The organism is Kitasatospora sp. NPDC004669 (assembly GCF_040609455.1).
Classification (GTDB): domain Bacteria; phylum Actinomycetota; class Actinomycetes; order Streptomycetales; family Streptomycetaceae; genus Kitasatospora.
This window is the reverse complement of record NZ_JBEXKB010000007.1, coordinates 1-113,679: the sequence shown is the minus strand read 5'-3', so window position 1 is coordinate 113,679 and position 113,679 is coordinate 1. Positions and strand designations below refer to the sequence as shown.

Genomic DNA, 113,679 nt, shown 5'->3' with positions numbered 1-113,679 from the left:
GGACCACGTCGGCGCGGCCGGCTGCGGCGAGTGCGGTGAGGGTGCGGTAGACGGTGCTCAGACCCACGCGCGTGCCGGCCGCGAGCAGCCCGGTGTGGAGCAGCTGGGCGCTGATGAACTCCTGGCAGTGGGCCAGGGCTTGCAGGATTTCGGTGCGCTGCGGCGTCGGCCGCCCGATCAGTCCGGCCTCACCTGGTGAGGCCGGTGGCCGAGCGGCGTTGGCTGCCCTGCGGTCGAACGCCGCCGTGAGGGCGGAGACCCGTGTGTCGTTCGTGCTGTTCCCCCGTTGCGACATGGTGGTCAGGCCGCTGCCGGGAGAGTCGTGCGACGGGGCCGGATGAGGAAGGTGGCGGTGTAGACGGCGCTGGCGGTGGCCATGATCGCGAAGCTGGGCGGCAGTTCGGGTGCGGCGGCGCTGAGCAGCAGGCCGCCCCACATCTCCGCCACCGCGAGCCCAGCGGAGAGGCCGAGCGCGCGGAACGGGCGGCCGGTCAGGCGGATCGCCGCGCCCGCCGGTGCCGCGAGCAGTCCCAGCAGGAGCAGCGAGCCGACGGCCTGGGTGGCCTCGCCGGCGGTCGCGCCGACCAGGGCGAGGAAGGCGAAGCCGAGCAGCCGTACCGGCACGCCTCGGGCGGCGGCCACGGCCTCGTCCAGGGTGGTGAACAGCAGTGGCCGGGCGATGAGGAGGACGAGCACGCACACCGCGCCGGCGATGGCGACCGCGACGGTGGTCTGGTTGCCGTGCAGGCCGAAGATCGAGCCGAACAGCACGCTCGTTCCGGCGCCACCCTGGGCGCCGCTGCGGGAGGTGGTGTAGATGGTGAGGAAGAACGCGCCCAGGCCCAGGATCCAGGCGAAGACGCTGCCGATCACCACGTCGTCCGCCCGCCCGCGGCGGCCGAGCCCGCCGATCAGCAGGCCGACGCCTATGGTCGCGGCGAACAGGCCGAGCCGCAGGTCCCAGCCGCCGGCCAGGGCCGCCATCGCGCCGGTGAACGCGACGTGGCTGAGCGCGTCCCCGGTGAAGATCTGGGCCCGCAGCACCAGGAAGTAGCCCACCAGGCCGCAGGCCAGCGCGATGAACGTCCCGGCCAGCAGGGCGTGTTGGAAGAACGCCTGGGTGATCACCGAGCTCATGCCACACCTTCGATCGCGAGCGGTGTGCGCGTGCGGCCGGCGGCCTCACGGGCGAAGCGGACCAGGTGCGCGAGGACGAATCCGGCGAAGGCGAAGCCGGTGACGAAGAAGCCCAGCGGATACGGCTGGTAGTAGGCCGTGATCAGCCCAGCCCAGCACGCCGTCAGGCCGAGTACCACCGACAGCAGAAGGCTCAGCCCGGGCCGGGCCGTGAGCTGTTGCGCGGTCGCGGGCGGGATCACCATCAGCGCGAACACCAGCAGAGTGCCGGTGATCTGGCTGGCCTCGGCCGTCGCTGCGCCCAGCAGCACCAGGAACAGCGCACCCAGCGCCCGTACCGGAACGCCGCGCCCGGCGGCCACCTCCGGGTCGACGGAGGCGAACAGCAGCGGGCGCCCGATCACCGCCAGCACGGCCAGCAGCACCGCGCCGATCACCGCGAGGGTCACCACCTGTCCGGTGGTGATGCCCAGGAAGTCGCCGAACAGCAGCGCCGTCGGCCCCTCCAACAGGCCCTTGTACAGGCTGATGAAGAGGTAGCCGCAGGCCAGCGCGAACGCCTGGACCGTCCCCGTGACCGCGGACTCCTCCGCCCCGCCCTCCCGGCCCCCGCGCCGCAGCGCCGCTATCACCAGCGCGGCGGCGACGCAGAACCCGAAGTAGCCGAGCGTGGTGGAGAATCCGAGCAGGATCGCCAGGGACGCGCCCGGGAAGGCCGCCACCGACAGCGTGTGCCCGGCGAAGGCCTGCCGCCGCAGCACCATGAACCAGCCCACCACCGCGCACACCACGGCAACGATCAGACCAGCCCGGAACGCGTTCACCATGTACAGGTACGACCACATGTCCTGGAAGTCCGCGACCAGGTTCCAGGAGAACACTGGTGATGACGCGTCAGATGCCAGCAGCATCCCCGCCGCCTCCCTTGCCGTGCCGGTCGGAGTGGACGGCCGGGGCCTCCGGCTGCCCGACCACCACCAGCCGCCCATTCGAGGTGCGCAGCACCTCGACGGGCGTACGGTAGAGGCGGGTCAGCGTCTCGGAGGTGATCACCTCGGCCGGGGTGCCGGAGACGGCGCCGCCTTCGGCGATGTAGACCACCCGGTCCAGGTGATGGAGTATCGGGTTCACGTCGTGGGCGACCATCACCACCGACACGCCCTCCTGGTGGCAGATCCGCCCGAGCAGCGCGGCGATGGCGCCCTGGTTGGGCAGGTCCAGGCTGTCCAACGGTTCGTCCAGCAGCAGCACTTGGGGACGGCGTATCAGCGCCTGGGCGATCAGCAGTCGCTGCTGCTCGCCGCCCGAGCACTGTCCGATCGGCCGGTGCGCGTACGCCGAAGCACCGACCAGCTCCACGGCCTCCTCCACGCGTTCACGCGCCGCCCGGCGCTTCGCCCGGCCCAGGCCCGGGACGGGGACCCCCCACCGATCCCCGTCCAGGCCCAGCCGCACCACATCCACCCCACGGATGCGCACGCTCGCATCGAAGTTGCGGCGTTGCGGCAGGTAGCCGACCGCCGAGTTGCGCTCGCCGGGCGCGCCGCCGAGGACACGGACTTCACCGGCCGCCGCCGGGAGGACCCCCAGCAGGATCTTGACGAGGGTGGACTTGCCGACTCCGTTGGGGCCGAGGACGGCGGTGAACTCCCCGGCCCCGACGGTCAGATCGACACCCGACCACAAGGTCCGGCCGCCCACGCGCACGGCCGCGCCGCGCAGTGCCAGCACCGGCTCCCCACCGGGCGCGGTGCGCTCCATGTCCGTACGGACCTGTTCGATCGGGTGGATGCTCACTCGCCCGTCGCCTGCTTCAGCGCGTCGGCGATGCCCTGGAGCTCCTGGGTCTGCCAGTCCTGGAAGGTGGCGCCCGCGGGGGCGAGGGTCTCGGTGACCTGGGCGACCGGGATGCCCTGGGCCTTCGCGGCGTTGACCTGGGCCACGACATCGGGGTTGGAGTTCTGGGTGTTGTAGACGTAGATCTTGATCTGCTTGCCGGAGATCTGCTGGTCGATGGCGGCCTTGTCGGCGGCGGTCGGGTCGGTGCCCTCGCTCTCCGCGTCCAGGAACGTCTCGGGCGTCAGCATCTTCAGGCCGACGCTCTCGGCGAGCGGCGTGACGATCGACTCGGAGGCGCCGATCGGGGTGCCCGCGTACTTCGTCTTGATGTCGGCTTCGAGCTGGCTGTACTTGGCCAGGGTCTGGGTGGCGAAGGTCTGCTTCTGCTGGTCGAAGTAGGCCGCGTCGGCCGGGTCTATCTTCTTGTAGTCGGCGGTGATCCGGTCGATCACCTTGGTGACGCTCTCCGCCGAGTACCACTGGTGCGGGTTGTCGCCCTCCTTCTTGCCCAGCAGGTCGCCGACCTTCAGCGCGGTGCGGCCGGAAGCGGGGTTCGCCGACAGTAGCTTGTCCGACCAGGCGTCGTACCCGATCCCGTTGGTGATCGCGTAGTCCGCGCCCGCGACCGTGCGGCCGTCGGCGGCGGTCGGCTCGTAGGAGTGCGGGTCGGTGTCCGGGTTGGTGATGACGCTCGTCACCTTCACGTGGTCACCGCCGAGTTGGGTGGCGATGCTGCCCCAGAAGTTCTCCGCCGCCACTACCTGGATCACCTTCGAGCCCCCGCCACTGCTCGAACCACCGGAGGCGCTCTTCGCCGACGAGCTGGTCGAGCACGCGCTGGTGGCGGCGAGGGCGGCGACGGTGGCAGCGCCGAGGACGACTCTGAGGGGGCGGCGACGGGCCTTGCTGAACAGGGCGGCACGCATGGCGGCTTACTCCTTCGAACCCGCTGGCCCGGCCCGAACGGCAGGGTCCAGCTCCGGTGGACACCCGCCACGCTAGCTGGAAACGGTTTTCAAAACCAAGAGCAACTGAGGCCCGAAATGGAAACCATTACCAATCTTTAACCGTCCCCGGCCAGTCGTCGGAGGGCCGACACGAGGGACAGGACGGCACCAGGGTCCGTCCCGCCGGTCCCCGGCCAGGCGTCATCCGCACACTCGTCGCCGCTGCCGCTGCCTGCGATCCGCACGTCCGGCCGACCCGTTAGGCTTCGCGCCGAATCCCCCTGGTCGGCAGGGGCGCATGTGAAGGTCGGTGAACCGTGCTCGACGAGACAGCCCCCCGGACCCGGCCGTCGCGCCGGCCGCACCCCTCCGACGTGCTGCGTCTGGTGCTGCGGATCGTCCTGGCGCTGGCCTTCGGTGCCTTCGCGCTCACGGTCGTCGGTACGGCGGGGCTGCTGGCCGCACCCGCCGTGCTGAGCAGGCTGGAGCAGCCTGCGCTCCAGGCATGGGGCACGGTGCTGGCGGCGGTGGTGATCCAGGGCCTGCCGTTCCTGCTGCTGGGCACGGTGGTCTCGGCGGCGATCGGCGCCCTGGTGCCGGACCGGGTCCTCAGCCGGGTACTGCCCCGCAACCCGGTTCTCGCGGTGCCGGTCGCGGGGGCCGCCGGGGCCGTGCTGCCAGGCTGCGAGTGCGCGTCGGTGCCGGTTGCCGGGAGCCTGATCCGGCGCGGAGTCGCCCCGGCGGCCGCGCTGGCCTTCCTGTTGTCGGCTCCCGCCGTCAACCCGGTCGTCCTGGTGGCGACCTCGATCGCCTTCCCCGGCCACCCGGAACTGGTGCTCGCCAGGCTGCTCGCCTCGCTCACCACCTCCGTGATCATGGGCTGGCTGTGGCTGCGGCTGGGACGCACCGACTGGCTGCGACTGCGCGAGCGGCCACCGAGCGTAGAAGGCCACGGCCGGTGGACAGCCTTCACCAGGGCGCTGCAGCATGACTTCCTGCACGCGGGCGGCTTCCTCGTTCTTGGTGCCGCCGCCGCTGCGACGTTCAACATCGCCGTGCCGCCGTCCGCCCTGGAGACCTTTGCCGCCTCTCCCTGGCTGGCCGTGCCGCTGCTCGGCGTGCTGGCGGTGGTGCTGTCGATCTGCTCCGAGGCCGATGCCTTCGTCGCCGCCTCGCTGTCCGGCTTCTCCCCCACCGCCCGCCTGGCGTTCATGGTCGTGGGACCGATGGTCGACCTCAAGCTCATCGCGCTCCAGGCCGGAACCTTCGGCCGTGCCTTCGCCGTCCGGTTCTCCGCCGCCACCTTCGCCACCGCCATCCTGGTCAGCGCCCTGGTCGGGGGGTGGCTGCTGTGAAGCGCCTGGGGCCCAGCGTCCTGCTCCTGCTCACCGGCTCGGCGCTGCTTCGCGTCAGCCTGTTCAGCACGCTCTACCTGCGCTACGTCAAGGAGGGCCTGCGGCCGGCGCTGATCGCCACCGGAGCGATACTGGTTCTGCTCGCCCTGGTGGCGGCCGTACGGGAACTCCGGCAGCCCGGCGAGCCGGACGAGCACCACGAGGGCCATGCGCACGCCGGACCCAGCACCGCCTGGCTGCTGGCGTTCCCGGCGGTGATGCTGCTGCTATTCGCCCCGCCCGCGCTCGGCTCGTACACCGTGGCCCGCGACGGCTCGGGGGCCATCGCCAAGCGCACCGGCTTCCCACCGCTACCCGCGGGGAATCCGGTCGCGCTGTCGCTGGGCGACTTCTCCAGCCGCGCGGTCTGGGACGGCACCCAATCCCTCAAGGACCGCACGGTCCGGCTCACCGGCTTCGTCGCACCAGCCGACGCCGGGAGCTGGCGGCTCAGCCGGATCATCGTCAGCTGCTGCGCCGCCGACGCCCGGGTACTGAAGGTCGAGATCCACGGCGTCCCCGCACCGGCCGCCGACTCATGGGTGACCGTCACCGGCACCTGGCGACCCGGCACCGGAACCCCCGCCCTGGACGCCACCGCGATGACACCCATCGCCCGGCCCGACCATCCTTACCGGGACACTCCACAGCCCTGAACTCCGCGGTCGGGACCGGGCGGTGCCGGCTGCGCAGAGTCCGCTCGCTGTGCCCCACACAGCGTGCGCAGCCGGCCCGGGGCCGGACACGGACGAGTTCGCGAGCATTCAGGCCGCCGGCACCGAAACCCCCGGTTCCGCGCGGCCCTCCGAACCCTCGCCCGGCCCCGGCTTCCCAGCCAACCAGAGACATCGGCCCGAAGTGATGACGTTGCCGAGACCTTGCTCAGCGTTTGGCAGGCAGTTGACCTGCCGGCCAGGTGCCGGTGGTGAGGACTCGTGAGAGCGCGCGGGACCACCGCTGCGCCGGGACGTGTGGCGGGCAGCTGCGCCCCCGACCCGTCGGCGACATCTCAGACCGGAGAGCGAGCCCCGGGGCCGCGGCTGGGGCCTGTCCGGGGTTTCGGGCGTTCCTCCGCAGGCACCGCCTAGACTCGCCCCCGGCCGCGCGCTGGGGTGCGGCCGTACCCCAGCTTCCTGCAGCGAAGGAGCGTCCGGCCGCACCCGGTTGCGGGCCCCGTCGGCCGCACCCGCCGCCGGGTCCGCTCGCTCGGCTCGCTCGAAGTACTGGTCGCCGGGATGCTGGCCGTGTTGGTCGGACGCCAGTTCCTGGGCGGTTGGACGGGACCGGCGTGGTTGGAGGCCTGGGGGCGGTCTTTGTCGCCGTCTGCGTGCAGGCGCTGCCGTTCCTGCTGCTCGGCGTGGTGCTGTCGGCCACGATCGCCGCGTTCGCCCCGGCCCGGCTGCTGGAGCGGGCGCTACCGCGGAACCCGTTGCTCGCCGTGCCGATCGCCGGCGCGGCCGGGGTCGTGCTGCCCGGCTGCGAGTGCGCCTCCGTGCCGGTGGCCGAGCGGCTGATCGCGCGCGGAGTGGCGCCGGCCGCCGCGCTGGCGTTCCTGCTCTCCTCACCGGCCGCCAACCCGCTGGTCCTGGTGGCCACCGCCGTCGCCTTCCGGGGCCAGCCCGAGCTGGTGGCGGCGCGCTTCCTCGCCTCCCTCGCCACCGCGGTGGTCATGGGGCTGCTCTGGGCCCGGTTCGGCCGCCTTGCTGCTCTGCCTCGCCCCTCCCCCGCTGGGCTCGTTCAGCGCGAACCGGGACGGCACGGACGCCGTCGTCGAGCAGACCGGCTACACCCCGCTGACGCCGCCGGCCCCGGGCGCGTCCGGCGCCGCCATCGACCCCTGGGTCGGCGTGGTCACCCCGATGTCGCTCACCGAGTTCATCGGCCGCAGTCGCGACCCGGAGCGGAGTCTGGAGGGCCGCAAGGTCCGTCTCACCGGCTTCGTCTCCCCCGGTGCGCAGCCCGGCGAGTGGTACCTCAACCGGCTGGTCGTCAGCTGCTGCGCGGCGGACGCCCGCCGCCTGCGCGTCCTGGTGCGCGCCGACGATCCGGCCCCCGCCATCGACAGCTGGGTGGACCTCACCGGCACCTGGAAACCCACCCCGGACGCCCCCACCACCGCCGCGCCACGCATCGACGTCTCCGAGCAGCACGCCGTCCCCCAGCCGCGCGCCCCGTACCGGGACCTGCCGCCCTCGGACCGGTAGCCGCCACCCGGCGCAGGCGTCGCCGGGGGCCTGCCAGCCGGGGCTCCCAGGCGGGGAGAGGGTCCTCGGGCGCCTCCGCGCGCCAACTTGCCTTACTCGTTGGGCAATTCATGGGCAAGGCCCGGTAAAGGCTGGGACCGGCGTCTTGAGGGCATGGACAACCCGTCAGTAACGTCATGAGCACGCCACACGACCAGCTGCGCGTACGGCGTCCTCCAGCATGCCGTAGGCCTGTCATGCCGTCACGACACGCAGATTTCCCCGGGATCCCCCACCTCCCGTACAGCGCAAGCACCAGCCGGTCCGCGGCCATCCGCCGGGACCGGCCCGCACATGCCGTGATCCGTCAGCACGGGCCCGAGCCCGTACCGGCGAGCACCCCCATGCCGGCACCGGCCGCGCCCTCACCCCACGGAGGGTCGACTCTTGCGCCACCACACCCCCAGCGGCCCGCGGCTGCCCAAGCCGCGCAGATTCCTCGCCGCCCTGCCCGCCCTGGCCCTGGCTGCCACCGGCCTGCTCGCGGTCACCGCCCCCACGGCCACCGCGACCGCCGACAGCGCACCGCACTCCGCCGTCGCCGCCAAGCGGTTGTGCGCCGCCCCCAGCCACCCCGGCGAGATGGCCTGCCTCGCGCTCGCCCGCACGGACATCGCCCAACAGGCCACTCTGGCGCCGAACATCACGCCCTCGGGCTACGGCCCGAGCGACCTCGCCTCCGCGTACAAGCTCCCCGCCTCGGCCGGGTCCGGCGCCACCGTCGCCATCGTCGACGCCCAGGACGACCCCAACGCCGAGTCCGACCTCGCCGCCTACCGCTCCCAGTACGGCCTGCCCGCCTGCACCACCGCCAACGGCTGCTTCAAAAAGGTCGACCAGCGCGGCGGCACCAGCTACCCGACGGCCGACAGCGGCTGGGCCGGGGAGATCTCGCTCGACGTCGACATGGTCAGCGCGGTCTGCCCCAACTGCCACATCCTGCTGGTCGAGTCCGACGACGCGAACATGGGCAACCTGGGCGCCGCCATCAACACCGCCGTCTCGATGGGCGCCAAGTACGTCTCCAACAGCTACGGCGGCCCCGAGGACTCCACCGACCCGAGCTCCGACGCCAGCTACTTCAACCACCCGGGCGTCGCCATCACCGTCTCCTCCGGTGACTCCGGCTACGGCGTCGAGTACCCGGCGGCCTCGCAGTACGTCACCGCGGTCGGCGGCACCAGCCTCAACCACGCCTCCAACGCCCGTGGTTGGAGCGAGTCGGTGTGGGGCAGCAGCTCGGGCGGCAACGGCGCCGGCTCCGGCTGCTCCGCCTACGACCCCAAGCCCGGCTGGCAGCAGGACACCGGCTGCGGAAAGCGCACCGTCGCGGACGTCTCCGCCGTCGCCGACCCGGCCACCGGCGTCGCGGTCTACCAGACCTACGGCGGCTCCGGCTGGAACGTCTACGGCGGCACCAGCGCCTCCGCCCCGATCATCGCCGCCGTCTACGCCCTCGCCGGCACCCCGGCCGCCGGCACCACCCCGGCCTCCTACCCGTACGCGCACCCCGGTTCGCTGTACGACGTGACCAGCGGCGCCAACGGCAGCTGCTCACCGTCCTACCTGTGCACCGCCGGCACCGGCTACGACGGCCCGACCGGCCTCGGCACCCCCAACGGCACCGCCGCCTTCACCTCCGGCTCCACCGGCGGGAACACCGTCACCGTCACCAACCCCGGCAACCAGAGCAGCGCCCAGGGCTCCTCGGTCAGCCTGCAGATCCACGCCAGCGACTCCGCCTCCGGCCAGACCCTCAGCTACACCGCGAGCGGCCTGCCCGCCGGACTGTCCGTCAACTCCACCACCGGCCTGATCACCGGCACCGCCAACACGACCGGCAGCTACACCGCGACCGTGACCGCCACCGACGGCACCGGCGCCAGCGGCTCCACCACCTTCGGCTGGACCGTCACCGGCAGCGGCGGCGCCTGCACCGCCGCCCAACTGCTCGGCAACCCCGGTTTCGAGAGCGGCAGCGCCGCCCCCTGGACGGCGAGCGCCGGGGTCATCGACAACAGCAGCAGCGAGCCCGCGCACAGCGGCAGCTGGAAGGCCTGGCTCGACGGCTACGGCAGCACCCACACCGACACGCTCTCCCAGTCGGTGACCATCCCCGCCGGCTGCAAGGCCACCCTCAGCTTCTACCTGCACATCGACACCGCCGAGACCGGCACCACCGCCTACGACAAGCTGACCGTCCAGGCGGGCGCCACCACCCTGGCCACCTTCAGCAACCTCAACGCCGGCAACGGCTACACCCTGCGCAGCTACGACCTCTCCTCCCTCGCCGGCCAGACCGTCACCGTCAAGTTCACCGGCACCGAGGACTCCTCCCTCCAGACCAGCTTCGTCATCGACGACACTGCCCTGACCACCTCCTGACCCCCAACCTCCGGAGGGGTCGCAGCTCGTGTGAGCTGCGGCCCCTCCGACGCCACTGCGGCGGCCATTCGACCACGCGGCCGGGCGCAGCCCGCACCTGAACCCGGGCCTGTGCCGGATCAGGACGACGTCCTCGTCCGTGAGGGCGAGGAGGTGGCGGGCGTGGTTCTTGAGCGCGGCCAGCTGGGCGGCCTGGCGCGGGGATGCCGGCCTGGGCATGACGTCTCAGGACTCGGGGGTCAGCAGGCGGCGCTCGTAGGCGCGGACCAGGTTGCGGGGCACGAGGTGCTCGAGACCGTCGATGGTGATCGGTACCAGCTGGGGCGTGGTCGCCTTCCAGTTGGCGCGGCGGTGGCGGGTGTTGCTGCGGGACATCTTGCGCTTGGGGACGGCCATGCCGATTCCTCCTGGTGGGTGGTGATGGTTACGCGTGGGAGTGGTCGTGGTCCTGCTGGAACTCGTACTCGTCCCACACGGGGAACGGGTCCTCGAACGCCGTCCAGACGTGCGGCCCAGCCGCGTGCTCGGCGCCGTCCAGCAGGCAGTAGGCGAGCGCGGCCCGCAGCTCGTCCTTGCGCAGACCGGTGCCGATGAACACCAGCTCCTGGCCGCTGTGCACCTGCTCGTCGCCGAGGCCGGTCAGCGCCGTGGCATCGGTCAGACCGGCCAGGCCCGTCGCCGGGCTCACGGTCGAGCGCATGCCGGAAGGCTCGAAGCGGGCGACCGAGCCTGCCTGGGACCACAGGCCGGTGACGGCCGGCCGGGAGGCCAGCCAGAAGAAACCCTTCGAGCGCAGTACCGTGCCAAACTCCCCCGCGTCCAGCCTGCGGCTCACCAACTCCCAGAGCCGGCCGGGGTGGAAGGGCCGTTCGGCGCGGAAGACCAGACTGCTGATGCCGTACTCCTCGGTCTCCGGCACGTGGTCGCCATTGAGCTCGGCAACCCAGCCCGGAGCCTCCTGGGCCTTCGTCAGGTCGAAGAGCCCGGTACCGAGCAGTTCGGCGGGCGGGACCTTGCCACCGGTCGCGCGGACGATCCGGGCCGCGGGATTGAGCCGGCCGAGCGCGGCGGCGAGCCGATCGGCCTCCTCGGCCGTGACCAGGTCGGTCTTGTTCAGGACCAGCACGTCGGCGAATTCCACCTGGTCCATCAGCAGGTCACTGACGGTGCGTTCGTCGTCCTCGTACTGGTCGAGCCCGCGGGCCGCCAGCTCGTCGCCGCCGCGCAGTTCGGGCAGGAAGTTCGCGGCGTCGACCACGGTGACCATGGTGTCCAGGCGGGCCACGTCGCCCAGGGTCGCGCCGTCGTCGCGGGCGAAGGCGAAGGTGGCCGCAACCGGCATCGGCTCGGAGATACCGCTGGACTCGATCAGCAGGTAGTCGAAGCGCCCGGCCTGGGCGAGGCGGTCGACCTCCTCCAGCAGGTCGTCGCGCAGGGTGCAGCAGATGCAGCCGTTGGTCATCTCGACCAGGCGTTCCTCGGTCCGGGAGAGCGCGCCGCCGCCGTCGCGGACCAACGCGGCGTCGATGTTGATCTCGCTCATGTCGTTGACGATGACCGCGACCCGCAGGCCGTCCCGGTTGTTCAGCAGGTGGTTGAGCAGCGTGGTCTTGCCCGCGCCGAGGAACCCGGACAGCACGGTGACCGGGAGGCGGCCGCTCACCGGCCCGCCTTCACGGCGGTCGGGCCACCGGAGACGTACGGCAGCAGCGCCATCTCGCGGGCGTTCTTGATGGCCCGGGCCATCGCCTTCTGCTGCTGGACGGTGAGGCGGGTGACCCTACGGCTCCGGATCTTGCCGCGGTCGGAGATGAACTTCCGCAGGAGGTTCGTGTCCTTGTAGTCGATGTACGTGATCCGCGCTTCGTGCAGCGGATTGGGGCGGGTCTTGCGATCCCGGCGGGCGGGGGCGATCTTGATCACAGCTTCCCTGTTTCTGGCGAGAGTTGCGTACGCGTCAGGCGACGACGGGATCGAGCAGTTTCTCGAAGGCGTCCGGCAGGGCCTTCCAGCCCGACTCGCCGGCCGCGAGCTCGACGTCGGTGAGCAGGCAGTGGTCGAGCAGCTCGGTGATCCCGTCCACGTCCAGGCCTTCGGCGGTGAAGCTCAGTTGCTGCACGCGGTCGCCGTGCACCGGGTTCCAGTCGAGCGCCGCGGCGGCACGCCGCGCGGGCGGGTAGAGCTCCCAGGTCGCGTCCGGCAGCGTGGCCAGCCACGGACCGCACTCCTCCACCGCCAGGTTGGCCCCCGCCGCGTCCCACGCGAGCATCAGGTCGGGCCGGTTGGCGAGCCAGAACCGCCCCCGACTGCGCTGCGCGGCCGGCACCAGCTGGTCGAGGGCCTCGTAGAGCCGCTCCGGGTGCAGCGGCCGGCGGCGCTCCCACACGAGCGTGGCCACGCCCGCCTCGTCGGCGGCTTGTGGCAGCAGGGCCAGCGCCGGGTTGACCCGGTCACGGGCAGCCGTCACGTCGAATCCCCCGAGCGCGGCACGAACCAGAGCTCCGGTTCCCAGCCGCGCGGCACGGGCGGTCGGGTGGAGCTGACGCAGCATCGCGATGCCCGCGTGCAGCTCCGTCGTCCCAGCAGCCTGCTCGGCATGGGAGAGGGCGAGCACGTCGGCGTACTCGATCTGGTGGGCGAGCGCCTCCGCCACCGTGCGGTCGTCGTCGCCACAGGTGTGCAGATGATGCTCGAAGAGCTGGTCCGAGACCGACAGTTCCGGGACGACCCGGAGCGGGTCCACGGCCGTGACCACGCCGGCCACGTCCACCACCTCGTGCATGCACCGGTCGTCGGCCTCGCCGCCCGCTATCACCTCGACCAGCGGGTGCGGGTCGCTGCCGCCCCACAGCTCCACCACAGCGAGGCGGTGCCTGCCGGCATCGGCGATCTTCAGCAGTTCGGGCAGCAGGTCCTCCCGCAGCGCGCAGCACGGACAGTCGTTGGTGAGCGGCACGTGGGCCTCGCCCAGCGGGCCGGACGCATCCCAGGCCTTCCGGTCCACTCTGCCCTCGCCGGCCGCGGTCAGGTCGTGGTGCAGGACCACCGCGCCCTCGCAGCCGGCGAGCAGCTCCAGGACGGCCTGGCGGCGCTCGGCCTCGTGCAGGCCGGCGACCACCACCACGGGCAGCAGGCTCTGTTGGGACACGGGTCTTCCTTTCTCAGGCGCCGCACCGGCGTCGGCCGGCGGAGCAGGTCGGGGGTCGCACCCCGGGCCGCACGGACCGGGAGAGTTGGCGCGGTGCGGGATGCGACCGGCATATGAGGCGTGCTACCAGCTGGCCTTGCGCACACCGGGCAGGAACCCGGCGTGGGCCTGCTGGCGCACACCGATGCGGGAGAGCCCGAAGGCCCGCAGGTAGCCGCGCGGGCGGCCGTCGACCGCATCGCGGTTGCGGACCCGGGTGGCGCTGGCGTCACGCGGCTGGCGCTGCAGCTCGGCCTGCGCGGCCAGGCGCTCCTCGGGAGGGGTCGCGGGCGAGGCGATCAGGCGCTTGAGCTCGGCCCGGCGCCCGGCGTACCGGGCGACGACCGCCCTGCGTTGCTCGTTCTTGGCGATCTTGCTGCGCTTGGCCATCAGACCTTCTCTCCCCGGGCGCGCACGACGGCGACGGCCTTCTCGATGCCGAGCCTGTCGACGGTCTTGATGCCCTTGGCGCTGAGCGTCAGGCGGACGAACCGGCCCTCGCTCGGCAGCCAGTAGCGCTTGGTCTGGATGTTGGGGTCGAAACGGCGCCTGGTGCGCCGGTGGGAGTGGGAGATGGCGTTGCCGAAACCGGGCTTGCGACCGGTGAGCTGGCAGTGGGCGGACATGGCGACTCCGTGCCGGTGAGGACAGCGACGGCAGCCGGGGCCGACCCATGGGAATGCAGCCGCTGCCGCGAACGTTGACCCGACACTACACTAGATGAAAACGAAAACCATTACGCTATGGTGAGGCCCACGCCAGCCCGACACACCGGAAGGACCCCGATGGCCCGCAACGAACTGCGCCCGATCATCAAGCTCCGCTCCACCGCGGGAACCGGCTACACGTACGTGACCCGCAAGAACCGCCGCAACGACCCCGACCGCCTGGTGCTGCGCAAGTACGACCCCGTCGCCCGCGCGCACGTCGACTTCCGCGAAGAGCGCTGACCACCCACCCCACCTGCCACCCGGAGAACCACATGAAGCCCGGCATCCACCCCGCCTACCGCCCCGTCGTCTTCCGCGACAAGGCGGGCGACCTCGCCTTCCTTACCCGCTCCACCGCCACCAGCGACAAGACGATCGAGTGGGCGGACGGCACCACCTACCCCGTCATCGACGTCGAGATCTCCTCCGCCAGCCACCCCTTCTACACCGGCAACGCCCGCGTCCTGGACACCGCCGGCCGCGTCGAACGCTTCCAGCGCCGCTACGGCCTCACCGGTTCCAAGCCCGGCACGGCGAGCTGACATACACCGACTCGTCCGGTGCACCAAGGAGGAATGAGTTGACCCCGCAGGGCGAGCCTCGCCCGCTGCCTGTCACCGTGCTCGGCGGCCTCGCCACCGGCGTCCGAGACTGCGTCGCCGACCTGGCACGCATCAAGGTCCCGGGACTCGCGGTGCTCACCGTGCGGGTCGACTCCGACGGCCGTACGGCCTCCTGGCAAATGTACGAGCGCCGCGGACCGGTCGGCGGCGGCACACTGACGCCGGCGCGGCCGTGCTCCTCCGACGCGCTGCCGCCGGCCCTGCTCGCCGTCCTGCTGCGACTGGCGCGCACCGCCCGCTACCGGCACCTGCTGCTCACCCTGCCACCGGGCATGGCGCCGGACCTGGTCGCCCTGGATGTGGCGGAAGGCCACATCCGCGGGCAGGCACTCGCCGACCACCTGCGCATCGACACGGTCGCCGCCTGCGTCGACCTGTCGCGGCTCGAGGACGATCTCGACTGCGGCGACCGGCTCCTGGACCGGGGACTGGCCATCGGCCCCGCAGACCGACGCACGGTCGCCGAGACCGCCGCCCGGCACCTCGAGAGCGCCAGGACGGTGGTGACCTCGAACGCACACGATCCGGATCCCGCCGCCTCCGCACGCGCCGTTGCCCTGGTACGCCACCTCTCCGCGTGCCACTCAATGGCCCACATCTGCCACGACCCGCTGACCGGAAACCTCTGGACACCCACCCTCTCGGCACTGATCGGCCAGAACCACTTCGACACCAACGACGTACGGGACCGGCACGGCCCACTGCCCGCCCCCCGACAGCCGCGCGCACCGGAGTTCGGCGTCCGTACCACGTACTGGTCATCCCGCCGACCCATGCACGCACAACGCCTGTACGACGCACTGGCGCAGATCTGCGCAGGCGTCATCCGCGGACACGGGCACCTGTGGCTCGCCAACCGACCCCAGTCCATCCACCGGTGGGAGTCCGCCGGCGAGCACCTGGCCATCCAGACCGCAGGCACCTGGCTGCCCGAAGAGGACGGCAGGGCATGGCACGCGGTGCCGGCCGAGCGGCGCACCTTCGCCGCGCTGCTCTGGCACCCCTACTACGGCGAGCGCCGCTGCGAACTGACCTTCACCGGCATCGACCTCGACATCCCCTCGCTCCACGAGCGGCTGAACAGCTGCCTGCTCACCGACTCCGAACTCGCCCTCGGAATGGACCACTGGCTACTGTCCGAAGACCCTTTCGCCGAAGCCCTTGGGACCGACCCGCCGTCGCACTGACATCCAGCGATCACCATGCCTGGCCGAAGCACCTGCACCCTGTGGGTGCCGTCTCGCCACCTGGCGCGGTTGCCGCTTCTGCGAGCATTGTCGGCGTGCGCGTCCATGGGCGCCGAGACGATCCGCTGTGGTGCCAGCGCACCACCCTTGATTTATCGGCAGTGCCGGCGCGCCTGACAGCAGGGGGCGCGGGCGCCGCAAGCGCCGGTACTCGAAAACGCCCCGTTCAACCAGAGTGCACCCGGAATCTCCCGGCTTGAACGAAGGATTCGAACAGCACCATCATCACTACTGCCAGCCATCCAGATGCTCCAAATCGCGACGCCTGGCGCTTAGTTCACGCGCGCCTGAGTACGCGCCCTTCCAAGCAGCGTCATGCAGCTGCTGGCCGCACTCCTGCCGACTGGGTCGAACGCGCCTCTGCTGCGTTCGCCGCTACCGAGAGGACGCCCTATGCCGGACACACCCACGATGGTCGTTGGAGTCCACTTGGTCCTCGTCAAGGACGGCCGTGTCCTGCTGGGACGCCGGCGAAACACGGCCTTCGCCGAGGACCACTGGCACGTCCCCGCCGGCCACCTGCTCGAAGGAGAGTCGATCACACGGGGCATGGTCAGGGAGGCAGATGAGGAACTCGGGATCACGATCCGCGAGGAGGACCTGGATCTCGTCCATGCCGTACACCACCTGGATGCCGACGACGGCAAGGGCCGGCTCCAGCTGTTCTTCAAGCCCAGGGCGTATGTCGGGCAGATCACGAACCGGGAGCCGGAAAAGTGCCACGAGCTCAAGTATTGGCCCATCCGCGAACTGCCGGCCCCCGTGGTCGACTACACCACGCACGCGCTCGGCCGGATCACGGCAGGAAGCCTCGTGTCGGTCTACGGCTGGTCAGCGTGACCAGGCCACCGAAAGTCGCCCACGACGCCGCCGAGGCCGTCGTCCGCCTCGTGCCCCAACGCGGCAAGCCCGCCGCCGGTGAAGCGCCGGTATAACACCCGAACCGGGGTAAGCCCTTCACAGCCCACCCCGTTCGGCTCCGGCGTTCTCGCCTCTGCCCCTTGGCGGCAACGCGTGCGCAGTCAGCCATAGCGCCAGTCGTGGCCGGTGCGTACGATCGACGGGCGCGCGCTCACGATTGTGGCCCCGATACCCTACGGAGGTACCGGGGCCACAACCGTGTTCAGGCAATGACGCAATTGTCGTCAGCCTCGCAGGCCGGCACGCTACGGAAGTGCCGGCCTGCGATCATGCCTGGACGGGGACCAGGGCGCCCGTGCCGACCGCGTGGGCGAACGCGGCCCACGCACGGGGCTGGTGTCGGTGGGCCGGGCCGGTCGGGTTCTTGAGGTCGGAGACGATCACCTCTCCAGCCACTCCGGCAGCACCGACGCAGTCCGCGCTCTGGTTGCTGTACGACGACTTCCGCAGGACGACACCGAGTTCAGCGGTGTTCGGGTAGTAGTTGCTCACTTGATCGTGTCTCTCTTTTCGGTGATGAATGCGAGCGACTTGTCCAGAGGAAGGGCCTCGGCCGTGATCTTCTGGAAAGTCGTGTGGAACTCCCCCACCGACTCCCGGTCCTCAATCCACAGTTCGGTCTGCTGTGCAGCGACGAGCACGACGTCGAGCGCGGGACGGTAGGGAAATCCGAGGATGGTCAGCGCACCGTTCATTCCGGGGTTCAGTGCGCAGTCCGATGGCATGATCTGGATGTTGACGTTGGGGAAGCGGGTGAGCTGTATCAGCCGTTCCATCTGCGCCCGCATGACGTCCGCGCCACCGCCCTTGACGCTCAGGGCTGCTTCGTGGATCACGGCCCAGATCTCCGGCGGCTTCGGGCGCGTCAGGACAGACTGACGGGCCATCCGTACTTCGACTTTCGCCTCGGCCTCCTCCTCCGAGAACCCGCCCAACTCGGTGAAGATCGCCCGCGAGTAGTCGGGCGTCTGGAACAACCCGGGGATGAAGCACGGCTGGTAGGTCTTGACCGCCGACGCCTCAGCCTCCAGGGAAGCCAGGTTGACGGTCTGGTCGTTCACCACGCCGGTATAGCTGACCCACCAGCCCTGCTTGCTGGCGTTCTTGGCGATGTCGAGAAGGCCGGCCTTGAGGTCGTCGTCGACCTCGAGGAAGTCGAGAAGTTCTCGTACAGCCTCGGTCGTGACCGCACCCTTCGCGTTCTCCGCCCGGCTGATCTTGTACACGCTCCAGGCCGGCAGGGCCTTGGCCACGTCCTCGGGAAGAAGGTCACGCCCCTCGCGGAGGCGGCGCAGCTCCCTCCCCAGCTGGATTCGCCTCACGGTCTGCTGGAATGCCACCCCTTGCCCCTCCTATGTTGCTCGTCAGCACAGTGTGCCCCTCCGCAGCTGGTGCGCGCTACCAGCTTCAAGCGGCACATGACTCGACATTGCGTACGACCATGCAAGCTTGCACGGTTGGCCGAAGTGGTTGCGCAGATCCTTGCCAGGGTCCATGCTGTGCGTAACGAACCGCACGCACTGCGTTGGCAGTTGCTACGGCAGTTCGGCCAGCATTTGCTGCTCAAAGTGATCTTGATTCACCGTCAGAAACCACCAGGTCGGGTCGCTCGGCCGGGTCCTGACGCCAGTGCGACCGCAACGGCCGCTTCCCCGGAAATATCCCCCAACGCCGTCCGTAGCGGCACACCCCGGAGGAACTGTCATGCCCCTGGTTGAGTTCGAAACTGACGCTTCTCCCGAGGAAGTTGGGCAGATCCGCCGGTCCGTCGTCCCGCTGCTCACCGCCGCCCTGACCCTGACCCCGGAGGAGGCCGAGGACCTGGAGCTGATGGTCTCCGAGCTGGTCACCAACGGGTGGCTGTACGGCTGCCGGAGGCGAGAGGGATCGAAGCTCGGCTTCCGGGCGGACGTGGCCAAGGGCGGCCGGCTGCGGGTGGAGGTGACGGACCCGGCCGCTCCAGGAGTGCGCGTGCAGCGCAGACGGGGCGCGTCCGAAGGCGGCCGCGGGCTGCTGATCATCTCCAGGCTGGCGAAGGAGCACGGGAGCGAGCGGAACTGGGAGGCCGGCGGCACTCGCACCTCCTGGTTCGAGATGGAAATCGCCTCCCTCCTCCCGAAGGAGAGCGAGGAGGAGACCGCCGCGGCTGTCAGCTCGGCCGAGGCCGCGCCGACCTCAACGGTGAACACCGCCGCCCTCAACTCCCGTATCCGCCACGCCCGCCCGACCGTGGTCGTCGGCACGATCGGCCCCCCACCGCTCGCCGCTGCCGCATAGAGCTCCGGCGGCCCCTCTGCACTACGGAAACGAGGGCCGCCAGACCGCAAGGCCCCGCCCCGAGACTGGCGTCCCACGGGCGGGCAGGCACCCCGCCTCCGGCACGCTCCGGCCCCTTCCGTGATTCGGGCCGATGGAGGGGGCGGGGTGCCAGCGGGCCGCACAACGGCGTGCGGCCCGAGCACCAGACCCGTCGGCCTCGCGCGGAGAAGGACTGCGAGCGCGTGATCGGCGGTATCCAGGCGCCTCACTCAGCGCTCCCTCACGGGAGCGCCACAGGTGCCGGGTTGGGTGGCCGAACCGGTGCGGCCACCCAACCCACGTGGGACGGCACCGGGGACGTACGGATGGGAGGAGCGGGGAAGATGGCTGCCCAGGCCAGAGCTGCGAGCGCGAGCAGCACGACGCACAGGCTCGTGAGACGCGGCGCTCCCCCGCCGTACGTCCTCGGTGCTCACTGGCTCGCCCGCGCCAACGCCGACCACCAGGCGGTGCTGCTCAGCTGGACCCGCAACGAGCTGGTGGATATCCGGCTGGGGGTGCGGTGCAACGCCGTACGCGTCACCAACCACCGCCTCGGCACCGCCGCCCTCGGCCAGCTGCAGCAGGTCGCAGAGGTGGTCGGGCCGGTCGGCCCGGTCATCTTCAACGAGGCCCTGCGGTGCGTAGAGTTCCTGATCCCCTGCTCCGCCACCACCATCTGGGACATGCGGGAGAGCGAGTTCCTGCGTGGCAGCCCGAACGTCAAACACAGCCCCGTCCTGCGCTGCCCGCCGCCGGGCAAGGGGCCGGTGCAGGGGCGCCGTTGGCTGGTCGAGCCGGACGGCACCGGCACCCTCACCCACCCCCATAACCTCGCCGCTGCCCTCCGCGCCGCCCGCCGCATACTGCATGGCCGGGGCGGAGCCGGCCTCGCCGCCTAGACCACACCCACCGCCCCGGCTCACCTCCCCAGCCGCCGGGGCCCGCCGCCCGGCGCGCGCCCCCCTCGCGCCCCGGGTGGCCACCCACGGGCCGCCCCTCGCCGAACACCCGCACCGGGAGACCGTCCGGGTAGGCCGGGGAACGCGGGGGCGGGCCCGCCGGAGACCGCCGTGCCCTGGTCCAGCTGAGTGGCCAAGTGGAGCGCGGCACCGCCGCCGACCGGGCACTGCGTGTCCCATGCGGACGCGGTACCACCAGCGCCCCGGGTGTCGGCACTTGGGGAGAACAGTCAACCCATCAGCACGGTACGAGAATTGGAGACCAGGGTGAGTACGCAGACGTGGAGCGAGGGCGAGCAACAGGAGGAGGACCCGGCGCGCAGCGCCGTGGACATCGCCGAGCACGTTGCTGCCCTGTTCAGGCCGGAGAGTGCCCCGCTCCTCACCCTCGGCGTGTTCGAGCGGGTGGGGTCGAACTGGGTCAGCGACACCCTGCGCCCCTACCTGCCCCAGCACAACGAGCCGTTCCGGCAGCAGTTAGGCGCGCGCCACCCCCTCTCCCCCAACAACTCTCGCCCGCCGGGTCCGGCCGACACGGACCTCCCCGGCCTGCCTGCCCATCACCTCGCCTGTGCCTTGGCCGACCTCTACGGCACCGATCGACGGCACATGGTGAAGGAGACGAACTTGTGGCTCGCCACCGGCGCGATCACCAACCTGCTCCCGAACTCCCCCCTCCTCGTCCTCTCCCGCGCCCCCCTCGGCATCGCCAGCTCCTTCGCACGTGGCAACCTGTTCGAGCGCTGGCACTACGCCTCCCGCTACGCCATGCTCGGCGATGCGGCGCGCAGGTCCGCCCACTGGGCCGCCTGGTCCGCGCTCCTCCCCGAGGACGACCCGGAGCCCGCCGTCGCCCTTGCCCGCCTCATCGCCTTCAACACCCTCCTCCTGGCGCAGGCGGTCAGGAAGGACGTCGGCGGGATCGGGCGTCCCTGTGCCCACCTCGCGTACGAGCGCCACGTCCTGGCCCCGGAGTCGGTGCGCGCCACCCTCGCCACCTACCTCGACATCCCGCTGCCCGCCCAGGCCCAGGCCGGGACGGCGACGGCCGGCGCTCGGGGCGCGGACACCACATTCGCTACCGGGCAGCACAAGAGCGAGCTGGTCGCCGAGGTGGACGCGCGCACCGCCGCCCTCGTCCCCCACCACGTAGCCGAGACCCTGGCCCGCGCGGGCAACGTCGTGGAGCACCAGGTAGTCGAGATCACCCGACACTGGCTCAGCGGCGACGACCTGTACGAGGTGCGAGACCCGGCCCCCTCGGTACCGCGTCCCCGTGCCGGGACGGCCCAGAGGGAGGAACGGCGGCCGGGCCCTGCCTCCTACCGCCCGGCGGTGGAGGGGAGCACCGTGGCGTGGCGTACCCACCTCATCAGCAACGCGGAGGTGGCCGAACTCCTGAACATCCTCAGCGAGGCGGGGATGGACAACACCCGGGACGGCGTCAACCTCTTAATCGTCCCGATGAGGGTGCAGCGCGGCGGTCGACTCCACCAGGACCAGAGCAGCGGCCGGTGGCGGCCGACCCCAGGGTACGAGCACCACCCGGCCTACTGGGTCACCTGGCTGGGCGCCGCCGCCCTCGCCGCCTGGCACGGCGCCCGGCTCCCCAACCGGGCTGAGGTTCTGCAAGCCGCGGCGCTCGCCCCCACGGTCTACAACGCCGACTACCGCTTCGGCGACGCCACTACCGTCATCGAGCCCGGCCGCGACCCCGGCGACATCCACCACCTGGTCGGCAACGTCCAGGTGTGGTGCCAGGACGGCCCGGAGGCCAGCGGTCTTGAGTTCCCGCTGCGCCGGTACCTCGTCGGCGCGGCCTGGAACACCCCCGCGACCCGGGAGGCGGTGGTCGAGGAACGCTCTCGCTACCTCCTCGGCGCCTCACGCGGCGTCGGCGTCCGCCTCGTCCGGGACCCGAGCATCAGGGCGGCGGACGAGATTGGCGCGTGGGAGCTCGCAGAGCGCATCGGCGCCTGGGTCAACTCCCTCGACCCCACCGGAGTCCCGGTGGGCTACCTCGACCAGGCCCTCGTCACCGCCCTGACCGGCCCCTGCGCCGAGAGCGGCGAGGCCGAGGCCGGCCAGGACTGAGCAGCGGTCAGAGGCCGATCGCCGACTTCGGGCCCACGTAGGCCCCGGCGCCCGTCCACCCGGACCGGGCCAGATCCACGAACCGCTCGCTGAACCCGAGGTCGGCCAGATCGTCCAGCGCCACCCACTCCACGCCCCGGATCGGGCGGGTGTCGGCACCCTCCTTCACCTGCCCGATCGTCCCCTCGACCACCTCGACCTCGAAGGAGATGTGTACGACGTGCGCCTTGGTGACGTCTGCGACGTACAAGAGGCGGCCGACCTCCACCTCCAGGCCAGTCTCCTCCAGCATCTCCCGCCGGAGTGCTTCTTCCAGGCTCTCCCCGTCCTCCACCTTGCCACCGGGCAGGGACCACGTCCTCGACCCCTCGGTGTCCTGGTTCAGCAGCAGCAGCTGCTTGTCACTGTTCACGGCCATGCCGGTCACTCGCGTATGCATCCCGGCACCGTACTCCCGCCCAACTCCCGCACGGAGGCGATCTGATGAAGACGCAGAACAGCACCGCCGTGGTCATCGCGGCCGGAGGACTGGGCACCAGAGTGGCCGGGTGGTCCACGTTCATACCCAAGGAATTTCGCCCTGTCGAGGGACAGCCCGGCCTGGTCCACGTCCTCCAGGAGGCGGAAGCGGGCGGAGCACGGCGGGCCGTGGTCGTTCACCACCCCTACTACACCGGCCTCGCGGACTGGAGCAGCAGGGTGTTCGGCCCGGGCGGCACCGCCCGCTACCGCGAGCTGGCCCAGCAGTCGGACGGGCACCAGCACTTGACCGGCCTGCACGTCGACTTCGTGCCCCAACGCGGCCGGTACGCCGACGTCACCAGCGCCCTCAACGGCTCGGAGCACCTGCGCACTGGCGACATCTGCCTCGTCTTCTCCGACAACGTCGACCCCGCGCACCGAGCCCTCGCCGAGCTGGTCAACGCCACCGACCCGGACCACCCCGCTGTCCTCACCAGGCCGTTCGACATCAACCGCGCCTCCACCCACGGAGTCGTCATCTGCGCCGGCACCGGCCCCGTCCTCACCATGACGGCCCTGGTCGAGAAACCGGACTTCGTCAGCGCCGCACGACTGGTGACCGAGCACGGCGTCGACCGCCTACGGCTCCTCCAGGGCCGGATGCGGATCACCCCGCCGCTGCTCCACCACCTGGCCGCCACCGCACGGCACGCCCAGCAGGCGGAGCCGAAGGTGTCCCTCGGCCTCGCCTCCTACGCCCGTCACCACCAGGTGCAGGTGGTCACCAGCACGGTGCCGATGGTCGACCTCGGAGCCCCCGACCTGGAGCGGGCGGCGTCGTGACCCAGGAACAGGGGCCGGGGCAAGAATGGCGGCCGAAGGTATGGAGGGGGATAGAGGACAGGCGCCCGGCAGCCGACCGGCGCCCCCCACCAGTCGACCAGCCGCCCGCGCGCGCCAAGCGGCAGCGTGCCAGCGCCCCGGCCCGGCCCGGCGGCCGGAGGAGTACCCCGGGCTCCTTATCCCCGACGTCCCCGCCCGGCCCGCCGCTCCGGGGCCGCCGCCCGGCACCTGGCCCTCCCTCTTTCTCACCCCGCCCCCGGCCGTACCCCCGCCGCCCCGCGCCCCCATACCCCTCTACCAACGCCCCTGGCACCGCCCACCCCGGAACGAGACGAGGACACCATGACGACCAATCAGACCGCCAAGCCCTCCGCGGCTGCCGGCCTGCCGCAGCGCAAGCGCGGCACCCACTGGCAGGAGCCGCCTGCCGCGCCCTCGGGCGCGTTCCTGCCGCAGGGCCCGACCCCCGCGCGGTCGGACCCGCGAGCAGCTGCGCACCGCACCGCCGAATTCCTCACCCACAGGCCCCGCCAGCAGTGGCTGTCCGTTGCGGAGGCGTTCGACACCCCGTCCGCCGTCCGCCCCACCCGGGACGGTCGATGATGGGCCGCACAACGAAGTTCCGCTTCCTCGTCCTCAACGGCGAGCACGACTTCGGCGGCCACGAGACACCTGAGTGGCGGCGGGTGCACGAGTGGATTCGCAAGGAACTCGACCCCGACGTGATCCTCCGCCAAGAAATGACCTACTCCACGCGGGAAGGACGGCGCGGCTTCCACGCCGCCCGCCACGCCCTCGGCATGACCGGCGTCATGGCGGCCGGCACGACCCTGGAGAGCCCGAACCCGACCGGGATCTTCGTGAAGGAGTCCGGCCTGCGCCTGGTCTCCGACTACCCGCAGGTGACGAACTGGTGGCACCCGGCGACGCAGGTCCGGGTCGCGCACGTCGGCGAGCACTACACCACCGAGCTGTCGCTGGCGTCCGTCCACCTCGACTGCAACTCCCCCACCCAGCGGCTGCGCGAGGCGGAGATGGCGATCCGCTGGGGCGGCACAAAGGAGGTGGAGGACGAGAAGGGGCAGCGGAGGCAGGTTACCCAGCCCTGCATCATGGGCGGCGACTTCAACTCCTACTCCTCCTTCCCGGACGAGCTCGGCCCGCTGCCCGACATGGCGGCCGTCCGGGACCGGCACCACGTCGTCCACCGCACCCTCCCCGACCGCCTCACCCCCGACACCCGCCCCTGGGACACCCTCAACACCGCCGGGTTCACCGACCTCGCCCTCCACGCCCACCACACCCTCGGGCAGAGGAAGGCCCTGCGCGGCACCTCCCACCGCCGGACGGACCAGGGCGCGGTGAAGGGGCAGCAGCATCCGCGCATCGACTTCATCTTCGCCAACGGCTCCATCCCGGAGGCGGTGGAGAGGTTCGAGGTGGTGGAGGTGCCTGGCGGTGCGAGTGACCACCACGGCCTGTACGTCGTGTTCAGCCCCCACTCCTTCTGGCAGGCGGTGGAGGAGACCGCCCGGCCCAGGTAGGCGGGTGGGCCGGTCGCCCGTGCGCCCGCCACCCGGCCCCGCGACAGTCGTTGCGGCCGTGGCGTCCCGGTGGAGCAGAGTGCGGGGCTGGACACCGCGCTCCTCGCCGTCCTCCTGGGCGAGGAGTTCGCGGTGGAGGAAATGACCGTGTCAACGGGCACCACGGCCCCCTACCTCTACCGCCGCACCTACACCCCCGACGGCCTCACCACGTACTGCATGGTCCGCATCGCCGACCTGCACACCTACGGCTTCCCACCCCTGACCGCTGACCCGGAGCTGCGTCCCAAATAGGGGACGCCGCCCGCTGCATGGAGAACCCGCCCTGATGAGGCTCGGCCACCCACCCACCTGCACCTGCCCGATCTATGCCGACCCCCCGATCTTCGCCCGCACCAACCAACAGATGGCCGAGGCCCTGGCCGAGTGGCCGAAGAGGGTGAAGGCGCAGAGCACGGGGGCGGTGACGCACGCCGCCAGGAGCGAGCGCACCCGCTGCGGCTTCCTCATCCTCGAGTCCGACGTGGAGAGGCCAGGGTGCGCCACCGTCACCTGCTGGACCTGCCTCAAGCCGGAGGCATCGCCGACGGCGAAGGTAGACGGGCGGCGCCTGGGACCGCGACGCAAGGGATCGGTCCAGCCGGAGGATCTGGCGGCCTGGGCCACCCGCCGCGCCACCGCGGCCGTCACCGCGGCCCTCACCAGCTGCAAGTCGGACGCGGTGGCCCGTGCGCTTCGCGTCCTCGGCAACCCGGACGAGACGCAGCGCGCCGCCCTCCTCTACCTGTTCAGCGCCGACTGACAAAGCGTCGGATCGTCAGCGCACCGGCCCGGGTCGACCCCCGGGCCCCGAAAGGGAAGGCCCCACGCGATGCGGATGCTGTACCTATGGCGCTACGTGTCCTGTCAAGTTGTCTCAGGGCTCTGTGTCTCAGCAGATGCTGGTTAGCCGCGAGACCTTGTGTCTCACGGCTGGCGCCATGAGGAAGGGCGGCTCCGGAGGCGTGTGGCCTCTGGAGCCGCCCTTCAGGCTGTCTGTGTGGTCCCTCTCAGTGCCGGGTGGCGATAATCGCTTCGGTGCGGACGAGCTCGTCGAAGCGCCGTTCGGGGTTGAAGGCGGTGAGGGCTTCGCGCAGGTCGTGTTCGAAGGCGTCCTTCTGGTCGCCGAGCTGGGCGGGGCTGCTGTAGCTGTAGGAGAACTGCAGGCCGATGACCTCGTCGAGGGTGCGGGTGATGGTGCGGTCCCAGCGGGCGACCTCGATCTTGGAGAACGGGGAGCGGGCGACGACGTCCTGGTGCCGTTCCTTCGGGTGGCTGTAGGTGCCGGAGCCGGCCCGCCGCTCGGCGCCGAGGTAGCGGGTGCGGACCTCGGTGATCACCTCCAGCCAGGGGGCGGGTTCGACGTCGCCGGGGGCCCCGCCGGAGGCGAGGACGACCGCTCCGCCGGGGGCGATGAGGTGGTCGAGGTCCTTGAGGAGCTGGTCGCGGTCGGTCCAGTGGAACGCGGCGCCCATCACGGTCAGCAGCACCGGCCCGAGGTCCAGGGTGTGGAGGGTGGTGGAGTCGCCCTGGAGCCAGGTGATGTTGGTGATGCCCGCCTCGTCGGCGAGCTTGCGGCCCTCGGCGAGCATGCCAGGCTCGGGGTCGACGGCGATGACATCGCCGACCAGCCGGGCGAGCGGGAGGGCGAGGACGCCGGTGCCGGTGCCCAGGTCCAGGACGCGCTGGGTGCCGTCGAGCCCGAACTTCTCCTTGAGCAGGTCGTAGAGCTTCGGGTCGTAGCCGGGCCGGTATTTCGCGTAGTAGGGGGCGGTGGAGGCAAACAGTTCGTCGGGCGTGTAGGCGGTCATGGTCCCCAGTCTTTCGCGGACGCGAAGTCAGTTTGTGGCTCTTCAGGAGGAATGCGGCGGATTGGAGTTGACGCGCTCCCACCACTGCTGGAGGGCCCAGGCTCCGGCGCCTTCGTGGGTGACCGAGCCATCCGGGTTGCGGTCGGGGGTGCCCAACAGCTGGCGTTCGATGTCGTCGAGGTCCGGGTGCTCGCGCAGATGCGGGGCGGGGTCGTCGAGGCCGGCGAGCCAGCGGTAGCCGTATTGCATCATCACGGCCAAGCGGGGGTGGCCGGAGGTGTTGAGGCCGCCGGCATGCCAGGTGCGGTTCTCGAACAGCAGGACGTCGCATGGTCCGAGGTCGGGGATGATGGCGCCGGGCGGGTCGATGGCGCCCTGGGGGACGGTGACGGGGCCGGTGTCGTTGCCGCTGCCGGGCAAGACCATGGTGATTCCGGCGTCAGGGGTGATGTCGCTGAGGTAGTAGGCGGCCTTGATCGACAGGCGGGGGATCTTCTCGCGTCCGAGGTCGCGGGTGGCGGAGGCCATGTCGCGGTGCCAGCCGTGCCGTTCGGGGACGCGGATGGTGCGTGTGCCGCTGGAAGGGATGGACGGCATGTAGATCAGGTTGCTGGACATCAGGTGCAGGTTCGGGCTGAGCAGGCCGACGACGGTGGGCAGGACGGCCGGGTTGGCGACCAGCGGCAGGAACGTGCCGTCCATGGCGACGACGCCGCGGAAGCCGTCCTTGCCGTCGGTGCTGCGGTCCCGGCCGGCGGTCCGGTCCGTGGCCAGCAGCCGCAGGCTCGCCTCTGCGAGCCTCTCGCGGAGTTCGGGGCTGATCGCGTTCCGAAGGATGAGGTAGCTGTCGCGGTCGAACGCCGCGAGAGCGTCCGGGTCGGGCGGGACCGGGATGGTGCTGGTCATCGGCGGTGCTCCTCGATGAGTCGGGTCGCGCGGGCGGACAGGGCCGGGGCGGACAGGTCGGCGTGTTCGAGCAGGGCCTCGTTGCTGCTGGGGCGGCCGGGGTCGCGGTAGCCGACCACGTGGAAGCGGTCCGCCTCGCCGCGGGCCGCGAGCAGGCCGCGGACGGCGCCGGGGAAGGTCGGGACGGCCAGCAGGACGGGGCGGTCGGTGCCGAACAGGTCGGTGAACGCCTGCCGTGTCAGGGCGCCCGGCCAGGTCCCGGCCGGGCCCAGTACGGTGAGGTCGTTGATGTGCAGGTATCGGATCGTAGTGGCGGCCCGGACGCGCCGGAGGTTGCGCGCGGCCTCGGCGAGTTGACGGGCCGGGATGTCCCCGGCGGACGCCAGGACCAGGTCCGGGGTGCCCCGGCCGAAGGACAGGTGGGGCCAGATCGCGGCCCCTCGGGTGAGCTCGTCGCGGAACGGTCCGGGAGGGAAGTTCACCCCGTCGTGCTTGTCGGTGATCAGGAAGTTGACGCGGTCGCGGCTGGCGAGCATCGCGGCGAGGACGGCGGCGGCCCGGGTGGCGTCGGCGGGGGTGTAGATGTGCACCGACGGGTCTTCGAGTTCGAGCATCGCCGAGGCCAGGCCCGGGTTCTGGTGGGTGTAGGTGTTGCGCCAGCCGAGCGAGGTGATCAGGTAGTTCACCGAAGGCAGGTTCGCGTGCCCGGCCGCGTAACGCAGGTTGCGGTGCTTGAGGTGCTGGACGAGCAGGCTGGTGTTTACCGGGGCGAACGCCTCGTAGGTCGCGAGCACGGCGTCACGGCCCGTCTCGGTGTAGCCCTGCAGCCATCCGTGGCAGATCTCCTCGTTCAGGATCTCCACCGCCCAGTCGGGCGTGCTGCCATCCAGGCTGAGGCTGAGCCGGTTGGAGGCGATCTCGTCGGGGCTGAACAGCCGGAACCCGGGATGCTCGGCCCGGGCCCGCACGACCGCGCTGACATCCGCCCAGGGCCGCAGCTGGCCTGCCCCGAGCCTCACTGCAGGTTGTCCGGACGGCGCCCGCTCGGCGGGGCCGGGCAGGGCCCGGCGGACCAGGTCGGCTGGGCGGCCCTGGGCGGTCAGCAGCTCGGTGGGCCGGTAGGAGGCGAGCCAGTTGGCGAGCGCGGCGAACTCGGCCTCATTGTCCAGCGGTCTGGCCAGCGGTGTCTTGTGGACCGCAGGTGTCCCGGCGATCTTCCGGCCGGCGACCTCCTCGGGCCCGGTGTGGCCCTTGGGCATGGTCAGCACCACCACCGGCTGCGGGCCCTGTTCGCCGAGCGGCTGCAGGGCGGCGAGCGCGTCGGCAAGCAGGCGGCGGAAGGCGGGCAGGTCGACGCCGTCGGTGACCAGCGGCCGACAGCCGAGTCCGGTGAAATAGGCGGCCATCTCCTCGCCGGTCAGGCCGGCCAGGAGGGACGGGCCGCCCATCCGCAGGCCGTTGGCCAGCACGACCGGCAGCACCGCCCCGTGCTCGCCCGTGCCCGCCAGAGCCCGGCGGGCGAGCCAGGCCGCCGCAGTGGCGCCGGTCTCCAGCTCCCCGTCGCCGATCAGCGGAACGACCAGGCGGTGGGGAGCGTCCAGGGCCATGCCCTGGGCGACGGCGAGCGCGGGGCCGAGCTGCCCGCCGGTGTGCCTGACTCCCGGGATCAGCGGGGTGATCTCCGAGCCGAACCGCTGGGCGTCCGGGAAGCTCGCGACCAGGGCCCGCAGGTCGGCCATGGACCAGGCTTCGCTGCCGGTCAGGGGCAGGTTCTGGTTGAGGTAGGCGTGGGCGAGCGCGGACGGCCCGGCGTGTCCGGCGCCGTGCAGCACCAGCAGCTCTGAGCCTTCCGGCCGCCGCGCGGTCAAGGGGCCGAGGTGGGCGAGCAGGTAGTTCACCGGCGGACAGACCCCCCAGTGACCGCGCGGGCTGGCCTTGAGGTCGTCGTGCCGCAGCGGCCGGGCCAGACGCGGGTTGTCCGCGAGATAGAGCTGGGCGGCGGACAGGTAGTTCAGGGCCCGCCAGTAGGCGTCGACGGCCTCGTCCGGGACGGCGGCGCGGGCCTCGGCCGCGGCCCGTCCCCAGTCGGGGAAGCCGGCCACCGCCGGGGCGGGGCCGGGGATGGCGGTGGTGGTGAGGGCGGTGGTCACTTCGGGCTCCGGGTGCGGGCGGCGGCGACGGCCGCGGTGATGCGGTCGGCGCGGACCTGGGGGTCGGCGGACTCGGTGATCAGGTGGAGCATCTGGGCGCGTTCGTGATCCGGCAGGACCGCCCAGTCGGCTCCGGACTCCGTCAGGGCGGTGGCCAGGTCGTCGGGGACGCTGTGCTGGGCGGCCTCGCGGATCCCGCGCAGGACGAGCGGGACGCCCGCCTGGTCGGCCGGGTGCTCGACGGGCAGGGCCGCCTGGCCGGCGGCGGAGACGGCGACCAGGGTCCGGATGCCGGACTGCGGGAAGGCGACCCGAAGGCGCCGTCCACGCAGTCCCGCAGGTCCCTGGCAGGGCAGCAGCAGGACGGGCCGGCCGCCGAGGCGGGAGGGCCTGGCGAGGACGTGCAGCACCTGGTCCGGGCCGGGCAGCGGCTGGAGCGTGCCGACCGGGCCGGTGCCGGGGGACTCGGTGACGGCGATGACCCCTCCGGCTGTCCCGGCCGCCCGGCGGGCCGCCTTGTGGGCGAACAGGCAGCGGTCGACGGTGGCCAGCAGCCGGTCGGTGAAGGTGTGCTTCCAGGCGTTGCCCTCCCGTCCGGCGGGCAGATGGCAGGGACCCGCGACGGCGAGCGCGAACGACACCTGGGTGGGCAGCACCTCGGCGAGCCGGTCGCGCAGGCCGGTGACGGCCTGGTGGAAGGCGGCCGGGTCGTCGACGGCGGCGGCGATGATGACCTCGTCGCCGCCGAAGGTGGCCGCGCAGGCCGCTGGCCAGGGCTGGTCACGGAACCAGGTCCGGGTGGCGGCCCCGAGCCGGGCCATGACCTGGTTCCCGGCCAGGTGCCCGAAGCTGGCCGCATCCGTGGCGTTCGCCTGCTCGACGTGCTCCTTCAGTCCGTCGACGTCGCCGATCGCCAGGGCGACCAGGCCGCCCGCCTCCAGTTCGGCCGCGAGCGCGCGGGGGATGGAAGTGTGGAAGTCCGGGAAGGCGACCAGCCCGGTGAGCGGGTCCTCCCGGCTGCCGGTGCACCACTGGCGAATCGGCATCGCCGACGGGTCGAACAGCGGCACTGACGTGGCGAGCACGTCCTTGGTGGTGTTGGCGCTCTGGTCCATCGAGGGACCTCCCCTGGGTGACGTGGGATCAGCTGCGGGCGGGCAGCAGGTGGCGGAGCGTGCGCAAGGTGCGGATCGTGACGGCCGGCGGATCGGCCATCTGCGGCAGCCGGGTGTCCTCGGGGCGGTGCAGGTAGGCCGCGTGCCAGCCCGCAGCGACGGCGCCGGCGGCGTCCGCGCGGGCGGAGTCCCCGACGTGCAGCAGCTGGTGCGGCTCCAGGCCGGAGATGGCTTCGACGGCAGCGAACGCCTCTTTCTCGGGCTTGCAGAAGCCGGTGTCGGCGGAGTAGACGACCGCGTCCAGCAGCGCGTGGAAGCCGGGCGCCTGGTCGGGGATCGAGGAGCCGAGCGAGTTGGTCATCGCGAACAGGGCGAACCCCCGGGCTCGCAGCAGCTGGAGGGCGGCCAGGGCGTCGGGGAACAGCTGCGGGGACGCCGCCCGGGTGCGGGCGCCCTCCAGCACCCGGTGCAGTGGCTCGAACGCCTCCGGCCGGCCGAAGTCGCGGGCGAGGTGGGTCGCCAGATCGGCCGGGGTGACGCGGCGGCGCTTCGCTCCGGCCTCCATCACCTCCCGGGCCTCCTGCAGCGTGATCCCCAGGACGTGGGCGACCTGCCCGGTGGTCGGGTGTGTGTCGGTGACCACCAGGGTGCCGCCCAGGTCGAAGCAGACCCCGCGGACCGGGGCCCAGAGCGAACTCCGCTCGGCCCCGGTCAAGCGTGGCCTCGGCTGACGGCCGGTCATCGGCCCACCGACCAGAGCGGGTCGTCGCCGGTCGTCGCCAGCCGCCCGGCCAGCCCCTGCATCGTGCGGGCCTGAACCCAGCCGCCCTCAACCGTCAGCGGGTGTTCCCGGATCTGCTGCCGCAGCGGCTCGACGGTCAGGTGGTATTCGACGGCCGGGACCTTGTCGCGGCAGCAGGCGGCGGCCAGCGCCAGTCCGGCGTTCAGGTGGGCGCCGTGCGGGAAGACCGGGATTCCCAGGTCCGCGGCCGTCTCGACGGTGTGCAGGGAGCGTACGAGGCCCCCGGCCCAGCCGACGTCGATCTGCCAGACGTCCACCTGCCCGTCGGTCAGCAGCCTCGTCTGCTCGGCCTCGTCGACCGCGTGCTCGCCGGCCGCGAGCGGGACCCCGGCATGGACCGATCGCAGCCGCTGCCAGCCCCAGGAGCCGGGCGGCACCAGTTCCTCCGCCCAGTGGATCCCGAGGTCGGCGAGGACTGGCAGCAGCCGAAGCGCGTCGTCCAGGTGACAGCGGCCCAGGCCGTCGACCATGAACGGTCCCTCACCCGCCGCTTCCCGCAGCCGGCCGAGCGTGGCGGCGACCGCGCGGGGCCCGGCCAGGATCAGCTGCTTGGTCAGCGGCCACTTCTGGCCCCAGAACCCGGCCCCGGCGATCCAGGCTGCCGCCTCCCCGGCGGCCGGGTGGGCCGGGTCCAGACCGAGCGCGGACGCGTAGGCCGGGACACGGGAGCGGACCTGTCCGCCGAGCAGGTCGACCACGCTGCTGCCGGACGCGGCCGAGGCCAGGTCCCAGCAGGCCAGCTCGACCGCGGAGACGGCCTGGCGGGCGTGCGGACCCGTCCGGTGGCGCCCGGTGGCCTTCCGGTAGGGCAGGCGGCGGTGCTGGGCGGCGTCGTGACCGATCAGCCCGGCCGCGTGGTCGTCCCGGATCACCTGCAGCACCGGTGAGCTGACCGGACCGTGCCAGCCGAGGCCGCCGTCACCGACCAGGCAGAGCGCGAACCGCTCGCGGTGCTCGGCCCACTGGGGCCCGGCCGGCTCGACCGCGGCGGCGGCGATCTCCTTCGGCAGCCCTTCGGGCAGGCCCGCCTCCTGCGGGGGCAGGCGCCATGCCTGGACCTCGCGGATCACCGTGCCTGCCTCCCGGACCGGCCCGTCGTCGCAGCGGCCCGCCGCGAGGACCGTGTCGGTGGCCGCCATCAGATCCTCGCCCCGGTCAGCTCTTCACCGGCGAAGCTGAAGCACCACGGGCTGCGGTAGTTCTGCCACCACGCCGGCCGAAGCCCGGTGTCCGCGAACAGTCCCTCGATGTTCCGCCGCATCGTCAGGTGCCACTCGATCGTGTCCGAGCCGGGCGTGCGGTAGACGTCCATGAATGGGTTGTGGGCCTGGTAGGTCTGGAAGCGGGGGAACGTCGTGGTGACCGGGACGAAGTGCTTAAGGTTCTCGACGGCCGGCTCGATCGGGTCCAGGCCGACGATGTAGGTGAAGTCCGTGGTGATCCCGCGGCCCTTCGCGTGGCCGAGGGCGGTGACCATCTCCTGCGGGGTGAGCTTGGCCTTGGACTCCTTGAGGATCTGCCTCCGCTCGGTGAAGCACTCGGCGGTCAGGGTGAGGTGGAACGGGCCGAGATCCGCGGCGGTGTCCAGGCCGGTCTCGGTGGTCAGCACCGAGGACAGGAAGTGCAGGATGCCGGTGCAGCCGTTCGCGCCCATCGCCGTACGGACCTCCGCCAGGTGCTCGAGCGCGAGGTGCTCGTGGAGGAAGCAGCCGGTGCAGACCGTCACCGTCTCCACCGGCGCGAGGTCCTCAAGGCCGGAGTACGCGGCGAGCGCGCCGAGGTAGCCGGCCAGGTCGAGGGCCTTGATCTTCGGGTCGGAGGCGTCCTCCAGGGTGTTCGGGCAGAACACGCAGCCCGTGCACTGGGAGCGGGCGTTGGAGTTGAGGGTGAGCATCTTGTGCCCGTTGCGCCAGTAGCCGAGCACGGCGTCGTCGTCCTCGATGCCGTCGACCTCGCCGACCTTGATCCCGCCCAGCCGCAGCTCGTGCTCGTCCAGCTCGAACGGGGAGTCCTGCCGGCCGAGCGACAGGATCAGGAACAGCGGGTCGGCGGGGCGGGAGTCCAGGCGGAGCTGGAATCGCATGCGGGGCTTGGTCAGCGGCGAGCGGGCGCCGCAGGCGTTCAGGGCGATCAGCAGCACGTCCTCGGTGTTGACGTTCCACTGCTTGGCCACCTTCTCCAGGTGGGCGACCGATTCGAGCATCTCGTTCTCCTTCACGCAGTCGTGTGCGGGCAGGACGCGGCCGGGCCGGCAGCATCCGGAGGAGCGGTCGTGCGATGGTGCGAGCCGGGCTTCAGGCGGCGGCCGGGGGAAGCGGCAGGCGGACGACGACCGCCTTGCCGCCGGTGGAGGCGTCCTCCACGACCTCGTGGCTGCCGCGAGCCTCCTCGACCAGCCCCTTGACCAGGGCCAGCCCCCAGCCGCCCGAGCCGTGCGGAGCGGGCAGGGCCTTGGGACGGAACGGGTGAGCATCCGCGACGGACGCGGTCAACTCGGCTTCATCAGTGCTCAGTTCGACTGTGGCGGTCGGGGAGAGCAGGGCCGCGTGCCGGGCGACGTTCGTGACCAGCTCGCTGACGATCAGGCAGGCGGTGTCCACCAGCACCTCGTGCAGTCCCCAGCCCGTGAGGACCTTCCGCGTCTCCCGACGGGCGACCGGAACGTGCTCGGCGATCGACAGGACCTGGAACACGTGGCTCATCGCGTCGGTGGACATCACAGCCCCTCCCTTCCGGGGTGACCCTGCAACCCGAGATCACCGAAGGTAAGGGAAGGAACACGCTGCGGTGTTCACGGCCGTGAACACAATGCCCCGAACACGGCTCGGGGGCTCTTCCTGGCGGAAGAGCCCCCGAGAGCAAGGCACTTGAAGTTGTGAAACGCGCCGATGGTGAAGGCCGCGTCCCCGTACTCGTCAACGTGCTCAGTCAAGTACGGACGAACGTGCCCAACAGTCAGAGCTGCAAGCCCATGCGGTGGGCCAGCCCGCGGAGGTCCCGGGCGGCGTGCGAGGGCAGCTGGCGGTCGAGCAGGTCGGAGACGGTGTCACGGACGAGCGCGTTGGCGTGGATGCGCTGGGGCGCGACGTGTTCGGCGGCCAGCAGGGACGCGACCGCGTCGGCGTCCCGGCCACGCAGGTGTGCGAGGGAGCGGCCCAGGTCCGCGCGGAAGGCGGCCTCCCGGCCCGGGGCGGCCAGGATCTGCGGGCGGACGCCGCCGCCCGCCGCGACGGCCTTCCCGTGCAGGCCGAGGTCGGCGTTCAGGCTCACCTGGTGGATGCCGACGTTGGTCGGCCCGAAGTTCAGGTGCCATGCCTTGGTCTCGCCGGTGCGGGCAGCCAGATCGGCGGCCTCCGCCAGGTGCTGGTTGATCTCGCGGGTCCGCTCGGCGCCCGAGCGGCGGACATCCTGGGTCAGGCAGGTCGCCTGGATCAGGTGCAGCTCGCCCAGCAGCGCGTGCGCGGCCGGACCCGCCAGGTGCCGCTCAACCTGGTCGGCGGCCTGTCCCGCGCGGGCCAGGGCCTGGGTCGGGCTGCCGGCCGCCATGAGCACGTGGGTGTGGAAGAACCCCGACAGCGCGTGGTAGATCGGGTCGTCCAGCTCGGCGATCGCCTCGGCCGCCCGAGTGACCGCGATGAACGCCAGGTCGGTGTAGCCGAGATTCTTCAGCAGCAGCGTGCAGGCAGGGTGGTAGGCGTCCGCCAGCAGCCGCAGCAGGGCCTGCCGCCGGGAACCGGTCGCCGTGTCCACCACGGCGTGCAGGTCCCCGAGCAGGCCGGGAAGCACCTGCGCGACCTGGCCGTACTCGCAGGCGTGATAGAGGCGGTTGGCCTCAGCGACCCGCTCGACCAGCACGCTGACCGGACCGGCCGGCGGGTGCCGGTCGGGTGGAAGAGCCAAGTTCATGCCCATCAGGGCCAGGCGAAGCGCCGGGATCGCCTCGTGCGCGCTCGCCGCGGACGGGTCGGCGGGAGCGTAGGGCTGACCGGTCAGTTCGGAGGGGGCGATCTTCAGAGCCTCGGCCAGCGCGGTGATGTGCCCGGTGCGGTCCAGGTGCCGCTGGCCGTTCTCCACCATCGACAGGAAGCCGACCGACAGCCCCGACAACCCGGCCAGCGTCCGCAGGCTCATCCCGCGCTGGCGGCGGGCGGCCCGCAGCTGCTGGCCGACCTGCTGGGCCTGCTCTTCACTCATCGCGCCCCACCCTCACAGTTCCGGTGACCAAGCCGTAGCGTAGGGCGACTGCCGGCCCGTCAGAACAGGTTTGCCGGAACCAGGCAGCTCAGACTCATCACATCCCGGCCCGACCGGCGATCTGGCGGACCGCCTCCGCTGCCGCCCGGTCGCCGGTGCGGGCGGGCAGGACGGCCAGCAACTCGCGGGCGAACGGGGACAGGCGGACCCGCAACGGCGCCAGGGCCTCGGCCTGGACCAGCAGGCCGGCCGCCGTGTCCTCCTGGCCGAGCCGCGCGTGAGCGGATGCGGCGGTCACCAACAGCCGGGCCCGCCCGGCCGCCTCCAAGGCGTCCAGATCCGCCGACCGGGCATGCTCGACCACCTCGACCGCGGCTGCCGTCTCCGCCGCGACCTGGACGTAAGCCGCCTTCACCGCCGAGCGTGCCTGAACGTCCTGGGCCCGCCCGGCCGCTTGCTCAAGCAGCCGGTCGGCCGCCTCCCGCCGCCCAGCCGCCGCGTTCGCCACCGCTTCCAGCAGCACCAGGCCGGCATCGCCACCGGCATCCTGAGCCCGCTCGACCCTGGCGAGCGCGTATTCCGGCAGCCCCATGTCGATCAGCAGCCGAGCCTCCTCGACCAGGACCGACACCGGCTCCGGCCCGCCGGGGCGGGCCCGGTGCAGCAGCATCCAGGCCAGATCCCGGTAACCGACGCGCCGCAGCAGCCCGGCCGCCGCGACGTGCCCGCGCACTCGCAACTCGCCCGCCCGCTGCCGGGCGGCGGCCGGCGCGGTCGCGGTGACGGTGTCGCCCAGCCGCATCAGGCCCGGCAACGCGAGGGCCAGCGCGTGCTCGTCCCCTGCCGCTTCGGCCGCCAGCACCAGCCCCATTCGGGCGTCGAGGTCCTCCACCGAGCCGGTCGGCTGTGTCGGGCCCGTCTCGGCGAGTTCGCGCCGCAGCTGGAAGGCGACGGAACGCACCAGCGCGTGCTCGCCGCCACCCGTCGGTGGATAGGGCTGTCCGGTCAGATCGGCAGCGTCCAGCCGCAGGGCCCCTGTCAGAGCAGCCAGGTCGCGACGGCGGTCCACCCAGTCCCGGCCGCCTTCGAGGTCCGCGAGGCGGCCCGGGGAGATCCCGGTCCGCGCGGCGAGCTCGTCGACGCTGACCGCCCGGCGGGCCCGCCAGAGCGACAGGTGCCCGCCTATCGGGCTCCCGCCCGCCTGATCGCCGTGTTCGTCGTGCCTCACGGGGCCTGCTTGTTCCTCCGCCGTCGCAGCCAGTGCCAGTCGAAGGCAGGCTCCCTCCGACCCGCGGAGGCCCCGTGCGAGCGCATATGCCCTTCGCGCGACCACAGTAGTGACCCAGACTGGTCCGGCGCGAACAGCAACCACAGGCTGGAACGGAGATTTTCGTATCAGGCAGGGAGCATCAGGTCCACGTCCAACCCTCGACCACGCATGGCCCGGCGACTCTGTTGCCCAATTCGGCTGCGCAGCAGAGACCGGTCAGGACAGTCGCAACGGCCCCCATGTTGCTGCAGGTCACGGTCCGCGCTTCGGAGCGGTCCCGGAATTGGGCAACGGAGTCCCCGGCATCTGCAAAGATGCGGCTGGTGAACACCTGGCCGACCTCCACCATCTACATCACCTCCCCGCAGGCGGTACAGGGCATGGCCCCGGCCCCTGGTCGGCCCGGCTGTCAGCACACGGACGACGAAGAGCTGACCTGGCGCCTGGGTCGCGCCACCGGGCAGGAGGCCAGCCGATGATCGGATGCCGGTACCGATGGAGGACGAGATGAGCGAGACCCAGCGGCCCGAGACCGCAGGGGTGGTGAAGAGGGTGGTTGCCGAGGAGGAGTTGGCCACCCTGACCTGGTACGGCGCGCCTGGCGACACAGAGGGGCCACAGGTCGCCTTCCTTAGCGATGGCTACGTGTTGATGCGCCATGGCGCGGACCACAGCGCCCCCTTCCTGATCTACACCCCCAGCGAGTGGGAGAAGTTCCAGCTTGGCGCCGCCGATGGGGAGTTCGATGAGGTGGAACAGCAGACGCCGAGCGCCGGATAGCTGGCACTCGTCAGCCACCTCATGACAGGTCGGCAAGCTGGCGCGCAGGGCCCTGAGCACGCCGCACGGCGCCATCAAGCTCTTCGACGCCACACCTGATGGCCCTTCACCCATTCGGCCAGGCACGGGGGGACATCCCCATTTTGGGGACGAGTTCTGGCCGATATCCCAGACTGGCCTGCGGCCACCGCCGGGATGGCTCCGATGCTGCTCACCACCACCGCAGCGGCCCGGCGCGGGCCGGGGGCCGGATCGGACGAATGTGGCCGGATCGGGTGACCTGCGCCCCGGGCGCACTGCGGATTGGCCGGAAACCCTGGAGAACCGGGCGCAGGCCGCTGTTTACGGTGAGCATCCTCTCAACTACCGACCGCCCTGGGGGACTCCCGTGCCACCCTGCCACGCCATCCTGACAGTCCGTCACCGACGGTCAGGAGCATCTCCGTGCACCCGTAGCCGGATGGCGAGCAGCTGACAGTGACACCCCCTAGGCTGTCCCATCCAACTCGCCGCCCTCACTGGTGAGTTGAAACGATCATCGCATGAGAGAGAAGCCCGCATGACAAACACAGTGGAGGCGGCCATCAGCCCCGAAATCACTCCCGAGCAGCTGCGTGGGCAGATGATCAGCGAGCTGAAGCGCTCCGGGGACCTCACCTCGCCCGCGGTGGAGGCCGCGCTGCGAAAGGTGCCTCGCCACGAGTTCACCCCCGAAGCGCCGCTGGAGAGGGCCTACGCCGCCTACGACGCCGTGGTGACGAAGAGCAGCGAGCACGGCGTCGCGATGAGTTCGGTGTCCGCCCCGCAGATCCAGGCATTCATGCTGGAACAGGGCGGCATCGGCCCCAGCATGAGGGTCCTGGAGATCGGCTCGGGCGGCTACAACGCCGCGCTCATCGCGGAACTGGTCGGCGAGGACGGCCAGGTCACCACGATGGACATCGACCCGGACGTCACCGAGCGGGCGCAGCGGCTCCTCAAGCAGCACGGTTACACAGGCGTCCAGGTGGTGACCGGGGACGCGGCAGTGGGGATCGCCGACCGTGCGCCGTTCGACGCGATCCTTGTCACGGCCGGGGCATGGGACATCGCACCTGCCTGGCGCGACCAGCTCGCCGAAGGTGGCCGCCTCGTGGTGCCACTTCGCGTGCGCGGACTGACCCGCTCGATCGCCTTCGTTCGCCGCGGCTCCCGGTTGGAGAGCGAGTCGGTGCGGGTGTGCGGCTTCGTGCCGATGCAGGGCGAGGACGAGCACCACACCCAGGTGCTGCTGCCGACGGGGACCGAGGAGATCGGTCTCAAGTTCGACGACGAGGTCATGGGCGATCCCAGCGACCTCGACAACGCCGTGAAGACGCCCAGGGTCGAGACGTGGACCGGGGTGACCATCGGGCGGCAGCAGCCGTTCGACACCTTGCAGCTGTGGCTGGCCACGAAGCTGGACGGGTTCTGCACCATGGCCGTCCGCGACGACCTGGACACCGGCATCGTCGCCCCCGCGAACAAGTGGTTCTCCATGGCCGCGGTCGCGGGCAACTCCTTCGGCTACGTCACCTGGCGGCGCCTCGAAGGCGACGATGGGGGCGTGGAGCTGGGCGTTCACGCTCTGGGCACGCAGGCCGCCGAGCTGGCCGAACAGGTCGCCGACCACATCCGCTCGTGGGACCGCGAGCAGCGCGGCGGCCCCGGTCCGGCCTTCGCCGTCTATCCGGCCGGCACCGAAGACGACCAGCTGTCCGGCGAGCGCGTCGTGAACAAGCGCAACAGCCGGATCACGATCTCCTGGCCCGCGGCCTAACGGCCGCAGACCAGGCGTCCTGTACCACCCCACCGATCAAGGAGTGTGAACACCCATGACGGCTGCTCTGCTGACCGAGTCCGCGACCAGCGAGGACGAGCTGTTCGACCTGGACGTCAAGGTCGTGGTCGCCGCGCACCCGAGCGGGAAGCTCATGTGCTCCACCGGCGACGGCTGCGGCACCACCTGCTCCACCGGTGCCAGCGCCTGCCCCTCGGCGATCTAGAACCTCTCCGGCCCAGCTGAGAGAGGCGTGCACGGGTGGGCCGAAGGACTCCCCTTCGGCCCACCCACGCCACCCTGGGCAACAGCCGCCATCCGGAGAGCAGGAGGGGAACCCTTGAGCAAGGCGATACCGGTCTACCGGGCAAGCGGCGCGGCCATGCTGCGCGCCAGCACCTACCCGGCCGGCCTGGAACTACCGGCCGCCCCCGATCCGGCCGCGAAGAACGCCACCGAGCAGGCCAGGCACTGGCTCGCGACGGTGTGGAACTGCCCTGAGGTCCGGACAAGCGTGCTGCTGGCCAGCCCCGTGCTCGGCCAGCAGATCGAGCGCGCAACTCAAGGCGCGGGCAACCCTCGGCGCGTCCACCGCCTCGTGCTGTCCCTCGCCACCTACCTGGCACGCTGGCAGCGCCGGCCGACCCCGTTCGGCGACTTCGCGGGCGTCACCGGCCTCGAGATCGGCGGCGGCAGCGCCGCCGCCGTGTGGGGGCAGCACCACGAGCGCGTTGTGCGCGCGGACGGGGGCTGGCTCGCCGGGATCATCGCCCGGCTGGAGAGCACGCCCCGCCTGCTGGAACGGCTGCCGGTCCTGGCGAACAACACCGCCACCGTGCGCGGGGACCGCATCGTGACGCCCGGCGTCCCCGCAGGCAGCGACGCCCTGCTGATGCCGCCCGTCGATGTGTCCGTGCGCGCCACCGCGCCCGTGCGGCTCGCGCTGGAACTCGCCGGGGCCCACCCGGTGCCCTACTGGTCGGTCCGGGATGCGCTGGCCGACCGCTACCCGACGGTGCGTCGGGAGCGGCTGGACGCCCTGCTGACCGGGCTGGTCGAGCAGCAGTACTTGGTGACGGCCCTGTGGCCACCAATGACCAGCGCGGACGCGCTCGGCCACGTGTGCCATGTCCTGGACGCCGCCCACGCTGACGACCTTCCCGAAGTCGCCGACCTGGCCGCCGAGCTGAGGCACGCCAAGGCCGCGCTGCGCGAGCCCGACACAGCACCCACGGTCGTGGTGGAGCGGATGCGGGCGGTGCACCAGGGCGACACCGTGCCCGTGATGGCAGATGTCCGCCTTGATGCGCAGGTGCGGCTTCCCGCCGCGGTGGTCCGCGAAGCCGAGGGCGCTGCCGCCGCCCTGGTCCGCACCTCCGCGCACCCCTACGGCCCCGCGCGATGGCGGGACTACTTCTTCCGGTTCCGCGACCGGTACGGCGTCGGCGCGGTCGTCCCGGTGCTGGAGCTGACCGCCGACAGCGGACTCGGCCTGCCGGCCGATTTCCTCGGCTCATCCCGGCGCAGCGCCCCGCGCCCGGTCACCGACCGCGACAAGACGGTGCTGGCGCTGATCCAGCAGGCGATGGTGGACGGCACGGATGAGATCGTGCTGACGGACTCCGTGATCAGGGACCTTGCCGACTGGCAGGACGAACCCGTACCGCCGGGCCGGATCGAGGTGTGCTTCGAGGTCCACGCGCCGACCCTGGCGAATTTGGACCGTGGGCGATTCGAGCTCGCCATCACCGGTGCTCCCCGCCCCGCCAGCAGCATGGCCGGCCGGTTCAGCCACCTGTTTGACCAGCATGAGCGGCAGCTGTGGGCGGACAGCTTCACGACCGGCACCGCCGCCACCGCGGTTCAGCTGTCCTTCGCCCCGCGCCGACGCCGCGACGACATGCTTGTGCGCTGCCCTCAGTTACTGCCGCAGGTCATCCCCCTCGGAGACCACCTACCGAGCGGGCCTGGCGTGCTGGCGGTGGCAGGTCTCGGCGTGACCATCGACGCCCACCGGTTCCACCTGGTGGAGCTGTCCACCGGCCGTGAACTCGAGCCGCGGGTCCTGCACGCCTTGGAGGCCGAGCGGCACACGCCGCCGCTGGCCCGGTTCCTTGCCGAGCTGACCACCGCGCGCTGCCAGGTCTACATCGCGTTCGACTTCGGCACCGCCGCGAAGATGCCGTTCCTGCCCGGCGTCCGCTACCGGCGCACGCTCCTCGCCCAGCCCCGATGGCTTCTGCCACCCACCGCCGTACCCGCCACCTCGGCCCCAGCCGCAGCATGGGACGAGGCCCTGGCCGCGTGGCAGGCACGCTGGCGGATGCCGGACCGCGTCGCGCTCGTGGAAGGCGAGCAGCGGCTCCCGCTCGACCTCACCCACCCCGTGGACCGGCAGCTCCTTCGCTCACGGCTCGCCCGCGCCACGGAACCGGTCGAGCTGCGGCGCGCCCCCGACCCGAAGGCGTTCGGCTGGCTCGGCCGGCCTCACGAAGTCCTTCTCGCGCTCCACCACCAACCCACCACCCCGGCGCGGACGAAGCTGGCCCCGGCACGGCCCGTGGCCACTGCGGGCCCGCTCCAACTCCCAGCGGACGGCGGCGTTCTGCACGCACGGCTGGCCGGGCACCCGGACCGCTTTGACGAGATCCTGACCCAGCACCTGCCCGTGCTCCTGGAAAGCCTCGGCCCCGAAGCCGAGTGGTGGTTCCAGCGGCACAACGAGACCGCTCGCCCCGACGCCGACCAGCACCTTGCCCTGTTCGTCCGTCTACCGCAGCAGCACCACCGTGACGCGCTGGACGGCATCGGCGGGTGGGCGGCACGGCTTCGTGACCAGCGGCTCCTCGCTCAGCTGGCCCTGACGGGCTACCAGCCCCTGGCCGGCCGATACGGGCACGGCCCGGCGCTGGACGCCGCGCATGCCATCTTCGCCGCCGACAGTACCGCCGCCCTCGCCCAGATCCACACCGCACAGACGTCCGACACCCCCGCGCAGGCACTCGCCGCCGCCAGCATGGCCGACATCGCCACCGCGCTCGCCCCGACGGAGGGCTTGCGGCTGCTGTGCGAGGTGCTGCCCCGCCACACCGGCCCCCTCGACGCGGAACTACGAGAGGCCGCCGAACACCTGGCCAGCCCGAACGGGCCGTCACCCGCCCTTCGCGACCTGCCGGGCGGGGACCTGATCGCCGACACCTGGCGGCACCGCGCCGCCGCCCTCACCGCCTACCGCACCCACCTCGACCAGCAACACCGAGACCCCGCACCGGTGCTGCGTTCCCTGCTGCACGAGCACCACCTGCGCGCGGTAACCGCCGACCGCACCCGCGAGCGCACCACCGAGCGCCTGGCGCGGGCCTGCGCGCTGGCCGGGACCGCCCGGAGGCTGGCGTGACGGCCACCAGCGCCGCCACCGAGGACGAGCAAGCCTGGGCCGCGCAGAGCCTCGACAGCGGGGCCGCCGGGACAGCGCTGCTGCACATCGAGCGCGCCCGCACCGGCCACGGCGACTGGAAGCAGGCACACGCCTGGATCACTCGAGCCACCGCCCACCAGCTGAACGGCAGCCCGAGCGCAGGACTGTTCCTCGGCGTACCAGCGGTCGCGTTCGTCCTGCACGCCGCCACCGACCCGCCTCAGCGCTTCCAGACCGCCCGCACCGTGCTGGACCATCACGTCCGCGACATCGCCCACCAGCGCGCCCATGCCGGCCTGGCCCGCATCACCTCCGGACAGCCCCCGCGCTTCCACGAGTACGACCTGCTGTACGGGCTCACCGGCATCGGCGCGCTGCTGCTGCGCACCCAACCGGGCAGCGCGGCCCTCGAACACGTCCTGACCTACCTAGTCGCGCTTACCCGCCCCCTGAACTACCAGGGGCAGCGGCTGCCAGGCTGGTGGGTCGGCCACGGTCCACGCTGGCACGACGGCGCGTACCACGGCCCCCAGCACCTCAACCTCGGCGCAGCCCACGGCATCACGGGTCCGCTGCTGCTGCTCTCCCAAGCCGCCTGCCAAGGGATGACCGTGCCGGGCCAGCTCGACGCCATCCGGACCGTCTGCGCCTGGCTGGACCTGTGGCAGCAGCACGGCCCGGCGGGGGCGTGGTGGCCCGAGACCGTCACCACAGCGGAGATCACCGCCGGGCGTCCCAAGCAGTCGCGCCCCGGCCGGCCGAGCTGGTGCTACGGCACCCCCGGCATCGCCCGCGCCGGACAGCTCGCCGCCCTCGCGCTCGGCGACGAACAACAGCAACGCGGCTACGAACGCGCGCTCGCCGACTGCGCGGCCGACCCCACCCAGCTCCAGCAGATCACCGACCCCGGGCTGTGCCACGGCTGGTCCGGGCTCTACCAGACCCTCTGGCGCGCTGCCCAGGACGCCACCACCCCCGACCTGCCCCGGATGCTGCCCGTCCTGGGCGAGCAGCTACGCCAAGCCGCCGACACCGCCCACGGCGACGGCTTCCTGAACGGCCGGGCTGGAACCGCGCTCGCCCTGGCCACCCACACCACGAACCAGCCACCCGCCACCGGATGGGACGCATGCCTGCTGATCGACTGACCACCCTCCCCGAACAGCCCCTCGCGCCGCCGACCGATCCCGCGCGGGTCGAAGCCGCGGTCTGGTGCGTCCTCGCCGGGACACCCGTCACCGACGCGGCTGCCGCTGCCGGACTCGACCCGCACCAGCTGGCCGCCGCCGCCGAGACCTACCAGCAGGCCGGCCGGGACGCCCTCCGCCAGCAGACCGCCGCCACCTGCTGGCAGGCGTACATCCAGTTCACCAACTGGCCCGCTGCCGAAGCCATCGCCGCCCAGCACCTCGCACCCGCGCTCCACGCCGCCGAAGCCGCAGGCACGACCTGGTGGATCATCCGCAAGCACCCCTGCTGGCGACTCCGCCTCCACCACGACCCACACCACAGCGACGCACCCGCCACCGTGACCGCCGCACTCGACGTCCTCACCGCCAGCGGAGCGGCCCGCTGGTGGACGGGCCTGTACGAGCCGGAAACCTTCGCGTTCGGCGGCGACCACGCAATGGCCATCGCGCACCGCCTATTCCACGCCGACAGCCGCGCCATCCTCCACCACTCTGCATTCGAGCCCTGGCCGCTCGGCCGCCGCGAACTGTCCGTGCTGCTGTGCACCACGATGTTCCACGCCGCCGGGCTGGAGTGGTACGAGATGGGCGACGTCTGGCAACACGTCAGCCACGAACGCCCACTCCCGGACCATGTGCCGCTGGACCAGCTGCCCCGAACGGTGGAACAGATTAGGCAGTTGCTCCTCGCCGACACCGAACCGGACGGCCCGCTGTTCCACCACCAAGGCCCTGCCGCATTCGCCGCACCCTGGGCGGACGCATTCCGCCAGGCCGGGACCACACTCGGCGCCGATGCCCGAGCAGGCGCGCTCGACCGCGGTCTGCGCCGTGTCCTCGCCTACCACGTGATCTTCCACTGGAACCGGCTCGGCATCCCGTACACGGCACAGGGAGTACTCGCCCGCGCCGCAAGGGACGCCATCTTCGGATGAGAGCGGCCGACGGGCGTGTCAGTGCCCCTTCTTGACACGCTCCCGCGGCACCCTCGTTCTCGTCTCCGCAGGCACCCCTTGGACCGCACCACCAGGAGGACCCAGTGTCATACCCGCAACTGCTCACCCCCGAGGAGAAGCTCGCCGACGCGAAGAAGCTGTTGAGCCTCCCGCGTATCGTCGTGATCTGCGGCTCCACCCGCTTCATGACCGAGATGAACGAGGCCGATCTGCGGGAGACCAAAGCCGGAAAGATTGTCGTCAAACCGGGCTGTGACATGAAGTCGCCGCACGAACTTTGGTCCGATCCTGTCGAGGCCGAGGCGCTGAAGGTTCAACTCGACGATCTGCACCGGGCGAAGATCCGGCTCGCCGATGAGGTGCTCGTAGTCGGCGACTACATCGGAGACAGCACCCGGGCCGAAATCGCCTACGCCCGGTCGCTGGGCAAGCCCGTGCGGTTTACGCACCCCGAAGTCGACCCTGACGCCTGACCGCCCGCTGCCACCTCGACAACCAGGGCCGGCAGCCCACCGCCTGACCGTCTCGCGGTGGCTTCGGCCGCCGCCCACCCCAAACCCTCCGCAGGCATCCCTTGGAATTGATCATCTTCTAGGCGGCAGGCGCTGGCCTGCTCGGTGCTCGGCAAACAGCCGGTGGGCGCTGACGGGCACGAGATCAGGTCAACTCGACTTCGATCGCCAGCACGCCCAGCGCCTCCTTCTCCGGGCTATAGATCCGCCGGAGGTTGACGAGTTGCTGCTGTCGCGACGCCTCGGGATCAATCCTCGCGGGCTCCTCCGCATCGAGCAGCTGGTCGAACGACTCATACGCGGTCGCCCTCTTGACCCGCGCGAGGCACACGCCGGCCTCACTGTCGAACCGGATGAAGTCACCAGACGCCAGCTCACTGAACTTGGGATAGAGGACCCTGACTTCAATGTTCTTCTTTCCCGAGGCCAGCACCCGGAAGTACCGGTCGTACAGGTGCATGGAGTAGGTCCGGGCTTCAGGCCGAGCGTCCATCAGACGGCAAGTCCCTTCGAGAGAGCCAGTCGGCGCGGCCAAGGGCCGCTGCCGAAGAATGTGCACCACCGGGTGCATGTTAAGCCGGGGACACCCAACGCGTCACCGACATCCTGACCTTGCTCACGAATGACCCGCACCACCGCCCACGGCCACGGCGAGGCTTAGCGGAGGAAGACCGCGACCACGGCGAAGACGAAGAACAGGCCAGACGTCAACGCGCCTGAAATCGCTCCGGCATTCCCTGGCAGCCTATTCCCGCCCGCCGGAAATTGGGATATACGCAACAAAGGCTTCCACCTCCACAAGTGTGCACATATCCTGTGCGGCCCGGCCCTCGAAGGTGGGGGTCGGAGGTACGAGGGGGAGCTGGTGGCGGCGGCTGGTCTGAAGCTGTTCAAGGACGTCGATGGTAAGGCTGTCGAGCTGGCCGGTGCCACGGTGGCTCTGGAGCGGCATCTCCAGAGCTATATCGAGCGGAACATGGAAGGGCTGCTCGGCGTGCGGTTTTTGGCATCGGAGTACTACACCGGTGCCCGGCATGCCGGACGGATCGACTCGCTGGGTTTGGATGAGGACTTCTCGCCCGTCATCGTCGAGTACAAGCGCACCCGTGGTGAGAGCATTCTGACCCAGGGGCTTTACTATCTCGCATGGCTGAGGGACCACACGTCGGAGTTCGAGGCGCTGGTCGCCAAGCGACTCGGCATCGAGGTAGCGGCCCGGGTTGATTGGAGCAGTCCTCGCCTGATCTGTATTGCCGGCGATTTCACGCGGTACGACGCCCATGCCGCGCAGGAGGTCGGGCGACGCGTGGACTTGGTCCGTTACACGAGTTTCGGTGACGGGCTCCTCGCGCTGGAATCGCTGGTCACGGTTGCCGGGGCTGCCGATGCGCCGTCCGCTCGGAGCAGTTGTTCGCCCAACGCCTCGGCGCCTTCGGCAAAGGCGAAGACCGTGACGGAGAAGCTCGGGCAGGCTCCGCAGTCGCTGCAGGACCTCTATGCCGACTTGGATGCTCGGCTGCTGGCTCTCGGTGACGTGCACAGCGTGCCGCTGCAGGAGTACTTCGCCTACCGGCGCTCGAGCAACTTCGCGTGCGTGAAGGTGCTTCCGCGTGAGCACGCGCTGCTGGTCTTCCTGAAGGTCGACCCGTCGGCGGTGGAGCTGGTCGAGGGATGGACCCGGGACGTCCGCGAGATCGGCCACCACGGCACCGGGTCGCTGGAAGTCCGGATCAGGTCCGTGGAGGATCTGGCGCGGGCGCACGAGCTGTTCGAGGCCAGTTACGCCGCATAGCCCCCACGGCCCAGGCCGGCGGCGGACGTCCGTGTCCGCTGCCGGCCTTCGCTGTGCCCGACACGGGGCGGCGCGGGCTGTCGGCGGACGCGGACGAATCCGCTGGGACGACTGGTTCAGCGGGCGGGGCCGGTTCCTGCGTGCCTGGGCAGTCCGGTGATCAGTGCGCGTTCGCGGACCAGGTCGGCGTGGAACTCCGGTGCGTTGGGGTCGAGCGCCTCCATCGCCTCGTCGATGGCAGTCAGGGCTTCTTGCCGTCGGCCGAGGGCTCGCAGAGCGCCGGCGGTGCGCAGCAGCATGACGGGGTCACCGCGGTCGAAGACGGGTCGGGCGGCGAGGCGGAGGATGTGTTCGGCTTGGTCGGGAAGGTCGGTGCCGAGCCAGAGGCCGTGCAGGAGTGCGTGGCAGACCTGAAGGTTGTCGCCGGCCTCCTCCAGGCTGCGCTGGGCTGTGGGTAGCCCTGCCAGGTGGGATTGGCCGAGCAGGGCGAAGGCGTGCAGGGCACGGGTGTAGGGATCCCACTGGTTGCGCTGGGCTTCGGGAGCCTGGTCGAGGATCTTCTGGATGCTGCGGCACCGGAAGTCGTATCGCAGGGCGACCAGTTGGAGGTGGACGAGGGCCCTTGCGTAGGTGCGGTCCGTCCCTGGATGCAGCAGGTGGCTGGTGCCGGTCAGGTAGGTGGTGGCGCTGTTGTGGCGGGTGCGGGCGTACCAGGCAATCTGGTTGCAGAAGGCGGCGCTGGTGGCCCAGCCGGCGTCGGCGAGGCTCAGCCAGCGGGCGGCTTCTGTGGGCCAGGGCTGGCCGGCGTCGATTGTCTGCTCGATCAGGCTTCGGGTGGCTTGGAAGGCGGTGGCGCGCAGGTCGTCGCGGTGCACGGCCGCGGCGAGGGCGGCGTACGAGCCGGGGGTGTCGAGGAGGCTGCGGATCATGATTTGCTGGGCGTGGGGGTGGCTGGCGGCGCGGGCGATCCGTTCGATGGTGTGGATCGGGTCGGTGGGGGTGGTGTCGTGCCTGCTCAGGTCTGCTCCGTTCGTCGGGAATCGGCACCCGGGGCCGAGCTGGTGGGCGGTCAGCGGGTGCGGCGGCTGCGGGCGGTGGCCGGGATGGGTGTGGCGACCGGGGCTGCGGTGGTCGGTCGATTTGCGTTGGCGATGCGGGCGCGTTGGCCGAGGGTGACTGCGGCAGCGGGCCGAGGGCGTCGCGCTTCGATGCGGGCCTGGGTCAGGTTGGGGGCGGGCACCTGGCCGTACAGGCGGGTGGCGGGCAGCGGCTCGACGACCTCGTCGAGTGCCGCGGTGATCAGTGCGGTCGGGGTATGGAGGGTGAAGCGGGCTTCCCATCGGGCTTCGGTGTATCCGCGTGGCCCGCCCCAGATTGCGATTGGGGTTGCCGTCGGGGAGACGTGCAGGCCGTCGTCGACCGGTAGCTGGATGCCTGCGGTGCGGTCGTCGCGGTGCTAGCGGGCGGGGTTGGCGGGATCCTGCTGCCACGGCTGGTCGGCCGCCTCAAGTGCGTAACGAATCGCCTCGTGGCGGGGGTGAGCGCCCCACAGGAGATCGTCGCGGGCCATCGCCGACGGGGAGTTCAGCGCCGCGGTCAGGCGGTGGGCGACGGCCATCACGATCTCGACCGGCGTGCGGGTGCAGAAACGTGCCTGCCAGGCAAGTTCGCCGATGGGCGACTCGTGGACCGCGATGGTCCAGCGAGGCCCGTGCCTCGTCTCGTGGTCGAGTTCGATCTTCGCCGTGAGCTGATCGTGGACGGCGAGGGTGGTCTCGTCGTGCGGCCGGTAGCGCTGCCAGGTGGGGCAGTCCTCGAAGAAGTCGGCAAAGGCCGCGTCGGCGTCGCCTGGTCCGGCCAGGTGGCCCGGAGTGATGGTGACGAGTGTGTCGGGGGTCAGCGCGTGTCCTTTTGGGGATTAGGCCGGGCCGCCATCGGCGGCCGGCACGATGACGAGGTCAGGAAGCAGACGCATCTGCGGCGCGGCTGGGGCGGGTGGCGGTGTGCTCGGCTGGCTTCCTCGCGGTGTCGAGGGGCGGGGGTCAGCGCGTTCGGGGCTTCGCCGGGGAGGCCGTCGCCGAGGTCGCCGTCGGCGGGTTGGTCAGGGCGGCCTGGACGGTGTCGGCGCGTCCGTTGATCCGCACGCGGGACGGGGCCTTGACCTGCGCCGGCGGCGAGTCCGCGAAGACCGCGAGGTACTGGGTGATGGCCTGTCGCATCGGCTCAGGGTGGAGGTGTTCGCTCTTATGGAGCTGGTCGAGGTTGTCCAGCGTCGGGTGCATCTGCCCCGAGGTGCGTGGCGGGATCGTCCGGTGGCTCTCGAAGTCGAAGGTGTTGGAGCCCAGTTCGGACCCGGTGTCATGGCGGACGATCCGGACACGGATACCACTGTAGGTACCGAAGTGTGTTCCGTTCGCCAGCTCGGCGGTGACGATCAGGTCACCGCGGCGGGCGAGCTGCTGGTGCCCGACCGCGACCCCGCCGGGCAGCGGCGCGAGGAGGTTGAAGACGGTGGCGTGATCGACGGCCATACGGCTCCTACTCAAGAGGTTGGGAGGGTGCCCGGCGGCTCGGGGTTCCGGACGGGCGGTGGCAGGCTGACGCCGGGATCAGGGGCGTCGCCTGGCGGAACCTGTGGACTGCCCAGCAGCAGGTGGCCTCGGGTCGAGGCCACCTGTGGGGCTGTGTCCGGTGGTGCGGGTGACGGCGGCGCTACGTCGGGCGGTGTCCTGGTGGACGGCACTGTCCGGACGGGCGTTGACGTGCTGGAGGAGTTCCTCGTCCATCCAGTCGGGGTCGCGGGTCAGCGGGGCCGGGTCGGTGAGCGCTTGGGTGAAGGCGTCGGTCACGACGGATGGGGTGCCGGTCGTGAACAGGGCCTGCCACCAGGGGATGCCGGCGTCCGCCGGTCCGGCTTCGATGGCCAGGTTGCAGCGTCCCATGAGGTCCAGCGGCCCGGCGTTGGGGCGCAGGGTGGCGCGGGCCAGGCCGTCGCTGGATTCGAAGTGCTTGACGCCGTCTGCGTCTTGGTGGTGTGACCAGCCTGCCTGGCGCAGGGCGTTTGTGATGTCGTCGCGTCCGTGCGGCGGCTGGAAGGCGGGGTGGGCGTCGCCGGTCCAGTCCACTTCGCGGGTCTCGTGCCGCAGGGTCTGAACGGTGGCGGCGATCAGCTCGGCGGGTGTGTCCCGGGAGAATCCCGCCATCCACTCGGGCACGGCCAGGGGCTCGCGGGCGGCAGCGATCCGCCAGGAGGCGCCCGGATCGATTTGGTAGTACCCGATGCGGAAGCGGTGGCACGGGCTCCACGCGAAGCCTTGCTGCAGTTCGTAGTTGTAGTCGTGGCCCCAGCTCCATTCCTTGATGAGGTCGAGCACGGCTCCTGGGCCTTCGTATCCGGCCAGGTAGCGGGGGGAGATGTCGATGGGCCGGTCCCTCGCCAGGGGTTCTCCTTGGTCGTCTCTGCGTTCACCGGCCTGCCCGAGCCGGGACGGTGGGGCTGCTCGCGGCGCTGTTGGCCTGGGCGGCCGGTGGTGCGCTGATGACGGGCGTGCTCGCACCGGCAGCCCAGGCGGCGGGTGAGGATGCGCGGGCGGCCTGGGCTCGGTCGGCTACGGGAATGGTGACCGGTGCGGTGGTGAGGTGGGGCAGGCAGGCCGAGTGGAGGTCGGAGCGGTAGCGCTGGACCGGGGCGGTGGTGAGCAGGGGGCGGCTGGCGGCTGTGGTCGAACTCCTCGGCCTGATCTGCAGCATGAGCGGTGCCGACTCGTCTCCTCCGACCGCCACGATGCGGCCGTCCGCCTCCCGGCGGATCGACACCGTGTTCGTCTCTGTCGCGTCGTCAGTTCCGTTCACGGCTGCCTCCCCGCCGCGCGGGTGGGCGCGGCTGCGTGGGACCAGGGGTCGTCGGGCAGGCTGAGGTCGGTGCTGACCGTGGCGGCGCTGCGGCTCTGGGCGGCGATGAACCGTGGCCGATGGCGCGGCTCGCTGCGGATGTCGCTGCGGTGTACGGCCGGGATCTGGGAGGCGCGGCGTATCGCCGGGACCGGCTGGGTCACCTCACCCAGTGCTGCGGTGATCAGAGTCGTCGGTGTAAAGGGGGTGAAGGTGGCCTCCCAACGCGGATGGTCCTCGCTGCGTGGGCCGCCCCAGACGGTGAACATCGGGAACACCCTCGCCTCGGAGGTCCCCTGGACGGCGCGGATCGTGACGCCGGCCGTGCCATCGGAGGAGCTGAACGACGTCTGGTGCTCGGTCGTGGTTCGGTTCCACGAGGTGGCTGCGGCTTCCGCCTCACCTTCGATGGCGATGTCCCTGGACAGCCGCCCCCAAAGCGCCTCGGCCTGCTGCCAGTTCGACGGGTGCGCAAGCGCGTAGGAGAGTCGGCGGGCGACGGCGGTCACCACCTCATGCGGTGTGCGCGCGGAGAACCTGGCACGCCAGGCGAGTTGCCCGACCGGCGACTCGTAGGAGGCGATCGTCCACCTCGGCCCGTCCGTCTCCTCGTGGTTCAGTTCAATCTTGGCGGTCAGCTGCTCGTGGATGGCGACCGTGGTGTCCTGGCCGTGGCTGTAGCGGTTCCAGGACGGGTGCTCGTCAAGGAAGGCGGCGAGGGCGGCCTCCGGGTCACCGGGGCCGGCCAGGTATCCCGGCGAGACGATCATCTCCGGGTCGGCGGTGGCGGGGCGCTGCTGGACGCTCAGGGTTTCTCCTCAGGTGGCTGGTGCGGGTTGGTGGCTCGGGCCGGGGCAGCGGTGGCGCCGGCCCGAGCCGGGGCGGTGGGGTGCAGCTACTGCGCGGCGGCGCCCTGGTGCTCGCTGGTGTCGGCGAGCTGGCGGGCGGTCTTGGCCAGGCGCTGTTCGGCGATATCCCGGTAGTGGGCGGTCATCTCGATCCCCAGGAACGAGCGCCCCTCCAGCAGGGCTGCCACGCCGGTGGACCCGGAGCCCATACAGAAGTCGAGGACGGTGCCGCCGGGCGGAGCGATCTTGACGAGTTCGCGCATCACCTCCACCGGCTTCTGGGTGATGTGCTGCCTCTTCGCCCCGGCCGGCTGGCTGGCGGAGTACAGGCCCGGCAGGTAGACGGGATTACGGTCACCGTCGATCGCGCCCTTGCTGCCCCACAGGATGTACTCGCAGTCCTGGCGGAAGCGGCCCTTCTGCGGCCTGCTCTGGGGCTTGTGCCAGCTGATCGCGCCGCGCCAGATCCAGCCGCCGGCCTGAAGCGCATCGCTCGAGACCGGGAACTGTCGCCAATCCGTGAAGATCAGCGCCATGCCGCCGGGCTTGGTGACCCGGTACGCCTCGGTCATGAGCTGGGTGAGCCAGAAGCCATACGACCTCTGGTCCTTGTTCTCGCCGGGGAAGTCGGCCAGGTCGTTCTTGGAGCCTCCGGTGGTGTACTTCTCGCGCGCGGTACGGCTGGTGCGCTCCTTGGCGGTGGTGCCACCGCTGTTGTACGGCGGGTCCGTGATGACGGCGTCCACCGTCGCGGGGTCGAGTTCGGTCAGGCGGGTCAGGGCATCGCCCTGGTAGGTGCGGAAGGTCAAGTGGGAGTGGTCCTCGGGTAGGGGGCGGGGGTGGCGGTCCGACGGCTCGATGCTCTGCGGCCGGGCTGCGGCGGGGATCGGGGCGCGGCCTGGTCGGACTTCGCGGAGGACGTTAGGGGCGGCGTCGGCCGTTTTCCAAAAAATCGGCGCCATGGGATGGCTTATGTCGATTTTTTGGAAAACGGCCGGTCGCTGCGTAGCTTCTTGCCCGTCGACGCCACCCGGCGCACTGACGGCCTGATCTCCGATTTTTTGGAAAACGGCCGCAGGTCGCCCTACCGTCGTCGCACTGCTGCCGGACCGCGCCCGGCGGGAGGTTCAGGGCCGATTTTTTGGAAAACGGCCGGCCCTCGCCCTAGCGTCTTGGCCAGCAGGAACGACCCACTACTCACCTTCGGGGGCACATCCATGTCCACTTCCGCCTGACCCGTCCTGTCGTCATCCGCCGACCCTGATCGTCCTTCGGCGGTTCGTTCCGCACCCCGTTTCACCCATTACGCGCTGGGCCCCGCCTATTTCCGCAAGGGGCTTATTCGGCCTGCCCGAAAACAGTGCCCACAGTAGAGGAGAGGCGTTATTTCCAACGTCCAGTCGCCGATTTTCGGCCTGTCCGCCGCCCGCCCGCCGACTACGCCACCGATCCCGCCGGGAGGTGTCGTGCTGGGGGTGCGATGAGCGGCAAGGCGGTAGCTGCCGCCGTGGGCGTGGTCGCCCTCGCGCCGGTGGCACTCGCGCTGCCAGTCGTGCTGATGGCCGCGGGCAACGCGCAGGCCACATGCTCGTCATCCACAGGTGTGGGCACGCCTGTGGACAGTTCGGCGGTCGACGCCGAGGTGAAGGCGATCCTGTCCGGGCAGTCAACCGGTTCAACCTCCGTGCAGGGCCTCGACCTTCCCTCCGTGCAAATCCCCAACGCGCAGATCATCGTGCAGAAGGGCGTCGAGCTGCAGATGCCGGCGCGTGGCCAGGTCATCGCTCTGGCGACCGCTTTGCAGGAGAGCGGGCTTCAGAACCTGCCGGGTGGAGACCGGGATTCGGTCGGGCTGTTCCAGCAGCGGCCCTCGCAGGGCTGGGGCACAGCCGCCCAGATCAGCCAACCCGCCTACGCGGCTGGCGCGTTCTATCAGGCGCTGCTCAAGGTGCCGGGCTGGCAGGACCTGCCGGTCGCCGAGGCCGCCCAGGCCGTGCAGGGCTCCGGGTTCCCGGACGCGTATGCGAAGTGGGAGCCGCTGGCGACCGCTCTGCAGCAGGCCCTGGTCAAGACGATGGGCCAAAGCGCGACGCCGTCACCCCAGCCATCCGGTAGCGGGAGCCCGTCACCCCAGCCATCCGGCGGCGGGAGCCCGGCACCCACGAAGCCGGCTCCGGCCGGCGCCTGCGGCTCGGCGCCGGGCGGCACCGACTGGGGCACCATCCCGCCAGGGGTCCTGCCGGCCGGCTACCAGATCCCCACCGATGCTCCACCCGCGGTGCAGAACGCGATCCGCTACGCCCTCGGCCAGCTGGGCACCCCGTACCAGTGGGGCGGTTCCTGCACCGCCGCGCACGGCCCCGACCCGATGGGCCGGTGCGACTGCTCCAGCCTGATGCAGCAGTCGTACGCGGCAGCGGGTGTGACCATCAGCCGCACCACCTACACCCAGGTCAACGATGGCAGCCCGGCCAGCCTCGATGCCCTGCGCCCGGGTGACCTGCTGTTCATGGAGGGCACACCGCAGGCCCCGGAACACGTCGGGATGTACATCGGCGACGGCCTGGTGGTGCACGCCCCGCACACCGGAACCGTGGTCTCCGTCTCGACCCTGGCCTCGTGGCGGCCGAGCGTTCTCGCCGCCCGCCGCATCGTCGCCTGAGCCCCCTTCCCTCCCCACCTCCGCACGCCAACTCTCCCTCCGGCATGCCCTTTTACCTCTAGGAGTGCTCTTTTTGTCCATGATCCTCGCCGACACGGTGCGCCAGCTCGCCTTTGACCCGGGCATCGCTCCGGCCGAAGGCGGCCTTCCCGGCCTGTCCGTGCTGAAGACCGTGGTGTCCAGCGTCAACCTGTTCGCCGTGATCGCCACCGTCGGCGCCCTGTGCGTCTCGGGCGTCGTCTGGGCCTGGGGCCACCACTCGGGCTCGCACGGCGCGGAAGCCAAGGGCAAGCAGGGCGCGATGGTCGCCGCCGGCTGCGCGCTGCTGCTCGGTGCTGCCAACGGCATTGTCGCGTTCTTCAGCGCCATGGGAACGCAGGTGCACTGACCGATGTCTGACTCCCAGTACGGACAGGGCCGTTCGGTTGTCGGCCGACGGCTGCTGATCGGGCTGGGTGTGCTGCTGGCCGTCGCTCTGCTGGCCGGGCTCGGTGCCCGGCTGGCGGGCGGCGGCCACGCCTCCCACCCCGACACCGCCTCCCCCACGCCTACCATCGGCGCCCCTTCCCCGTCGCGTTCGGCGACGGCTACCGCGTCCGCGCCCGCCAGTCCCACTGCGTCCGACGGTGACGTGCCGTCGGTGCCCTCGCCCCCGCACACCAACTCGCCGACCGACTACGCGAAGGCGTTCGCCGCCGCACTGTGGTCCTACGACACCCGGCGCCTAACCCAGGCCCAGGAGGTCAACGGTCTGCGCCTGTGGCTCACGTCGGAGAACCAGTACGCCGACGGCGCCTCCGTCGAGGCGCAGGTGCCGGACCCGGTGCTGTGGAGCCGGATGCGCGACAACGGCCAGTTCGCCACCGCCACCGTCGCCGAGGCCCACCTGCCGTCCGCGTTCCAGACTGCTATCGCGCAGAACCCGGGCGCGCTGACGACCGCGTACATCTACGCGGTCACCGTGACCGGCTCGCAGCAGATCGCCTGGAACGGCGGCGGCAAGGGCGCCGAGGACCGCGCGCTCACCCTCGCGGTGCAGTGCCGGCCCAACGCCGACTGCGCGCTCGCCTCGATCTCCCAGACCGTCTACCCCTGACCAACTCCCCTGTCCTCTCTGTAAGGAGGTGATCCCTCATCGGGTTCTGCGATCTTCCCGGCGCCGGTCTGATCTGCTCGGCGGTGGGCGGCATCGGCGACTCCATCACCAGCTCGATCGGCAACTGGATCGCCAAGAGCTGCGGCGACCTGGCCCAGTCCGCGGTCGACCTAGCCTCGCGTGCGGTGGACACCACCACCGCGATCGACCTGAACGCGGCATGGTTCCGCTCGAACTACGCGGTCGTGCTGGCCATCGCCCTCGTGATGCTGATCATGACGTTCTGCTTTCAACTCGGGCGCGCGGCATGGAGACGCGACGGCCAGGCCCTCGGCCAGGCGGTCACCGGCACGATCAGTGGCCTGTTCTTCTCCTTCACGGCGATCGCGTTCACCGGCGTCGCCGTCACGGTGGTCGATGCCCTGTCCAAGGGCCTGTTCCAGATCGCCAACTCCTCGGTGAACGATGCCGTCCGGCGGATCGTCAAGATCTCCCTTATCCCCTCGCTCGGCGGGCTCGGCTGGGCCATCGCCACGGTGGTCGCGCTCGGCTGCGCGGTGGGCTGCCTCATGTACTGGGGCATGATGGTCCTGCGCAAGGTCACAGTCCTGGTCCTGGTCGTGCTGGCGCCCCTGGCCGGCGCGGGCGGCGGCTGGGAGCCGACCCGCGTCTGGCGTCAGCGCTGGATCGAGGCGACCGCGACCATCGTGTTCAGCAAGCTGGTGATCACGATCATCTTCCTGCTCGGCGTCAGCGCCATCGGCGACACCAAGCCCGCCGACGGCATCGGCGCGCTGTCCGATGTGATCGCCGGCATCGTCATCATGGCCCTCGTCCTGCTCTCGCCGTTCGCGCTCTACCGCTTCGTGCACTGGGCCGGTGACGGCGCCTCGCACGACCTGCACCGCACCACCGCCGCAGGCCTCCAGGTCGCCCAGGGCGCGGCCAAGAAGGCCGCCAGCATGGCCGCGGGCGGCGCGGGTGGCGGAGCTGCCGCCGCCTCGTCCGCCGCCCCGCAGGGCCCCTCCGAGGTCCCCGGCATGAACAACATCGGCGGCGGCCCGAGCAGCAGCGGCAGCGAATCCTCCACTGGTGGCGGCCAGACCACCTTCAAGTACGCCAACGCGGGCCGGTCGGGCCAGGGCGACGGCGGGGTACCGCTGATCACCCGGCCGCCCACCGACGGCGACCGCGGCCAGCCGCTCATCACCCGCGCGGGCACATCCACCGCCACAGGCGGTGCGACCGGCGCGGGCGCAGCTTCCGGAACGGGCACGGCTTCCGTTGCGGCGCCCACGACGGCAGCGGGTACAGCGGGCGGCGCCACACCGGTTTCCACGGGCTCCGGCCCTGCCAGCGCACCGGCCAGCTCCGGCCCCGCGTTCGACCCGGTCATCGCCTCGGCCCCGGCCAAGCCTGCCACCTCTTCCGGCGCTGGACGCTTCATCTACCCCGGCCCCACCAACAGCTCCTCCTGACGGGCCGACGGCACGCGCCCGCCGTCGCGCACCGGCCCATGCGACGGCGGGCGCTGCCACCGCCCTGCCCCACTCCGCCCCCACACGAGAGAACTGAACCGCCCTGACCGACGAGATACCGACCTCCACCAAGTTCCCCTCCCGAAGCCGCCGAGGCGTCCTGCTCGGCCTGACCGCCTCCCAGCTCACGGTCACCGTCATCACCGGCGGCATCCTGCTGGCCACGCTCATGACCAAGGGGATCGTCGGCGCCGTAGAGCTCACCCCTCTGTGGGCGCTGGCAGCTGCGATCGTGGTGATCCGCTACCACGGCCGCTCCGCCGCCGACTGGGCGCCGATCGCGATCCGCTACTGGCTGCGCCGCACCAAGGGCCAGCTGATCTGGCTCGCCCGTCCCTCCACCCGTCCGCGCCGAACGGGCCTGCTTCACCTGCCCGGCACCGCCGCCAGTCTGCGTGCGGTCTCCAGCCCCGACGGCAACATCGGCGCCATCCACGACCCGAAGACCGGTACCCTCACCGCCGTCACCCGCGTCAGCTCCCGCGCGTTCGCCCTGCTCGACCCCGCCACCCAGGCCAACAACGTCCAGGGCTGGGGCCGCACCCTCGCCGCGCTCTCCCGCTCCGGGCACGTCGCCCGCATCCAGGTCCTCGAGCGCACCGTCCCCGACTCCGGTGACTCCCTGCAGCGGTACTGGGCCGAGCACGGCCGACCCGACGCCCACGTCGCAGGCCCGATCTACCAGGACCTGCTCGCCGCCGCCGGACCCGCGGCAGCGCCGCACGAGGCGTACATCGCGATCGCCCTGGACCTCAAGGCGGCCCGTCGCCTGATCAACCAGGCCGGCGGCGGCCTCTCGGGCGCGTTCGCCGTCCTCGCCCAGACCACCTCCAGCCTTGACCAGTCCGCGCGCGGCGCCGGGCTCGTCCCGGGCGGCTGGCTGACCGCCGAGCAGATCGCCGCCACGATCCGCACCGCCTACGACCCCAAGGCCCTCGCCGGCCTCACCCGCTGGTCCGACAGCGGCCACCCGCAGACCGGCACCGCCGCGGCTGGCCCCGTCGTCCTGGTCGAGGCACCCACCCGCCTGCGCACCGACACCGCCCACCACGCGGTCTTCTGGGTCGAGCAGTGGCCGAGAACCGAGACCCATTTCGGGTTCCTGCACCAGGTGATGTTCACCGCCGGGGTGCGCCGCACTCTCTCGCTCACCTACGACCCGCAGACCCTCGAGGCCGCCCTGCGGGATGTGCAGCGGCAGAAGGCCACCATCGTCGCGGACGCCGCCGAACGCGCCCGTAAGGGGCAGGTCGAGTCCGAGGCCGACGGCCAGGAGTACGCCGACGCCAAGGTCCGCGAGCGCCAGCTGATCGCCGGCCATTCGGACGTCGACCTCACCGGCCTGATCGTCGTCTCCGCCGACACCGCCGAGGAACTGCACTCGGTGACCGCCTCCATCGAGACCGCGGCCGTCAACGCCGGCATCGACCTGCGCCTACTCGAACTCCAGCAGGCCGAAGCGTTCACCACCGGTGCGCTGCCGCTGGCCCGGACCCTCTGACCCGAAGGACACCCCTCGTGCACCACCCGCTGTCCTCCCCGCCGGACCTCCTGCGCTTCGCCACCTCCGCCGTGCAGGTCCACCACCACACCAGCATCCCCGATGACCAGGCGACCTCCCGCGTCGAACTCGACGCCCTCCACGCCCACACCACCGCCCTGTACGCGCTGCTGGATTCCCGCACCGATGCCACCCGGCCGATCGCCGAGCGCGCGGGCGACCACCTGCACGCCGCCCGGATCCGCCTGTGGCAGGCCGCCGAGCACCTCCACGACGCCTACCACGCCGCCCCCAGGGCCGACGGCCGGCTGCCCACCCGCGAAGCCTGTGCCCTGCGCCTGCCCGAGGGCGCACCCGAGATGACCATCTGCCAGCGGCACCTGGCCACCTCCGTCCGCGTGCGGCACATCACCACCCCAACCGACCTGCGTGCGTCCTTCACCGGCCTCGTCCGCCACTGACCGCTTACTCCCACCCCGCCAACGACCCCGAGGAGAAAGACCGTTGCGAGCCAGCGCCAGCGCGCTGTACACCCCCGCCAAAGCTGACCGCGCAGCCCGGCGCCAGGCCAGGCAGGACCTCGCCGCCGCCCGCCGCCAGGCCCGCGACGCCGGACGCCCCGTCCGCAAGCGCGACGCTGCGGAGAGCGACCTCGGCATCCGCCCCGTCTACCCGGCCTCCGGCCGCCCCGGCCCGGCCTCCCTGCGGGGCGGGAAGCTCAAGCTCCCCCGGCACCGCATGACCACCGCCGTCGCCGCCTGTGCCTACCCCTTCCTCGCCGAGGGCGGACTCGGCTCGGAGGGCGTCTACATCGGCCGGGACGTCCACGCCGAAGCGAGCTTCGTCTTCGACCCCTTCGCTCTGTACGGCAAGATCGAAGGCTTCACGAACCCGAACATTTTGCTCGCGGGCGTGATCGGCATGGGCAAGTCCGCCCTCGCCAAGTCCCTCGCGGTGCGGTCCATCGCCTTCGGCTACAGGATCTACGTGCCCTGCGACCCGAAGGGCGAATGGACCTCCGTCGCCCAGGAATTGGGCGGACGGACGATCGCGCTCGGCCCCGGCATGCCCGGAAAGCTCAACCCGCTGGACGCCCCCACAGCCCCGCCGGGCGCGGACCCGCAGGCATGGCAGCTGGAGATCCGCAAGCGCCGCCTCCTACTCCTGGCCTCGCTCGCCCGCACCGTACTCAGCCGCGATCTCGCGCCGATGGAGCACACCGCCCTCGACATCGCACTCGACACCGTCGTCGCCGAGGCCCACGCGGCCAGCCGCACCCCGCTCCTCGGGGACATCGCCTCCCTGCTCGGCGACCCGCAGCGTCTCAACGACGCCCACGGCGACCCCTCACGTCGACTCGGTGCCGCCGCCGAGGACCTCGCCCACGCGCTGCGCCGTCTGGTCGCCGGCGACCTCGCCGGAATGTTCGACGCCCCCTCCACCGTCCAGTTCGATCCGTCGTCACCGATGCTGACCATCGACCTCTCGCGGCTGGGCAGTTCGGGCGACGACACCGGACTGGTGCTCGCCATGACCTGCGCGTCCGCGTGGATGGAGGCTGCCCTCGCCGACCCTGGCTCCGGTCGGCGCTGGGTGATCTACGACGAGGCGTGGCGCGTCCTGCGGCACCTGCCGCTGCTGGAGCGCATGCAGTCCAACTGGAAGCTCTCCCGCGGCCTGGGCATCGCCAACATGCTCGTCATCCACCGCCTGTCCGACCTGCTCTCGGCCGGCGATGCCGGATCCCGTGGCCGGGCGCTCGCCGAGGGCCTGCTGACCGACTGCTCCACCCGCATCATCTACCGGCAGGAAGCCGACCAACTCGCCGCCACCGCCGGACTTCTCGGCCTCACCGGCGTCGAGACCGAGGCGATCTCCAACCTCAACAAGGGCCGCGGCCTGTGGAAGGTCGCCGGAAGATCATTCATCGTTCAGCACCTGCTCCACCCGGCCGAACGCATGCTCTACGACACCGACGCCCGGATGCATTCCTGACCAGCCCGCACCCACCGGCCCCAAGCCAGTGGGTCCACCGTACCGCTCCGCCTCTGCGGAGAAGTCCCGTTCCGAACTCTAGGAGAAGACATAGAGCTTCACCCCACCGCCGCGCTCTTCCCCATGCTCGACGAGGACGAGCTGAAGGCCCTCGCCGACGACATCAAGAAGATCGGCCAGCTCCAGCCCATCGTCCTGGACAACACTGGCCGCCTCCTGGATGGCCGAAACCGCCTCAAGGCGTGTGAACTCATCGGTGCCGAGCCGGTGTTCATGACCTATGAGGGCAACGACCCGGGCGGCTACGCCCTCTCGGTCAACCTTCACCGCCGCAATCTGACCAAGGGCCAGGTCGCCATGATCGCGGCCAAGGCCAGTTCAGACTCTGAACAGCAGGGACGTTCAGGGCCTGAACAGTCCGCTCGTTCAGTCGCAGAACAGGCCGGCGTCTCACTTGGCCGGATCGGGCAGGCGTCCACCGTCATCCGCCACGCCTCCCATCTCGTGGACTCGGTCATCAGCGGCTCGGTCAGCCTGGACGACGCATACAAGGAGGCCCGGGAGCTGAAGAGCAAGGCTGAGTCCTTCGAGGGCCAGCTTGCTCGCCTTCGCGCCGAGGACCCGGACCTGGCTGACCGCGTGGTCGAGGGCGAGCTGTCCCTGCCCGGTGCCTGGGCCGAGCGCAAGGCCCGCCAGCAGGAGCAGGTGCGCCAGCGCCGGACCGCCACCCAGTTCCTCTGCGAGGTCGTACCGCCGCTCGCCCAGGCCCGCGGCACCGACATGTTCGAGAAGTTCGACCCGCAGCTCGTACTGCCCGGCCACGACATCACCCGCGAAATCATCGACCAGGCGATGACGGCGCTGACCGAGATGGCCCAGGTGTGGCGGGAGCGTGATCTGCCGTGACCGACCTGTACGAGGCCGCCCTTGACCGGCTCGTCCAGGACGCCTTCCGCAGCGCCAGAAACGAAGCCGGTCGTTTCCGCCCCAAGGACGTCGAAGCCGTACTGGCCGGGATCTTCTCGGACCCGAACCTGGAGGAGGGCGTGCGCGCCGCTGCGGGCCGCAGGCTCGCCAAGGGCCTGGTCCGCAGCGAAGGTGAGAAGCGCAACCCCAGGCGTCGAAAGCGCGGCAAGCGCAGCACCATGTACGCCCCGGACGACTACCTGCGGCTCGGCGGCGAATGGGTCGAAATGCGCGACGCGACCGATACCGATCTCGCGCAGTGGGCCCGCAACTCCGCCACCAATGCATCCCGGGTGGTTGCCGCGGATGCCGAGACCCAGGACTACGCGGCCGACCGCATCGACGCCTACCGCGCCCACCCCGGGCTCTTCCGCAACCTCGACGAGCTCGAACGCGGCCTTTATGGCTGGAGCGAGCAGCCCGACCTGTTCACAGACCACGAACCCGACCGGGATTGACCAACTCCGTGCCGGCCTTGTCCGAGGCCGGCACCCCCGTCGCCGCTGAACCGCCGGCCGACGGAAGCAGAGACCTCCCCCGGCCGGTCACTGCCGCTCACCGTTCCGTCCAACCTCTCTCTGCTCGACCACACCTGCCCGGAGTCAGCTCATCGCCCACGTGACCATCGCCCACCTGCCCGACCACGACACGATCGCCGTAGAACCGCCCGACCGGCTCAGCACCCAATGGCTTGAGCAAGCGGGGCTCGTCCGAGACGACGACACGGGCTTGTACCGGTTCCGCCGCGACACGGACAGCGCCACCTCGAGCCGCCAACTCAGCAACGCTCGACGACTCCTGGCCGTGGCTGGCTACGGCGTCACCCGGGTCTACAGCGAGGCCGAGCAGCGGGAGAGCAGGCAGATGCACCGGCCGTGGGCGACGCCCGGTCCGCCGAGGACCTCCGGCGGCCAGACAGCGTGGGTGCACTTGGTCAGTGACGACGTTGCCAACGGTCACCTGGTCGTCCATGCCGACCATCAGGGCAGCGAGGGTGAGATCGAGCTCCTGGTCAGCTATCCGGCCACCGGTGAGGCCGCAACGTTCTACTCCGAAGGCGGAGGCGTTTATGGCGCCAGTCGGCACCCCGACCTGGCGAGCGCCCGGGCCGAGTGGGAGTCGTTCGGGTACGCGAGCGCGCCGCCCGTCCCCGGTAGCCCCCGCCGGGCTGCAGCCCGCAGCGTCTCCGCCCGCATCACCCAGGCGCCAGCCGCCGCCGAGTTGGCAGCAGCCGTACTCCCTGCGGGGGCTCGGTCGGCCGTTCACCCGCGGGCGCCGTTCTGACCAGCCCTCCAGGCAGCAGCCGCGCCCACCTCCCCGCTGTGGGCAGCTTCCCTGGCGTCACAGAAGGACCGTATGTCAGCAGATCTGATCCCTTACGCGCGCTCCCTCGCCTACGCCGACACGAGCGACGAGGGAGGGCCCGGCCGCGAGTGGATGTTCGGTGTGCCATACGGGTGTGACCACGGCTACTGCGTGCCGTGGTGCATGCACTGCTGCGGCGCCATGGTGGACCCCTGCTCGCCCGGCGCGACCGCACCGTACCTCGACCTCCATGACGGCGAGCCCGAACCGCCCTGCGCGGACGGCCACCAGCACACTCCGGTCTACATCTGTACCCCGTTCGACGACTGGCACGAGACCCCGTGCATCGACCTCGACCTCGCCAACCGGGATGCGGCACGCCGAGGCGAGCCGCCGATCGGCCCGTTCGACTTCGATCGGCTCTACGACGTCGACCTAACCTGGCAGCACCTGCCGGCCCGAGTGTCCGGCACCGTAGGCCCGACCGAGCAGGAGGCCCAGCGGTACCGGGAGATCAACGGCACGATCAGCGCGCGTAGGCCGCTGTCGGGCCAGGCGGCGCACCGCCTGCTTCACGAACTTGCCGGCCGGCCGCAGGAGCAGCTGCCCGTCTACGAGCTGTACCGGGCGGCGTCGCTGCGCTGGCATCCCGACCGCGACGGCGGCGACGCCGAGGTGTTCCAGCTCCTGGCTGCGGCCTATCGCACCGCTCGGCTCTTCCCTCAACAGCCGACCCCTGCCTCCGCACCGTCAGCCCCGCCTCACGCCGCTTCCGCCGGCGCACGTCGCTCGCGTTGAGCTGCGGGCCGCTCGCCAGACAAGCCCCGCCTTCCTTCGTTCCGTCACTCCCACCCGTTCTGGAGGACTTGTGTCCATCGCTCTCACCCGCCTCGATAGCCGTCTCGAGGCTGCCCTCGGCGACAGCATCTCCGGCCTGTACGCCAGTGAGGCCCGCGCGGATGCCGCCACCGCCCGGCTGATCCGGGCCCACCGCGACCTGGTGGCAGCCGAGACCACCGTCGCGTTTCAGCGGGTCCGCCTGATCAACGCGGCCGACCGCAAGCGGCGCGTCGACGACGCGGTGCTCGACGAGCTCGACGCCCAGCTGGAGCGGCTGGAGGAGGCCGCCGAGCAGCGCGACGAGCTGGAGGCCGAACTCACCAAGCTGATCAAGGCCCGCGAGGACGCCGCCGCGCGGGCCGCAGTGCGCAGTGCGGTCGCCCGCTCGGTCGCCGACGCCGAGCGCTACCGGGTCGGCCTGGTGGTCAGCGCCCTGCCGGCCCAGAGCCCCGCTCTGTCCGGCCGCCGCCGCTGAGCCACCCGGCCCGCTGCCCCTGTCCCGGCCTTTCCCCTTCACACCGATCTCATGGGAGTTCTGTGGCCACCCCTATCGCCCTGACCCGCTTCGATGACCGACTCGCCCACCTCTACGGCAGCGTGGACGCCCTGTGGGCACTCGAAGACCAGCCCGACACCACGGACCAGACCCGCGATCTGATCAAGGCGCACCGCGCGCTCGCCTCCGCCGAGACCGGCTGCAAGCTCTACCGCGCCCGGCTTCACGACATGACCGACGGGCGCTGGCGGGTGGATGAGCACCTGCTCGTCGAACTCGACCGGGTGGTCGCCGCGTTGGAGGACGAGGCCGACAAGCGCGACCGCCTGGAGCGCGACCTCGTCAAGCTCCTGCTGCCGCTGGAGGCAGACCCGCCGCGGCTGGGCCTGGCCTGCGCGCGTCAGGCCGCGGCCTCGTTCTCCTCCCAGGTCGTGCCGTCACGGGAGAACAGCGGCGCCCTGGAGCTGGCCATGTTCTCTCCGGCCCAGGCGCAGCTGGCCGCCCCGCAGGCCATCACCGGCACGGGAGTGCGGCGGTGAGCGGCGCCATCGCGTTCGGCTACCTCTTCGACGACGGTGAGATCGCCGTTCCCGTCGGTCGGTTGAGTCCGCGTGCCGGTGAAGTCCTCTATCGGCACGGGTTCTGGCGCCGTACCGAGCAGGGCAGTTGGGGCCTGGGTCGGCGGCTGGAGGCGGATGCGCAGATCGAGCGGGCCGCCGAGGCGATCAGGGCGCTGGGCACTGCCGGGTTCGAGGTCCGAAACTGGCACGATCCGTCCCAGGGCGGAGCGGAGCTGATCCGCCACTATGCCTGGCTGCTGGACACCGGTGTCTTCCCCGACGCCGCAGCTCACACGGCCGCCGCCCGCACGTGGGCCATCCACGCGCTGGATGCCCCGGGGCTGAGCACGCCCACGCGACGCGCCATCGAGGAAGTCACTCAGGGACTGCTCGCTGTGGAGGCCCGGCACAGCTTCGGGGACGGCGTCGACTGGTGGCTGGCCCGACGCACGGACGAGCACGACGTCTACGTGATCCTTCGCCACGACGCGGCCACCGGCGACCTCGGCATCACCGACGAGTACGCCAGCTGGTACGCCGGACAGGCCCGCCGTGACTACCGGGTCAACTTCCTGCGCGACACCACCGTGCCGGCCAGCCCCGGCGCCCGCGCCCAAGCCGCCTGCGTCCCGCGCGCCGCGCGGATGAGTGCAGCTCCGTCCACCGCACCGGCCGCCCCCACCCGTATCCCGCCACCCACCTCGTCCGCCCGCCGATGACCAACGCAGAACAGGACCCCACCGTGACACCTGAACCCGCCAGCTCCACCGTGATGCCCGTAGGCGACGCGACCGAGTGGCTGCACACCGCCGTCCGCAACGGCGGCGCCCTGGACCAGATCAGCCACATGATCGACGAGATCGCCCTCCGGTGTGCCCCGTCGCTGCCCACCCAGACGCGAGACACGGCGATGAACGCGCTCATGGAGGCGCACTTCGACGTCAACCGCCTGCAGGTCCGCCTCGGCGATCTGCGCAGGGCCCTGACCGCGGCGCCTACCGATCCGCCCCAGATGGGCCAACTGGCCGTCACCAATCGGGCGGGGGCCGCCCGCGCGGGCACGACGCTCCAGGGCTCCGGCCCCCTTCCCCCCGCTCCTGCCACCGGACCCGCGCTGGCACCTGCAGCCGGCGTACTTCCCCGCCGTTGACCTCGTCTCTTCCACCGCTCTTTCTGAGGAGTACCGCATCCCCGCCGAGCCCCACTTCGCCGTCACTCGCCACCCCGAATACGGCATCGTCGCCACGCCGATCGCCGACGACCCGGCAGCCCGCCGCCTGCTGGCCGACTTCGGGTTCCGCCAGCTCCCGGACCGCTCGGACATGGTCCTTGACCAGGCCGACCAGAACCTGTTCCTTCAGGCCCGTCAGGCCGTCGCCGCGCTGCGCCGCCGCAGCGTGAAGGTGTCCGCCGACCCAGCCTTCGACTACACGGCCGCCGCTCAGCCCACCGCGCCGAGTCCCTCGGCGCTGGCCGCCGGGCCCGACGCCGTCGTCGTCACCGCCGCCCCCGCGCAGCACCGCCACGACGTCGCCATCGGCCTCCACCCCAGGCTCGGCATCGTCGCCACCGTCCCCACCGAGCTGCCGTTCGCCGTCAGCATGCTGCACAAGGCCGGCTTCACCCATGCCGAAGGCGGCATGTACACCCTCGAGCGGGGGCCGCAGTCCGGCGCCCGCGCCACCGACGCGGTGCGCGAGATGCGCCGCAACGGACTTCGCGTCGCCTCCGACCTGCGATTCGAGCCGCTCACCGAGCCGTACCGGTCGACCGATCCGTTCGCCACGAAGCTGATCGCCGCGCTCGACCGCACCCCTGCCGCGCCCGAGGCCACCCCCGGCGAGGGTCAGGCGCTGGATCCGTTCGAAACCCGGCTGTTCCCCGTGGCCGAGCGGAGCGCCGATCCGCGCGCCGTTCCGAAGGCCGAGCCGGACCAGGCGCTGGACCCGTTCGGCACCCGGCTCATCCCCGCCGCCCAGCGCGAGGTGCGGCCCGCCGTCGACCAGCCCACCCTGGCCGAGCAGCGCGCCGATGCCCTGGTCCACGACCGGCTGGCGATGATGACCGAGGTCAGCGCCCGGCTGCGGGGCATCGACCGGCAGCTGCGCACCGACCCTGCCGCCATCGACCCCACGCGCGTTGAGGCGGTCATCTCCCAGGCGGAGACCACGCTCAGCATGAGCGGCATGGAACTGGCCGGCGTCGCCGCCCGTGCCCCGCGCCCCACCGCCGCGCCCGCCAGCCCCAGGGCACGTGCAGCCCTCGCGCGCAGCAGCCGGGTGCAGACCACCGCCACCCTCGGCGCCACTGACGCCGCGGCCACGGCCGCCCGCCCGCAGGCCGTCGACCCTCGCAAGGCATACGCCAACTACCGCTGAAAGTACGGAGGTTAACCCTTCTCATGGCAGTGAAGAAGAACTGGTCCGTCACGCACTCGTGTGGACACGAACTCGATCATGATCTTTCCGACCGTCCGGCCGACAAGCGTGCCGGCTTCGCCCGCTGGCTCTCCGGCCGTGCGTGCCGCGACTGCTGGCTCGCCGAGCGGTCCGGCGACGAGGCCGAGCGGTCCGCATGGCTCAAGAACAAGCGGGCGAAGGAGCAGCAGGCCGCCCGCGAGTGGGCCGAGCAGTACCGGATGCCGCCGCTGGACGGGCCCGAGAAGGCAGTGCCGTGGGGCGAGCGGTGCCGCCACCAGCTCGTGACCGGCGCCTACCTCGCCCTGGTCGCCGAGGGTGACCTCGACGAGGACGCCTGGCAGCCGATCGAGGACCAGGCCCGCGCCGTCGACCGGGCCTCCTGGTGGATCGACCAGCGCGAAGCCGCCCCGCAGGATCTGCCCGAGCTGCTCGCCGCCGCCACCGACACCGATGCCCGCACCAGCGAAAACCCCTACTAGGAGCACGACTTGACCAACGTCACCGGCAACGACGCGCCCGACGCCATCGCCCGCCTTGCCGCCCAGATCACCCCGGACACCCCTGCCCGGGACATCGACCGCATCCTCGACGGCCTCACTGTCGAAGACGGCGTCTTCGACCAGCTGCTCGACCTGCTGTGCGCGGTCGCGGTCAACACCCGCCGCCGGCCGCCGGCCTGGCACCAGGCGCAGCAGGCCATCGACCGCCTGTGGGAGCTGCGGTACGCGGTCGGCGACGCAGCCATCGCCGTCGGCCAGCTGAACGCCTGAGCCGGGAAGTCCATGACTACTCTGCCTGCCGTCGCCATCAGCCGCCTCTCGGTCTCCGGCGTCGTCGCGGACGGCGGAGACCCTCTGTCGCGCCAACTCCTGAAGCATCTCGGCTGGATCGAGACCGGCTCCGGCCACGAGCCCTGGTACCACACGGCCCTCGACATGAGCCGCGCGTGGCAGAACGCCGAAGCCACCAAGGCCGCCGTTCTCCTGACGGCGGCCGGCTACCCGGTCCAGCTCGATCCCAGCCTCGGCACCCCGCCCGACCAGCCGGCCTTCGTCCCCTCCCCGGCACCGGAGGAGGCCGACCCGGCGCTCGGTGTGCTCTCGCTCATCGACCGGCTCAAGGGCACCGACTCCCCGCAGGATGCGGCCGAGATCGCCGCCACCGCTTTCACCCCGGACACCGGCGTCCTCGCCCGCCTCCAGGAGCTGGTCGAAGCCGGAGCCGAGTGGGTCCGCGACCACGGCCCCGAGGACACAGACGACCTCCACGACGTCCTCGACGACGCATCAGCGGTGCTCTACGACCTCACCCTCGGCCTCGCCACCGTCCCCGAGGACTTCCGGACACTGCCCACCGATCACTCGCCCATGCCCGCGCGCGCCACCGCCGCCCGCCTCACCTCCCCCGCCATGCCGACCACCCACACCCACGACGTGCCGTCCACCGCCACGCGGACTGCGACCGCGCCGGACGAACCCCGCAGGCGCGCCAGGTGACCGGTACAGGTCCGTGGCCCCAACCCGTCATGAGGATCCGTGCCACACACCGCGCCCTACCCAGTCGCCCCCGGCCTCCCCGGCTACCTGTCACCCCAGTTGGCCGAAGACGAGCGCCTCTTCCTGTTCACCGTTGACGGCTCGGACTACGGCCCCTACCCCGGCCTCATCACCCCACGAGGCATCGGCCCGTACTGCTCGCCCGCGTTCACCCGCAGCACCGCTCGGCAGATCGTCCGCGACCTGCACGCCGATGCCGGCGGCATGACCGCAGCGTGGCATGGCGTCGACCTGGTCTTCTCCTGGTCAGCCGACTACGACGGAGACGGCGGGCAGGAAACCGTCGAGCCCGACCACCGTGGGCTGTACCGCATCGGTGGCCACTGGCCCTGGGATCACACCACGCCGGCTACCGACGCCACGAACGCCCCGCTCAGTGAGCTGCCGCAGCCGCCCCATCATGCCGCCACCTGCGGGGACGGCGATCTCGCCACGGCGGAACTTCGGCGGATGCGCGCGGCGATTCCCAGCCCACGCGTCGTAAGCGGCCAACCTCCCGCCACCAGCCGCGGCGGGAGCGGTCACCCAGCGCTTGGGGCCACCGGCCATGCCGCTGCAACCGCTGCCCGACTCCGAGCGCGAGCCCGCTGATCGGAGGCAGCCTGTGATCGCATCCATCACCCGGTACGCGAGCACCCGCGACCTGCTGTCCGCGGCCCACGTCCACGCTCTCACCCGCGCCGGCCGCCACCGGCCCCATGCCATCGCGGCCTGGAGACCCGGCGTGGACCTACCCGCACCCGGCAGCGCCGACATGGACCGGCTGGTCGATGAACTGAACGAGCCACTCATCCAGTTCGCCGCCGACACCGGCTCCCGGCCCGGACGGAGCCGGCAAGTATGGCAGTGCGCCCTGCGAACCCATCCCGACAGCGCCCCGCTCAGCGACCAGGCTTGGGCGAATGCGGCACGCCGGGTGCTGGCCGCCGCCGGGATCGCACCGCCGGGGGACGAAGCGGCGTGCCGGTGGATCGCGCTGCGGATCGACGACCACGAGGCGCGCATCGTCGCCCCGCTCATGCGCCAGGACGGCCGGACACCCCGCACCCACCAGGACATCTCGCGGGTCACGGCCGTCTGCCAGCTCATCGAGCTGGAGACCACCGGCTCCCGGCGGCACACCGCCGCCCTCACCCGGAACATCCCCACGGTCATCTCCGCCCAAGGGCCGGCCACCGCGCCAGCCGACCACTTCGCTCCAGGCCGTCTCGCGGCCCCGTCCCGATGAGGAACCCCCTGATACCCGACCCCTCCGACAGGCACCCCTACTACCAGGCCAGTGAATACGTCGGCCAGGCAGGCAAGGCCCTGCACGACCTCCAGCGAGCCTTGAAGGACGTCGACGACCCGCACCATGTCGCCGAGCTCATGCGGGAACTCTTCCTCGCTGGCGGACCCGTTCCACGCCTGGCCGACCTCGTACGTGATGTGGCCGTCTGGGCCCACCAGGAGGGACTCACCAAGAACGACCTCCACGCCTCACTGCTCGATGACTCCACCACCCTCAGCCGCCTCGCCTGGCGCCTGTCCGAGGCCGGCGACCAGATCGACCACCAGGTCGAGGAGCTCTCCGCCGGTCAGGTCCGCTCCCAGGCCGCGCTCGCCCGCTCCTCGCTCTCCACGCTGGCCGCCGACGCCTACGTCCTGCAGGGCAACGGCGCCACCATCCCCACCGCCCCGGCGGCATCCCGCACTCGCTGACCCCGCACACCGACAGGAACCCGCCGTGACCGACCACCAGCCCTCGGACCACGTCCTGGTCTCACCGCGCTACCTGGCCGGGCAGGGCGACCCCGGAACCGTCCTGCGCCCACTCGTCCACGTGCACGAGTTCCAGCACCAGCAGGACGACGTCCGTCTCACCGCCACCAGCCAGTGCGGCCAGGTCCAGGTCGCCTTCGAGCCGAACATGCCCTACCTGTGGCGGGTGAGCGTGCGCCGCGACCCAGCGGAAGAGAGGCCGCACTGGCAGGCCCACTTCAGTCTGTACACGCCGGCCGAACTCATCGCCGCTCTCACCCAGGCGCTGGCGGCCGACCTCTACACCCGCCGTGCGGACCTGACCATCGAGCGCACTGCCTCACCCACCACCGCCTGGCGTCCCCTTGCGAAGGCCAGCTGGCACCTCTCCGAAGCCGACGACACCACCACGCTGGTCTCCCCCGAACGCAGGCTGGCCTTCCGCCACTCCTTCACCCCACCTGGTCAGAAGACCAGCCCCGGCTGCGACAGCGACGTCTGGGACGCGGAGTGCGACTTCGGGATGTACATGTCCGAGCGGTGGCGAGGCCGATTCTCTCAGAACACCCCCATGCGCTACCTGCACCTGTTCACCGCCAACCTGGCCAGCCCCACCCCGGTGCCCCGCGCCCGCGCGGAACTCCCCGCCGCGAGCCTGCCCCTGGTCACCCTGCGCCCGGCCAACCCACGCTCGGGCATGCGCCCGTTCAGCGCCGTCGAACTGGCCGGCGCCATGTTCAACCCACGCCACCCCACCCACGGCAACCTGTCCCACCACTGACCTGGCCAAGGAGGCCCACCCCATCGCCACCCCGAACGCCGCAGAACGGCCGCCCAGCCCTCGGAGCCGCCCTTGAACACGCCCGATCATGGCGCGGCAGCCGTTCTCCGTAGTCTGGCCCGCCAACTCGACGCGGAGAGAGCCAAGGTCCCGGTCGTCGGCCACCTCTACCTCGCGCCGGACACCACGGTGGTCGCCACCCAGATCGCCGACCTGGCCGCCATCACCGTCTCGTTCGGCGCCGAACTGGTCGTTCTGGCCAACGAGCCGAGCGACCAGAGCAGGCAGGCCAGCAGCGAACTCGCGTGCGCTGCAACCTCGATCGGTGAGGCCATCGCCGCACTGGGCCGCGTCGAGGTCCAGCTCCTCTTCCTCGAGGAAAACCCCCCGCACAAGGCGGCCCCCGAGGCCAATGCGGTGATCAAGACCCAGCTCCACGAGGCCCGTGCCCAGCTCGGGCATGCCGCCGAACAGCTCGGCCGACGCGCACAATCCCTCACTGCACCACGCGTCAGCGCCGCGCGCAGCCGCACCAGCACGCCCCTCGCCGAGGGCCAGCCCAGCACGAACCCACCCGCCACCGGGTCCGAGCGCACCACGCCTTCACCACGCCGCCACTGACCACGGCGCCCGCCGGCTGACCACCCGCCGGCCCAGGGCCCCGATAGTCCCGGGCCTTTGCCCGACGCGATCGCCGCCCTGGTCTTCCGCCCACCTCCGGGCCCCTGCCGCGCCCTTCCGCGCCCGGCAGACGAACCCCCTCCCCAGCAAGGACGCTTCCTCCTGCCTCCCGCCTCCACCCCCAAAGCCCCCTCATCCACCCCCGGCACCGACGCCCTCCTGTACGCGCTGATCGGCGCCGGCACCGCCCTCGCCGTCTACGGCTCCCTCGCCTGGGCCTGCGGCAACACCGCCAACATCCTGACCCAGCACGGCACCTGGGGCCCGTACCAGCCGGTCACCGCCGCCCTGTACCCCGAGCGGCTGTGGCCCCACCTCCACCAGCCGCTGCTGCTGATCGTCGCCCGCATCATCCCCGCGCTGATCGCCATCGCGGCCACCGCCATCGGCCTCAACCTGTGGTTCAAGCGCCGCAAGACCACCACGGGCCTGGCCACCACGCGCGACCTCACCACGATGCTGCCCAAGGAAATCACCGCCAAGGCACGGGACTTGCGCCCGAGCCTGGCAAGCGCCAGGAACATCGCCCCGGACGACACCGGCATCCTGCTCGGCAGTCTCGGCGAGAACGGCCCTGAGGTCCGCTCCAACTGGGAAGACGTCATGATCGCGATCATGGCGCCCCGGTCGGGCAAGACCACGTCCATGGCCGTGCCGGCCATCCTGCGCGCCCCCGGCCCGATCCTGCTCACCTCCAACAAGGCCGCCCGCGATGCCTACACCGCCTGCCTGGAGGCGCGCTCCGAGGCCGGCCAGGTGTGGACCATGGACCCCCAGCAGATCGCCCACACCCCACAGGGCATGTGGTGGGACATCCTCGCCGACGCCAAAGACCTGCCTGGCGCACGCCGGCTGGCCGGGCATTTCGTCGCCGCGGCCGTGGACGAATCCTCCCAGGGCGATTTCTGGAGCACCGCCGCCCAGAACACCCTGTGCGCGCTCTTCCTGGCCGCAGGCATCGACCGCCGGCCGATCACCGACGTTCTCGCCTGGCTCGCCCAGCCCGCCGACCGCAGCCCGATCGACATCCTCAAGGCCCACGACCTGACGGCAGTCGCGAACCAGCTGCAAGGCACGGTCAGCGGCGCCGTGGAGACCCGCGACGGCATTTACGAGACCGCCCGCCAGTACGCGGCCTGCCTGCTGGACCCGCGGATCTCCGCCTGGGTCACCCCGCAGCCCCACCTGCCCGAGTTCAAGCCGAGCGAATTCGTCGTCCGCAAGGACAGCCTCTTCCTGCTGTCCAAGGACGGCGGCGGCAGCGCCTCGGCGCTGATCGCCGCAGCGGCCGATTCCGTGATGCGTACCGCCGTCATCCAGGCCGAGCGCGACGGCGGCCGGCTCGACCCGCCCCTGCTCGCCGTTCTCGACGAGGCGGCAAATGTGTGCAAAATCGGCGACCTACCCGACCTGTATTCCCACCTGGGAAGCCGTGGCGTCATCCCGATCACCATTCTCCAGAGCTACAGGCAGGGCCAGAAAGTCTGGGGCGAAGCGGGCATGGACGCCATGTGGAGCGCAGCCACCGTGAAACTCGTCGGCTCCGGCATCGACGACGCAGATTTCGCCGACAAACTCTCCCGCCTGGTCGGCGACCACGACGTCGAAACCGTCTCCCACTCCACCTCCGAGTCGGGTCGCTCCACCTCAACCAGCATGCGGCAGGAGCGGATCCTGCCGCCCGACCAGATCCGAGCCCTCAAGAAGGGAACCGCCCTGCTCTTCGCAACCGGAATCAAGCCCGCGCTTCTCCAGCTCCGCCCCTGGTACAAGGAACCGGGCGCCGGAAAGATCGGATCGGCTTCCGCCCGGCAGACCGCCCTCATTACCGAGCGCGCGCTCGCCAAGGCCGGTGAGGCCGTATGACGACCAATTCCGCACCGGCCCTGCGGACCCTGAGTCTAGGCGCCGGTGTCCAAAGCACAACCCTGCTTCTGCTGTCCGCGCTCGGCGAGCTTCCGAAACTCGACTACGCCGTATTCGCGGACACCGGATGGGAGCCTGCAAAGGTCTATGAACATTTGGACCGAGTGGAGCACGAGATAGCCCGACCCGCAGGCATACCGATTCTCCGGGTGTCCTCCGGGAACATCCGCAACGACGCCCTCGACCCCGCCCACCGGTTCGCCTCCATGCCGCTCTACATTCTCAACCGGGACGGGACTCCAGGCATGACGCGACGCCAATGTACTGCCGAGTATAAAATCAAGCCCATTAAGCGCCAGGTGCGCGAGCTTCTCGGCTACCCGCACCCGGTCCGCGTGCCGCGCGACGTGTTCGCCGAGCAGTGGATCGGCATTTCCACGGATGAATTCCACCGGGCGCGGGACGCCGATGTCAAGTACACCCGCAACCGCTTCCCGCTGATCGAACTGGGGCTCTCGCGCGGGGACTGTCTCGGGCTCCTCGCCGAACACGGACTGGAATCCACGCCGAAGTCGAGTTGTCTTGGCTGCCCATTTCATGGAAATGCACAGTGGAGGGCAATTCGGGATGAATCCCCTGGCGAGTGGGCGGACGTGGTCGAGTTCGACGCCGCGATCCGGGCAGGCAACGCCAGAGCAACCGCCGAGGGCCGCGAACTGCTCGGCCAGGCGTACCTGCACCGCTCCCGCGTCCCCCTCTCCCAGGCGCCGATCGATCATCTGACCCGCCGTGAGCTGCTCGACCTGCAGGAGCGCCTGGCCTTCGACACTGAGGAGTTCGGGTCGGCCGACGGCTGCTCCCCGTATGCCTGCCGCTCCGGCGACCCCGTCTCCTGATCCGTTCCTCGTCAACTGGCCATGGAGGATGTCCTGTTCGGCAACCCCGACTTCGAGCTGTACGACAACGTCGGCCGCACCACCGAGCAGATCCAAGCCCACCGGTGGGGTCATGAGACCGACTATGACCTGCTGCGCTGGGGCCTGCAGGACGCGCTGCGCCACGCCGGGCGCCGGGAGGCGCCGCCGGACTCCGGGGCCGCGATCACCACATGGAGCGATCTGCTCTCCGGTGCCACCACGGTCCTGGAGGCCGCCGCGGTGCTGGATCACGTCAACGACGGAGTGGACGGTGCACTGCCCCACCTCCACCAGTTCCTTGAACAGGCGGCCGAACACTTCCACCAGCGCGGCGATGGTGAGCGGGCCGATGAGTTCGACCGTCACGCCTTGGCCCTGCAGGCGGTAGGCGACCAGATCGCCGACACGGTTGAAAACCTTCTCTCCGAGGCCCGACGCAGCCGCCGGGCGGAGGCCGCCCGTGCGACCGGACGCCACAACGGCGCCGCCACCGCCGGCCCACAGCAATCCACACCCCCACCTTCCACCGGGCCCGTTGACCGACCGCACCAGCCGGGCCGCTAGCAGAACCCGAGGAGGTTCATGTCCCCGAGGAAGCCCACCGATCGGCTCGATCGGTCCCGCCCAATGGACGCGAGCATCTGGCTCATGCTCGGCGCGGCCGGATTCGGCCGCGACTACCAGCGGGCCCTGTCCCTCTACGCCGCCCGCCAGGCCCAGATCGAGCAGGCCCTGCGGCCCCGCAAGGGCGATACCCGGAAGCGGATCTGCCGGGCGGCCCGCTGTGGACGGAGGAAGCGATGAACGCGCCGGGCCTGCGGTGGCCGACCGGCCTGCCTGTCGCCCAGGTTGACGGCGGATGGCACCTGGCCGGCGACAACCCGGCCGTCACCATCCCGATCACTGATCCGCAACTCCGCGCCGACCTCGACCGGCTGGCTGCGCTCGTGGCCCGACCCGCCCTGCGGCCGGGGGAGCACACGTGAACCCGCAGATGGAGGCCGAGCAGGCGCTGCTCGGCGCGCTGCTCCTGGACGCGCGGCAAGTGGACAGTGTCGCCGGCTGGTTGGAGCCGCGCCACTTCTACCGGCCCGCCCACGCCAGCCTGTTCACGGCGCTGCTGGCTCAGCGGGCCGCCGGGCACCGCGCCCTGGCCGAGGGCGCGACCAAGGAAGAGCGCCGAGGCTGGGCCCTGGAGGCCATGGCCACCGCCGGGCAGGCGAGCCGCGGGTTTACTGCCTCCTACGGGCACACCCTCATCGCCGCCTGCTCGCGCTCCGACCACGCAGCCTCCTACGGGCGGATGGTGCTGGAGACGGCCATCCGCCGGGCACTGGAGGAGCATGCCCACCGGCTGCTGCACGCCGCAGAGACCGGATCGGTCCAGGCTGCGGTCGAGCTGACCGGTGTGCTGCGCTCGGCCATCCGGCAGCTGGCCGACGTCTGGGGCACACCGATCGACCTCCGCCGCCGCCACCCGTTCCCGCAACCGCCACCTACCGCGCCCCACGAGCAGAAAGCACGGGCCGTCCTCGGCAACGAGGAGGTCCTGCTCGGCGCTCTGGTCGACCACCCCCAGCGGATCACCGAGATCACCGCCTGGCTGCAGCCGACCGACTTCGCCGACGCCGGCCACGCTGCCCTGTACCAAGCGGTGGCCGCGCTCGGTCACCGGCGCGAACCCGTAGACCCTCTCACCGTGCTGTGGGAGGCCCAGCGTCGGGGAATTCTTGCCCGCGGGCTGCTGACCGTGGACCAGGTCCGCGCGGTGTGCGCGGGTGGGGCTGCGGCGGATCCGGAGTACTTCGGCGAGCTGGTACTGCAAGCCTCGCTGCTGCGCGCCGCCGCGACCGCGGCCGGCATCGTGCGGGTCATGGCTCTGGACGCCTCCATCTCCGCCGCGCAGCTCCTTGGTGCTTCCGCCCAGGCCCTGCAGCCCGTGGAGGCCGTCCGCGCCCGTTGGGCCGCGGCCAACGGCGAGCCGCCGCCGCGTCCCGTGCCGACCCCAGTGCCGGGAGGCCGTAAGGGTGCCGCGCTTGCACGCGGCTCCCTTCCCGCCGCCGCAGGGAAGCCGGCCGGGGCCGGGCAACAGCGTCGCGAGGCAGCTGCTTCCCGCACCCCACCGCGCATCAGCCCGTGAACCCGCGCTGGCCCAGCACGCCAGCCGGTGGCCGTTGTGCCGCCGCGCCGCATCCAGTCATTCCTCCGGCACCAGTGCCGTCGTCCGCCTGTCCCCGTTCTCCCGTCTTGGAGTTCTTGTGTCCACCGCCGTACCCGCCCGACCGCAGCCGCGTCCGAACCAGCGGCTGCTGGCCGCCGCCCGTACCATCGCCGACCTGCAGGCCGCCGTGCCTGGCGCCTATCGTGAGCAGGGCCTGCCCGGCCTGAGCGAACTTGCCGACCAGACGAACGAGATCAGCGCACAGCACCGTCATCTCCTCGCCACGGCCGCCGTTCTGGCCCGCTCGCCGCTCGCCGGGGCCCACCGGGCGGCGGTCAGGCCGTTGGCGGATGCCGCGGAGAAGCTCGGCAGGGCGGTGGGCGCCATCAGCCGGGCCGCCGCGATGGCCGGCCGGATCCACGCCGTCCACGGCGTCGACAGTCCGGCTGCGCAGCAGACGCGGGAGAAGGCCGGCCAGCAGCTGAACCTCGCTTTGTCCCACACGCGTCTGGCCCTTGGCGAGGCCGCCGAGGGCCTGCGCGGCGAGGCCCGTGCCCTGCCGATCCCCGCTTCCCGGGCCACCGCGCGCAGCGCCGCTGCCCTGACCACGGCCATCCGGGCCAGCCTTCCGCCCGCGCCGGCCCCGTCGGCCCGCGCCGAACTTCCCCCACCTGCCGCAGCCGCATCGCGCGGCCGGTGACCCGCCGAGCGCGAGCTTTAGCACCGTCCGGCCCCGGCCCGGAGGTGCACATCACTAGGACGCCAACTCCTTCTGCTTCCCGTGGAGTTTCATGCCCAAGACGCCCCCTGCCGCGCCCTCTGTCGACCTCGGAGATCTCGCGAACGTCCTGCGGATGCTGGGCGACCGCGCCGATGCCACCACCAGGTCGCCCGGCACCTCTATGCCCGCTGCGAACGAGCTGCTCCAGCAAACCGGCGACTTCCTGACCGTCATGCGCGTGTGCGCCGACAACGCCACCCGCTCCGCTGGCGCGCCGGGGGTGGCCGGTGCCTACGCCGACGCGCAGCGGCACGCGGCAACGGCCCACCGGCACCTGGCCGTTGCGCTCGACCTCACCCTGCAGCCGCCCCGCACCCTGTCGACGGGCGAGCCTGCCGGCGACACCGCCACGGCGGACACGCAGCGCGCCTACCAGGCACTCTGCGCTTTGGCGTATGCCCGCAACGCGGCTTGGGAGGGAGCCGAGCTGCTCGACACCGCGGCCCAGAAGCTGGCGACGCCGGCAGCCGGCGCTGCCGCCCGGCAGGCCGAGACCGTCGCCGTCCCATCCCGCCCGCCACAGCCGGCGGCCTCCGCCGGGCGGGGTGGCCGGTGACCGATGTCCGCCCCGAGGACGTGGAGCGGCTCGCGGTGCTGGTGCGCGACCTCGCCGACATCCGCCGCTCGGTGCGGGTCACTGCCGCCAGCCCGCCCGGCCGCGTCCCCGAGCTCCTCGCCCACAACATCAACGACCTCTCCACCTACATCGCCGACGCCGCCCGGCTCGGTGCCGAACTGTCCGCCGAACATCGCCACTCGGCGGCGAACTACGGCGAGATGTGGGGGCAGGAGTTCGCCGCCACGCGCGGCGCCGCGATCCAGGTCCGCCTGACCGAGCAGCTTGGTGGCGCCTACGACCTGCAGAACCAGCTACGGCCCCGCACCGCGATGCGCCCGCGCTTCGTCAACTCCCAGCTGGCCGCCCAGCAGCAGGAACGCTTCGCCGAGATCGACGCCGCGTTCGGCTCCGTCCTCGGTGTGTTGCGCAAGACCCGCAGCGGCCTGCGAGCCGTCATGCTGCGCGAGCAGCAGCGCGCCCGGGACGCCGAAGCCCCTGCCGCTTCCTCCGCCCGGGCCGCGGCAGCACGCCTCAGTCCCCACCCTCCCATCGTGGTCTCCGCACAGCCGACCACCGCCACCAGTACCGCGTCCCCGGCCACCACCGCGCTCAGCCGCTGACCTGCCCCCGCACACGGCCCGCCCCGGGCGGGCCATCGCCCCTTCCAGCCCGCGCAACCACGCGCCAAGCCCCCGCCGCACTCGAAAGCAGAACCATTTGCCCGACACCGCCGCCAATCACACCACCGAACTGCGCCGCGTCGCCACGCACATCGAGGCCGTCCGCACAGCCCTACGCACCGAGCAGAGCCCGCCCAACCCCGCCACGTCAGCCCAAAGGCTCGGTGCGGTACGCCTAGCCCACCTGGACGTCGTCTCGACCATCGCCGCCCTGAACAGTGCGGGCGGCACCGGTCGGCAGCCGAACGAAGAGACCCGCCTGTCCATGCAGGCCCTCACCCGCGCCGCGACACTCCTCGCCGAAGCCGACCGCCACCTCGTCGCGCTGACCTCGCTGACCCGCACCTTCACCAACCCCTACGGCGTCACCCCACGGCAGCACAACGCCGCGAGGGAGCAGGTCCGGCACGCCGACAAGGCGCTGTCCCTCGCCGCGAAGAGCCTTAACCACCACGCGGAGCGTAGCTCCCGAGCCCCCGACCACCACCTGCCGACAGCCCTCACCGACGCCGCCGAACGAATACAGGCCGCCCGCACCGGCCTCGCCGCTCTGCGTCAACCGCACACCCTCCACACGGCGCCCGCGCACATCGGGGCGGTGCGCCAGGCGCACCTGGACGTCGTCTCCATCGCCGCGACCCTCACCGCCACCCGCTCCCCCGGCAGTGCGCCCCATCCCGCCGGCCTGGCCCTCCGAGATGCCGCGATGAGCCTCGCCGCCTCCGACCAGCACCTCGTCGCCCTCACCAAGGACCTGTGGCGCAACAACGTCACCGGGGTCACCTACACCGCCGACAACGCAGCACACCACCAATCGCTGCGCCGGGCCGAACGGGCCCTGGACCACGCTGCCGAAGGCCTGCGCCAAGCCGCCGAGCCCGCACGGAGCGGCCTGCGGGCCACCGCCGCGCGTGTGCGCTCGGCCTTCTCGCGCCGAGCAACTCCCGGAAGCCTTCAGCTACTTGAAGCCACTAGCGGCGCCGCCCCGGCGCCGACCGCTCCGGCCAGGAAGCCACGATGACCGGCCCTCGCATCGGCTCGCTGTGCTCCGGCTACGGAGGACTCGATCAAGCCGTCGGGAAGGTCTTCGGCGGCACCATCGCCTGGCACGCGGAGAACAACCCCAACGCGGCAGCCATCCTGCGCCACCACATGCCCCAGGTTCCAAATCTCGGCGATATCACCCAAGTTGACTGGCGCCAGGTGGAGCCGGTGTGCATCCTCACCGCCGGGTTCCCCTGCCAGGACGTCAGCGTCGCCGGGGAACGCCGGGGCCTGATGGAGGGCACCCGCTCGGGCCTGTGGCACACCATCGCCCGCTCCATAGAAATCCTCAACCCCTGCCTGGTGGTGATCGAGAACGTCCGTGGAATCCTCTCCGCGCCCGCCGCTGCGCCAGCCGATGGCGATCTGGAGCCCTGCCCGTGGTGTCTGGGAGACACCGGAGGTGAGCCTGCTGTGCGGGCACTCGGTGCCGTACTCGCAGACCTGGCCCGTATCGGGATGGATGCTCGATGGACGATGCTACGCGCCTCTGACGTCGGCGCACCCCACAGGCGAGAGAGAATCTTCCTCACCGCCTGGCCTTCCCACGCCGAAGGCCAGGGACGCCAAGGGTCCCGATCCGGTCCGGGAGGACCTCGGCCATGCGGTCACGCTACTCAAGACCCCGACCAGCAACCTGGGTTCGATAGGCGGCAGCCAGCACCCGGACCAGCGCCGGGAAGGCGGACACGGTCCGAATCTGTCGGACGAGATCGAGCACCTGCTTCCCACCCCGAAAGCATCCGACGGGAGCCACGGGGGCCCGAACTCCCGTGGCAGCAAGGGCGACCTGACCCTGCCGAGCGCGGCAGCACAGCTTCAGCCCACAGCCACCCCGACGACACGCCGGCGCCGCAGCGGCGCCGAGCCCCGGCCACCGCTGCCGCAGCCCGCACTGCCGCTGTGGACACCGCAGGAGCTGGAGAGCACCTGAGCCGGTGGGGGCCGTACGCGCCCGCGATCGCGCGCTGGGAGCGCGTCACCCGGCCGGCGCCGGATCCGACCGATCCGCGCGGACGGCTCGCCGCTCCTTTCGTCGAGTGGGTGATGGGCTGCGAGGAAGGCCACGTGTGCGCCGTCCCGGGCCTGAGCCGCGCCGCCCAGCTGACCGCCCTCGGCAACGGCGTCGTGCCCCAACAGGCCGCCCGCGCTTTGGAATTGCTTGCTCCACCGGTGCTGCTGTGCGGCGCCCACCAGCACCGCGCGACGTGATGGGCGCCGCCTTATACACCAGGGGGCGGCCGTTTTAAAACGGCCGCCTCATCCGCATTCTCGTGTTCACACCCGCCGACGACAGGAGCCCGTTTGACCAGCCACGATGCCGACCGCACGCCCGCCGAGGGCATACCCGGTACCGGCAGCGACGCCCTGCCGGCGACACCCGCGCGGTTCGACCCCGAGCCGGTGGTGGGCCTGAGCGAGGACCAGGTCGAGGCGCTCTCCGCCCGCCTGAACGCTCTCGCCTCCGCCTACGAGCTGCAGGCCGAGCAGCTGGCCAGCATGACCAGCGCCGAGCAGCCGACGCCCGAAGAGGTGGAGGAGGCCGAGCCGGGCGGCGAGCCGATGTACATCGTCGCCTTCGACGACCCCGAGTACTACGCCGAGCTCGAGTTGATGACGCCCTGGGTCGACCAGATCCTCTCCGCGACCTTCGGCGCGGAGGTGACCGCTAGCCGCCCATGGTGCGTGCGCTGGCCCGAGCATCCGGACGCGGTGGGCCGCATCCACGCCTGCTGGCTGGCGTGGCAGGCCGCGATCTCCCCGGAATCCGGCCCGGCCGGCCCCAGCTCGTGGTTGCGCGACCATCTGGAGCCGCTGCTGCTCAAACTGCGCAGCGCGGACGGGCCGTTCGCCGCCTGCTCCAGCCTCGGCCACGTCAGCCACCGCGTGCTGGACCACCCGGCCTTCACCGATCCCGCCTCCCTGCTCCCGGCCACAGCCTGACCGCGCTCGCGCCCCGTGCCTGTTTGACGAAAGGTTTCACCCTGTACGACCTGCCCGCCCCCAAGCCCGCCGACGCCGAATCGGCCGATATCTTCCTGCGGCTGGAGGCCGCCGAGGACGTCCTCGACCTCGTCGGCGACCAGTACTGCGACGTAGATGACTACCTGCTGTTCGCGGACCGCACCGGCTACCTCGACAGCGACATGACCGTCCACGCCGTTCACGTGCACTACGTCGACGCGGCCGGCACCTTCCGCATGACCACCACCGCGCACCCGACCACCGCCCTGGCCATGGCCTGGCTGGTCGAAAAGGGCGCCGACGCCGAGGACTTCCTCCAGGGCGGCCACCCCGGCGCGACGCCGGCCGATGCGCAAAGCGCCGCCATCACCCGGCGCATCGTCACCGACCCGATCCGCTACCACGTCGTCGACCACGGCGTCGAGCTCTCCGAGACCTGGGCACTGCTGCGCGACACGGACCCGCGAGCCGCTGGCGCACCGTACCTGCTGCAGATCGAGGCCGCCCGCGACGAGGGCGGATACACCCTGCGCGAGGGCAGTTTCACCAGCCCGCAGCAGGCGCAGGCGTGGCTGGAGAACCGTGACCGCTCGCTGCCGCCGGCCGTGGCCACCGACACGGTCGTGCAGCTCTCCGCCTTGGCGAGCGCAGCCCGCGCCCGCTCGGCAGCCACCCCTTTCCTGCACGCCGCGCCGGGCCGTCAGCCCGAGCCCACGCGGGTGGCGACGGCAGCATCGGCCGGGGCACCACGGCGGTGACCGCGGTGGCCGCGCGGGCGCTGGCCGAGGTGAGCATCCACCCCGAGGCTCTCACCGACCTGCTCACCGTGCCCGCACGAGTGCGCGACCAGGCCATCCGCTACCTGGACCGGCTGGCGCGCGGCGAGGTACGCGGCCCGCTCCTGGAAGACCACCCCAGCCGGCAGCTGTCCGCCGCCCGCAAGATCTACCTGGACGAGCAGAACCTGTTCCGGCTGGTCTACATGGAGCGGCGGGCCGCGGCCCACCCGCGCCACCTGCAAGCCATCCACGTGATCGCCATCGGCGAGCGGCGGGAACTGGCGGTCTACGAGAGCGCCGCCCGCCGCCTTCGCCCCACGCCACGGGGTCTGCCGCCCCGCTTCCAGGCCGCCCTCGCCGCCGCCTCCCGCAGTCCTGGCGAAGCCCGCACCGCCCGAGCGGCAGCAGCCGCACACGGCACCGCCACACCGCGCGTGGTCTCCGCCGCACCCGCCGCCCGCCGCCCGTAGCCGCTCTTCAGCATCCGGACCCGTCACCGAGAAAGGCGTATCGCCGTGCCCGCAACCACTGTTCGCCCCGTCCCCGACCAGGCACCCCAGTGTGGTCCGATCCAGCAGAGCATCGCGCTGGTCTCCCCGCGCTGGAGCGTATGGATCCTCCAGTCGCTCTCCCGCAACGACAGCAGGCTGCAGGCCGACCTCCAGAGCGCCCTACCGATGATCAACACCACCACCCTGTACCAGCGGCTGCAGCAGCTGACCGAGGACGGGCTCGTCGAGCGCACCCGCCACGACGGGCGCACGAACGCCTACGCGCTCACCGGTGCCGGTCAGGAGATGGGCCAGGCCCTGGACCTGCTGGGGAACTGGGCGCGGGCCCACCGGCCCACCGGGCAGGCCACGGCCCGGGCCCAGGTGATCGAGCAGGCCCTGGTGCCGCTCAGCCACAGCTTCGCCACCGACGCGCTGCTCGAGCTGGAGCGCGGCCCGGCGTCCTGGTCGGACCTGCTGGACGTGCTGCCCACAGGCACGATCCACATGCGGCTCGCCTCCCTCGAAGAGCACGGGCTGGTGAACCGTAGCGGCGAGCCGCGCAACCACCGCTGGCACCTCACCACGGCCGGCCTCGCCCTCGGACCGACCTTCGACGCCCTGGATGACTGGGCGCACGACCACCTGCCCGCCTCGCCCCGCCCGGCGGTCAGCCCCGCCAAGGCCGCGGCCCTCACCGCGCACAGCAGTGTCCCGGTGGTGTCCGCGGCGCCCGCCACCCGGCGGGCGGAGGCGGCGAACCTGCGCTCGCTCACCTCGCGGCTGCTCTTCTCCAACCCCGCCGAGCCGCAGCCCGCCCCACTGATCGTCAGCGCACCGGCCGCCATGCGCGGCCGGTGACCGCGACCGTCCATCCGCCCATCAGTGTTCGAAAGGAGCTCCCGCCTTGGCGCCGCTCGACACCCAGCAGGTCACGCGGTCCATCGACCGGTCGAAGGAACTGGCCGTCGCCCCGGTCTACCTCGCTGGGGAGACGGAGCGCGGCGAGCAGCGCGTCATCACGCCGCTGACCGAGGAGTACGGCTGGAGCCGCCAGCCGATCGGCGGCTCCGACAGCGTTCTCGACAGCCCGTGCCGACGGGTACGCATCGCACACCTTCCCTCGCACACCCAGTACGCGGCGGCGTGGATCATCAACGTCGCCCAGGGCCCGATGGAAACCCCGCGCTGGCAGGCCGCCTTCGACCATGGCACCCCGCCCGAGCTGGTGGCCGCCGTTACCGGACGTCTCGCCGCCGACTTCGCGGGCGGGGGGCTGGCCGCGCTGTACGGCAGGCGGCACCCGCACGAGGCGATCGGCCACCTCGAACGCGCCGGCTGGGACCGCTCCCGCGACCCTGGCGGCACGGGCCGCCTCCTGCGCCTTGAGGAGCTGTGGGACCAGGACCTGCTGTACACCTCGCCCGACAACCTGGCCGCTGTCCGGCGCCGCGCCCATGTCAGCTCATGGGAGCAGGAGTTGGCCCAGGGCCCGGAGGCGTGGGAGGTCAGCGCCGGTCCCGAAGCCGGCCAGGATCCGGCGGGCCGGCTGTGGCGGGCCACCTTCACCTCTGCCACTCCCACCCATCTCGTCGCCGGGCTCACCGCCGCCCTGGCCGACCCGGGCCCGGTCTTCCGGGACGGGGCCGACCTTCTGCCGGAGCTCGAACCGCTCCTCGTCACCACCGCCAACTTCACCCGCCCCCGACCCGACCAGGCCAAGGCCGCGCGAACCACCACGACCGCGGCGAGCACGGCGGCCCCCGTCCCGCCCACTGCCCGACCGAGTCAGAACACCCGGCCCTCCCGCACCCGCTGACCCGTCCATCGGCTTGAAGGAGCTTCCCGCTGAACACCCGCTACGCCGCACTGACCGGCACCATCGAGACCCTCGCCCATGCCGTCGAAGAAGTCCTCGACGACCACGAGAATTTCGGCTGTCCGACCGGTCTGGGTGCCCTGCCCGATCTCAAGGACCTGATCAGTTCCCTGCAGAGCGTGGCCGCGATCGGCACCGCGCAGGCCACCGCCCTCGCCGCCGACGCCCACCTGCACGGCAAGCCCCGCACCCGGTACGCCCTGTGGCTGCTGGCCTACACCGCCGACCAGGCCACCCGCGCCGACCGTCACCTGACGAACATCCTGTTCCTGCTCGGCGAACAGCACTACCTGGGCTACGGCGACGACCACGTGCGCCAGAAGCTGCGGCTGCCCGCCATCCCCGCCGAGATCACGGCCGAGTACGAGGCAGCCGCGAAGCTACTGCGGGACGCGCGCAACGCCCTGATCATCTCGGTGGACATCGCCCGAGACGACTTCAACTGGCGCCGGCCCGTCTGGCGGCGCCGCCCGTGGGGCGATGCCGGATCCCCGCCGCCCGAGCCGCCCTCCCTCCTGGACCTGCAAGACATGCGGCGCTACCTGTCCGAAACCGCCTGAGGAGCATGACGTTGACGACCCTTCCCCTGCCCACCAGCGCAGTCGACCCGACCGATCCGTGGGCGGCATTCGCCACCGCTGCGACGGATCCGGCCGATCTCGCCCAGTCGATTAGCGGCGACGCCGAACAGCTCGCCGACCTCGCCAATGTCCTCGACAACGCGCCGGAGAACGGCACCGAGCCGGCTCGCCAGCTGAGCTCCGACGTCCTGAGCACGCTGGTCGCCCTCGCCGTCACCTGTGCGAACTCCGCTGCCGCAGCCGACCTTTCGAACCCACCGACCCGCGAGGCTTTCAGCGCGCTGCGCAGCCTGGAATCCGCCGCGTGCGGCGTGCTGTCCGCCGCTGGCGTGCTGACCACCGGCCTGGAGCAGGCCCTGCCCGACGGCGCCCCGGTCACTGACGCCGCCCAGGAGCTGCGGGCCAGGGCAGCCGGGCTGATCCGACAGGCCCACGGACACGTCCGCGCCGCCGCCGCAGCCCTCGACCCCCAGCTGGCACTGCTCGACGCCGGCACCACCTGCCCTCTGTGACCACGACTACGCCTCCGGGAGGCGCCCCTGCTCACCGCAACCGAAACCACCACCCCAACACCTCTATCCGCCAGTGCGGTTGAGCGGACCGGATTTCGCGCCGTCCTCTCGATCCGCTACGTCACCCCGCTACTGCTCGGCACGCTCGTCGGCCGGCTGCCGACCGCTATGGCACCGATCGCCCTGCTGCTCGCGGTACGCGCCGCTGGTGGCGGCATCGTCCTCGGCGCAACCCTGGCCGCCTGCTACGGGCTCGCCGCGGCCCTCGGACAGCCCGCGCTCGGCCGTCTCGTCGACCGCACGTTCCTGGCCCCCGTGGCCGCCTCGGCAGCCGGGCTCAGCAGCGCGGCGCTCACCGCGCTCGCGCTCACCGACCCGGCCCGCCACCCCCTGCGAGCGGGCGCCCTGGCGATCGTGGCGGGACTTGCAACCGCGCCTTTGGAGTCAGGGCTGCGCGCCCTGTGGCCACGGCTCGTCCCCGACCCCGCCCAGCAGCGTGCCGCCTACACGCTCGACTCCACCAGCCAGGAGATCGTGTTCGTGGCCGGACCGGTCACCGCGACCGCGCTCGCCCAGACCATCGCGCCGGCCGCCGCGCTGCTCGCATGCGCGATCGTCGGCGCAGTGGGCGCCTTGGCGGTAGCCGCCTGCCCGCCGTCCTACCGATGGCGGCCCGAACGCCACCCGGTGCACTGGCTCGGGCCCCTGCGCTCGCGCGGCCTGCTGCTGACGCTCGCCGCGATGGGCTTCCTCGGCATGGCCCTGGGCTCCGTCCCGGTGCTGGCCCTCGACATGGCCGCACGTCTGCACACCGGCTGGCTAACCGGGCTCCTCCCCGGGGCGTTCGCGGCCGGCAGCCTGCTGGGCGGCATCCTGTACGCCCGCCGGACCTGGCCCGGCCGAACCGCCCACCACCTGATCGCCACCTCAGCCGGTTTCGCGGCCGGGTTCCTGCCGCTGCTTACCGCCCCTTCACCGGGAGCCGCCGTCGCGCTCGTCCTCGTACCCGGGCTGTTCCTGGCGCCAATGCTCACCGCCGCGTTCGTCCTGGCGGACCGGCTGGCACCCGCCGGCACCGCGACCGAGGCCGCCGCCTGGATGGTCGCCGTCGCCGGTATCGGCCAGGCCACCGGCACCTGCCTGACCGGGAACCTCACCACCTCCGGCCCGCTCACCACCGCAGTCGTCCCGGCGCTGGCCGCCGCCACAACGGCCTGCCTCCTGTCTGCCGGACGCCGCCTACTCCTCTCACCTTCCTGACCCAACTCCCCACCTGAGGAACCCGCTTGACCCACTCCACCAGCACCCGTCCCACCGCGATCCACGTCGTCTGGGACTGGAACGGCACACTTCGCGATGACCTCGACGACCACGTCGCCGCGCTGAACGCCACCCTCCCCGCGCTCGGCGGCACCCCGGTCTCACGCGAGACCTACCGCGCCGAGCACCGCGTGCCGATCCCGCGCTTCTACGAGGCCCTGCTCGGCCGACCCATCAGCGAGGCCGAGTGGCAGACCAGCGACGCCGCGTTCCTCGACGCGCTCGCCAAGCGCCCGGTCCGCCTACGCACCGGCGCACGGCAGCTGATGCTGCGCCTGCGGGCGCGCGGGCTGGGGCAGAGCCTGCTGTCACTGGCCCCGCACGACGTCCTCGTCCGCGAGGTCGCACAGGCCGGCATCGGCGGACTGCTCACGCGAGTCGACGGCCGCACCAGCACCTCCGGCGGCACCAAGGGCATGGCACTCGCCGCCCACCTCCAGGCCCTCGGCGACCACATCGACCCCGCCCGGACCCTGGTTATCGGCGACAGCCTCGACGACGCCGCAGCAGCCCGCGCGGTCGGCGCGTACCCGGTCCTGCACACCGGCGGGCTGCACTGCGCCGAACGCCTCACCGTCCCGGGCGTGCCACTCGTGCACACCCTGGACGATGCCGTCGCCAGCGGCATCGCCGCCCTCACCCACCAGCAGCTCACGGCCGCGGCCTGACCGACCTGCTACGACAGCACTCTCATCGCCATCCGAGGAGGAAACGATAGGCACCCGGGGAGTTGGACCGTTCGCCAATGACAGCGCCAGCAACCTCACCCGCAAGCTGGACCACGCACCATCGTCAGAACGGTCCGCCGTCCTTCACACTGCGCTGGCCCGCATCTCCGACCCAGCGGGAGCCAGTTCCTACGACATCGACGAAGCCATCGCGGCAGCCGCACTGATCGCCAGCTCGTCCTCGGGCGGGCCTGCGATACCAGCGGGGTCCGAACCGAAGAAGGGGATTCCCCTCCCATCGGCCGAGCTGCGCCAGTTCGCCGCCCAGACCCTCGACCGCATCCTCGCCGAAGCGAATGATCACGTCGGCCGGTGGCGCGACGTAGGCCAGGGCGAGGCCTGGTTGGAGAAGGTCGAGGCGCTTCGCGTCGTCCTCGACCCGAGCACCCCGCCAACCGTGTCCTACACACCGCTGCCGGTCCTCCCCGAACACACCCAGGTCGGTACGCGGATCGTCCACCAGGAGTTGGGCGTCGACCGGTTCCGTTCGCTGGCCGGCGCTGGCACTGATACACCCCTTGGCCTGCTCGTCCAGCAACTGCGCAGCAACGCCGTGCGCATGGACGAGGTCCAGGCGCGGCTCGTCGTCCTCGCGAAGTCGATCCAGTCCGACCTGCAGCGGATCGCCGACGGCCGGGACGTCGACCGCCCCGACACCAACGGCGTGTTGGGCAGCACGGCCATGTCCATCGATCTTCTCATCGCCCGCCGCTTCGAACTCCACAAGAGCCTCACTGGGCTGATCAGCACCTACCGCGCGCTCGCCGCGTCCCAGCCCCCGCCCACCCAGACAGCGCCGGCTCTCGCGCCCCAGCCGCAGCAACCCGTCAAGCTGACCGACGCCCAGGTGACCGCGCTGGGACACATCGCAGGTGGCCGCGTCCGGATGGTCGAGGGCGGTATTCGCAGCATCCGGCGGATCTCCGCGCCCGGTAATGTGCGGATTTCGACGGCGACCGTCGACTCGCTGATCGACAAGCGCCTGGTCGAACGGGATCGGTCCACGAGTCTGTTCGTCGGCCAGGATCTGCACCTCACCGCCGAGGGCCGGGAACGATATACGGCTCTGACTGCATCGCAGCGCGCCAGCGCGGCCCGCACCCGGTCGGCCAAGACCGCCGGCAGCCAGCCGCCGAACAGCTCCGCCGTGGACCCAGCGCTGGTCGCTGCCGCCACTCCATCTGCTGGGAAGGGCCGTTGAGTATTTCGCCCAGCAGCGGCCACGCCGCCGATCAGCCCGCTACCTCTGGAGACCCGCTGCCCGATTCTCGCGCTCTTGCCCAGCACACCGCTCGCGCGCTGCACATCCTGGCGCCTCCCGGCACCGTCCGCGTGCTGCTGGGCGCACGCTACTGGGAACTGCCCAAGGCCGAACGGAGGGATCACTCGGACGCCTCGGCCGACATGGAGGTCGCCGAGGTCCGCGCCCACCTTCGCCGCCTGCAACAGCACGGCCTGCTCACCCGCACCAGCTCCCACAACAACATCCACCTGCAGGCCACCACCGAGGCCGCCCGCCAGCTGTGGTCCGTGTGGACGGCGGCCGTCTCCCTGGCCGGGGCCAGCCATCTCCTGCGGACCGACGAGCACATCGCCGTGCCGATCGAGGCCACGCTGCGGCTCGCCGACCACCCCACCACCCTCGCCGTCATCCAGACCATCCGGCACAGCCCCACCTCCCCAGCGAACCTCGCCGCGGCCCTCACCTCCGCCGGAGCCGCCCAACTCCCAGACCACCTACCGGAGCTCGAACGTGCGGGTCTGCTGCGCCGCGACGACCAGGACCACCTGACCGCCACCGTCTCCGGCCGCCGCCTGGCCACCCTCTACGACGCCCTCGGCAGCTGGTACCGCACAACCCTGGGAGCCGAAACCCCCGCCACCGCCAAGGCCGCGCGGACCCGGACCATACCGGCCGCCGCCTCCGCGAACCCGCCAACTGCTCAGCCACCGGCCACCAGCGAGGCAGGCAAGCCCCGCTCCGCCACGCGACGCTGAGCCGTCCCCCCAGCACCACGAACAGGAGTCCCGAATCGACACCACCACCGAGCTCGACTTCGACACCGACGCCCTTCAGCCCGCCACGCCTGACGACCAATGGGCCGCCGAGCAGTTCTCCCTCAACTCCGACCTGCTCACCCCCCTCGCCGTCCAGCACACCACCAGCCCGGAAGCCGAAACGACCGAGAGCTTCTATCTGGTGCACGACGGCACCATGACCTGGGACATCCCCGGATCACCGCCGTACGCGGGCGTCCACGTGCAGCGCAACCTCGCCGAAGGCACCTACCAGGCCGACCTCACACGCGAGGCCATCGCGGCGCTCGCCCAGCGCTGGCTCATCTCCCGCGGCGCCGACCCCGATGTCATCAGCCAGCCCCCCATGGACCACATGGCCACCGACGAGGCCACCCAGGGCCTGGAGCGCCGCCTGCGGGAGTCCGGCGACCGGTTCCGGGTCGTCAACCAGTACACCCACGACGAGGTCCTTCGCCCGCAGGACCTCAACGGCGAGGTGCCGCCGAAGGCCGTGGCGGACGACGGGCTCGTGTACTTCTTCAAGACCTGGATCATCGCCGAGGACACCCGGCCCGAGGCTGGCCAGCATCCGGTGCGCCTGTTCTTCGAAGACGTCGACATGAAGGCGCACAGCTACACCCTGCGCGAAGGCGGCTTCCGCAGCGTCGACGACGCATACGGCTGGACCAGGGACATCGATGCCGGCGACAACCCGCTGCCACCCGTGAGCACGGGCCCCAGCGCCCGCGTGACCGGGGCACTCCAGCGCGGCACGATGCCGCTGCTTGCGCCGGGCCCGACCTCCGCGATCCCGGCCCCTGCTCCGGCAGCGCCCAGACCTAGGAGCCGCTGACCAGTACCGGCCGGGCCGAACCCGCACCCGTCGCCTGCCGGCGCACCGTTCTCTTCTACCAAGGATTTCCGCTGCCGACCGATCACCCTCCCTTCTGTGACCCCGACTTCGAATCCCTGGTCGCTCCCCGCTACCTGGCCGGCTCCGACCCGCAAGGACGGGCAAGGGCGTTCGATGCGCTGCGCGGCTGGCGCACTGACTTGTCCCCTTCGGGCAACCTGATCGCCTGGAGCCCGTGTCACCGGATCTCTGTCCTCCACCTCGTCGATCGCGACCCGGCCTGGCAGGTCGTTGCCGCGCGAGACCCGTTCGGGCCGCCGGACTGGCGCGGGGCTTTCGGTGAGAACACCCCGCCCGAGATCGTGGCCGGCTTCTTCGGCTCGCTGGCCCAGTCGCTGGACTACGACACCCGCAGCGACGGCTGGGCGACGTTCGTCTCGCTGGAGGGTTCCCTTGCGGACGCCGTCGAGACGCTGGCCGACTCGGCCTGGCTGGGCCACAGCGACGGTGCCGGCCAGCTGGTCATGCGTTCCCCGGACGGCGAGGCGATGTTCACCGCCGGCCCGCTGGTTGACCCGGCCAAGGAGATGCTCGACGGCCCGACGCGCTTCGCCTGGGCCGCGGGCGGCGCCGACCCGCAGATCGGCTGGACAGCCCACTTCAGCAGCTGCACGCCGCTGCACCTCGTCGCTTGCCTGAACGCCGAAGTCAGCTCCCCGCAGGGCGCGGTGCGCAAGACCGACCTGCTTCCGCAGCGGATCCGCGACGCGGTCAAGACCGCGCACCCCCTCCCCGAACAGGCCGCCAAGCCCCAACTCCCCGCAGCGGCATCGCTCCTGGCGTTGGACGAGGGTTTGGAGAAGACGATGGTGGCGGTGCGGCCCCTCTACCTCGCTGGGCCCGGCGAGCCCGGCCTGGCGACAGCGGCGCTGACCACTGCGGCCGGCTGGAGCCGCGCCTCCTCTCCTACCGGGCAGGTGTGGGACAGTCCGTGCCAGACGGTCCGTGTCGCCCACCTGAACGAGGGAGGCGGGGGCTGGCGGATCAGCGCGACGCGCGATCCGCTCGGCCCGGCACGCTGGTCGACCGCCTTCAGCGAAGGCACACCCACCGAGATCATCGGAGCGGTCACCACCGCCACCGCGCTGGCCCTGGCCGGCCCCGGGCTCGAGGCAGCCTGGCGCGAGCCCTTCGCCCTGCCCGGCGGCCCCGGCTCCGTCCTCGAAGAGCGCGGCTGGAGCGTGGAGACGCTCGCGGAGCGCACCTTCGTCAACGCGCCCGACGGCCACGCCCACCTCCAGTCGCACGTGTTCGATTTCGACGACTACGAGGAGCTGGAGGGCCACACGCCACCGATGTGGACGCTTGCCGCCCAAACCCGCCACACCGCATGGACCGCGACGTTCACCAGCCGCACGCCGCTCTACCTCGTCACCGCCGCCGCCGAGACGATGAGCAGCCCGGCTGCCGTGCCCCGCGCCGAACGCTCCCTGCCTCGGGAGCAGCGGGCCCACCTCGACGTCGCACCGCTGCGTGGCCCCTCTTCCCGGGCTGAAGCTGCCCGCGCCAGAGGCGCCACGGCCACCGGCTCCCTCGCCGCCGATACAACCCCGACGGCCAGCCCCGAACCGGGCGGCACCCGCCCGCGCCGCTGACCATGTGAAGGAGGAACCGTGCCCCGCACCAGCCCGGCCCAACTGACGCAGTTCACCGACGCGCTGGCCGATCACCTGCCCGGCCAGTGGGCCACCTCCCTGTTCGACCTCACCGACCGCCCGTCGAAGACCTATGTGGACGAGCAGCTCTGGGACCTCGGCCTCGCCTACGGATCCCTCATGCACGGCGCCCACGAGCACGCCACCCGCCTGCAAGGGCCGGACGACCGCGATCTGGTCGTCCTCGCCCGGCCGGGCTGGCATCGCAACGCGTTCATCGTCGCCGGCCTCATACCGCCGAAGCTCGGCTCCACCTGGGATCACGAGGACATCGGCCCCGACGCGATCGCCGTGCCCGGCGACCCGGTGCGCGCCGCAGCCCGGATCACGGACAGGCTGCTGCCCGACCTCGACCACGCCCTGGCCGTCGCCGTGCAGCGCGAAATCGCCTCCTACACACCGAGCATGAGCGAACTGGCCGACGACATCCCCACCACCCAGGACTGGCTTGGCCCGTCCGCTGGCTCCGTCCGCGCGCACGCCGCCGCCACCCGCACCATCCGACCTGTGCCGCAGAACCCCAGCAGTCCCTCCGACCGGCCGCCGCCGCTCCCGTTCCCCACCCGCACTTCCGCGCACGGCCGTTGAGCGGCCCCGCCCCGATTTCCTGTGAGACCCCGTGCCCACCACCGACCCCGACCAGCTGCTGGCTGTCACACCGATCCACCTCGCCGGCCCCGGCCACGAAGACGTCCCCTGGCATCTCGGCGCCTACTTCGGCTGGTTCCACGACACCGCCGGTCCGGATGCCATCCTCGTCAGCGCCTGCGAGCGCGCCACCCTGGCCCGATCCGCCGCAGCGCCCGCCGGACAAGGCCGGCTGACCCTGACCGTGTACGACGACCAATTCGGCGAACCGTGGTCGGTCTCGTTCGATGAGCAGGCCCCCAGTGAGATCACGGCATCGGTGCTGTACGCAGTCGCCTACGGCCTCGACCAGTGGCCTGGCCTGGTCCTATACGGCGAGGCGGGCCGGCAGGCCGCCTTCGACGTCCTGGATCGTGCCGGGTGGTCGGCGCTGACGCATGACGACCACTGGGTGGCCGTGTCGCCGGACCGGCTCGCCTCCCTGGCCGTACCGCTCGCGGGGAGCAAGGACAGTGTGCTCAGCGGCAGCGCCGGTCACGGCACCTGGTCGATCACCTTCAGTCCCACGGCCCCGGCCTTTCTCTCCCAGCGGGCCGCCGTCGCCCTCACCCGAACCGCCCCCGTTCTGCGGCACGCACGCGACCTACCCGCTGCCCACCTGCCACACCTGACCACCACGGCAGCGCCCGAACCGCCCCGCCATGGCGCTGTTGCACCCCGCTACCTCGCCGGCCGCGGCGCCGACCAGCGCCCGCCGCACCTGGCCACCGAACGCCACTGGTCCCACCAACGGAGCGACGACGGCGGCATCATGACCAGCCCGTGCGGACGACTGATGGTCCAATACGGTGACCGCGACACCCCGTGGCCGTTGCTGGTAGATGCGTCGCCCGGCAGAAGGCGCAGCCCGCTCGACTACGGCGAGTGGCGAGCGGCGTTCTCCCCCGGCACACCGCACGAGATCGCTGAGGAGTTCATCAATGCCGTCGCCGATCGCCTGCCGGCCGGCACCAACCACAGCGCGCAGGTGAACACCGACTCTGGCCTCACCCTGGGCGAGGCCATCGCACCGCTGACCGCGGCCGGCTGGCATACCCGCCTCGACCGCGGCACCATCGCGCTGCTCTCCCCGGACGGCCACGCCAGCGCCCACATCGACCACGGCTGCGGGCCCGTCCACGGCCTCGCCTTGGCCGAGATCCTCACGCAGGACCGGCACTTCGGGGCGTCGATCGACGTGAGCGGCGCGCCGGCCGCCAGCTGGCGGGCAGTCCTCACCGGCGGCGCGCCGGTGCACCTGGTCCAGGCGATGGCCACTGCTGTGGCCAACCCCAGACCGGTCTTTCGCAGCGCCCTGGACCTGCCAAGCCAGTTCCGCAGCGCCGCAACCACCGCCACCCGTCACCCCGAGCGGCCGGCCTCGCTCGCCGCCCGCATGCGCACCATCCCCGCGCAGGTCACCACCTTCGCCCACGCCCCCACCACCTCCACCGCCTCACCGGTGCCCGGCCGTTCAGGCCGCAGCCGCTGACCTGCCCCGAAGGAACACGCCCATACACACCCAGCAGCGCATCACTCCGGCCGAAGTCGCGGCCGTCGAGGCCGCCATCCGCGGCATTCGACAGGCTGAGCAGACCTTCGACGCGATCTCCGACAGCCTCTGTGACGACCAGGGCTTCATCGAGGACATGGAAGGCTGGGACCACCACGTCGTGGCCCGCGACATGGCCGCCTGGAGCCACTTCCAGCACGTGCTTCGGCACGGCCCCGACTACCTCGCGGACGCCCGCCGAGCCGCCCGCCGGCTCAACCCCGACGCGGACACCCGACGCAGCTGGACCTACCACCTGCGAGCGCTGGCATCCGCCCTCGACAGCGCCCGCCACCAGGCGGCTACCTGGCCCACCCCAGCACAGCCAGGCCCGGAGGCCGACCGCAGTCGCGAGGACCTGGCCGCCGAGACCTGGCACGAGATGAACGTGTGGGCCGAACACGGCCCCGTGGCCGTCGACATCCTGCGCCGCGCCACCAACCTGTCCCCGGCCCGCACCGGGCGGCGCAGTGCAGCCACCAACCACAGCCACACCCCCACCGGTCCGGTCCCGCCACTGACCGCCGCCCCCACCGCCTCCGCACCCGGCAACGCTGCCGAGTCTTCCCGACGGCCGCAACACCCCTGACTACCGCCGTCCGCGCACACCGCCGACTGAGCCGCGCAGTCCCTCACCGCCTCCACCGGCCGCAGGGCCGCAGCAATCACCCGATCGCTGCCCGTTCGCGCCGCTGCGGGCACCACGGTGCCGACGGGCCGCCCGGGCTCCGTTCCCCGTCCCCCAAGCCCCCCGCAGCGGTGAGACCCCCAGGCCCCGCACCGCCGAGTCCCGCACCCCGGAACACGGCTGGCACCGGCCGCCCAAGCCCTCCAAGCCCCGAACCGAACATCACGGAGAGAAATCCTGACCTCGCATCCTCTCGGCTCCGTCGCCAACGTCAAGGCCCTGTCGGCGGCCCGCACCCTCGTCGTCCGGGGGCCCTCGCCCGTCCACGAGGCGGCGGCGCCAGCAGAGCGCACAGCCCAGCAGTTCGTGACGCTCCGGCACACCGCCACCGGTGAGATCACCACCACCGGCTACAACGCCGCCGCGCTGCGGATCCTGCTCCAGGTCGGTTTCGAGGAGACTCCTGGCTGCGCCTGCCCAGCGACGGAAACCAGCACGGACCGGACGCTCGGGCCTGCTCGGCAGCCAGCGAGCTGCTCGCCGCCGGCCACCCCGTGCGCCTGGACCGAGCACTCGGCCAGCCGGTGAGCGCCGACGGTACGCCCCTGCCTGGCACGCCCGTACAGACCAGCGACAAGACCTCCCACGCCGAGGCCGCCCGCACCGCCCGGCCCAGCCGGGGGCCCGGGCCCCCTGGCGAACCGGCCCAGACAGACCCCGTGAGCGGGCCGACCTCGCCCCCACGGTCCCGGCTCCTGGAGACCTCCTTGCCCACCGATACCGATATCGACCCGCTGGTCGCCGTCCGCCCGTTGGAACTCGCCGGCGCCGGTACTCCCGCGCAACGCGCTCGGGGCGTGCCCTCGAACACCCAGCACATTTCCAACTCCGCCCGCACGCAGACCCGTTGGAGGGTACTCGCTTGACCACACCCGGACCGCCCGCCACTTCACCACGCACCAAGGGCGGCGAACTACGGGCCAAGGTGGCCCAACTGCTGGTCGACCGGCCGGCGGACAAACTCACCATCGGGGACATGGCCAGGCAGCTGGGCCACTCCCACGGTGCCGTCCGTAATGCCGCCCTCACCCTGGCGAAACGCGGCGAGGCCGACCAGCTCGGCAGCGGGCAACCGCAGTTCCGCGCGAACGGGAAGACCGCCGCCGCCGCGCAAGCCGCAGTGATCAGTCCACCGGGCACCCACTCTCCCCGTGCCCAGGCGGCCATCGCCCGCTCGACCGCTCCCGCAGCGAACACGCCCAAGCACGGCGGCCCGATCCGCCGCGCGGGTGGCCAGCTCTACCACCCCCGGGAGCTGGCCGACCTGCCCGACGTCGAGGCGCTGAATCGTCTACGCGACGCCGACGTGCCGGTGCTGCTCTACGGTCCCCCGGGCACCGGCAAGACGAGTTTGGTCGAGGCCGCATTCCCCGACCTGCTAACCGTCGCCGGCGACGGCGACACCACGGTCGGCGACCTGATCGGCGAGTACACGCAGGACGACGGCGGCAACTACGTCTTCCAGTACGGTCCGCTGGTCACCGCGATGACCGAGGGCCGCGCCCTGCTGATCGACGACGCCACCTTGATCTCACCGAAGGTGCTGGCCGCGCTCTACCCGGCCATGGACGGACGCCGCCAGATCCAGGTCAAGGCCCACAAGGGCGAGACCATCCAGGCCAAGCAGGGCTTCTACGTGGTGGCGGGCCACAATCCGGGCGTGCACGGCGCCGTGCTGACCGAGGCGCTCGCGTCCCGGTTCAGCGTGCAGATCCAGGTCGGCACGGACTACGACCTCGCCCTGGCGCTGCGGATCGATGCCCGGGTGGTCCGGGTCGCCCGACACCTCGCCGGCCAAGTCGAACTCGGCGAACTGGGCTGGGCCCCCCAGCTGCGGGAGCTACTCAGTTACCAGAAGACCGAGGCCGTCCTCGGCACCAAGGCCGCACTCGCGAACCTGGTCGGCATCGCGCCCATCGAGGACCGCGACGCCGTCGCCGCCGCCGTCAGCAAGATTGCCGGCGTCAAGCAGGTCGCGCCCCTCACCCTCGGCCGACAGCTCTCCGCCGCGACCGCTTCGGCCGCCCGGCAGCACCCGGGCAGCACCGGACCCGCGTACCAGGGCCGCCCGCGATGAGCGCCCACCACCACGTCCAGCCCTCCGCCACCACGCCCGACGACGACGCCGACCTCGCGCGCTGGGACGACGACGGCGCCCCGCCCGCACAGCCCCAGTCCTCCCCGGCCGCGTGGCTGCGCGTGGGAGCCGAACTCGGCGATCGGTTGGTCGCCCTGTCCGGACGCCAGGACCTGCTCGTCACCTGCCGCCCCGGCACCCGCAGCGGCGCACCGGCTGCCTACTTCCCCCGCCTGGCGGAGATCGAGTTCGACTCCGGCCTGTTCGCCCCCCTCCAGCCCCACGAGGTCCATCCGCGGATCGTGGGCGACGAGGAGCGCTATCCCGCCGCCTGGGGAGTGCTCGTCCACGAGGCCGCCCACGCGGCCCACTCCGTATGGGAGCAGCCGGACGACGCGGACCCCCGCGTCGTCGAGGCCGCGCTCCTGCTTGAGGAGAGCCGTGCCGAAGGCGCCCACCTGATCAGGCGGCCCACCGACCGTACGTACCTGCGCACCAGTGCCCGGACCCTGGTGATGCCCGACATCGCCAACCCCAGCTTCCAGGGCGTCGAGCACGCCGCCAGCGTGGCGGCCCTGATGCTCGGCCGCCGGGACGCCGGCATCCTGGACGCCGGCGAGACCAAGGCCGTCGCCGATCTGTGCGAAAAGGTCCTGGGCGCCGACCTGTTGGCCACCCTCACCGGCATCTGGACCGCGGCCCATCGGTGCGCCGACCACAACGCCACCACCATGCTCGCGCACGCGCAGGACTGGTGCGACGCTCTGGACACCGCTGCCCCTGCCCTGCCCGTACCGGAGGACCTCACCGATCTGCTGTCCGGCGCCGTGGCGGTCGTCATGGACAGCATGGACGCCAACGACGCCGCCGACCTCGCGGCACAGGCCGCCGCGAACAACGCCGTGGCCGCGCGGTCCAGGGCACAGGCCCAGGACCGCGCCCAACAGGCCGGCCAGCGACGCAAGGCCGCCGCCACCGCCAAGTCGGTCTTCAACCCGCGCGGCACCACCGTCAGCCCAGACGGCACACCGGTGCCCTCCGGCAACCCGATCACCGGCACCCGCCAGCCCACCGCCGCCGAGCAGACCGCCGCCGCGCGCCTGAGCCGCGCCCTTCGCGCCGCCGCCTACCGCGAACGCACCGAGGAGCGGACCACCAGCCCCACCCCGCCCGGCCGCCTCAACATGGGCCGCGCCCTCGCCCGCGACGCCCAGCGCGCCGCCGGATCGATACCCACCGCAGAACCGTTCACCCACACCCGCCGCCGCACCTCCCCCACCCCACCACTGCGCGTGGGCATCGCCGTCGACGTCTCCGGCTCCATGTCGGCCGCCTGCAAACCCGTCGCATCCGCTGCCTGGATCGTGGCCCGCGCAGCGGCCCTGACCAACCCCGACTCCCGCACCGCCACCATCGCCTACGACATGAATCTGACCGCACTGACCCGACCCACCCACCGGGCGCCAGACCGCGTGACCCAGTTCCATGCCAACGGCGGCAGCCACAACCTCGGCGATGCCATCGACGCACTCGACCACGGCCTCGACCTCAGCCGCCCCGGCACCGGCCGCCTCCTCGTGATCGTCACCGACGCCCACTACCGCAGCGACGAAACCACTCAGGCCGTCACCCGCATCAAACGCCTCACCGCCGCTGGCTGCGCCGTACTCCAGCTCACCCTCACCACAGAATCCCTCCACCTGCCAGGGACCACCCTGCTTCACCTGCCTCGGCCCTCCAGTGCTCCCGCCGCCATCGCCAAGGCCGCCACCGACGCCATCCGCAGGACACGCTGAGACGCCGTCACCCGACCACGATGATCAGACGCAGAAGCCCCTGTCCGCCAGCTTCGCCAACTTCACCGAGGTGGTCCACCACCGGCCAGGCTTACCGAGACTCCGCCGGGTTCATCGAGACAGGCCAACGGCCCCGGCCGCAAGGTCCACTCCTTGCGGCCGGGGCCGTCGATGTTCGCCTGCGGCAGACGGAAAACGCTAGGGGGAACGGGGAGTTCCAAGCCAACATGGACGCCTCCCACCCCCTGGCGGAAGGCGCGCTCCTTGACCCTGGTCCTCTCCTCCCCCTCCGTCGCAGGCCCCCGGCCCGGCGAGGCCATCGCGCACCGCACCTGGCTGGTCGGCCCCGGTAACCCCCACCTGATCGACTCGTTCATCTACGAACACCGCTGGTCCTACGCGATCGACACGTTCGGAAGCGTGCACGCCAACAGCCCCGACGGAACCGTCTACCTGGGCTACCAGCCCGACAACCCCGCCGCCAACACCTGGACCATCGCCGTCACCGGCACCGCGCTCCACCCCGGCTGGACGGCCCGCTTCGACCGCAACACCCCCGCCGAGCTCGTGCTTGACCTGCTGAATGCCATGCTCACCCGGCCCACGCGCTGAGACTCGCCCCGCTGCCAGGTTCCCGTCTTCCGCTTCACCGCCGAGAGGCTCACCTGATCAGCCGGATCGCCGATCCCCGCCCCCTGCTGCTTCGCCGTCTCGCCATCGCCCAATCCCTGACCATCAGCGCCGCCCTCAGCACCTGCGCCTGCGGGACCGTTTGCGCGATCGTGCACCAGGGCCTGCTGTCGATCGCCATCGCTCTTGTCGGCCTCCAGCTCCTGGTACTGCAGCACAGCCTCCACCAGGCCCGCCTTCTGCTCGCCGACGCCAACGCCGCGAGCCCTTCCTCGCACCGGCACCGCTGACTTTGCTCGGATGGCCGTACGGCCGCCCCGGTCACCCCGCGCGCCCATCCACGGCGCGCCTTCATCGTTCAATCCTGGGAGTGTTCTTGGTCCTCGACTGCCTGAGCGTCACCCGCGGCACCCTCGACAACCTCGGCCGGGCCTTCGGCACCGGATACGGCCCGGCCAACGAGAACGGCGAACGCGTGCGCTACAGCGTCCTCGCCTGCTTCGCCCGTCCCGACCGCCGCCGCTTCCTGGTGGCCGTCTCCGGCCTCGATGTCCCCGGCGGCGTCGGCCAGCCGCATCCGCAAACGGGACGCTGGGGCTGGGCCGAAGCCGAAGACTTCGACGATCTCGTCGTGGTCCACCCGGTACGTCGCCCCGACGGGTCAGGGCGGACCTTCTGCCACCACCACGTCGTCTCCTCGCCCTCCCGGCCCGCCTGCCGCTTCTGCCTGGTCCACCCTCCCGTATCGCCGTGCTTCTACTTTTCTCAGTCCCGTTTCTCCCTTCTGGAGGACAGCGAGGTCTGAGCCGGCAGCCGCGCAATGACCGAGGGCCGACCCGCACACAGCGGGCCGGCCCTCGGTCATTGCTGAACTCCCTCTGTGCTGCCCGGGTATGCCGCGAGGGCGCCCGCCGATCCCCCAGGATCCGGCGAGCGCCCTCGCGGCGTACGTGCGGCCCGGCCTCAGCCAGGCGACCAACTCCTTCGGCTCCAGAGCCCGTTAGTCCCAGTAGGTGCCGGCCAGCGTCCCATCGAAGCCCAATCCGGTGACAGCCTGGTCGAAGTCCTCCCAGGCCCGCTCCGGGCCGCCGAAACTGCTCTCGAAGAACTCCAGATCGAGGTCCGGCTCCGGCCACTCATGCGAACAGCGACACCTCACGAAGACCTGGCGGCCGAAATTGAGCAGCAGCCAGTCACGCCCAGCGCCGCACTGCGAGCAGATGATCGGGATCCCCCGAGCATCCAGCGGCGCCGGATGCGGCACCGCACGGATCACCTGCCGGCCGGCCGCCGGCGCGGGGCCGGTCGGCGTGAAGTCGGGGTACTGATAGATCGTTCCGTCAGGCGTGGACTGGGGGCTAGCATCGTAGGAGTTCGGGTCCATGTCGCCCTGCGGCACGCGCATCGCCTCTCATCGTCAGGTGGGAGCTACAAGGCTCTGACGAGGCATTTTATTCCCGAACTCCCGCACCTTCACCCAACTGTGATCTTGGCTGCGGTGCGACCGGTTCGCGCGGGGAAGGTGGCAAAGTGCCGCCGCCACGTCTCGCGGCATTGCTCGTAGTGACGCTGGCCGGTGTCCAGGAGGTGGATGCCGTCCTGGTAGGGCCGGAAGCCGACCGACTCCCACAACGCGGCCAGACGGGCCTTGGCCTTCTGGCGGGCGGCCTGGTCGTGGTCGAGGGCCCGTCCGAGCGGGGCGGGTTCGCACAGTACAGCGCAGCAGCCGGGCGACAGGCGGCGGATCGCCTCGGCTGCGGCGAGGGCTCCCAAGCCGAATCCGCGGTACTGGGGGAGCAGCTGGACGCGTTCCATGATGAGGAGGTCGCCGACCGCGCCTTCGAGGTGGTTTTCGAACGCGCGGGACCAGTTCAGCCCCGGTGCCGCGGTGGTGGCGGGGTCGATGCACGCGGAGACGGCCTTCTCGACGCCGGCGGAGTAGGCGTCGCCGGCCTGCCACGCCGAGTCGCGGGTGTAGTTGCGGACCCGGGCGAAGCTGAGGGTGCCGATCGTCTTGGCGGTGTCGCAGTTCTCGCAGGTGCCCGGGGCGTGGCAGGTCGGGTCGACGATGTAGGCGTCGACGTCGACCGTCCACTCCTCGATGGTGTCGTCGTAGCCGAGCGGGACGGCCGGGTGCTGGAGGTTGTAGTGGAGGGTGATGTCCTCGCCGCCGAATGGCAGTTCGTTGGCGGGGCGGCGCGGGGTGTGGGTCATCTCGGTCCTTGGTCTGCGGCGTGGTGGTTCGCGGGGGTGGCGGCTGCGCGTGCTGGGGCTAGGCGATTTCGACGTCGAGCAGGGCGGTGGCTTCCGTGATGCGCTCTCGGCACTGGTCTCGGTCGTCGCCGGTGACGACGAGGTAGTACAGCCGCAGGTCGCCGGGATCCCCGTTGGTCAAGGTGCCGAGTTCATCGCCGGGTTCGTGCAGCCAGACGAGGCGGTCCAGCCAGGGCAGGCGGGCGAGGTCTTCGCGGGTCTTGGCGCGGATGAGGCGTGCTGGGCGGGGTGCGGTGTGGAAGGCGAGGGTGGCGGTGCGGGCCCAGTTGGGGGTGAGGTCGGGTTCGTGGCCTTGGGCGATGGCGGCTGCGGCGGCCGGCAGGTCGATCCCGGTCGCCTCGAAGACCAGGTGGGGGACGAGGTGGTCGCCCAGGCGTGCGTTCACGTCGATCAGGCGCGGCCCGCTGGCGGTCATGGCGATCTGGACGTGCGTGATGCCGTTGGCGATGCCGAGGGCGTCCAGGGCGGCCTCGGCGAGCGGCGCAACCTGGGCGAGGAGCGGGTCGTCGGCGGTGACGCTGTAGCCAAGGATCGGGAACCAGGGCTGGGGGCTGGTGGTCTTGCGGGCGAGCGCGACCGGGGTGGTGATACCTCGGGCAGTGACGCAGTGCACCGCGATCTCGGGGCCATCCAGGTACTCCTCCACCAGGACACCGCAGCCTTCGCGGCCCTGGTCGAGGGCGTGGCGGGTGGCGTACGCGTACGCGGCGGGCAGTTCGTCGGCGGTTGTGGCTTTGATGACGCCCAGGCCCTCGCGGTGGGCGACCGGCTTGATCACGACGGGGAAGCCGATCCGCTTGGCGGCGGCCTGGGCGCCGGCCAGGGAGGAGGCTCGCTCGGAGGCCGCCTGCGGCAGGCCTGCGGCCGACCAGACGGCCCGGGCGATGGCCTTGTTGCGGCAGGCGACTGCGGTGGCCGAGCTGTTGCCCGGCAGGCCCAGGTCGGCGGCGACGTGTGCGGCGGGCACGAGCAGGCGCTCGTCCCAGGTGAGCACGCCGTCGATGTGGTGGCGCGCGGCAAGGCGCGCGACGGCGGCGCGCAGGTCCTTCAGGTCCAACGGGTCGGCGACCTCGCTGTCGCTCAGGTGAGCCCGCTCCCAGATCGGCCAGTGGGGGGTGATGAGAGCGATCGGGTGCGAGGCGGCTACCTCAGCGAGAAGGTGCTCGCTGTCGGCGCCGGTGGCGGTGTTGAGGACGAGCAGGACACCGTCGGTCATGCGGGAGGAACCTCCAAGAGCGGGGCGGAAGGCGAAGGGGTGATGGGGAAGGCGGTCAGGCGGACTCGGGCAGGGCGGCCGGTTCGAGCGCCGCAGGCTGCTCGGCTTCGAAACCGCTGCGGTGACTCGCCAGCCGGGTGGCGCCGACAGCGGTGGCCACGGTGAGCAGCGCTGCTGTCGCGAGCAGCAGGTGGGGCAGGTTTCGGGCGGGTGTGGCTGCGACCAGCAGGCCGGCCAGTGGGAACGGGAGTCGCTGAATCAGCAGGGTGGCGGCCAGGGTGGCCGCGTAGCGGTCGGTGGGGATGAGGCGGGCGCGGGCGGTGCGCACGGCGACGGTGGCGGCGCCCTCTGCGGAGGTCACGGCAGCGACGGCCAAGGCAAAGGTGCTCAGGGTGCCGGTCTGTGCGGCGGCGGCTGTCGAGACGGCCACCAGCAGGGCGGAGACCAGGGCCACGCGGTACACGCCGAGGCGGTCGACAGCGCGCCGTGCAAGGAGGACAACGGTCAGGGAAGCGGCGGCGGCGATGGCCCACACCAGGCCGACAGCGGCACTGGAGCGGTGCAGGTGCTGGGTGACGGCGATCGGGGTGGCGATCTGGATGACGCCGAAGGCCAAGTTCACTGCGGCGATCACGATGACCAGCCAAAGGAGTGCGTTACGGCGCCACAGGACGCCGAACCCTTGGGCCAGCGCAACCAGCGCGCCTTCCTCAGTGTTGGTGGTGGCCTGGTCGGGGTGTTGCTCGGCGGGCTGGACGAGTGTGACGGTGATGGTCACGGCGGACAGGATGGCAACGACGGCGAGCAGGAGGGCGGGGCCAGCGAGGAGCAGCGCGCCGCCCACCAGGGGGCCGAGCAGGGCGGCCACCTGGTCGATCGCGGTCAGCCGGGACTGCACCCGGCTCACCTGGCCGCCCGCGATCCGGCCGGCCTGGTTTCCGAGGGACTCCGAGGCGAGGAAGCTGGCCTGGGCGGCGATGCCGGCTGCGACGCCGAAGGCGAGGACGGCCACGACGCCTGCGCCCAGCGACAGCCCGGCGAGAGTCAGCACCGCGGCGCCGGCGCGCAGCGTGCTGGCCGCGAAGACGGTGCGCACCGCGCCGTGACGGTCGATCAGTGGTCCGGAGCCGGCGATGGCGCCCAGGCGCGGCAGCCACTCCAGCAGGAACGCCAGTCCCGTCCAGGCCGCCGAGTGGGTCAGGGAAAGGACCATCAGCGGCACGGCGTAGGTGATGACCGCACTGTTGAAGGCGTCGGCGGCGCGGATCAGGTAGCAGCGCACCAGCCAGTCGCGCTGCCGGTGCGGGCGGCGCTGCGCCTGCTCCTCGTGGTTGCTGTCGGCGGGCTCCTGATCGTGGTCGGGGTCGTCGACGAAGGGAAAGACTGACATCAATCTCCGGGCCGGTAGGACAGTTTGGGCAGTGCTGGTGCGCCTGTCGGCGGAGCTTTGGTGGGCGTCCGCCGACAGGCGAGGGGATTCAGCATCCGGATCGAGCGGCCGTTTTAAAACGGCCGCCTCCCGTGCTATAGGCCCCGCCGAGGCCCGTTGTGGCGGCTATCGGCGCGGCCGACGGGCCGCCTCCGAGACGTGGGCAGACGCTGTTGCGGGCGGCGGGACGGGGCCCGTGGCGGGCCGCGACAAGGCCGGTGCGGGCGGTGCGGCCGACAGCTTCGCCAGCCTGCGCACCCGCCAGACCATCACCGCGGTCACCGAGTCCGCGCTGCCCAGCTCCCGCTGCTCCCTTGCCCGTTGCAGGAGTTCGCCGGGGTCGTACCCGGCCGCCTCCGCCTCGGCGAGGGTCGCGGCGAGCGCATCCCAGCCCTCGTCCTCGACCGCCTGCTCGCCTCGATGGACGTGCTCGCGGACGAGAACGGCGTGGCGCTCGCGCACGGCCTCGGGCAGGCTGCGCCCGCGGGCGGCCATCTGGGCCATCGGGCGGGCCGCCACGGTGGCGTACGCCTCGCGCAGCTGGGCCGCCGCCACGCGGGCGGCCTCGGCCTGCTGAGCGTGCCCGCGGGCGGAGTTCCAACGGGCGGCGGCGATGGCGAACAGCACCAGGGTGCACAGCAGCATGGCGGTCACACCGCCGTCCTCACCGCGGCTGGTCGCGAAGCCACTGAACAGCAGCTCGCGGGCGGCCGATCGGACCACGCGGTTGTCGGCCCGCTCCGCACGCACATGGGAGCGCGCTGCCCGCTCAAAGGCCCTGGCCGCTGCTCGCAGTTGTGCCCTCGTGTCGGCCGGGGCCTTGACCACCAGGGCGTCGAGGACCTCACTCACACCGACCAGCTGGGCGGCGCCCTCTTCGTCGTTCCCGCTCTCCAGGACTCTGCCGGCCTCGTCGATGGCAGCTGCGGCGTGGCGGCGGGCGAGTGCGGCCCGCGAGCCGGGAAGGCGCCGGATGCCGTCAGCCGCGCCGTCGTCGTCGAGCGCGGTGGTGTCGGCGGCGCCGCCGGCCAGCCGCTTGCGGATCCTCGGCAACGAGAGGTCCGGTGCCAGCTTCGAGCCTGGGAAGTAGACCGGCTCGCCCGCGGCGTTGCGGTCCAGCGGATCGGCGACCGAGTAGCCGAGCAGGTCCCCGGACGGCGCGATGCGCCTCTTCACCAGCAGGCCGCCTGCCTTCAGGCGTTCGAAGAACTCCTCTTCGTCCTTGACGCCGGCGACCGCCTGCCGGACCTTGTCGCGCAGCTCCAAGCGCACCGGCTCCGCTCGGCCGAGTCTCTCGGCCTTGTACAGCTCGGCGCTGGTCGGTCGCTTCGCGGCTGTGCCGTCGCCCTCCTTGAGCTGGCGCAGGCCCCATTCCTTCTCGATTTTGCGGCACTCGGCCTGGGCCCGGTACGCGTCACCGTTGATCCGGGCGCGAGTCAGGTTGCCGCGGACCGTGGTGGCCATGATGTGGATGTGGTCGTCGGCGTGGCGGACGGCGATCCAGCGGCAGCCGTCCGGATCTCCGTCCTTCGCGATGCCGGTAGCGTGGACGATCCTGCGGGCGACCTCGGCCCACTCCTCGTCGCTCAGGTGCCGGTCGCCGGGGTCCGCCCGCACCGGGCAGTGCCACACGAACCGTTTCGGCTTACGGGAGCCGAGCTGGTTCACCCGCAGCATCAGCGCGCTCTCCAACTGCTTCAGGTTCGCGTGCGGGTCGCGGCCCGGGTCGGGCGCGTAGTTATCCCAGGAGGCGACGATGTGCGGGTCGACGTGTTCGTCTCGCTTGCCGGGGCCGTAAAGGTAGGCGAGGAGGCCGTACGCGTTGGTGCCTTGCTTCTTGCCTATGTCGGGGACCATCAACCGCCCACGAGCTGGTTGGCGGTGCGGTCGACGGCGGCGACCGCCTGGCGGACGGCGGCCAGCACGGCATCCAGCTCTCCGGGACGGGGGTAGCCGCCGGCGTTCAACTGGTGTGCGATCTGGTTGGCGTTGTTGCCGACCCGGGCGAGATGGGCGCGGGCAGCGGCGAGTTCGTCGACTGCGCGATCGAGGCGGTCTTGCGGGTCGTGGTCCGCGCTCAGCCCGCGGGCGGTGCTGAGGGCGCTGGTGGCAATGAACCGGCCGACGGTCATGGCGCGGGCCGAGGCAACGGCGGTGATCTCAGCTTCTTCGGAATCATTCAGACGGACAGTCAGCTTTTTTGTGCGGCTTCGTGCATCGCGATGGCGACGGCGCGGGCTGCGGTCGGGGAACGCGGGCAAGGACGGCGGCGCGTCGGTGGGCGGCGGCGTGATCATGGTCTTCTCCTCCATTTCGTTTCTCCCGGCGCCCCCTGGCGCCAGACAGCCCGAGGACGAGTCGAGCGCCCCCGCTCGACTCGTCCTCGGGTCTCCCTCGCCCCTCGGGGCGAGGGCAAGTGCCTAAGGCGGGCGTAAGCCCGGCTTAGGCGATAGCTTGCTCCGCGTGTGCGCGGCAACCGGTCAGCCCCCAACCGGCTGATCAGGGGCCCGACTTCGGTCACATCAGGCTGCGGCCTCCAACTCGAGGCGGACGTCCAGCAGCACGTCCATCGCGTACTCCAGCGCCTCCAGCGGCGTCTCCAGGACGAAGCGCGGTCCCCGTGCCGTGCGGCGCACCAGCCAGCTGCCGTCGCTGGCGCCTTCGGCGCTGTGGAGCAGGCCCTGGTCGCGCATGAGGCTCATCAGCGCGTCGGTGTGCGGGATGGCGGGCGTGTTACGGGTCAATTTGGTTCCCTTTTAGGCGATTTCAGTGGATTGCGGGCGGGCTTCTACGCCCGGTTGTCAGTTGTTCGTGCCGTCACCGGCGGGTCGGCGGAGGTTTGGCCTCGGCTTCCCTCAGCACCGCCAGGAGCTGTCCAAGCGCCTGGTTGTTGATGCCGACCCCCTCCGTCTTGAGGTGCGCGCGCAGAACCTCGCGGGTAACCCGGCCCTGCGCGTCCGCTGCGGTCTTGCGGGCGATGGGCAGAAGCCGGTTGAGCTCCTGGTCCGACAATGAGCGCTTCCCACCCTGGCCGGGACGGTCCCTATCGGAGGCCCGCGGGACGGTCCCTGCGGACCGGTCCGTCCCGGTCCCCAGCGTGGTCCCGGTCCCCCGTCCGAAACGGTCCCCACTGGCGGTTCGCGGGACGGTCCCCGTCCCCGGCGGCGAATGGGTCCCCGCAGCGGACCTGGTCCCCGGGGCGGTCCCGGTCGTCTGCCCGGCCCCGGGGACGGTCCCGGCTCCGGGACCGCCCTGCGCGGAATGGTTCCCGCCTGGTGTGCCGGTCCCTGTCCCCGGCAGTGCGGTGCTGTTCCCCGGAACAGCCGCGGTCCCTTGCCCCGTAGTGGGAGGCGGCGGAGTTCCTCCGGCTCCGGGGACGGTCCCCGGTTTGGTGCTGCTCGCGGTCCCAGTCCGGCCAGGGTCGGGGATTGGGGACGGTCCCGTCCCGGTCCCCGGGGTCACCGGGGTGCCCGCCTGGTGCCCTCCGGTCGGCCCGGGGACGGTCCCGGGGACGGTCGGTCGGGCAGCTGAGCTGGTCGGTGGGAGCGAGACGGTCCCGGGAGACGAGCCGGTCCCCGGCGCTGCCAGGGGGATGGTCCCCGGAGGCGAAGCGGTCCCCGTCCCCGGAGGCGGAGCGGTCCCCGTTCCCGGAGGCGGAGGTTGGCCCCCGACGGGGAGCGGAAGCGGTGTCGCTGGCGGGACCGTCCCCGCCCCTACCTGTGACCCGGTCGCGGTCCCGGTCCCCGGCGACCCGTTGGCATGTACCGTCGTCGGCATGGTCCCCACCGTCCCCGGTGCGGTCGCAGCCGTCGCGTGCGGTCCCGGGGACGGCAGTATGTTCAGCTGCGCCGGTGCGGTTCGTTCCTGGGCCTGGTCCTGGTCCCGTGTCTCCGTCCGGACCTTGGTCAAGGTCTGGTCCCGGCTGGTCCCCGGCGTCCTACTGCGGCGCCACCAGCGTGTCCGTCCCGCGTCTCGATCGGCCGCATGCTCCGCTCCGGTCTGTGTCGGCTCGTCCCGGTCCTGCCGTCCGGAGGCGTGGCGCGCCATGAGGATGTAGAGGTGGACCGCCCCTCCGAGGGCGAGTGGCGCCAGGGTCGACAGGAAGCCGACTGCGGTGTTGGTCAGCCGCAGTCCCTGCGTGGGGCCGGTTTGTTCGTTGAGCCGAACCGCGTGCAGGGCGTTGGCCCAGATGCTGGTCGCGGTCGAGGCGCCGAACAGTCCCCAGGTGTAGGCGCGGGCGGTGAACGGGGCGGTGCGCATGACGAGCAGGGCCCGGACGCCGTAGGCGATGAAGCCGTCGATCACCACGGGGAACAGGTAGGTAAGGGGTCCTCGGATGTGCATCGCCACGGCCATCTGCTGCAGCGCGTCGTAGGACAGGACCGCGCCGACCGCGCCCAGGACGCCGATGGCCGCGGCGTCCCAGCCGGAGATCTGACGTTCAGTGTCGTGCTGGCTCAAGCGGCCACCGCCACCGGGGCGGTGAGCCGTTCGGCGATCCGTCGTTCCTCGGGGTAGGCGTGCGGGTTGGCAAGCCTGTCACGGACCTTGCGCATCCGTTCCAGGGCGTACTTGCGCCCGATGCCGAGGACGGGGGCCCAGGTGTGGGCGGGGATGTCGGCGAGTTCGGCGACCGCGATGACCGAGTCGCGCTCCCGGGTGGACAGGTGCACGTACACGCCGGCCAGGGCGGCGAGGATGCGCTGGTCCTCGCGGCGGATCTTGTCGTCCTTCTCGTGGTCCGGCTCGCGTTCGGCTTCGGTCAGGCCGCCGCGCACGCCGTGGCGGTCGCCGCGTTCCAGCGCGTCGGTGAGGCACGCGTTGGCCACGGGGCAGGTGGCGCAGACGCGCTTGGCCTCGGCGATGTGGTCCAGGCTGCGCGGCAGCGGGTAGAACACATCGGGGTCGGGGTGGCCGGCGCAGGCTGCGCGGGTGATCCAGGCCGGGTCGGGCATCCGGTTGCGGGCAGGGGTCAGCTCGATGACGGTCACGGTGAGGCTTTCGTGTCGTCCTGCGGGCACGGCGACGAGGCGGCTCTCGCAGGGCTGGAGTTGGGGAAGGTTGAGTCGGCCGCGCAGATGGCGCGGTCGTGCCGGGTCGGTCAGGCGGCCGGCGGGCGGCGGCGGTCGTCGCCGGTCAGCAGGACTCGGCGGCACATCTCGCGCAAGCGGGATGCGACGCGGTCCCCGACGGCCTGGCGAAGGTCGGCGGTGGCCAGGTTGCTTGTTACCAGGGTCGGCAGGCGGTGCACGTAACGGTGGTTGACCAGCCGCCAGGTGAGTTCCTCGGTCCACTCGGAGGCTTTGCCGGCGCCCAGGTCGTCCAGGAGCAGCAGCGGGACGCGGGTCAGTTCCTGGAACTGCTTCTCGCCGTCGAAGCCGGGCCGCGGTCGCATGAGGGCGTGCAGGTCGGCGCTGGTGGTGGCCTGCCAGCGCAGGCGCACCCCCTCGGCGAGCAGGAGTCGAATTGCGCCGTACGCCTGGTAGGTCTTGCCGGTGCCGGTCGGGCCGACCAGCAGCAGGGAGTCGGCCTGGGCTATGCCCGGCTGGCCGGCTGGTCCTCGGCGGGCGGCCCGCTTGACCTCGTCCACCCAGGCGACGACCTGCGGGTGATCGGCCAGGGCTTCCTGGTAGCGGACCGGGATGCGGGCGGCGGCCATCTCCAGGCCCAGCAGCCGCTCCTGCGGGTCCGGGGTCACTGCGGCCAGGCGGTCCGGGTCAATGTTGCGCCGCGTGAGGATCCGGCGCAGAACGCCTTCGACGCGCGTGGGGTCTGCCATGGTCACAGCTCCTCGGCGTAGGCGTCAGCGTTGGGGTTGGTCCAGCCCTTGTGGCGGCCGGGACCGGCGGGCTGGGCGGACTTAGTGAGGCGGCCAGTAGCGGCGGCGTGCACCAAGCTGGGCAGCAGGGTCGGGCCCATGCCTGGCAACTTCGCGAACTCCCGCAGGCCCTCGCGGATGTGCTCCTCGGCGAAACCCTCCTCGACGAGAGCCTTGATCTCCTTGCCGATCCGGGCGACCTCGTTGCGCGGCGGCTGCGGGTTGAACCAGCTCTTGTACTCGGCGATCAGCTGGCTGGTGGAGTTGGGCGCGGCGCAGCCGCCCCCGTTAGGGGTAGATCCAGGATCCTGGATCCTGGATCCAGGGCTGAGCGGCTCCGGAGCGCTTCGGAGAATTTCCGCAGAAACGTCCTGACCTGGGCTTTTCTCCTTCTTCGGGGCGGGTGTGCCGTTCGGAGGGTCCGGCTGCGTCGGAGTGCTGCCACACGGTGCGGTCGTGGGGGCGGTGGGGGTCGTGTCAGTGTCGGAGAGTGTTTCTGCAGCCCGTCGGAAGTTCTCCGGAGCCGGGGCGATGCAGTGGTCCTCGTCCTTGCATCCGCCGCACTCCAGATCGGCGTGGTGCTCGGGGCAGGCCGGCAGGCGGCTGTCGGTCCTGTTGGAGATCTTCTGGTGCTGGAGCCACGTGACGGGGTGCAGGTAGCGCTTGCCGTCGCAACCGACGTACCGGCAGATCAAGCCCTCGGCGGCAAGCTCCCGCAGGTCGTCCTCGACACCGGCAAGGGTCTGCTCGGTGCGAGTGACCCACAGCCGGCCGTAGATGACCCGGGCGTCGTCGCGAAACCTGCCGCGGTCGTCCACCAGGCTGAAGATCCCGCAGAAGGTCCGTTCGGCGGTCAGGCTGACGCGAGAGAGGGAGTCACTGGTGAAGAACTCGGGCTTCACCGTCCGGATGCGCGCCACGTCAGGCCGCCAGCGGAGCGTTGACGGCGGTCACCGCGACGAGGCGGCCGGTGACCACGTCGAGCTCCTGAGTGCGCCGCCAGTCCGCCTGGGGAAAGGTGCACACGATCCAGCGTCCGAACGCCCGTTGTGTCCTCAGGGTGAGCGGAAGGTATGCGCCGGCACTGAAGGCCCGGACGTACGGCTTTCCGAACGCCGGAACGGTAACGCGTATCACGCGGGCACCGGGGGCCATCGGCCGCAGGCACGCGGCGACTACAGCCTCGCCTGCGGCTGTACGCAGAGGCGTAGACATGTAACACTCCTCTATAGCTAGGAGCAGGCTGGCCTCGCTCGACCAAAAGTTCAGCCGACCTGCTTCGTGTGTTCTCACGCCTTCCAGGGCGTGCACAACCTGGCGTCTGGGAGTTCCAGCTCCCAGACGCCGTTGTTGTTTTCTGGCCCTGGCGGCGACCATCTCGGGGATATTTCTTCGCGGCTCCTGTCCCTGCACGCCTGTGACGAGTGGGCGCAGGTCCATCCGATCAGCCAGCCGGCCGTTCACCAAAAAATGGCAGCCGCCCGCGGGTAACGATCCGGCAACGCTCGCGCACCTCAGATTCTCGATCCGGACGGCCCGCCGCCAGGGTGCCGCATGGGGCAGCTACGCATAATATTGAAACCAAAACTGACCCCCCGTCACCTCTTTCGGCCACATCCAGTGGCGCGAAACTGACTCTATGTGCCCCATTGGGAGTCGGTCAAACAATTCAGAGTATCTACGCGAGTAGCAATTTCATTTCCCGCCACGCGGGAAATGATCATGGTGGCAGCAATTCCAATTTCCCGCCACACGGGAAATGATCAAGGTCGAACCGGGCGCGCTGACATGGACACGCGCAAATTGTGCGACCTCTGACCTGCGAAGCTACCCGTCTGTTCGACTGATCCCCAGTGATTCCGGCGGCTACTCCCGGCGCACCTCCCCCCTGTCGAGGCGGGGAAATCATCCGCGGCGCCAGCTCGGGCACTTCGGCGGGCATATCCGGGTCGCCGGTAGATTGCATTTCCCTCGGGAAATGCTGCGGATCGCAATTCGTCCCCTTGAGCCCAGGGCTTCGCTTGCGGTGGCGGAATCAGCGGCCAGAGTTCAACGACAACATCCTGGCGACTCTGGCCCGTGATCGGGCGCGAGGAAGTGCGCCCGGCCGGCCAGCGCATGGACCGCGACGGGAGTGGCTACACGGCTACTCGGCGATACGGAAAAGCCGTGTTGTGGGGGGGGGGCCCCCCCCCCCCCCCCAACCCCGGGGGGGCGGGTAAAAGCGCCCGGGAGCAACACCCCCCGGGAAGTGTGGGGGGGGGGGGCGGGGGTTGC

At 71.5% G+C, this 113,679-nt stretch carries 126 protein-coding genes and 3 pseudogenes (1 of these 129 only partly in view); 84 read left to right on the top strand and 45 right to left on the bottom strand.

The features are described 5' to 3' along the window. The 5 genes in view from ABZW30_RS08620 to ABZW30_RS08600 are tightly spaced (at most 5 nt apart) and all read right to left on the bottom strand, a layout consistent with a single transcriptional unit that may run on beyond the window. On the bottom strand, positions 1-295 hold the 5' portion of the coding sequence (locus ABZW30_RS08620) for a Fur family transcriptional regulator (RefSeq protein ID WP_355670292.1). Its footprint begins 221 nt before the window's first position; the window shows 295 of its 516 coding nt (coding positions 1-295); its start codon is at positions 293-295; the stop codon falls past the left edge of the window. 5 nt (positions 296-300) lie between these two features. After that, positions 301-1,137 carry a metal ABC transporter permease gene (locus tag ABZW30_RS08615; RefSeq protein WP_355670291.1) on the bottom strand — a complete coding sequence of 279 codons (837 nt, stop codon included), beginning with the start codon at positions 1,135-1,137 and terminating at the stop codon, positions 301-303. Beyond that, positions 1,134-2,048, bottom strand: coding sequence for a metal ABC transporter permease (locus ABZW30_RS08610; protein ID WP_355670290.1), 915 nt, complete (start codon positions 2,046-2,048; stop codon positions 1,134-1,136). The genes ABZW30_RS08615 and ABZW30_RS08610 overlap by 4 nt, the downstream gene beginning before the upstream one ends. Continuing rightward, entirely contained in the window at positions 2,032-2,934 is a 903-nt protein-coding gene (locus tag ABZW30_RS08605; protein ID WP_355670289.1) for an ATP-binding cassette domain-containing protein, read from the bottom strand. The genes ABZW30_RS08610 and ABZW30_RS08605 overlap by 17 nt, the downstream gene beginning before the upstream one ends. After that, a complete protein-coding gene (locus ABZW30_RS08600) occupies positions 2,931-3,902 on the bottom strand; it encodes a zinc ABC transporter substrate-binding protein (RefSeq protein ID WP_355670288.1) in 972 nt (323 codons plus the stop codon). Before ABZW30_RS08600 ends, ABZW30_RS08605 begins: the two co-directional genes overlap by 4 nt. 338 nt (positions 3,903-4,240) lie before the next feature. On the opposite strand from ABZW30_RS08600, the gene ABZW30_RS08595 reads away from it, so the two are divergent. The 5 genes and pseudogenes from ABZW30_RS08595 (at position 4,241) to ABZW30_RS08575 (ending at position 9,945) form a co-directional block, all read left to right on the top strand. Continuing rightward, the gene (locus ABZW30_RS08595; RefSeq protein ID WP_355670287.1) at positions 4,241-5,278 is read left to right on the top strand and encodes a permease; all 1,038 of its coding nucleotides are present in this window, start codon (positions 4,241-4,243) and stop codon (positions 5,276-5,278) included. Continuing rightward, a complete protein-coding gene (locus ABZW30_RS08590; RefSeq protein ID WP_355670286.1) occupies positions 5,275-5,973 on the top strand; it encodes a TIGR03943 family protein in 699 nt (232 codons plus the stop codon). The genes ABZW30_RS08595 and ABZW30_RS08590 overlap by 4 nt, the downstream gene beginning before the upstream one ends. Positions 5,974-6,552: 579 nt before the next feature. Next, a pseudogene (locus ABZW30_RS08585) lies at positions 6,553-7,016 on the top strand (permease); the annotation flags it as partial. A 1-nt stretch (position 7,017) separates the two neighbouring features. Next, positions 7,018-7,521: a TIGR03943 family protein gene (locus ABZW30_RS08580; protein WP_355670285.1), complete on the top strand. Its 504-nt coding sequence runs from the start codon at positions 7,018-7,020 to the stop codon at positions 7,519-7,521. Positions 7,522-7,947: 426 nt separating this feature from the next. Next, on the top strand, positions 7,948-9,945 hold the full coding sequence (locus ABZW30_RS08575; RefSeq protein ID WP_355670284.1) for a putative Ig domain-containing protein: 1,998 nt from the start codon (positions 7,948-7,950) through the stop codon (positions 9,943-9,945). 225 nt (positions 9,946-10,170) lie between these two features. Here ABZW30_RS08575 and rpmF read toward each other — a convergent pair whose 3' ends face one another. From rpmF to rpmB, 6 genes are all read right to left on the bottom strand, one after another. Beyond that, on the bottom strand, positions 10,171-10,341 hold the full coding sequence (rpmF, locus tag ABZW30_RS08570; protein WP_355670283.1) for a 50S ribosomal protein L32: 171 nt from the start codon (positions 10,339-10,341) through the stop codon (positions 10,171-10,173). Between the two features lie 28 nt (positions 10,342-10,369). Continuing rightward, positions 10,370-11,608, bottom strand: a complete 1,239-nt coding sequence (locus ABZW30_RS08565) for a GTP-binding protein (RefSeq protein ID WP_355670282.1) — start codon at positions 11,606-11,608, stop codon at positions 10,370-10,372. Beyond that, the gene (gene rpsR / locus ABZW30_RS08560) at positions 11,605-11,859 is read right to left on the bottom strand and encodes a 30S ribosomal protein S18 (protein WP_355670358.1); all 255 of its coding nucleotides are present in this window, start codon (positions 11,857-11,859) and stop codon (positions 11,605-11,607) included. The genes ABZW30_RS08565 and rpsR overlap by 4 nt, the downstream gene beginning before the upstream one ends. A gap of 43 nt (positions 11,860-11,902) precedes the next feature. Continuing rightward, entirely contained in the window at positions 11,903-13,093 is a 1,191-nt protein-coding gene (locus ABZW30_RS08555; protein ID WP_355670281.1) for a GTP-binding protein, read from the bottom strand. A 123-nt stretch (positions 13,094-13,216) separates the two neighbouring features. Next, positions 13,217-13,522, bottom strand: a complete 306-nt coding sequence (rpsN, locus tag ABZW30_RS08550) for a 30S ribosomal protein S14 (protein WP_355670280.1) — start codon at positions 13,520-13,522, stop codon at positions 13,217-13,219. Beyond that, positions 13,522-13,758 carry a 50S ribosomal protein L28 gene (gene rpmB, locus ABZW30_RS08545; protein ID WP_355670279.1) on the bottom strand — a complete coding sequence of 79 codons (237 nt, stop codon included), beginning with the start codon at positions 13,756-13,758 and terminating at the stop codon, positions 13,522-13,524. The genes rpsN and rpmB overlap by 1 nt, the downstream gene beginning before the upstream one ends. 159 nt (positions 13,759-13,917) lie before the next feature. On the opposite strand from rpmB, the gene rpmG reads away from it, so the two are divergent. From rpmG to ABZW30_RS08525, 4 genes are all read left to right on the top strand, one after another. Next, the gene (gene rpmG, locus ABZW30_RS08540; RefSeq protein WP_280728276.1) at positions 13,918-14,082 is read left to right on the top strand and encodes a 50S ribosomal protein L33; all 165 of its coding nucleotides are present in this window, start codon (positions 13,918-13,920) and stop codon (positions 14,080-14,082) included. A gap of 32 nt (positions 14,083-14,114) precedes the next feature. Then, positions 14,115-14,384, top strand: coding sequence for a type B 50S ribosomal protein L31 (locus ABZW30_RS08535; protein WP_355670278.1), 270 nt, complete (start codon positions 14,115-14,117; stop codon positions 14,382-14,384). A 38-nt stretch (positions 14,385-14,422) separates the two neighbouring features. After that, positions 14,423-15,652 carry a GTP-binding protein gene (locus ABZW30_RS08530; protein ID WP_355670277.1) on the top strand — a complete coding sequence of 410 codons (1,230 nt, stop codon included), beginning with the start codon at positions 14,423-14,425 and terminating at the stop codon, positions 15,650-15,652. Between the two features lie 375 nt (positions 15,653-16,027). Further along, on the top strand, positions 16,028-16,552 hold the full coding sequence (locus ABZW30_RS08525; RefSeq protein WP_355670276.1) for an NUDIX domain-containing protein: 525 nt from the start codon (positions 16,028-16,030) through the stop codon (positions 16,550-16,552). 348 nt (positions 16,553-16,900) lie between these two features. Here the strand turns inward: ABZW30_RS08525 and ABZW30_RS08520 are convergent, their stop codons facing one another. Continuing rightward, positions 16,901-17,125: a DUF397 domain-containing protein gene (locus tag ABZW30_RS08520; RefSeq protein WP_355670275.1), complete on the bottom strand. Its 225-nt coding sequence runs from the start codon at positions 17,123-17,125 to the stop codon at positions 16,901-16,903. Then, positions 17,122-17,973: a DUF5753 domain-containing protein gene (locus ABZW30_RS08515; RefSeq protein WP_355670274.1), complete on the bottom strand. Its 852-nt coding sequence runs from the start codon at positions 17,971-17,973 to the stop codon at positions 17,122-17,124. The genes ABZW30_RS08520 and ABZW30_RS08515 overlap by 4 nt, the downstream gene beginning before the upstream one ends. Before the next feature lie 364 nt (positions 17,974-18,337). Between ABZW30_RS08515 and ABZW30_RS08510 the strand changes: the two genes are divergently transcribed. The 3 genes from ABZW30_RS08510 to ABZW30_RS08500 all read left to right on the top strand — a co-directional run bounded on the left by ABZW30_RS08510 (position 18,338) and on the right by ABZW30_RS08500 (position 21,987). Beyond that, the gene (locus tag ABZW30_RS08510) at positions 18,338-18,910 is read left to right on the top strand and encodes an ATP-binding protein (RefSeq protein WP_355670273.1); all 573 of its coding nucleotides are present in this window, start codon (positions 18,338-18,340) and stop codon (positions 18,908-18,910) included. Positions 18,911-19,326: 416 nt separating this feature from the next. Continuing rightward, on the top strand, positions 19,327-19,833 hold the full coding sequence (locus tag ABZW30_RS08505) for a hypothetical protein (RefSeq protein WP_355670272.1): 507 nt from the start codon (positions 19,327-19,329) through the stop codon (positions 19,831-19,833). Positions 19,834-20,160: 327 nt separating this feature from the next. Beyond that, entirely contained in the window at positions 20,161-21,987 is a 1,827-nt protein-coding gene (locus ABZW30_RS08500) for an SUMF1/EgtB/PvdO family nonheme iron enzyme (protein WP_355670271.1), read from the top strand. Positions 21,988-21,994: 7 nt separating this feature from the next. Here ABZW30_RS08500 and ABZW30_RS08495 read toward each other — a convergent pair whose 3' ends face one another. Then, complete coding sequence (locus ABZW30_RS08495; protein ID WP_355670270.1) at positions 21,995-22,426, bottom strand: NUDIX hydrolase; 432 nt, start codon at positions 22,424-22,426, stop codon at positions 21,995-21,997. 44 nt (positions 22,427-22,470) lie between these two features. Here ABZW30_RS08495 and ABZW30_RS08490 point away from each other — a divergent pair, with 44 nt between their 5' ends. The 5 genes from ABZW30_RS08490 (at position 22,471) to ABZW30_RS08470 (ending at position 25,638) form a co-directional block, all read left to right on the top strand. Then, positions 22,471-23,292 carry a hypothetical protein gene (locus tag ABZW30_RS08490; protein ID WP_355670269.1) on the top strand — a complete coding sequence of 274 codons (822 nt, stop codon included), beginning with the start codon at positions 22,471-22,473 and terminating at the stop codon, positions 23,290-23,292. A gap of 342 nt (positions 23,293-23,634) precedes the next feature. Further along, the gene (locus tag ABZW30_RS08485; protein WP_355670268.1) at positions 23,635-23,895 is read left to right on the top strand and encodes a hypothetical protein; all 261 of its coding nucleotides are present in this window, start codon (positions 23,635-23,637) and stop codon (positions 23,893-23,895) included. Further along, positions 23,892-24,836 carry an endonuclease/exonuclease/phosphatase family protein gene (locus tag ABZW30_RS08480; protein ID WP_355670267.1) on the top strand — a complete coding sequence of 315 codons (945 nt, stop codon included), beginning with the start codon at positions 23,892-23,894 and terminating at the stop codon, positions 24,834-24,836. The genes ABZW30_RS08485 and ABZW30_RS08480 overlap by 4 nt, the downstream gene beginning before the upstream one ends. Positions 24,837-24,905: 69 nt before the next feature. Further along, positions 24,906-25,130: a hypothetical protein gene (locus tag ABZW30_RS08475; protein WP_355670266.1), complete on the top strand. Its 225-nt coding sequence runs from the start codon at positions 24,906-24,908 to the stop codon at positions 25,128-25,130. Between the two features lie 34 nt (positions 25,131-25,164). Next, complete coding sequence (locus tag ABZW30_RS08470; RefSeq protein WP_355670265.1) at positions 25,165-25,638, top strand: hypothetical protein; 474 nt, start codon at positions 25,165-25,167, stop codon at positions 25,636-25,638. 247 nt (positions 25,639-25,885) lie between these two features. Here the strand turns inward: ABZW30_RS08470 and ABZW30_RS08465 are convergent, their stop codons facing one another. From ABZW30_RS08465 to ABZW30_RS08420, 10 genes are all read right to left on the bottom strand, one after another. Further along, entirely contained in the window at positions 25,886-26,686 is an 801-nt protein-coding gene (locus tag ABZW30_RS08465; protein WP_355670264.1) for a class I SAM-dependent methyltransferase, read from the bottom strand. Positions 26,687-26,728: 42 nt separating this feature from the next. Continuing rightward, the gene (locus ABZW30_RS08460; protein WP_355670263.1) at positions 26,729-27,592 is read right to left on the bottom strand and encodes a phytanoyl-CoA dioxygenase family protein; all 864 of its coding nucleotides are present in this window, start codon (positions 27,590-27,592) and stop codon (positions 26,729-26,731) included. Further along, positions 27,589-29,742: a phosphoketolase gene (locus ABZW30_RS08455; protein WP_355670262.1), complete on the bottom strand. Its 2,154-nt coding sequence runs from the start codon at positions 29,740-29,742 to the stop codon at positions 27,589-27,591. Before ABZW30_RS08455 ends, ABZW30_RS08460 begins: the two co-directional genes overlap by 4 nt. After that, on the bottom strand, positions 29,739-30,857 hold the full coding sequence (locus ABZW30_RS08450; protein WP_355670261.1) for a hypothetical protein: 1,119 nt from the start codon (positions 30,855-30,857) through the stop codon (positions 29,739-29,741). The genes ABZW30_RS08455 and ABZW30_RS08450 overlap by 4 nt, the downstream gene beginning before the upstream one ends. 28 nt (positions 30,858-30,885) lie before the next feature. Next, entirely contained in the window at positions 30,886-31,572 is a 687-nt protein-coding gene (locus tag ABZW30_RS08445; RefSeq protein WP_355670260.1) for an HAD family hydrolase, read from the bottom strand. Positions 31,573-31,595: 23 nt separating this feature from the next. Further along, positions 31,596-32,798, bottom strand: coding sequence for an enolase C-terminal domain-like protein (locus ABZW30_RS08440; protein ID WP_355670259.1), 1,203 nt, complete (start codon positions 32,796-32,798; stop codon positions 31,596-31,598). Further along, complete coding sequence (locus ABZW30_RS08435; protein WP_355670258.1) at positions 32,798-33,862, bottom strand: radical SAM protein; 1,065 nt, start codon at positions 33,860-33,862, stop codon at positions 32,798-32,800. Before ABZW30_RS08435 ends, ABZW30_RS08440 begins: the two co-directional genes overlap by 1 nt. Positions 33,863-33,953: 91 nt before the next feature. After that, positions 33,954-34,376 (bottom strand): ATP-binding protein, encoded by a 423-nt coding sequence (locus tag ABZW30_RS08430; protein WP_355670257.1) that lies wholly within the window; start codon positions 34,374-34,376, stop codon positions 33,954-33,956. Positions 34,377-34,614: 238 nt separating this feature from the next. Continuing rightward, a complete protein-coding gene (locus tag ABZW30_RS08425) occupies positions 34,615-35,853 on the bottom strand; it encodes a helix-turn-helix transcriptional regulator (RefSeq protein WP_355670256.1) in 1,239 nt (412 codons plus the stop codon). A gap of 97 nt (positions 35,854-35,950) precedes the next feature. Further along, complete coding sequence (locus ABZW30_RS08420) at positions 35,951-37,081, bottom strand: helix-turn-helix transcriptional regulator (RefSeq protein ID WP_355670255.1); 1,131 nt, start codon at positions 37,079-37,081, stop codon at positions 35,951-35,953. Positions 37,082-37,446: 365 nt separating this feature from the next. On the opposite strand from ABZW30_RS08420, the gene ABZW30_RS08415 reads away from it, so the two are divergent. The 8 genes from ABZW30_RS08415 to ABZW30_RS08380 all read left to right on the top strand — a co-directional run bounded on the left by ABZW30_RS08415 (position 37,447) and on the right by ABZW30_RS08380 (position 45,738). Beyond that, a complete protein-coding gene (locus ABZW30_RS08415; RefSeq protein WP_355670254.1) occupies positions 37,447-37,602 on the top strand; it encodes a hypothetical protein in 156 nt (51 codons plus the stop codon). 28 nt (positions 37,603-37,630) lie between these two features. Next, positions 37,631-37,903, top strand: coding sequence for a DUF397 domain-containing protein (locus tag ABZW30_RS08410; RefSeq protein ID WP_355670253.1), 273 nt, complete (start codon positions 37,631-37,633; stop codon positions 37,901-37,903). Positions 37,904-38,462: 559 nt separating this feature from the next. Continuing rightward, positions 38,463-39,701, top strand: a complete 1,239-nt coding sequence (gene fxlM, locus ABZW30_RS08405) for a methyltransferase, FxLD system (RefSeq protein WP_355670252.1) — start codon at positions 38,463-38,465, stop codon at positions 39,699-39,701. A 55-nt stretch (positions 39,702-39,756) separates the two neighbouring features. Continuing rightward, on the top strand, positions 39,757-39,927 hold the full coding sequence (locus ABZW30_RS08400) for an FxLD family lanthipeptide (protein WP_355670251.1): 171 nt from the start codon (positions 39,757-39,759) through the stop codon (positions 39,925-39,927). 114 nt (positions 39,928-40,041) lie between these two features. Further along, positions 40,042-43,098 carry a lantibiotic dehydratase gene (locus ABZW30_RS08395; protein ID WP_355670250.1) on the top strand — a complete coding sequence of 1,019 codons (3,057 nt, stop codon included), beginning with the start codon at positions 40,042-40,044 and terminating at the stop codon, positions 43,096-43,098. Beyond that, complete coding sequence (locus ABZW30_RS08390) at positions 43,095-44,267, top strand: lanthionine synthetase C family protein (RefSeq protein WP_355670249.1); 1,173 nt, start codon at positions 43,095-43,097, stop codon at positions 44,265-44,267. Before ABZW30_RS08395 ends, ABZW30_RS08390 begins: the two co-directional genes overlap by 4 nt. Continuing rightward, positions 44,249-45,244 carry a thiopeptide-type bacteriocin biosynthesis protein gene (locus ABZW30_RS08385; protein ID WP_355670248.1) on the top strand — a complete coding sequence of 332 codons (996 nt, stop codon included), beginning with the start codon at positions 44,249-44,251 and terminating at the stop codon, positions 45,242-45,244. The genes ABZW30_RS08390 and ABZW30_RS08385 overlap by 19 nt, the downstream gene beginning before the upstream one ends. A 104-nt stretch (positions 45,245-45,348) precedes the next feature. Further along, a complete protein-coding gene (locus ABZW30_RS08380; RefSeq protein ID WP_355670247.1) occupies positions 45,349-45,738 on the top strand; it encodes a hypothetical protein in 390 nt (129 codons plus the stop codon). A 184-nt stretch (positions 45,739-45,922) separates the two neighbouring features. On the opposite strand, the gene ABZW30_RS08375 is transcribed toward ABZW30_RS08380, so the two are convergent. Beyond that, on the bottom strand, positions 45,923-46,237 hold the full coding sequence (locus ABZW30_RS08375) for an ASCH domain-containing protein (protein ID WP_355670246.1): 315 nt from the start codon (positions 46,235-46,237) through the stop codon (positions 45,923-45,925). Positions 46,238-46,642: 405 nt separating this feature from the next. Between ABZW30_RS08375 and ABZW30_RS08370 the strand changes: the two genes are divergently transcribed. Next, positions 46,643-47,569: a DUF5655 domain-containing protein gene (locus ABZW30_RS08370; protein ID WP_355670245.1), complete on the top strand. Its 927-nt coding sequence runs from the start codon at positions 46,643-46,645 to the stop codon at positions 47,567-47,569. A 116-nt stretch (positions 47,570-47,685) separates the two neighbouring features. Here the strand turns inward: ABZW30_RS08370 and ABZW30_RS08365 are convergent, their stop codons facing one another. The 8 genes from ABZW30_RS08365 to ABZW30_RS08330 all read right to left on the bottom strand — a co-directional run bounded on the left by ABZW30_RS08365 (position 47,686) and on the right by ABZW30_RS08330 (position 53,117). Then, positions 47,686-48,498, bottom strand: coding sequence for a hypothetical protein (locus ABZW30_RS08365; protein ID WP_355670244.1), 813 nt, complete (start codon positions 48,496-48,498; stop codon positions 47,686-47,688). 140 nt (positions 48,499-48,638) lie between these two features. Continuing rightward, positions 48,639-48,944 carry a DUF317 domain-containing protein gene (locus ABZW30_RS08360; protein ID WP_355670357.1) on the bottom strand — a complete coding sequence of 102 codons (306 nt, stop codon included), beginning with the start codon at positions 48,942-48,944 and terminating at the stop codon, positions 48,639-48,641. 81 nt (positions 48,945-49,025) lie between these two features. Further along, on the bottom strand, positions 49,026-49,307 hold the full coding sequence (locus ABZW30_RS08355; RefSeq protein ID WP_355670356.1) for a DUF317 domain-containing protein: 282 nt from the start codon (positions 49,305-49,307) through the stop codon (positions 49,026-49,028). A 304-nt stretch (positions 49,308-49,611) separates the two neighbouring features. Beyond that, complete coding sequence (locus tag ABZW30_RS08350) at positions 49,612-50,100, bottom strand: hypothetical protein (protein WP_355670243.1); 489 nt, start codon at positions 50,098-50,100, stop codon at positions 49,612-49,614. A gap of 78 nt (positions 50,101-50,178) precedes the next feature. After that, on the bottom strand, positions 50,179-50,943 hold the full coding sequence (locus ABZW30_RS08345) for a DUF317 domain-containing protein (protein ID WP_355670242.1): 765 nt from the start codon (positions 50,941-50,943) through the stop codon (positions 50,179-50,181). 91 nt (positions 50,944-51,034) lie between these two features. Then, complete coding sequence (locus tag ABZW30_RS08340) at positions 51,035-51,421, bottom strand: hypothetical protein (RefSeq protein ID WP_355670241.1); 387 nt, start codon at positions 51,419-51,421, stop codon at positions 51,035-51,037. Continuing rightward, positions 51,418-52,230, bottom strand: coding sequence for a DUF317 domain-containing protein (locus ABZW30_RS08335; RefSeq protein ID WP_355670240.1), 813 nt, complete (start codon positions 52,228-52,230; stop codon positions 51,418-51,420). The genes ABZW30_RS08340 and ABZW30_RS08335 overlap by 4 nt, the downstream gene beginning before the upstream one ends. A 125-nt stretch (positions 52,231-52,355) precedes the next feature. Next, a complete protein-coding gene (locus tag ABZW30_RS08330; RefSeq protein WP_355670239.1) occupies positions 52,356-53,117 on the bottom strand; it encodes a site-specific DNA-methyltransferase in 762 nt (253 codons plus the stop codon). Positions 53,118-53,788: 671 nt separating this feature from the next. Between ABZW30_RS08330 and ABZW30_RS08325 the strand changes: the two genes are divergently transcribed. The 58 genes and pseudogenes from ABZW30_RS08325 (at position 53,789) to ABZW30_RS08040 (ending at position 101,470) form a co-directional block, all read left to right on the top strand. Then, positions 53,789-54,970, top strand: a complete 1,182-nt coding sequence (locus tag ABZW30_RS08325; protein ID WP_355670238.1) for an NlpC/P60 family protein — start codon at positions 53,789-53,791, stop codon at positions 54,968-54,970. Between the two features lie 79 nt (positions 54,971-55,049). Next, positions 55,050-55,358, top strand: coding sequence for a DUF6112 family protein (locus ABZW30_RS08320; protein WP_355670237.1), 309 nt, complete (start codon positions 55,050-55,052; stop codon positions 55,356-55,358). A gap of 3 nt (positions 55,359-55,361) precedes the next feature. Further along, entirely contained in the window at positions 55,362-56,066 is a 705-nt protein-coding gene (locus tag ABZW30_RS08315; protein ID WP_355670236.1) for a hypothetical protein, read from the top strand. An 83-nt stretch (positions 56,067-56,149) separates the two neighbouring features. Next, a complete protein-coding gene (locus ABZW30_RS08310) occupies positions 56,150-57,544 on the top strand; it encodes a type IV secretion system protein (RefSeq protein WP_355670235.1) in 1,395 nt (464 codons plus the stop codon). A 103-nt stretch (positions 57,545-57,647) separates the two neighbouring features. Next, positions 57,648-59,105 (top strand): SCO6880 family protein, encoded by a 1,458-nt coding sequence (locus ABZW30_RS08305; protein WP_355670355.1) that lies wholly within the window; start codon positions 57,648-57,650, stop codon positions 59,103-59,105. A 17-nt stretch (positions 59,106-59,122) separates the two neighbouring features. Then, complete coding sequence (locus ABZW30_RS08300; RefSeq protein ID WP_355670234.1) at positions 59,123-59,566, top strand: DUF6238 family protein; 444 nt, start codon at positions 59,123-59,125, stop codon at positions 59,564-59,566. Between the two features lie 43 nt (positions 59,567-59,609). Further along, positions 59,610-61,100, top strand: a complete 1,491-nt coding sequence (locus ABZW30_RS08295; RefSeq protein ID WP_355670233.1) for an ATP-binding protein — start codon at positions 59,610-59,612, stop codon at positions 61,098-61,100. A 123-nt stretch (positions 61,101-61,223) separates the two neighbouring features. After that, positions 61,224-62,006 carry a ParB N-terminal domain-containing protein gene (locus tag ABZW30_RS08290; RefSeq protein ID WP_355670232.1) on the top strand — a complete coding sequence of 261 codons (783 nt, stop codon included), beginning with the start codon at positions 61,224-61,226 and terminating at the stop codon, positions 62,004-62,006. Continuing rightward, positions 62,003-62,524, top strand: a complete 522-nt coding sequence (locus tag ABZW30_RS08285) for a hypothetical protein (protein WP_355670231.1) — start codon at positions 62,003-62,005, stop codon at positions 62,522-62,524. Before ABZW30_RS08290 ends, ABZW30_RS08285 begins: the two co-directional genes overlap by 4 nt. Before the next feature lie 160 nt (positions 62,525-62,684). Next, positions 62,685-63,350, top strand: a complete 666-nt coding sequence (locus tag ABZW30_RS08280) for a hypothetical protein (protein WP_355670230.1) — start codon at positions 62,685-62,687, stop codon at positions 63,348-63,350. Positions 63,351-63,422: 72 nt separating this feature from the next. After that, positions 63,423-64,169 (top strand): J domain-containing protein, encoded by a 747-nt coding sequence (locus ABZW30_RS08275; protein WP_355670229.1) that lies wholly within the window; start codon positions 63,423-63,425, stop codon positions 64,167-64,169. 70 nt (positions 64,170-64,239) lie between these two features. Further along, the gene (locus ABZW30_RS08270) at positions 64,240-64,686 is read left to right on the top strand and encodes a hypothetical protein (protein WP_355670228.1); all 447 of its coding nucleotides are present in this window, start codon (positions 64,240-64,242) and stop codon (positions 64,684-64,686) included. A gap of 62 nt (positions 64,687-64,748) precedes the next feature. Further along, positions 64,749-65,246 carry a hypothetical protein gene (locus ABZW30_RS08265; RefSeq protein ID WP_355670227.1) on the top strand — a complete coding sequence of 166 codons (498 nt, stop codon included), beginning with the start codon at positions 64,749-64,751 and terminating at the stop codon, positions 65,244-65,246. Further along, entirely contained in the window at positions 65,243-65,986 is a 744-nt protein-coding gene (locus ABZW30_RS08260) for a hypothetical protein (RefSeq protein WP_355670226.1), read from the top strand. Before ABZW30_RS08265 ends, ABZW30_RS08260 begins: the two co-directional genes overlap by 4 nt. A gap of 23 nt (positions 65,987-66,009) precedes the next feature. Further along, on the top strand, positions 66,010-66,417 hold the full coding sequence (locus ABZW30_RS08255) for a hypothetical protein (RefSeq protein WP_355670225.1): 408 nt from the start codon (positions 66,010-66,012) through the stop codon (positions 66,415-66,417). A gap of 172 nt (positions 66,418-66,589) precedes the next feature. Next, complete coding sequence (locus ABZW30_RS08250; RefSeq protein ID WP_355670224.1) at positions 66,590-67,645, top strand: hypothetical protein; 1,056 nt, start codon at positions 66,590-66,592, stop codon at positions 67,643-67,645. 23 nt (positions 67,646-67,668) lie between these two features. Beyond that, positions 67,669-68,166, top strand: coding sequence for a hypothetical protein (locus ABZW30_RS08245; RefSeq protein WP_355670223.1), 498 nt, complete (start codon positions 67,669-67,671; stop codon positions 68,164-68,166). A gap of 9 nt (positions 68,167-68,175) precedes the next feature. Next, a complete protein-coding gene (locus tag ABZW30_RS08240) occupies positions 68,176-68,457 on the top strand; it encodes a hypothetical protein (RefSeq protein WP_355670222.1) in 282 nt (93 codons plus the stop codon). A gap of 12 nt (positions 68,458-68,469) precedes the next feature. Further along, a complete protein-coding gene (locus ABZW30_RS08235; protein WP_355670221.1) occupies positions 68,470-69,183 on the top strand; it encodes a hypothetical protein in 714 nt (237 codons plus the stop codon). Positions 69,184-69,282: 99 nt separating this feature from the next. Next, positions 69,283-69,834: a hypothetical protein gene (locus ABZW30_RS08230; RefSeq protein WP_355670220.1), complete on the top strand. Its 552-nt coding sequence runs from the start codon at positions 69,283-69,285 to the stop codon at positions 69,832-69,834. A gap of 13 nt (positions 69,835-69,847) precedes the next feature. Next, positions 69,848-70,471, top strand: coding sequence for a hypothetical protein (locus tag ABZW30_RS08225; RefSeq protein WP_355670219.1), 624 nt, complete (start codon positions 69,848-69,850; stop codon positions 70,469-70,471). Beyond that, complete coding sequence (locus ABZW30_RS08220) at positions 70,468-70,944, top strand: hypothetical protein (RefSeq protein ID WP_355670218.1); 477 nt, start codon at positions 70,468-70,470, stop codon at positions 70,942-70,944. The genes ABZW30_RS08225 and ABZW30_RS08220 overlap by 4 nt, the downstream gene beginning before the upstream one ends. A 25-nt stretch (positions 70,945-70,969) precedes the next feature. Then, positions 70,970-71,764, top strand: a complete 795-nt coding sequence (locus ABZW30_RS08215; RefSeq protein WP_355670217.1) for a DUF317 domain-containing protein — start codon at positions 70,970-70,972, stop codon at positions 71,762-71,764. A 72-nt stretch (positions 71,765-71,836) separates the two neighbouring features. Continuing rightward, a complete protein-coding gene (locus ABZW30_RS08210) occupies positions 71,837-72,385 on the top strand; it encodes a hypothetical protein (protein ID WP_355670216.1) in 549 nt (182 codons plus the stop codon). 162 nt (positions 72,386-72,547) lie between these two features. Beyond that, positions 72,548-74,311: a TraM recognition domain-containing protein gene (locus ABZW30_RS08205; protein ID WP_355670354.1), complete on the top strand. Its 1,764-nt coding sequence runs from the start codon at positions 72,548-72,550 to the stop codon at positions 74,309-74,311. Between the two features lie 62 nt (positions 74,312-74,373). Then, a complete protein-coding gene (locus ABZW30_RS08200) occupies positions 74,374-75,207 on the top strand; it encodes a hypothetical protein (RefSeq protein WP_355670353.1) in 834 nt (277 codons plus the stop codon). Between the two features lie 21 nt (positions 75,208-75,228). Then, a complete protein-coding gene (locus ABZW30_RS08195; protein WP_355670215.1) occupies positions 75,229-75,792 on the top strand; it encodes a hypothetical protein in 564 nt (187 codons plus the stop codon). Between the two features lie 63 nt (positions 75,793-75,855). Next, complete coding sequence (locus ABZW30_RS08190; protein WP_355670214.1) at positions 75,856-76,032, top strand: hypothetical protein; 177 nt, start codon at positions 75,856-75,858, stop codon at positions 76,030-76,032. Further along, entirely contained in the window at positions 76,029-76,214 is a 186-nt protein-coding gene (locus tag ABZW30_RS08185; RefSeq protein ID WP_355670213.1) for a hypothetical protein, read from the top strand. Before ABZW30_RS08190 ends, ABZW30_RS08185 begins: the two co-directional genes overlap by 4 nt. After that, the gene (locus tag ABZW30_RS08180) at positions 76,211-77,368 is read left to right on the top strand and encodes a DnaB-like helicase N-terminal domain-containing protein (RefSeq protein ID WP_355670212.1); all 1,158 of its coding nucleotides are present in this window, start codon (positions 76,211-76,213) and stop codon (positions 77,366-77,368) included. The genes ABZW30_RS08185 and ABZW30_RS08180 overlap by 4 nt, the downstream gene beginning before the upstream one ends. A gap of 118 nt (positions 77,369-77,486) precedes the next feature. After that, a complete protein-coding gene (locus tag ABZW30_RS08175) occupies positions 77,487-78,089 on the top strand; it encodes a hypothetical protein (RefSeq protein WP_355670211.1) in 603 nt (200 codons plus the stop codon). A 91-nt stretch (positions 78,090-78,180) separates the two neighbouring features. After that, positions 78,181-78,726 carry a hypothetical protein gene (locus tag ABZW30_RS08170; RefSeq protein ID WP_355670210.1) on the top strand — a complete coding sequence of 182 codons (546 nt, stop codon included), beginning with the start codon at positions 78,181-78,183 and terminating at the stop codon, positions 78,724-78,726. Next, complete coding sequence (locus ABZW30_RS08165; protein ID WP_355670209.1) at positions 78,723-79,349, top strand: hypothetical protein; 627 nt, start codon at positions 78,723-78,725, stop codon at positions 79,347-79,349. Before ABZW30_RS08170 ends, ABZW30_RS08165 begins: the two co-directional genes overlap by 4 nt. A 97-nt stretch (positions 79,350-79,446) precedes the next feature. Continuing rightward, the gene (locus ABZW30_RS08160; RefSeq protein WP_355670208.1) at positions 79,447-80,430 is read left to right on the top strand and encodes a hypothetical protein; all 984 of its coding nucleotides are present in this window, start codon (positions 79,447-79,449) and stop codon (positions 80,428-80,430) included. After that, positions 80,427-80,930, top strand: a pseudogene (locus tag ABZW30_RS08155) (DNA cytosine methyltransferase); the annotation flags it as partial. The gene ABZW30_RS08160 and the pseudogene ABZW30_RS08155, both read left to right, overlap by 4 nt. Before the next feature lie 426 nt (positions 80,931-81,356). Further along, the gene (locus tag ABZW30_RS08150) at positions 81,357-81,665 is read left to right on the top strand and encodes a hypothetical protein (RefSeq protein ID WP_355670365.1); all 309 of its coding nucleotides are present in this window, start codon (positions 81,357-81,359) and stop codon (positions 81,663-81,665) included. A gap of 93 nt (positions 81,666-81,758) precedes the next feature. Next, positions 81,759-82,397, top strand: coding sequence for a DUF4913 domain-containing protein (locus ABZW30_RS08145; RefSeq protein ID WP_355670207.1), 639 nt, complete (start codon positions 81,759-81,761; stop codon positions 82,395-82,397). 23 nt (positions 82,398-82,420) lie between these two features. After that, a complete protein-coding gene (locus tag ABZW30_RS08140; RefSeq protein ID WP_355670206.1) occupies positions 82,421-83,176 on the top strand; it encodes a hypothetical protein in 756 nt (251 codons plus the stop codon). Positions 83,177-83,181: 5 nt separating this feature from the next. Continuing rightward, the gene (locus ABZW30_RS08135) at positions 83,182-83,667 is read left to right on the top strand and encodes a hypothetical protein (RefSeq protein ID WP_355670205.1); all 486 of its coding nucleotides are present in this window, start codon (positions 83,182-83,184) and stop codon (positions 83,665-83,667) included. Between the two features lie 45 nt (positions 83,668-83,712). Further along, positions 83,713-84,549 (top strand): winged helix-turn-helix transcriptional regulator, encoded by an 837-nt coding sequence (locus ABZW30_RS08130; RefSeq protein ID WP_355670204.1) that lies wholly within the window; start codon positions 83,713-83,715, stop codon positions 84,547-84,549. Between the two features lie 46 nt (positions 84,550-84,595). Further along, positions 84,596-85,507 (top strand): DUF317 domain-containing protein, encoded by a 912-nt coding sequence (locus ABZW30_RS08125; RefSeq protein ID WP_355670203.1) that lies wholly within the window; start codon positions 84,596-84,598, stop codon positions 85,505-85,507. 179 nt (positions 85,508-85,686) lie between these two features. Further along, positions 85,687-86,127, top strand: a complete 441-nt coding sequence (locus ABZW30_RS08120; RefSeq protein WP_355670202.1) for a hypothetical protein — start codon at positions 85,687-85,689, stop codon at positions 86,125-86,127. Positions 86,128-86,138: 11 nt separating this feature from the next. Beyond that, entirely contained in the window at positions 86,139-86,660 is a 522-nt protein-coding gene (locus ABZW30_RS08115; RefSeq protein ID WP_355670201.1) for a hypothetical protein, read from the top strand. 27 nt (positions 86,661-86,687) lie between these two features. Next, positions 86,688-87,920 carry an MFS transporter gene (locus tag ABZW30_RS08110; protein ID WP_355670352.1) on the top strand — a complete coding sequence of 411 codons (1,233 nt, stop codon included), beginning with the start codon at positions 86,688-86,690 and terminating at the stop codon, positions 87,918-87,920. Positions 87,921-87,946: 26 nt separating this feature from the next. Continuing rightward, positions 87,947-88,648, top strand: a complete 702-nt coding sequence (locus ABZW30_RS08105) for an HAD family hydrolase (protein ID WP_355670200.1) — start codon at positions 87,947-87,949, stop codon at positions 88,646-88,648. Then, on the top strand, positions 88,590-89,909 hold the full coding sequence (locus tag ABZW30_RS08100) for a DUF4259 domain-containing protein (RefSeq protein ID WP_355670199.1): 1,320 nt from the start codon (positions 88,590-88,592) through the stop codon (positions 89,907-89,909). Before ABZW30_RS08105 ends, ABZW30_RS08100 begins: the two co-directional genes overlap by 59 nt. After that, positions 89,906-90,706, top strand: a complete 801-nt coding sequence (locus ABZW30_RS08095; protein WP_355670198.1) for a hypothetical protein — start codon at positions 89,906-89,908, stop codon at positions 90,704-90,706. Before ABZW30_RS08100 ends, ABZW30_RS08095 begins: the two co-directional genes overlap by 4 nt. A 217-nt stretch (positions 90,707-90,923) precedes the next feature. Beyond that, entirely contained in the window at positions 90,924-91,580 is a 657-nt protein-coding gene (locus ABZW30_RS08090) for a hypothetical protein (RefSeq protein ID WP_355670197.1), read from the top strand. 200 nt (positions 91,581-91,780) lie between these two features. Beyond that, the gene (locus ABZW30_RS08085) at positions 91,781-93,235 is read left to right on the top strand and encodes a DUF317 domain-containing protein (protein WP_355670196.1); all 1,455 of its coding nucleotides are present in this window, start codon (positions 91,781-91,783) and stop codon (positions 93,233-93,235) included. Positions 93,236-93,253: 18 nt separating this feature from the next. Next, entirely contained in the window at positions 93,254-93,883 is a 630-nt protein-coding gene (locus ABZW30_RS08080; protein WP_355670195.1) for a hypothetical protein, read from the top strand. A gap of 31 nt (positions 93,884-93,914) precedes the next feature. Continuing rightward, the gene (locus ABZW30_RS08075) at positions 93,915-95,414 is read left to right on the top strand and encodes a hypothetical protein (protein ID WP_355670194.1); all 1,500 of its coding nucleotides are present in this window, start codon (positions 93,915-93,917) and stop codon (positions 95,412-95,414) included. Between the two features lie 157 nt (positions 95,415-95,571). Further along, positions 95,572-96,063 carry a hypothetical protein gene (locus ABZW30_RS08070; protein ID WP_355670193.1) on the top strand — a complete coding sequence of 164 codons (492 nt, stop codon included), beginning with the start codon at positions 95,572-95,574 and terminating at the stop codon, positions 96,061-96,063. A gap of 405 nt (positions 96,064-96,468) precedes the next feature. Continuing rightward, entirely contained in the window at positions 96,469-96,690 is a 222-nt protein-coding gene (locus ABZW30_RS08065; protein WP_355670192.1) for a hypothetical protein, read from the top strand. 397 nt (positions 96,691-97,087) lie between these two features. Next, positions 97,088-98,239 carry an AAA family ATPase gene (locus tag ABZW30_RS08060; protein WP_355670351.1) on the top strand — a complete coding sequence of 384 codons (1,152 nt, stop codon included), beginning with the start codon at positions 97,088-97,090 and terminating at the stop codon, positions 98,237-98,239. Further along, positions 98,236-100,035: a hypothetical protein gene (locus tag ABZW30_RS08055; RefSeq protein WP_355670191.1), complete on the top strand. Its 1,800-nt coding sequence runs from the start codon at positions 98,236-98,238 to the stop codon at positions 100,033-100,035. Before ABZW30_RS08060 ends, ABZW30_RS08055 begins: the two co-directional genes overlap by 4 nt. A 264-nt stretch (positions 100,036-100,299) precedes the next feature. Next, positions 100,300-100,647 (top strand): DUF317 domain-containing protein, encoded by a 348-nt coding sequence (locus ABZW30_RS08050; RefSeq protein WP_355670190.1) that lies wholly within the window; start codon positions 100,300-100,302, stop codon positions 100,645-100,647. Between the two features lie 170 nt (positions 100,648-100,817). After that, positions 100,818-100,955 (top strand): hypothetical protein, encoded by a 138-nt coding sequence (locus ABZW30_RS08045; RefSeq protein ID WP_355670189.1) that lies wholly within the window; start codon positions 100,818-100,820, stop codon positions 100,953-100,955. An 80-nt stretch (positions 100,956-101,035) separates the two neighbouring features. Further along, on the top strand, positions 101,036-101,470 hold the full coding sequence (locus ABZW30_RS08040) for a hypothetical protein (protein WP_355670188.1): 435 nt from the start codon (positions 101,036-101,038) through the stop codon (positions 101,468-101,470). A 195-nt stretch (positions 101,471-101,665) separates the two neighbouring features. Here the strand turns inward: ABZW30_RS08040 and ABZW30_RS08035 are convergent, their stop codons facing one another. The 12 genes and pseudogenes from ABZW30_RS08035 to ABZW30_RS07980 form a co-directional block, all read right to left on the bottom strand. Beyond that, positions 101,666-102,070 carry a hypothetical protein gene (locus ABZW30_RS08035; protein WP_355670187.1) on the bottom strand — a complete coding sequence of 135 codons (405 nt, stop codon included), beginning with the start codon at positions 102,068-102,070 and terminating at the stop codon, positions 101,666-101,668. 68 nt (positions 102,071-102,138) lie between these two features. Then, positions 102,139-102,879, bottom strand: a complete 741-nt coding sequence (locus tag ABZW30_RS08030) for a hypothetical protein (RefSeq protein WP_355670186.1) — start codon at positions 102,877-102,879, stop codon at positions 102,139-102,141. Positions 102,880-102,937: 58 nt separating this feature from the next. Then, positions 102,938-104,155, bottom strand: a complete 1,218-nt coding sequence (locus ABZW30_RS08025) for an ATP-grasp domain-containing protein (RefSeq protein WP_355670185.1) — start codon at positions 104,153-104,155, stop codon at positions 102,938-102,940. A gap of 55 nt (positions 104,156-104,210) precedes the next feature. Further along, the gene (locus tag ABZW30_RS08020; RefSeq protein ID WP_355670184.1) at positions 104,211-105,545 is read right to left on the bottom strand and encodes an MFS transporter; all 1,335 of its coding nucleotides are present in this window, start codon (positions 105,543-105,545) and stop codon (positions 104,211-104,213) included. Positions 105,546-105,710: 165 nt separating this feature from the next. Then, positions 105,711-107,441: a mobilization protein gene (locus tag ABZW30_RS08015; RefSeq protein WP_355670183.1), complete on the bottom strand. Its 1,731-nt coding sequence runs from the start codon at positions 107,439-107,441 to the stop codon at positions 105,711-105,713. Further along, entirely contained in the window at positions 107,441-107,896 is a 456-nt protein-coding gene (mobC, locus tag ABZW30_RS08010) for a plasmid mobilization relaxosome protein MobC (RefSeq protein WP_355670182.1), read from the bottom strand. Before mobC ends, ABZW30_RS08015 begins: the two co-directional genes overlap by 1 nt. 210 nt (positions 107,897-108,106) lie before the next feature. Then, positions 108,107-108,328 carry a hypothetical protein gene (locus ABZW30_RS08005; RefSeq protein ID WP_355670181.1) on the bottom strand — a complete coding sequence of 74 codons (222 nt, stop codon included), beginning with the start codon at positions 108,326-108,328 and terminating at the stop codon, positions 108,107-108,109. Positions 108,329-108,401: 73 nt separating this feature from the next. Continuing rightward, positions 108,402-108,596, bottom strand: coding sequence for a hypothetical protein (locus ABZW30_RS08000; protein ID WP_355670364.1), 195 nt, complete (start codon positions 108,594-108,596; stop codon positions 108,402-108,404). Between the two features lie 996 nt (positions 108,597-109,592). Beyond that, positions 109,593-110,045, bottom strand: a pseudogene (locus ABZW30_RS07995) (DUF2637 domain-containing protein); the annotation flags it as partial. Further along, positions 110,042-110,575 (bottom strand): WhiB family transcriptional regulator, encoded by a 534-nt coding sequence (locus ABZW30_RS07990; protein ID WP_355670180.1) that lies wholly within the window; start codon positions 110,573-110,575, stop codon positions 110,042-110,044. The gene ABZW30_RS07990 and the pseudogene ABZW30_RS07995, both read right to left, overlap by 4 nt. A gap of 110 nt (positions 110,576-110,685) precedes the next feature. Next, positions 110,686-111,363 (bottom strand): ATP-binding protein, encoded by a 678-nt coding sequence (locus tag ABZW30_RS07985; RefSeq protein WP_355670179.1) that lies wholly within the window; start codon positions 111,361-111,363, stop codon positions 110,686-110,688. Positions 111,364-111,365: 2 nt separating this feature from the next. Then, on the bottom strand, positions 111,366-112,322 hold the full coding sequence (locus tag ABZW30_RS07980) for a hypothetical protein (RefSeq protein WP_355670178.1): 957 nt from the start codon (positions 112,320-112,322) through the stop codon (positions 111,366-111,368). Positions 112,323-113,679 lie beyond the last annotated feature (1,357 nt).

Bases quoted from the DNA above. Each gene is read 5' to 3' on its own strand.
- ABZW30_RS08615 (WP_355670291.1), bottom strand. From the start codon at position 1,137: ATGAGCTCGGTGATCACCCAGGCGTTCTTCCAACACGCCCTGCTGGCC.
- ABZW30_RS08610 (WP_355670290.1), bottom strand. From the start codon at position 2,048: ATGCTGCTGGCATCTGACGCGTCATCACCAGTGTTCTCCTGGAACCTG.
- ABZW30_RS08600 (WP_355670288.1), bottom strand. From the start codon at position 3,902: ATGCGTGCCGCCCTGTTCAGCAAGGCCCGTCGCCGCCCCCTCAGAGTC.
- rpmF (WP_355670283.1), bottom strand. From the start codon at position 10,341: ATGGCCGTCCCCAAGCGCAAGATGTCCCGCAGCAACACCCGCCACCGC.
- rpsN (WP_355670280.1), bottom strand. From the start codon at position 13,522: ATGGCCAAGCGCAGCAAGATCGCCAAGAACGAGCAACGCAGGGCGGTC.
- rpmB (WP_355670279.1), bottom strand. From the start codon at position 13,758: ATGTCCGCCCACTGCCAGCTCACCGGTCGCAAGCCCGGTTTCGGCAAC.
- rpmG (WP_280728276.1), top strand. From the start codon at position 13,918: ATGGCCCGCAACGAACTGCGCCCGATCATCAAGCTCCGCTCCACCGCG.
- ABZW30_RS08535 (WP_355670278.1), top strand. From the start codon at position 14,115: ATGAAGCCCGGCATCCACCCCGCCTACCGCCCCGTCGTCTTCCGCGAC.
- ABZW30_RS08525 (WP_355670276.1), top strand. From the start codon at position 16,028: ATGCAGCTGCTGGCCGCACTCCTGCCGACTGGGTCGAACGCGCCTCTG.
- ABZW30_RS08510 (WP_355670273.1), top strand. From the start codon at position 18,338: ATGCCCCTGGTTGAGTTCGAAACTGACGCTTCTCCCGAGGAAGTTGGG.
- ABZW30_RS08495 (WP_355670270.1), bottom strand. From the start codon at position 22,426: ATGCATACGCGAGTGACCGGCATGGCCGTGAACAGTGACAAGCAGCTG.
- ABZW30_RS08490 (WP_355670269.1), top strand. From the start codon at position 22,471: ATGAAGACGCAGAACAGCACCGCCGTGGTCATCGCGGCCGGAGGACTG.
- ABZW30_RS08485 (WP_355670268.1), top strand. From the start codon at position 23,635: ATGACGACCAATCAGACCGCCAAGCCCTCCGCGGCTGCCGGCCTGCCG.
- ABZW30_RS08480 (WP_355670267.1), top strand. From the start codon at position 23,892: ATGATGGGCCGCACAACGAAGTTCCGCTTCCTCGTCCTCAACGGCGAG.
- ABZW30_RS08470 (WP_355670265.1), top strand. From the start codon at position 25,165: ATGAGGCTCGGCCACCCACCCACCTGCACCTGCCCGATCTATGCCGAC.
- ABZW30_RS08465 (WP_355670264.1), bottom strand. From the start codon at position 26,686: ATGACCGCCTACACGCCCGACGAACTGTTTGCCTCCACCGCCCCCTAC.
- ABZW30_RS08460 (WP_355670263.1), bottom strand. From the start codon at position 27,592: ATGACCAGCACCATCCCGGTCCCGCCCGACCCGGACGCTCTCGCGGCG.
- ABZW30_RS08450 (WP_355670261.1), bottom strand. From the start codon at position 30,857: ATGGACCAGAGCGCCAACACCACCAAGGACGTGCTCGCCACGTCAGTG.
- ABZW30_RS08440 (WP_355670259.1), bottom strand. From the start codon at position 32,798: ATGGCGGCCACCGACACGGTCCTCGCGGCGGGCCGCTGCGACGACGGG.
- ABZW30_RS08435 (WP_355670258.1), bottom strand. From the start codon at position 33,862: ATGCTCGAATCGGTCGCCCACCTGGAGAAGGTGGCCAAGCAGTGGAAC.
- ABZW30_RS08430 (WP_355670257.1), bottom strand. From the start codon at position 34,376: ATGTCCACCGACGCGATGAGCCACGTGTTCCAGGTCCTGTCGATCGCC.
- ABZW30_RS08425 (WP_355670256.1), bottom strand. From the start codon at position 35,853: ATGAGTGAAGAGCAGGCCCAGCAGGTCGGCCAGCAGCTGCGGGCCGCC.
- ABZW30_RS08410 (WP_355670253.1), top strand. From the start codon at position 37,631: ATGAGCGAGACCCAGCGGCCCGAGACCGCAGGGGTGGTGAAGAGGGTG.
- fxlM (WP_355670252.1), top strand. From the start codon at position 38,463: ATGACAAACACAGTGGAGGCGGCCATCAGCCCCGAAATCACTCCCGAG.
- ABZW30_RS08400 (WP_355670251.1), top strand. From the start codon at position 39,757: ATGACGGCTGCTCTGCTGACCGAGTCCGCGACCAGCGAGGACGAGCTG.
- ABZW30_RS08385 (WP_355670248.1), top strand. From the start codon at position 44,249: ATGCCTGCTGATCGACTGACCACCCTCCCCGAACAGCCCCTCGCGCCG.
- ABZW30_RS08375 (WP_355670246.1), bottom strand. From the start codon at position 46,237: ATGCACCTGTACGACCGGTACTTCCGGGTGCTGGCCTCGGGAAAGAAG.
- ABZW30_RS08365 (WP_355670244.1), bottom strand. From the start codon at position 48,498: ATGATCCGCAGCCTCCTCGACACCCCCGGCTCGTACGCCGCCCTCGCC.
- ABZW30_RS08350 (WP_355670243.1), bottom strand. From the start codon at position 50,100: ATGGCCGTCGATCACGCCACCGTCTTCAACCTCCTCGCGCCGCTGCCC.
- ABZW30_RS08335 (WP_355670240.1), bottom strand. From the start codon at position 52,230: ATGATCGTCTCGCCGGGATACCTGGCCGGCCCCGGTGACCCGGAGGCC.
- ABZW30_RS08325 (WP_355670238.1), top strand. From the start codon at position 53,789: ATGAGCGGCAAGGCGGTAGCTGCCGCCGTGGGCGTGGTCGCCCTCGCG.
- ABZW30_RS08320 (WP_355670237.1), top strand. From the start codon at position 55,050: ATGATCCTCGCCGACACGGTGCGCCAGCTCGCCTTTGACCCGGGCATC.
- ABZW30_RS08315 (WP_355670236.1), top strand. From the start codon at position 55,362: ATGTCTGACTCCCAGTACGGACAGGGCCGTTCGGTTGTCGGCCGACGG.
- ABZW30_RS08290 (WP_355670232.1), top strand. From the start codon at position 61,224: ATGCTCGACGAGGACGAGCTGAAGGCCCTCGCCGACGACATCAAGAAG.
- ABZW30_RS08275 (WP_355670229.1), top strand. From the start codon at position 63,423: ATGTCAGCAGATCTGATCCCTTACGCGCGCTCCCTCGCCTACGCCGAC.
- ABZW30_RS08250 (WP_355670224.1), top strand. From the start codon at position 66,590: ATGGTCCTTGACCAGGCCGACCAGAACCTGTTCCTTCAGGCCCGTCAG.
- ABZW30_RS08245 (WP_355670223.1), top strand. From the start codon at position 67,669: ATGGCAGTGAAGAAGAACTGGTCCGTCACGCACTCGTGTGGACACGAA.
- ABZW30_RS08235 (WP_355670221.1), top strand. From the start codon at position 68,470: ATGACTACTCTGCCTGCCGTCGCCATCAGCCGCCTCTCGGTCTCCGGC.
- ABZW30_RS08220 (WP_355670218.1), top strand. From the start codon at position 70,468: ATGAGGAACCCCCTGATACCCGACCCCTCCGACAGGCACCCCTACTAC.
- ABZW30_RS08195 (WP_355670215.1), top strand. From the start codon at position 75,229: ATGGAGGATGTCCTGTTCGGCAACCCCGACTTCGAGCTGTACGACAAC.
- ABZW30_RS08190 (WP_355670214.1), top strand. From the start codon at position 75,856: ATGGACGCGAGCATCTGGCTCATGCTCGGCGCGGCCGGATTCGGCCGC.
- ABZW30_RS08185 (WP_355670213.1), top strand. From the start codon at position 76,029: ATGAACGCGCCGGGCCTGCGGTGGCCGACCGGCCTGCCTGTCGCCCAG.
- ABZW30_RS08170 (WP_355670210.1), top strand. From the start codon at position 78,181: ATGCCCAAGACGCCCCCTGCCGCGCCCTCTGTCGACCTCGGAGATCTC.
- ABZW30_RS08100 (WP_355670199.1), top strand. From the start codon at position 88,590: ATGCCGTCGCCAGCGGCATCGCCGCCCTCACCCACCAGCAGCTCACGG.
- ABZW30_RS08090 (WP_355670197.1), top strand. From the start codon at position 90,924: ATGACCTGGGACATCCCCGGATCACCGCCGTACGCGGGCGTCCACGTG.
- ABZW30_RS08070 (WP_355670193.1), top strand. From the start codon at position 95,572: ATGGAAGGCTGGGACCACCACGTCGTGGCCCGCGACATGGCCGCCTGG.
- ABZW30_RS08055 (WP_355670191.1), top strand. From the start codon at position 98,236: ATGAGCGCCCACCACCACGTCCAGCCCTCCGCCACCACGCCCGACGAC.
- ABZW30_RS08035 (WP_355670187.1), bottom strand. From the start codon at position 102,070: ATGCGCGTGCCGCAGGGCGACATGGACCCGAACTCCTACGATGCTAGC.
- ABZW30_RS08030 (WP_355670186.1), bottom strand. From the start codon at position 102,879: ATGACCCACACCCCGCGCCGCCCCGCCAACGAACTGCCATTCGGCGGC.
- ABZW30_RS08025 (WP_355670185.1), bottom strand. From the start codon at position 104,155: ATGACCGACGGTGTCCTGCTCGTCCTCAACACCGCCACCGGCGCCGAC.
- ABZW30_RS08020 (WP_355670184.1), bottom strand. From the start codon at position 105,545: ATGTCAGTCTTTCCCTTCGTCGACGACCCCGACCACGATCAGGAGCCC.
- ABZW30_RS08015 (WP_355670183.1), bottom strand. From the start codon at position 107,441: ATGGTCCCCGACATAGGCAAGAAGCAAGGCACCAACGCGTACGGCCTC.
- mobC (WP_355670182.1), bottom strand. From the start codon at position 107,896: ATGGAGGAGAAGACCATGATCACGCCGCCGCCCACCGACGCGCCGCCG.
- ABZW30_RS07985 (WP_355670179.1), bottom strand. From the start codon at position 111,363: ATGGCAGACCCCACGCGCGTCGAAGGCGTTCTGCGCCGGATCCTCACG.